The organism is Paenibacillus sp. FSL H7-0918 (assembly GCF_038007025.1).
Classification (GTDB): domain Bacteria; phylum Bacillota; class Bacilli; order Paenibacillales; family Paenibacillaceae; genus Paenibacillus_AQ; species Paenibacillus_AQ odorifer.
Map to the genome: position 1 here is coordinate 1,495,054 of NZ_JBBOWJ010000001.1, position 115,343 is coordinate 1,610,396.

General features: G+C 45.6%; 96 protein-coding genes (2 of these 96 only partly in view). 13 read left to right on the top strand and 83 right to left on the bottom strand.

Going from position 1 to position 115,343, the window contains the following annotated elements; translation table 11 throughout:
• The 29 genes from MHI15_RS06925 to MHI15_RS07065 form a co-directional block, all read right to left on the bottom strand.
• A protein-coding gene (locus MHI15_RS06925; RefSeq protein ID WP_076098536.1) for a Nif3-like dinuclear metal center hexameric protein crosses the window boundary here: on the bottom strand, positions 1 to 994 show its 5' portion. The gene continues 122 nt to the left of window position 1, outside the view; only the first 994 of its 1,116 coding nucleotides appear in the window; it begins with the start codon at positions 992 to 994; its stop codon lies off the left edge, out of view.
• Entirely contained in the window at positions 970 to 1,770 is an 801-nt protein-coding gene (locus MHI15_RS06930; RefSeq protein ID WP_438357076.1) for a tRNA (adenine(22)-N(1))-methyltransferase, read from the bottom strand. The genes MHI15_RS06925 and MHI15_RS06930 overlap by 25 nt, the downstream gene beginning before the upstream one ends.
• Complete coding sequence (locus tag MHI15_RS06935) at positions 1,746 to 2,570, bottom strand: hypothetical protein (protein ID WP_341164268.1); 825 nt, start codon at positions 2,568 to 2,570, stop codon at positions 1,746 to 1,748. Before MHI15_RS06935 ends, MHI15_RS06930 begins: the two co-directional genes overlap by 25 nt.
• Positions 2,571 to 2,680: 110 nt before the next feature.
• Complete coding sequence (rpoD, locus tag MHI15_RS06940; RefSeq protein WP_036683799.1) at positions 2,681 to 3,814, bottom strand: RNA polymerase sigma factor RpoD; 1,134 nt, start codon at positions 3,812 to 3,814, stop codon at positions 2,681 to 2,683.
• Positions 3,815 to 3,854: 40 nt separating this feature from the next.
• Entirely contained in the window at positions 3,855 to 5,690 is a 1,836-nt protein-coding gene (gene dnaG / locus MHI15_RS06945; RefSeq protein WP_341164269.1) for a DNA primase, read from the bottom strand.
• A gap of 24 nt (positions 5,691 to 5,714) precedes the next feature.
• A complete protein-coding gene (locus MHI15_RS06950) occupies positions 5,715 to 6,194 on the bottom strand; it encodes a YaiI/YqxD family protein (protein ID WP_076103766.1) in 480 nt (159 codons plus the stop codon).
• Between the two features lie 162 nt (positions 6,195 to 6,356).
• Positions 6,357 to 8,432 carry a glycine--tRNA ligase subunit beta gene (gene glyS, locus MHI15_RS06955; RefSeq protein WP_341164270.1) on the bottom strand — a complete coding sequence of 692 codons (2,076 nt, stop codon included), beginning with the start codon at positions 8,430 to 8,432 and terminating at the stop codon, positions 6,357 to 6,359.
• Positions 8,425 to 9,312 (bottom strand): glycine--tRNA ligase subunit alpha, encoded by an 888-nt coding sequence (glyQ, locus tag MHI15_RS06960; RefSeq protein WP_036683820.1) that lies wholly within the window; start codon positions 9,310 to 9,312, stop codon positions 8,425 to 8,427. The genes glyS and glyQ overlap by 8 nt, the downstream gene beginning before the upstream one ends.
• A 420-nt stretch (positions 9,313 to 9,732) precedes the next feature.
• Complete coding sequence (gene recO, locus MHI15_RS06965) at positions 9,733 to 10,488, bottom strand: DNA repair protein RecO (protein ID WP_036683821.1); 756 nt, start codon at positions 10,486 to 10,488, stop codon at positions 9,733 to 9,735.
• Positions 10,489 to 10,524: 36 nt separating this feature from the next.
• Positions 10,525 to 10,668: a YqzL family protein gene (locus MHI15_RS06970; protein ID WP_076098533.1), complete on the bottom strand. Its 144-nt coding sequence runs from the start codon at positions 10,666 to 10,668 to the stop codon at positions 10,525 to 10,527.
• 113 nt (positions 10,669 to 10,781) lie between these two features.
• On the bottom strand, positions 10,782 to 11,675 hold the full coding sequence (gene era / locus MHI15_RS06975; protein ID WP_036683823.1) for a GTPase Era: 894 nt from the start codon (positions 11,673 to 11,675) through the stop codon (positions 10,782 to 10,784).
• Between the two features lie 663 nt (positions 11,676 to 12,338).
• Positions 12,339 to 12,800 (bottom strand): cytidine deaminase, encoded by a 462-nt coding sequence (locus tag MHI15_RS06980; protein ID WP_405169621.1) that lies wholly within the window; start codon positions 12,798 to 12,800, stop codon positions 12,339 to 12,341.
• Positions 12,801 to 12,999: 199 nt separating this feature from the next.
• On the bottom strand, positions 13,000 to 13,395 hold the full coding sequence (locus MHI15_RS06985; RefSeq protein WP_076129003.1) for a diacylglycerol kinase family protein: 396 nt from the start codon (positions 13,393 to 13,395) through the stop codon (positions 13,000 to 13,002).
• Positions 13,395 to 13,892: an rRNA maturation RNase YbeY gene (gene ybeY / locus MHI15_RS06990; protein ID WP_339244522.1), complete on the bottom strand. Its 498-nt coding sequence runs from the start codon at positions 13,890 to 13,892 to the stop codon at positions 13,395 to 13,397. The genes MHI15_RS06985 and ybeY overlap by 1 nt, the downstream gene beginning before the upstream one ends.
• Positions 13,889 to 16,144, bottom strand: coding sequence for an HD family phosphohydrolase (locus MHI15_RS06995; protein ID WP_076128999.1), 2,256 nt, complete (start codon positions 16,142 to 16,144; stop codon positions 13,889 to 13,891). The genes ybeY and MHI15_RS06995 overlap by 4 nt, the downstream gene beginning before the upstream one ends.
• Before the next feature lie 14 nt (positions 16,145 to 16,158).
• Entirely contained in the window at positions 16,159 to 17,130 is a 972-nt protein-coding gene (locus tag MHI15_RS07000; RefSeq protein WP_036683834.1) for a PhoH family protein, read from the bottom strand.
• Positions 17,131 to 17,145: 15 nt separating this feature from the next.
• A complete protein-coding gene (yqfD, locus tag MHI15_RS07005) occupies positions 17,146 to 18,327 on the bottom strand; it encodes a sporulation protein YqfD (RefSeq protein ID WP_076128997.1) in 1,182 nt (393 codons plus the stop codon).
• Positions 18,324 to 18,617: a sporulation protein YqfC gene (gene yqfC / locus MHI15_RS07010; RefSeq protein WP_036683844.1), complete on the bottom strand. Its 294-nt coding sequence runs from the start codon at positions 18,615 to 18,617 to the stop codon at positions 18,324 to 18,326. The genes yqfD and yqfC overlap by 4 nt, the downstream gene beginning before the upstream one ends.
• A gap of 173 nt (positions 18,618 to 18,790) precedes the next feature.
• Positions 18,791 to 19,369, bottom strand: coding sequence for a hypothetical protein (locus MHI15_RS07015; protein WP_076128994.1), 579 nt, complete (start codon positions 19,367 to 19,369; stop codon positions 18,791 to 18,793).
• A gap of 18 nt (positions 19,370 to 19,387) precedes the next feature.
• Positions 19,388 to 20,392 carry a flotillin-like protein FloA gene (gene floA, locus MHI15_RS07020; RefSeq protein ID WP_036683849.1) on the bottom strand — a complete coding sequence of 335 codons (1,005 nt, stop codon included), beginning with the start codon at positions 20,390 to 20,392 and terminating at the stop codon, positions 19,388 to 19,390.
• Positions 20,393 to 20,447: 55 nt separating this feature from the next.
• A complete protein-coding gene (locus MHI15_RS07025; protein ID WP_076128992.1) occupies positions 20,448 to 21,833 on the bottom strand; it encodes an NfeD family protein in 1,386 nt (461 codons plus the stop codon).
• Between the two features lie 118 nt (positions 21,834 to 21,951).
• On the bottom strand, positions 21,952 to 22,395 hold the full coding sequence (locus MHI15_RS07030) for a GatB/YqeY domain-containing protein (RefSeq protein WP_036683862.1): 444 nt from the start codon (positions 22,393 to 22,395) through the stop codon (positions 21,952 to 21,954).
• 15 nt (positions 22,396 to 22,410) lie between these two features.
• Positions 22,411 to 22,584 carry a 30S ribosomal protein S21 gene (gene rpsU, locus MHI15_RS07035; protein ID WP_036657994.1) on the bottom strand — a complete coding sequence of 58 codons (174 nt, stop codon included), beginning with the start codon at positions 22,582 to 22,584 and terminating at the stop codon, positions 22,411 to 22,413.
• A 139-nt stretch (positions 22,585 to 22,723) separates the two neighbouring features.
• On the bottom strand, positions 22,724 to 23,083 hold the full coding sequence (locus MHI15_RS07040; RefSeq protein ID WP_036683863.1) for a histidine triad nucleotide-binding protein: 360 nt from the start codon (positions 23,081 to 23,083) through the stop codon (positions 22,724 to 22,726).
• Positions 23,084 to 23,437: 354 nt separating this feature from the next.
• Positions 23,438 to 26,854 (bottom strand): AAA family ATPase, encoded by a 3,417-nt coding sequence (locus MHI15_RS07045; RefSeq protein ID WP_341164271.1) that lies wholly within the window; start codon positions 26,852 to 26,854, stop codon positions 23,438 to 23,440.
• A 1-nt stretch (position 26,855) separates the two neighbouring features.
• Entirely contained in the window at positions 26,856 to 28,037 is a 1,182-nt protein-coding gene (locus MHI15_RS07050) for an exonuclease SbcCD subunit D (RefSeq protein WP_076136581.1), read from the bottom strand.
• A 40-nt stretch (positions 28,038 to 28,077) separates the two neighbouring features.
• On the bottom strand, positions 28,078 to 32,121 hold the full coding sequence (gene addA, locus MHI15_RS07055; RefSeq protein ID WP_341164516.1) for a helicase-exonuclease AddAB subunit AddA: 4,044 nt from the start codon (positions 32,119 to 32,121) through the stop codon (positions 28,078 to 28,080).
• 2 nt (positions 32,122 to 32,123) lie between these two features.
• Positions 32,124 to 35,636 carry a helicase-exonuclease AddAB subunit AddB gene (addB, locus tag MHI15_RS07060; protein ID WP_341164272.1) on the bottom strand — a complete coding sequence of 1,171 codons (3,513 nt, stop codon included), beginning with the start codon at positions 35,634 to 35,636 and terminating at the stop codon, positions 32,124 to 32,126.
• A gap of 786 nt (positions 35,637 to 36,422) precedes the next feature.
• A complete protein-coding gene (locus MHI15_RS07065) occupies positions 36,423 to 37,847 on the bottom strand; it encodes a class I SAM-dependent rRNA methyltransferase (protein ID WP_076281218.1) in 1,425 nt (474 codons plus the stop codon).
• Positions 37,848 to 37,946: 99 nt separating this feature from the next.
• Here MHI15_RS07065 and MHI15_RS07070 point away from each other — a divergent pair, with 99 nt between their 5' ends.
• Positions 37,947 to 38,933, top strand: a complete 987-nt coding sequence (locus tag MHI15_RS07070; protein WP_340033526.1) for a Na/Pi cotransporter family protein — start codon at positions 37,947 to 37,949, stop codon at positions 38,931 to 38,933.
• Positions 38,934 to 38,987: 54 nt separating this feature from the next.
• On the opposite strand, the gene MHI15_RS07075 is transcribed toward MHI15_RS07070, so the two are convergent.
• The 4 genes from MHI15_RS07075 to MHI15_RS07090 all read right to left on the bottom strand — a co-directional run bounded on the left by MHI15_RS07075 (position 38,988) and on the right by MHI15_RS07090 (position 44,540).
• Positions 38,988 to 39,818, bottom strand: coding sequence for an energy-coupling factor transporter transmembrane component T family protein (locus MHI15_RS07075; RefSeq protein ID WP_076128979.1), 831 nt, complete (start codon positions 39,816 to 39,818; stop codon positions 38,988 to 38,990).
• A complete protein-coding gene (locus MHI15_RS07080; RefSeq protein WP_341164273.1) occupies positions 39,815 to 41,521 on the bottom strand; it encodes an ABC transporter ATP-binding protein in 1,707 nt (568 codons plus the stop codon). The genes MHI15_RS07075 and MHI15_RS07080 overlap by 4 nt, the downstream gene beginning before the upstream one ends.
• A gap of 81 nt (positions 41,522 to 41,602) precedes the next feature.
• Positions 41,603 to 42,163, bottom strand: a complete 561-nt coding sequence (locus MHI15_RS07085) for an ECF-type riboflavin transporter substrate-binding protein (protein WP_076128974.1) — start codon at positions 42,161 to 42,163, stop codon at positions 41,603 to 41,605.
• Between the two features lie 151 nt (positions 42,164 to 42,314).
• Positions 42,315 to 44,540 carry an Ig-like domain-containing protein gene (locus tag MHI15_RS07090; protein ID WP_076278796.1) on the bottom strand — a complete coding sequence of 742 codons (2,226 nt, stop codon included), beginning with the start codon at positions 44,538 to 44,540 and terminating at the stop codon, positions 42,315 to 42,317.
• Between the two features lie 209 nt (positions 44,541 to 44,749).
• Between MHI15_RS07090 and MHI15_RS07095 the strand changes: the two genes are divergently transcribed.
• Both MHI15_RS07095 and MHI15_RS07100 read left to right on the top strand, forming a co-directional pair.
• Positions 44,750 to 45,484: an AzlC family ABC transporter permease gene (locus MHI15_RS07095; RefSeq protein WP_036683898.1), complete on the top strand. Its 735-nt coding sequence runs from the start codon at positions 44,750 to 44,752 to the stop codon at positions 45,482 to 45,484.
• Complete coding sequence (locus tag MHI15_RS07100; protein WP_076192109.1) at positions 45,475 to 45,801, top strand: AzlD domain-containing protein; 327 nt, start codon at positions 45,475 to 45,477, stop codon at positions 45,799 to 45,801. Before MHI15_RS07095 ends, MHI15_RS07100 begins: the two co-directional genes overlap by 10 nt.
• Positions 45,802 to 46,123: 322 nt before the next feature.
• On the opposite strand, the gene mtaB is transcribed toward MHI15_RS07100, so the two are convergent.
• The 7 genes from mtaB to MHI15_RS07135 all read right to left on the bottom strand — a co-directional run bounded on the left by mtaB (position 46,124) and on the right by MHI15_RS07135 (position 53,242).
• Complete coding sequence (mtaB, locus tag MHI15_RS07105) at positions 46,124 to 47,467, bottom strand: tRNA (N(6)-L-threonylcarbamoyladenosine(37)-C(2))-methylthiotransferase MtaB (protein WP_076128970.1); 1,344 nt, start codon at positions 47,465 to 47,467, stop codon at positions 46,124 to 46,126.
• A gap of 3 nt (positions 47,468 to 47,470) precedes the next feature.
• Positions 47,471 to 48,235, bottom strand: a complete 765-nt coding sequence (locus MHI15_RS07110; protein WP_341164274.1) for an RsmE family RNA methyltransferase — start codon at positions 48,233 to 48,235, stop codon at positions 47,471 to 47,473.
• A 179-nt stretch (positions 48,236 to 48,414) separates the two neighbouring features.
• Positions 48,415 to 49,098 carry a site-2 protease family protein gene (locus MHI15_RS07115; RefSeq protein ID WP_036683904.1) on the bottom strand — a complete coding sequence of 228 codons (684 nt, stop codon included), beginning with the start codon at positions 49,096 to 49,098 and terminating at the stop codon, positions 48,415 to 48,417.
• A 2-nt stretch (positions 49,099 to 49,100) separates the two neighbouring features.
• Positions 49,101 to 50,153: a 50S ribosomal protein L11 methyltransferase gene (prmA, locus tag MHI15_RS07120; RefSeq protein WP_036683907.1), complete on the bottom strand. Its 1,053-nt coding sequence runs from the start codon at positions 50,151 to 50,153 to the stop codon at positions 49,101 to 49,103.
• Positions 50,154 to 50,362: 209 nt separating this feature from the next.
• Entirely contained in the window at positions 50,363 to 50,941 is a 579-nt protein-coding gene (locus MHI15_RS07125; RefSeq protein ID WP_341164275.1) for a DNA-3-methyladenine glycosylase I, read from the bottom strand.
• 104 nt (positions 50,942 to 51,045) lie between these two features.
• Positions 51,046 to 52,722: a DUF4179 domain-containing protein gene (locus tag MHI15_RS07130; RefSeq protein WP_341164276.1), complete on the bottom strand. Its 1,677-nt coding sequence runs from the start codon at positions 52,720 to 52,722 to the stop codon at positions 51,046 to 51,048.
• Positions 52,682 to 53,242 (bottom strand): RNA polymerase sigma factor, encoded by a 561-nt coding sequence (locus tag MHI15_RS07135; RefSeq protein ID WP_076128962.1) that lies wholly within the window; start codon positions 53,240 to 53,242, stop codon positions 52,682 to 52,684. The genes MHI15_RS07130 and MHI15_RS07135 overlap by 41 nt, the downstream gene beginning before the upstream one ends.
• 505 nt (positions 53,243 to 53,747) lie before the next feature.
• Here MHI15_RS07135 and MHI15_RS07140 point away from each other — a divergent pair.
• Entirely contained in the window at positions 53,748 to 53,903 is a 156-nt protein-coding gene (locus MHI15_RS07140) for a hypothetical protein (protein ID WP_179088332.1), read from the top strand.
• An 87-nt stretch (positions 53,904 to 53,990) separates the two neighbouring features.
• Here the strand turns inward: MHI15_RS07140 and MHI15_RS07145 are convergent, their stop codons facing one another.
• The 4 genes from MHI15_RS07145 to MHI15_RS07160 all read right to left on the bottom strand — a co-directional run bounded on the left by MHI15_RS07145 (position 53,991) and on the right by MHI15_RS07160 (position 56,591).
• Positions 53,991 to 54,902 (bottom strand): methyl-accepting chemotaxis protein, encoded by a 912-nt coding sequence (locus MHI15_RS07145; protein WP_341164277.1) that lies wholly within the window; start codon positions 54,900 to 54,902, stop codon positions 53,991 to 53,993.
• A 639-nt stretch (positions 54,903 to 55,541) separates the two neighbouring features.
• Entirely contained in the window at positions 55,542 to 55,916 is a 375-nt protein-coding gene (locus MHI15_RS07150) for a hypothetical protein (protein WP_341164278.1), read from the bottom strand.
• Positions 55,917 to 56,013: 97 nt separating this feature from the next.
• Entirely contained in the window at positions 56,014 to 56,193 is a 180-nt protein-coding gene (locus MHI15_RS07155) for a YfhD family protein (protein WP_076278801.1), read from the bottom strand.
• Positions 56,194 to 56,231: 38 nt separating this feature from the next.
• Entirely contained in the window at positions 56,232 to 56,591 is a 360-nt protein-coding gene (locus tag MHI15_RS07160; RefSeq protein ID WP_340011057.1) for a hypothetical protein, read from the bottom strand.
• A 283-nt stretch (positions 56,592 to 56,874) separates the two neighbouring features.
• Here MHI15_RS07160 and MHI15_RS07165 point away from each other — a divergent pair, with 283 nt between their 5' ends.
• Positions 56,875 to 61,449: a S8 family serine peptidase gene (locus MHI15_RS07165; protein WP_341164279.1), complete on the top strand. Its 4,575-nt coding sequence runs from the start codon at positions 56,875 to 56,877 to the stop codon at positions 61,447 to 61,449.
• Between the two features lie 1,692 nt (positions 61,450 to 63,141).
• On the opposite strand, the gene dnaJ is transcribed toward MHI15_RS07165, so the two are convergent.
• The 16 genes from dnaJ to gpr form a co-directional block, all read right to left on the bottom strand.
• Positions 63,142 to 64,266 carry a molecular chaperone DnaJ gene (gene dnaJ, locus MHI15_RS07170; protein ID WP_036677487.1) on the bottom strand — a complete coding sequence of 375 codons (1,125 nt, stop codon included), beginning with the start codon at positions 64,264 to 64,266 and terminating at the stop codon, positions 63,142 to 63,144.
• Between the two features lie 253 nt (positions 64,267 to 64,519).
• Positions 64,520 to 66,367, bottom strand: a complete 1,848-nt coding sequence (gene dnaK / locus MHI15_RS07175; RefSeq protein ID WP_036677488.1) for a molecular chaperone DnaK — start codon at positions 66,365 to 66,367, stop codon at positions 64,520 to 64,522.
• A gap of 175 nt (positions 66,368 to 66,542) precedes the next feature.
• Positions 66,543 to 67,124, bottom strand: coding sequence for a nucleotide exchange factor GrpE (gene grpE / locus MHI15_RS07180; protein ID WP_036677491.1), 582 nt, complete (start codon positions 67,122 to 67,124; stop codon positions 66,543 to 66,545).
• Positions 67,125 to 67,172: 48 nt separating this feature from the next.
• Entirely contained in the window at positions 67,173 to 68,204 is a 1,032-nt protein-coding gene (gene hrcA, locus MHI15_RS07185) for a heat-inducible transcriptional repressor HrcA (RefSeq protein ID WP_036677493.1), read from the bottom strand.
• A gap of 103 nt (positions 68,205 to 68,307) precedes the next feature.
• Positions 68,308 to 68,799 (bottom strand): N-acetyltransferase, encoded by a 492-nt coding sequence (locus MHI15_RS07190; RefSeq protein WP_051490987.1) that lies wholly within the window; start codon positions 68,797 to 68,799, stop codon positions 68,308 to 68,310.
• Between the two features lie 93 nt (positions 68,800 to 68,892).
• On the bottom strand, positions 68,893 to 70,065 hold the full coding sequence (gene hemW, locus MHI15_RS07195) for a radical SAM family heme chaperone HemW (protein WP_076105910.1): 1,173 nt from the start codon (positions 70,063 to 70,065) through the stop codon (positions 68,893 to 68,895).
• Positions 70,066 to 70,250: 185 nt separating this feature from the next.
• Positions 70,251 to 72,527 (bottom strand): FAD-dependent oxidoreductase, encoded by a 2,277-nt coding sequence (locus tag MHI15_RS07200; RefSeq protein WP_312148476.1) that lies wholly within the window; start codon positions 72,525 to 72,527, stop codon positions 70,251 to 70,253.
• Positions 72,528 to 72,546: 19 nt separating this feature from the next.
• On the bottom strand, positions 72,547 to 73,374 hold the full coding sequence (locus MHI15_RS07205; RefSeq protein WP_341164280.1) for a carbohydrate ABC transporter permease: 828 nt from the start codon (positions 73,372 to 73,374) through the stop codon (positions 72,547 to 72,549).
• Positions 73,375 to 73,435: 61 nt separating this feature from the next.
• Positions 73,436 to 74,302 (bottom strand): carbohydrate ABC transporter permease, encoded by an 867-nt coding sequence (locus MHI15_RS07210; protein WP_076129698.1) that lies wholly within the window; start codon positions 74,300 to 74,302, stop codon positions 73,436 to 73,438.
• A gap of 109 nt (positions 74,303 to 74,411) precedes the next feature.
• A complete protein-coding gene (locus tag MHI15_RS07215) occupies positions 74,412 to 75,716 on the bottom strand; it encodes an ABC transporter substrate-binding protein (RefSeq protein WP_076141557.1) in 1,305 nt (434 codons plus the stop codon).
• A gap of 95 nt (positions 75,717 to 75,811) precedes the next feature.
• Positions 75,812 to 76,579, bottom strand: coding sequence for a response regulator transcription factor (locus MHI15_RS07220; RefSeq protein WP_076141556.1), 768 nt, complete (start codon positions 76,577 to 76,579; stop codon positions 75,812 to 75,814).
• Entirely contained in the window at positions 76,564 to 78,369 is a 1,806-nt protein-coding gene (locus MHI15_RS07225; RefSeq protein ID WP_341164281.1) for a sensor histidine kinase, read from the bottom strand. Before MHI15_RS07225 ends, MHI15_RS07220 begins: the two co-directional genes overlap by 16 nt.
• A gap of 104 nt (positions 78,370 to 78,473) precedes the next feature.
• The gene (gene lepA / locus MHI15_RS07230) at positions 78,474 to 80,288 is read right to left on the bottom strand and encodes a translation elongation factor 4 (RefSeq protein ID WP_036677511.1); all 1,815 of its coding nucleotides are present in this window, start codon (positions 80,286 to 80,288) and stop codon (positions 78,474 to 78,476) included.
• Positions 80,289 to 80,428: 140 nt separating this feature from the next.
• Complete coding sequence (locus MHI15_RS07235) at positions 80,429 to 80,914, bottom strand: hypothetical protein (protein WP_076185487.1); 486 nt, start codon at positions 80,912 to 80,914, stop codon at positions 80,429 to 80,431.
• 35 nt (positions 80,915 to 80,949) lie between these two features.
• Positions 80,950 to 82,287 carry a stage II sporulation protein P gene (locus MHI15_RS07240; protein ID WP_341164282.1) on the bottom strand — a complete coding sequence of 446 codons (1,338 nt, stop codon included), beginning with the start codon at positions 82,285 to 82,287 and terminating at the stop codon, positions 80,950 to 80,952.
• Positions 82,288 to 82,443: 156 nt separating this feature from the next.
• Positions 82,444 to 83,445 (bottom strand): GPR endopeptidase, encoded by a 1,002-nt coding sequence (gene gpr / locus MHI15_RS07245; RefSeq protein WP_036677518.1) that lies wholly within the window; start codon positions 83,443 to 83,445, stop codon positions 82,444 to 82,446.
• Between the two features lie 304 nt (positions 83,446 to 83,749).
• Here gpr and rpsT point away from each other — a divergent pair, with 304 nt between their 5' ends.
• Complete coding sequence (gene rpsT / locus MHI15_RS07250) at positions 83,750 to 84,022, top strand: 30S ribosomal protein S20 (protein ID WP_036677521.1); 273 nt, start codon at positions 83,750 to 83,752, stop codon at positions 84,020 to 84,022.
• 158 nt (positions 84,023 to 84,180) lie between these two features.
• On the opposite strand, the gene MHI15_RS07255 is transcribed toward rpsT, so the two are convergent.
• The 6 genes from MHI15_RS07255 to MHI15_RS07280 form a co-directional block, all read right to left on the bottom strand.
• The gene (locus MHI15_RS07255) at positions 84,181 to 84,669 is read right to left on the bottom strand and encodes a hypothetical protein (RefSeq protein WP_076281207.1); all 489 of its coding nucleotides are present in this window, start codon (positions 84,667 to 84,669) and stop codon (positions 84,181 to 84,183) included.
• A gap of 36 nt (positions 84,670 to 84,705) precedes the next feature.
• Complete coding sequence (gene holA, locus MHI15_RS07260) at positions 84,706 to 85,725, bottom strand: DNA polymerase III subunit delta (RefSeq protein WP_036677525.1); 1,020 nt, start codon at positions 85,723 to 85,725, stop codon at positions 84,706 to 84,708.
• A gap of 276 nt (positions 85,726 to 86,001) precedes the next feature.
• Complete coding sequence (locus tag MHI15_RS07265) at positions 86,002 to 87,258, bottom strand: anti-sigma factor family protein (RefSeq protein WP_076129691.1); 1,257 nt, start codon at positions 87,256 to 87,258, stop codon at positions 86,002 to 86,004.
• The gene (locus MHI15_RS07270; protein WP_036677530.1) at positions 87,255 to 87,803 is read right to left on the bottom strand and encodes an RNA polymerase sigma factor; all 549 of its coding nucleotides are present in this window, start codon (positions 87,801 to 87,803) and stop codon (positions 87,255 to 87,257) included. The genes MHI15_RS07265 and MHI15_RS07270 overlap by 4 nt, the downstream gene beginning before the upstream one ends.
• 308 nt (positions 87,804 to 88,111) lie before the next feature.
• Positions 88,112 to 88,348 (bottom strand): hypothetical protein, encoded by a 237-nt coding sequence (locus tag MHI15_RS07275; protein WP_038572950.1) that lies wholly within the window; start codon positions 88,346 to 88,348, stop codon positions 88,112 to 88,114.
• A 238-nt stretch (positions 88,349 to 88,586) separates the two neighbouring features.
• Entirely contained in the window at positions 88,587 to 89,228 is a 642-nt protein-coding gene (locus MHI15_RS07280) for a bifunctional 2-keto-4-hydroxyglutarate aldolase/2-keto-3-deoxy-6-phosphogluconate aldolase (protein WP_038572952.1), read from the bottom strand.
• A gap of 346 nt (positions 89,229 to 89,574) precedes the next feature.
• Here MHI15_RS07280 and MHI15_RS07285 point away from each other — a divergent pair, with 346 nt between their 5' ends.
• The gene (locus MHI15_RS07285; protein ID WP_341164283.1) at positions 89,575 to 90,525 is read left to right on the top strand and encodes a sugar kinase; all 951 of its coding nucleotides are present in this window, start codon (positions 89,575 to 89,577) and stop codon (positions 90,523 to 90,525) included.
• Positions 90,526 to 91,036: 511 nt separating this feature from the next.
• Here MHI15_RS07285 and MHI15_RS07290 read toward each other — a convergent pair.
• The 7 genes from MHI15_RS07290 to MHI15_RS07320 form a co-directional block, all read right to left on the bottom strand.
• The gene (locus MHI15_RS07290) at positions 91,037 to 92,053 is read right to left on the bottom strand and encodes a LacI family DNA-binding transcriptional regulator (protein WP_341164284.1); all 1,017 of its coding nucleotides are present in this window, start codon (positions 92,051 to 92,053) and stop codon (positions 91,037 to 91,039) included.
• A gap of 72 nt (positions 92,054 to 92,125) precedes the next feature.
• The gene (locus MHI15_RS07295) at positions 92,126 to 93,244 is read right to left on the bottom strand and encodes a hypothetical protein (protein WP_076278810.1); all 1,119 of its coding nucleotides are present in this window, start codon (positions 93,242 to 93,244) and stop codon (positions 92,126 to 92,128) included.
• Positions 93,241 to 93,735, bottom strand: coding sequence for an RNA polymerase sigma factor (locus MHI15_RS07300; RefSeq protein WP_248549489.1), 495 nt, complete (start codon positions 93,733 to 93,735; stop codon positions 93,241 to 93,243). The genes MHI15_RS07295 and MHI15_RS07300 overlap by 4 nt, the downstream gene beginning before the upstream one ends.
• Before the next feature lie 178 nt (positions 93,736 to 93,913).
• Positions 93,914 to 95,977: a glycosyl hydrolase 115 family protein gene (locus MHI15_RS07305; RefSeq protein ID WP_341164285.1), complete on the bottom strand. Its 2,064-nt coding sequence runs from the start codon at positions 95,975 to 95,977 to the stop codon at positions 93,914 to 93,916.
• Between the two features lie 716 nt (positions 95,978 to 96,693).
• Positions 96,694 to 99,369, bottom strand: a complete 2,676-nt coding sequence (locus MHI15_RS07310; protein ID WP_341164286.1) for a ComEC/Rec2 family competence protein — start codon at positions 99,367 to 99,369, stop codon at positions 96,694 to 96,696.
• 120 nt (positions 99,370 to 99,489) lie between these two features.
• On the bottom strand, positions 99,490 to 100,008 hold the full coding sequence (locus tag MHI15_RS07315) for a deoxycytidylate deaminase (protein WP_076137388.1): 519 nt from the start codon (positions 100,006 to 100,008) through the stop codon (positions 99,490 to 99,492).
• Positions 100,009 to 100,120: 112 nt separating this feature from the next.
• Positions 100,121 to 100,822: a ComEA family DNA-binding protein gene (locus MHI15_RS07320; RefSeq protein ID WP_341164287.1), complete on the bottom strand. Its 702-nt coding sequence runs from the start codon at positions 100,820 to 100,822 to the stop codon at positions 100,121 to 100,123.
• A 187-nt stretch (positions 100,823 to 101,009) separates the two neighbouring features.
• Between MHI15_RS07320 and comER the strand changes: the two genes are divergently transcribed.
• The gene (gene comER / locus MHI15_RS07325; RefSeq protein WP_036677548.1) at positions 101,010 to 101,861 is read left to right on the top strand and encodes a late competence protein ComER; all 852 of its coding nucleotides are present in this window, start codon (positions 101,010 to 101,012) and stop codon (positions 101,859 to 101,861) included.
• A gap of 61 nt (positions 101,862 to 101,922) precedes the next feature.
• Here the strand turns inward: comER and leuS are convergent, their stop codons facing one another.
• The 6 genes from leuS to MHI15_RS07355 form a co-directional block, all read right to left on the bottom strand.
• Positions 101,923 to 104,373, bottom strand: coding sequence for a leucine--tRNA ligase (gene leuS / locus MHI15_RS07330; RefSeq protein ID WP_076303081.1), 2,451 nt, complete (start codon positions 104,371 to 104,373; stop codon positions 101,923 to 101,925).
• Between the two features lie 517 nt (positions 104,374 to 104,890).
• Positions 104,891 to 105,958 (bottom strand): AI-2E family transporter, encoded by a 1,068-nt coding sequence (locus tag MHI15_RS07335; protein ID WP_036677553.1) that lies wholly within the window; start codon positions 105,956 to 105,958, stop codon positions 104,891 to 104,893.
• 179 nt (positions 105,959 to 106,137) lie between these two features.
• Positions 106,138 to 106,347 (bottom strand): hypothetical protein, encoded by a 210-nt coding sequence (locus tag MHI15_RS07340; protein ID WP_036677557.1) that lies wholly within the window; start codon positions 106,345 to 106,347, stop codon positions 106,138 to 106,140.
• A 14-nt stretch (positions 106,348 to 106,361) separates the two neighbouring features.
• Complete coding sequence (locus MHI15_RS07345; protein ID WP_036677560.1) at positions 106,362 to 106,883, bottom strand: PRC-barrel domain-containing protein; 522 nt, start codon at positions 106,881 to 106,883, stop codon at positions 106,362 to 106,364.
• A gap of 92 nt (positions 106,884 to 106,975) precedes the next feature.
• Complete coding sequence (locus tag MHI15_RS07350) at positions 106,976 to 108,127, bottom strand: cysteine desulfurase family protein (protein WP_076278813.1); 1,152 nt, start codon at positions 108,125 to 108,127, stop codon at positions 106,976 to 106,978.
• Between the two features lie 128 nt (positions 108,128 to 108,255).
• Positions 108,256 to 108,711 carry a DUF523 domain-containing protein gene (locus tag MHI15_RS07355; RefSeq protein WP_076129681.1) on the bottom strand — a complete coding sequence of 152 codons (456 nt, stop codon included), beginning with the start codon at positions 108,709 to 108,711 and terminating at the stop codon, positions 108,256 to 108,258.
• A gap of 156 nt (positions 108,712 to 108,867) precedes the next feature.
• On the opposite strand from MHI15_RS07355, the gene MHI15_RS07360 reads away from it, so the two are divergent.
• Entirely contained in the window at positions 108,868 to 109,536 is a 669-nt protein-coding gene (locus tag MHI15_RS07360; protein ID WP_076129680.1) for an SOS response-associated peptidase, read from the top strand.
• 249 nt (positions 109,537 to 109,785) lie between these two features.
• Here MHI15_RS07360 and MHI15_RS07365 read toward each other — a convergent pair whose 3' ends face one another.
• From MHI15_RS07365 to MHI15_RS07375, 3 genes are all read right to left on the bottom strand, one after another.
• The gene (locus MHI15_RS07365; protein WP_341164288.1) at positions 109,786 to 110,883 is read right to left on the bottom strand and encodes a glycosyltransferase family 4 protein; all 1,098 of its coding nucleotides are present in this window, start codon (positions 110,881 to 110,883) and stop codon (positions 109,786 to 109,788) included.
• A 25-nt stretch (positions 110,884 to 110,908) separates the two neighbouring features.
• Positions 110,909 to 112,117, bottom strand: coding sequence for a glycosyltransferase family 2 protein (locus MHI15_RS07370; RefSeq protein ID WP_076185497.1), 1,209 nt, complete (start codon positions 112,115 to 112,117; stop codon positions 110,909 to 110,911).
• Positions 112,118 to 112,275: 158 nt separating this feature from the next.
• Positions 112,276 to 112,650, bottom strand: a complete 375-nt coding sequence (locus tag MHI15_RS07375; protein WP_076129677.1) for a hypothetical protein — start codon at positions 112,648 to 112,650, stop codon at positions 112,276 to 112,278.
• 272 nt (positions 112,651 to 112,922) lie between these two features.
• Between MHI15_RS07375 and MHI15_RS07380 the strand changes: the two genes are divergently transcribed.
• A complete protein-coding gene (locus MHI15_RS07380; RefSeq protein WP_341164289.1) occupies positions 112,923 to 113,366 on the top strand; it encodes a carboxymuconolactone decarboxylase family protein in 444 nt (147 codons plus the stop codon).
• A 179-nt stretch (positions 113,367 to 113,545) separates the two neighbouring features.
• On the opposite strand, the gene MHI15_RS07385 is transcribed toward MHI15_RS07380, so the two are convergent.
• The gene (locus MHI15_RS07385; RefSeq protein ID WP_076105880.1) at positions 113,546 to 113,998 is read right to left on the bottom strand and encodes a MarR family winged helix-turn-helix transcriptional regulator; all 453 of its coding nucleotides are present in this window, start codon (positions 113,996 to 113,998) and stop codon (positions 113,546 to 113,548) included.
• 128 nt (positions 113,999 to 114,126) lie between these two features.
• Between MHI15_RS07385 and MHI15_RS07390 the strand changes: the two genes are divergently transcribed.
• The 3 genes from MHI15_RS07390 to MHI15_RS07400 all read left to right on the top strand — a co-directional run.
• The gene (locus tag MHI15_RS07390) at positions 114,127 to 114,573 is read left to right on the top strand and encodes a GNAT family N-acetyltransferase (protein WP_341164290.1); all 447 of its coding nucleotides are present in this window, start codon (positions 114,127 to 114,129) and stop codon (positions 114,571 to 114,573) included.
• Complete coding sequence (locus MHI15_RS07395; RefSeq protein ID WP_341164291.1) at positions 114,570 to 115,187, top strand: YczE/YyaS/YitT family protein; 618 nt, start codon at positions 114,570 to 114,572, stop codon at positions 115,185 to 115,187. Before MHI15_RS07390 ends, MHI15_RS07395 begins: the two co-directional genes overlap by 4 nt.
• Before the next feature lie 68 nt (positions 115,188 to 115,255).
• Positions 115,256 to 115,343, top strand: the 5' portion of a protein-coding gene (locus tag MHI15_RS07400; RefSeq protein WP_036677596.1) for a GNAT family N-acetyltransferase. 368 nt of this gene lie beyond the right edge of the window; 88 of the gene's 456 nt are visible here — the first part of the coding sequence; it begins with the start codon at positions 115,256 to 115,258; its stop codon lies off the right edge, out of view.

A 115,343-nucleotide genomic window follows, 5' to 3' on the forward strand; every position in this document is an offset into this window, starting at 1 on the left:
TATGTCCCGGATCAATCAGAGTGATTCCGGCGAGCGCAGCATCCTGAACTGTATGATAATCCAGATCCCCAGTAACCAGGACATCCGCACCGCGGAAAATAGCACTGTTATAATACTTTCCACCCGAGCCGCCGAGAACGGCAGCTTTACGAATCGGACGGTCCAAATCACCAACAACCCGTACATGGTCTACCTTCAGGCCTTTTTTTACCGTCTCCACGAATTGTCCAAGGGTTGTAGGCTCTTTGAGCTTTCCTACCCGCCCAAGTCCTAAGCTGCGGCCTTTAAGATCCATTGAGTACAAATCATAGGCAACCTCTTCATAAGGATGGGCCTTAAGCATAGCCTGCACCACTTTATTGCGGATGGAGTGCGGGACGATCGTCTCAATACGAATTTCCTCGGCACGTTCCATCTTACCTTTTTCCCCGATATAAGGATCCGTGCCTTCTCCTGGAATAAAAGTACCGTATCCCTCGATATTGAAGCTGCAATGACTATAGTTGCCAATTGCCCCTGCTCCAGCATTCAGAATAGCATCCAGAACCTTCTGATGATGATCCTTCGGCACAAATACTACCAGCTTTGATAATTGCTCGGAGTGAATGTCTTTGATGGGTACTCCGTTTTCTATGCCAAGAGCTTCAGCCATCCAATCATTCATTCCACCTTCGGTGACATCCAGATTCGTGTGGCTGATGTACACCGCAATGTCATTCTTAATTAATTTTTCATACATTTTGCCCGCCGGTGTGTCTGTCTGGATTCCTTGCAATGGACGGAAAATAATCGCATGATGCGCAATAATCAAATTGCAGCCTAGACGAATCGCTTCTTCAACTACCTCATCATTCACATCTAAAGCAACTAATACATTAGTGATTTCTTTTTGCAGCGTGCCCAGTTGAAGGCCAATTTTGTCCCAATCCTCAGCTAAATGCTTAGGAGCCAGTTGCTCCATATACTGAATTACTGTTTGTCCCTTGGCAAACATTGTAGCACCTCCGTAATTTCCCTGATCTGACCTTGAATCTGTTTCCGTTTATGCTCAGCAGATTCGAGTTCTGAACGTGACAACGATGTTAAAATGCCTTCCAATTTCTGAATCTCACCCTGCCACTTAGCAAAAAACACAGTATTTGGCGCTTGAAGCAGCCATGGTCCCATTTGAAGCAAGGCCTCTTGCCCAAGGACTTTAGCGGAATCCCCCAAGGTTAATTCACGATATACACTTTCATTTGTAATTCCAGCTTCCGTATTTTCTGGTACAGCCGTCAATACTTCATATAGCTTCCCGTCTTCTTCCAAAATTCTCTCAGCTACGAGTACCCATTTATTATTTAATAACCAGCGGCGCAAAATATCCTCGCCTACATTCGGCTGAAGCAAAAGGGTTGTAACCTCTTTTAGCTTCCCCTGGCTTTGACCCCGGTCCAGAATCGCGGCAATTAATGCGCCTCCCATGCCAGCAATCGTGATACAATTGACTTCACCAGGTTCCAGAACCTCAAGGCCATCTCCACGGCGCACCGAGATCACCTTCCCTAGTCCAGCCTCTGCAACGCCCTTACAAGCAGCATCAAAGGGACCCGGGTTTACTTCACCTGCAATTGCAAACACAGCCTTACCGCTTTCGACAGCGGCCACAGGAAGCAAGGCATGATCGGAACCGATATCTGCTAATCTGCTTCCTTGCGGAATTTGCTCCAGCAATTGCTGAAGCCGATCTGATAATTTCACATTGTTCATGTTGCCACCCACGTTATCCATTTTTTTCGAAACCCAAACAACAAAGCTAACCCTGCTGCAATCTTTAGGATCAGCATCAATGAAATCCACTGCGGATAATCCTGTCTTAATAAAAGAGCGTCAAGCTCTGGCATGATCCAAAGCGATACTCCCACTGCAAAATAAACACTGGCAACACCTCTTACCTTATGATGCAAAAGCCAGCTTAACCATACCATCAGCACACACAATGGCAGCCATAGGAACTCCAGTTCAAATATAGAGGCCTCCGGGCTTCTTCCACCGAAGAACCCTGCATACAGTAATGCCCAAAAAGCAAAACCACAGTACTGCAACAAACCTATCCGGAGTAAAAATCCCAAAATACACCATAACAAGCCGCAGCACCCAATTAGAATAGGCCTCCAGAGCTGAGGATCCAGATCATGCAAATCAATCAGCCATAGCCCAAAACCAAGCGTTAAAACACTGCCCAGCCCCGCTAGGATAAAACTGATAACATTGTTCCGGTCCTTATAAACGGCGGAGTATCCATAACAAATAATTAATACAGATAGTGCGGTTGCAAGTTGCAAAGGCCAGGGAAAAACGCTAAAATAAAGACTAATCAAGAAAATCAAGGAAATAATTCCAAAAGAAAACAGCCAAATTTTGATGCTTCCTTGCTGTAAATTTCTCAGCGAAATTGGATTGTTATCCTTATTCGCATCCTCATCGTCATACAGATTGGTTAAGAAATCGCAATACTGCTCTGGCAGCAACCGGCTTTTTCTCCAATACTGAATCTCTTTTATAATGATGTCGCGTTTTTCCAAATTCACTGGCTCATCCTTCTTTCCAGATACACAAGGTCAACACATTTTTTACCAGCGTAAATTCAAATAAAAGAACCTCCTGCCACTGAGCAGCAGAAGGTCCAGTTCATGAAATACTATTCAAGGAAATCCTTAAGCCGTTTACTGCGGCTAGGGTGACGAAGTTTGCGCAATGCCTTGGCTTCGATCTGGCGGATCCGTTCCCGGGTAACACCAAACACCTTGCCGACTTCTTCAAGCGTTCTTGTCCGTCCATCATCAAGGCCAAAACGCAGACGAAGTACATTCTCTTCACGCTCCGTGAGCGTGTCCAGCACATCCTCCAGTTGTTCCTTCAGGAGTTCATAAGCCGCTGCATCCGCAGGAGCCAATGCTTCCTGATCCTCAATGAAGTCTCCTAGATGAGAGTCATCTTCTTCACCAATTGGTGTTTCCAAGGATACAGGTTCTTGGGCAATCTTCATGATCTCTCTAACTTTCTCCACCGTCAGTTCCATCTCAGCCGCAATTTCCTCTGGGGAAGGTTCGCGTCCCAGTTCTTGCAGCAATTGGCGAGAAACCCGAATCAGCTTGTTGATCGTTTCCACCATGTGTACAGGAATACGAATGGTACGCGCCTGATCCGCAATCGCACGAGTGATGGCCTGGCGAATCCACCAAGTCGCATACGTACTAAATTTGAATCCCTTGTTATGGTCAAATTTCTCTACTGCTTTGATCAGACCCATATTACCTTCCTGAATCAGATCCAGGAACAGCATACCGCGTCCGACATAACGTTTCGCGATACTTACTACGAGACGCAGGTTCGCTTCTGCAAGACGGCGTTTAGCTTCTTCATCGCCATTCTTAATCCGCATAGCAAGCTCAACTTCATCGTCAGCCGACAACAAAGGAACGCGTCCGATTTCTTTTAGATACATACGGACAGGGTCATTAATCTTGATCCCTGGTGGCAGCGACAGATCGTCATCAAAGCTGAAATCATCGCTGTCTTTATCCTCATTATCCTCACTTGGTCGGAGGCTGTTAACCTCTTCATCGTTCTCGTTTACAACCTCAATTCCCAAATCACTGAGTTGCTCGTAGAACTCCTCCATTTGCTCGGGGTCTTGATCAAACGGCGATAATTTCTCCATAATATCTTTGTAATTTAATGATGATCTTTTCTTACCTTGCTCAATGAGCTGATCCTTAACCTGATCCAAAGTAAATTCTGCTTCCAATTCAGTATGCTGATCGTTCGCCATAATTCGACTCCCTCCTCCCTAGGTACATCCTGTCAACATGTCATTGTCTCTCTAGGGCTATAATCTCACTTGCTATTTGTGCCGCACGCAAAAAGTCACCTGACTTTTCAGCCTGAATCATCTCTTCACGCTTCTGTTCCATTTTGCGTTGCAGTGGGTATTTCCGCACTTCACGAATACAATCATCTAGAACCTGCATATTCCAGTCCGGAGGGGTATCCATCATGGATATTGATGTCGCAGTTTTCTCCAGACGATCATCCTGAAGTGATGATAGAAACCGACTAATGCCGGGTGGTTTGCCTTGCGCGTAATAGGCATATAGATAAGCAGCAATTGCCGCATGATCAACGATGTTGAAATCTTCTCCGAGGCGTTCGCCTACATACGTGGCGGCTTCCGGGTCCTGAATCATAAAGGACAATAGACGCCGTTCCGCGACATGATAAGCGGGTAGTAAGGTCGGTGTCTGCACCTGCCCTTTTTTATGCCTACCATTATTCCACCTTTTGTCGTTATTATCCCCTTCAGGGATGTTTTTTTGCATCGATGCCCTAAGTAAATTACAATCCTGCTTCAAACTATCATAGGAAAGTTCGAGTTCAGCAGCGATTTCCTTCAGATAAACCTCTCGCTCTGTTGAGGAATGCAGTGAAGCAATAACTTCTAAGGCTTCCTTGACATAGGCGATTTTGCCATCTTCCTCTAGGAGTATATGGTTTTTTTTTAGATATATAAGCTTAAATTTTATGGATGAAACTGCTGATTCAATAACCTGATCTTTAAATCTTTCTCCTCCATGCTTGGAGATAAATTCATCCGGATCCACCCCGCTTGGCAGTAAGGCGATCTTTACACGCAGGCCGCTGCCTTCAAGCATCGGAATGGCCTTCATGGCTGCTGCTTGTCCCGCCCGGTCACCGTCGTAAGACAGTATAATTTCATCAGCCAGGCTTTTCATCAGTGCCACATGACCCTCCGTCAAGGACGTTCCCATCGTTGCTACGCCGTTATGCACACCCGCTTCCCAGGATGAGATGACATCTCCGTATCCTTCAAACAGGACGATTTGTCGAGTTTTGCGAATGGATGCTTTGGACTGGTGCAAATTGTACAATATCCGGCTTTTGTTAAACAACCTACTCTCCGGAGAATTTAAATACTTAGGTTGACCCTCTCCAAGTATTCTTCCGGCGAATGCGATTACCTTGCCTGTACGGTTGGCAATCGGAAAGATAATCCGGCCACGGAAACGATCCAAATAGCCTTTGCCCTCACCGCGGGCTGACAGAAGTCCGCCTTTCTCCATTTCCGCAAGATCAAAATTTCGTTTCTCCAAAAACTGCAGCAAAGTATCCCAGCGGTCCGGAGCATATCCGATCTGAAACTGATCAATCATTTTATCACTGAAGTTCCGGCCTCTTAAATAGTCCATAGCGGCTTTGCCGTGTTCCGTGTTCTTCAGCAAGTAATGATAGAACTTTGCCGACCATTCATAAGCTTGAATCAACCGGTCGCGTTCCGGATCAGGAGGAGACATCATACCTCCCTTACCTTCTGGAACGGGAATATCACTTTCTTCAGCCATTATTCTGACAGCTTCGGGGAAGGTTAATCCTTCGATTTCCATCCTAAATTTGATGGCATTTCCACCCATACCGCAGCCAAAGCAATGAAATACTCCCCGGTCGGGGGTAACAGTAAAGGAAGGGGTTTTCTCCGAATGGAACGGGCAGAGGCCCCATAAATATTTCCCCTGCTTGGACAAATGAACAACCTTACCGACTGTATCGACTATATCATGACGCGCAAGCACGCTTTCGATAACCTCTTCCGGAATATTGCCGTGTCCGCTAGCCACTTCAACCACCTTCATCTCTTAACAAATAAATATAATTCGCTATTGCTCCACATTCTCCTGCAAAAGTATTAAAAGTTTTGTCAGTTTATGTTGAAAATAAGTTTTTTCTTCTGCCGTTATGGGTTTTGGACCCTTGGAATAATGTCCCCGTCTTCGTTCCACAGCCCTGGCATGTCTACCCTCCAACATAAAATCCATCTTGAAATTGTCGTATTCCTGACCACGAAATGAAAGCACACTGCACCTTTTACCTAATGCAAGTGCCGCAAGACCATAATCTTGAGTCAATACCACATCTCCAGCAGTAATATGATTGGCAATATATAGATCGGCACTCTGATCTCCTCGATCCACCTGCACAACCGTTACACCCTCTTCAGCTTTCAGTGCATGGTCATAAGAAGATACCATAAGTACCGGAACACCAAAGGTGCGACCTACCTCAGCGATCTCTTTTTTGACCGGACAAGCATCCCCATCCACCACTATCGTTCTAGACTGGGACTTCTCCATGATCATCACCAATTTCCCGTGTAATATATATACGCCCTCTCCGCAAGAAATCCTTCTTTCTAAGCATAAATACGGAACGGATGTCAAATGACGCATTGGCACCGTTCCGTATATTTATACCCCAAACCAACATTCTATACCATAAGATTCAAATTTTCTTGATTAAAATTACCAGACAAGCTTCGCAAAATCAGCGAACGACTTGGAGTCAGCATCAATACCAGCAAGCAGAGCCAAACGGTTAGCACGCACTTGCTCGTCCTCCGCCATAACCATAACGGAATCAAAAAATGTTGTAACGGCGTCTTTTAGACCCGAAAGAATCCGAAGTGCTTCTTCGGCATTTTTTGCCGCCATAGCTTCAAGGTAAGGTGCGTGAAGCTCCTGCCATGTATTAAAAAGCTGCAATTCAGCATCTTCTTTAAGTAAAGCAGGATCAATCACTTCACTGGTTGCTTTACTTGCCAAATTACTGACACGAGTAAGCGAATCTACGGTAATCTTGAAATCTGCTTGGTCGGACACAGCAGCCATAAGAGCACGGCTTCTGCCCACAACATCTACCACGTCGTCAAAACCAGCCGCTGTAACAGCGTCCACAACATCATAGCGTACATTGTCAGATAAAAGACGTTTTACACGCAGACCAAAGAACTCGTACAGGTTTATACGTAGTTCATCTCCAGAATGTTTCGTATTTCCTGAATTTTCATGAATTTCAATCGCCGCTTCAAAAATTTCGCGCAGCGTAATTGGCAATTTATGCTCAAGCACAATTTGGACAATACCTGCAGCCTGACGGCGCAGGGCATATGGATCCTGAGATCCTGTCGGAATGATGCCGATGGAGAAGCAGCCAACAATCGTATCGATTTTGTCCGCTATGCTGACAACTGAACCTGCTTCTGTTGAAGGTACAGCATCTCCTGCAAATCGTGGCTGATAATGCTCGAAGATCGCTTTTGCCACAGTTTCAGGCTCGCCTGCTTTACGTGCATAATCTTCACCCATTGTTCCTTGCAGCTCAGGAAATTCATAAACCATTTGTGTTACAAGGTCGAATTTACAAATATCCGCAGTGCGACTTACTTCGGACACAGCAGAAGCTGACAGTCCAAGCTTCACAGCCAGACGATCAGAGATTTGGCGAATACGGCGCACCTTATCCCCTACGCTGCCCAAATCTTCATGGTAAACAATGTTCTCAAGCTTGGCTAACGCATCGTCAATCTTCATCTTTTGATCTTCTTGATAGAAGAATTTGGCATCTGATAGACGAGCACGAAGCACTTTTTCATTTCCCTTAGCGATAACATCCAAGGATTCTGCATTCCCGTTACGTACAGTTACAAAGAATGGCAGTAGCTTGCCAGTTGCATCAAAAACAGGGAAATAACGCTGATGCTCACGCATCGAGGTAATCAGCACATCCTGAGGAATCTCTAAGAAAGATGGATCAAAGGTTCCAAAGAGCACGGTTGGTGTTTCTACCAAGAACAGTACTTCTTCCAAAAGATCTTCTTTAATTGCAATCGTCCAGCTTTTCTCTTTAGCCAATTTGTTGATTTGATCCAGGATAAGCGTTTCCCGTTCCTTCACATCCACAAGTACATGCTGCGCACGCATGCTCTCCACATATTGCGCAGGCTCCGAGATTACAGTCTCTGTACCCAGAAAACGATGTCCACGGCTCACATTACCCGCTTTTACATCCGTAATTTCCAAATCAATGATCTCTTTACCAAAAAGAGCAACCATCCAGCGAATCGGACGAACGAATTTAAAATCGTAAGCTCCCCAGCGCATGTTCTTCGGGAAAGTCATTGCATTTACAATACCCAGAAGTCCTTCTGTGAGCAAAGAAGCAGTCTCTACACCCGCACTATTTTTTGTGGCATAAATATATTCCACGCCAGCTAGCTCTTTAAATGTAAATTGCTCTGGAGATACACCTTGACTGCGGGCAAACCCTAGCGCAGCTTTACTCCAGTCGCCGTTAGCATCCAGCGCGATTTTGCGTGAAGGTCCTTTGACCTCTTCGCTAATATCCTCTTGCTTCTCAGCCGCGTCCTTAACAAATACAGCGAGACGACGTGGCGTAGCATATGCAGTAACTCCAGCATGGTTTATACGTGCAGAATCCAACCACTTGGACATTCTATCTTGCAGCTGTTCCATCGCAGCACGGATAAAACGTGCAGGAATTTCCTCCAGACCGATCTCAAACAGGATATCTTTAGACACGGTCAGCACCTTCTTTCTTCAGCAGCGGGAAGCCAAGCTTCTCGCGTTCCTCAAGATATGTTGCCGCTACGGAGCGGGCAAGATTACGCACTCGGGTAATAAATCCAGTCCGTTCAGTTACACTAATTGCCCCACGCGCATCGAGTAGATTAAAGCTATGTGAGCATTTCAACACATAATCGTAGGCTGGAAACACAAGATGTTTCTCCATCGCTCTACGTGCTTCCTCTTCATACATGTTGAACAGCGAGAATAACATTTTTACATCCGATACTTCAAAAGTGTAGGTAGAATGCTCGAACTCCGGCTGATGAAAAACATCACCATAAGTCATACCGCTTACCCATTCAAGATCAAACACATTTTCTTTATCCTGAATGTAAGAGGCTAAGCGCTCCATACCGTAAGTGATTTCTACAGCAACAGGGTTAGCTTCGATGCCACCTACCTGCTGGAAGTAAGTAAATTGAGTGATCTCCATACCGTCCAGCCATACTTCCCATCCCAGACCCGCACAGCCCAGTGACGGATTCTCCCAGTTATCCTCTACAAAACGGATGTCATGCAAGAGCGGATCAATACCGAGTGCTTTCAAGCTATCCAAATAGATCTCTTGAATGTTATCTGGTGAGGGTTTGATGATTACTTGGAATTGGTGATGCTGATACAGACGGTTCGGGTTCTCTCCATAACGACCATCGGAGGGACGACGTGAAGGCTCTACGTAAGCCACTCTCCAAGGCTCAGGACCTAGCGAGCGTAAAAAAGTCATAGGGTTCATCGTGCCGGCGCCTTTTTCTGTGTCATAAGGCTGTACGATGATACAGTTCTGTTCAGCCCAGAACTGCTGCAGTGTCAAAATCATCTGCTGGAAGTTCATAATACCGTCTCCTTCGCTTTACAAGTTTTTTACAACAGCTTGCCTAAAACTTTCTACCATGGAGGCGGCACTTTTAGCTCCTGACAGCAACAAAAAGCCCCCGCCCCCATGCCTGATTAACAGACATAGGGACGAGAGCTTAACTTATTCTCCCGCGGTTCCACCCTACTTGATTTCATACCTTGTATGAGCAAGTTTGCTGCCAAGACAAGAACGAAATCCACTTTCATTCGCCGCATTCGTACTCCCGGGTGCCATGTTCATGAACGTTGTCCCGCTAGGCTTCCACTGCCCCCAGCTCGCTGAATAACGACAATACAGTCCACTACTTTCCCGATCAATGCACGCCTCTCCCCATTTGGAGCATAACGACGATCATATAATAAACTGATCCTATAGTAACGGAAAAATCAGCTTTCGTCAAATCTTGTACTTGTCGAGCTGGTCTAGGAAACTTTGTGACTTCAGCTTTAATCCGAGTTGCACATCCATAAAGGCCCGCATAATTTTTTTCAGCTCATCCCGGCTGCTTTCCTTTACATCCACATTGCCTAGTCTAGTCAGGTCAAGTCTGGCGAATAATCGCAGCAGCTTCAACGCACGAGCAGAGACCTCCATGGCTGGAGGGTCATTATGTTTACAACTGCGGCACAGTGCTCCACCAAGGCGAGGGCTGACCAGCAGTTGATCATCCGGCTTCTCGGCACCACAAATTACACAAGAATCGAATTCAGGACCATAACCGGCTGCCTGTAAGATTTTCATTTCAAAGACATTTATGATAACGCCGGGTTCCTTGTCCTCTTCAAGTGCATTAAGACAGGCCGTAAGCTGGCGAAACCAAAAGCTTCCCGTTTCCTCATCATGCAGAACACGATCAAGCAGTTCACACGCATAAGACGCATAAGCAGCTTTGATCAAATCCTCACGCAGCGGATGGTGCGACTTCGTAATTTCGCCAGAATTCAGTGTCCCAAGTCCTCCATTATTTCTAAAAAAAACAAATTCCCCAACGGTGAACAGTTGGATCAATGCAGCATGGCGGCTTTTGACCTTCTTTGCGCCACGCACCAGAACCCCTACTTTTCCCGCGTTCTCGGTGCAAAGCGTAATAATTGCGTTCCCCTCGCCGTAGTCCATGCTGCGGATGACGATCCCTTCCACCCTGTGTAGCATGCCTCTTCCCCCAACCATTCGGCAAGCAACCAGTCCTTATTGCGCTTCTTCATCACAGGCCTTCTCTTCCTCCACTAGCTGTAATCCACTATCTTCAAGCGGATGGCCAGCTTCCTTATACAGCAGGTAAGCATCGACGTCTCCTGTCATTGCAAAATACTTCCACGAAAAGTTTCGCATTCGTATTCATCCTTTCTTGGGAAAGACGATGTCTCTTATCAAGAATTAGGATGGTGCGATGGAGCAGGTTCTATCCTTGCAATTCCTACCAAACGAGGAATAACGGAATTAACTTAAAGGTCTTTATGGAAGCCCAAATCCCGCAGAACGCGGTCCTGATTGCGCCAATCTTTTTTCACTTTTACCCATAGCTCCAGAAAAATCTTCGAACCCAGCAGGTTCTCAATATCTGTCCGAGCCCGTCTGCCGACCTCTTTCAGCATTGCCCCTTGCTTGCCGATAATAATTCCCTTTTGCGAATCACGCTCAACAAAAATAACAGCTGAAACATGCACCACTCCATTAGGCTCAACCTTCATATCTTCGATGGCTACAGCAATAGAGTGCGGCACTTCTTCACGAGTCAAATGCAGAATTTTCTCCCGGATTAATTCCGCGCAGACAAATTGCTCGGGGTGATCCGTGATTTGATCTTCCGGATAATACTGAGGGCCTTCCGGCAAGTACTTGGCAACCTGCTCTAACAGCGTGTTAACATTGCTGCCCATCTTCGCAGAAATCGGAATAATTTCGGCAAAATCATGCAGCTTGTTATATTGAGCCATAAGCGGGAGCAGAGCTTCCGGCTCTATTTTATCGATCTTGTTGAGCACCAGAATCACCGGTGTCTTCAGACCATTTAATTGCTCGGCAATGTAACGGTCTCCACCGCCCAAGCCCTCTGACGCATCCACAAGGAATAACACAGCTTCTACTTCACCCAGTGTACTCATTGCAGTCTGGTTCATGTAGTCGCCTAGCTTGGACTGTCTTTTATGAATCCCCGGTGTATCCAGGAATACGATTTGTGAAGTGTTTGTTGTGTAAACACCATGGATTTTGTTTCTGGTTGTCTGTGGCTTATCCGACATAATGGCAATCTTCTGGCCAATGACCTGGTTCATGAGTGTTGATTTACCTACGTTTGGTCTGCCGATAATTGCGACAAAGCCTGATTTGAATTTCATATTATCTTCCTTCCATACTTACCTTCTAAATTTGCGTTTGAAAATCTTTTAAGATCTTTTTCGATCCCCCTAAATCCCCCTTAGCCAAGGGGGACCCCAAGGGCCCCGGCCCTCTGGACACCCGGAAATGGGCGTAACTGCAACGTTAGGCTGGATTAGAGGGACTATGGTGCATGAGCGCTTTCCTCCCCTATCGGGGACACGCTTCACTGTCGCTTATTCACACGGTTCGCATTGCCCTCACCATGAATAAAGATTACTGAGATGCAGCTTACAGTCAGGGTTCAAGTTACGATGTGCAAAGTATCGCTGGCGGCTTTTGCCGTGGCGCTTACCTCGTAATGTTACTCTAAAAACACATAGTTTGCACCAGTTTAGCCTAACTTGGTAGAACTAGAACACTTTTAATTGTACTTTGTACAACTAATTTTAGTTGAGTTTATGTTTTTGGTGTTTTAGTTGTATTTTGTGCAATTAAATCCTGTCTTAAGAGCCAAATATGGGCTTTATCATAAATTTAATTGTACTATCTGCAACTAAATTCATTTTTGTCGCGAAAGAGTAGCAATTTAACTGTACATTGTGCAATTAAAGTAGCAACCTTCGTCTAACTATGCCTGATTTGCCCTTAAACAGGCACAGGCATTAAATCAAATCCTCATTTTATTCTGGAGCTTGTCCTTGCTTCAGATCTACGGGACCAAAAGCGCCTGGAAGCAATTCTCCCACCGTAGTCTCAACGATATCACCCTTCATGTTCCCAAGAATAACCTTCATATCCGGCGAACACAACTCAATCATTACTTGCCGGCACACACCGCAAGGTGAAACGGGGCCGTCAGAGTCAGCTACTACGGCAATTGCTTTAAAAGAACCAACAGCGTGTCCATCCGCAATCGCACGGAATAGTGCTGTCCGTTCCGCACAGTTGGTTGGTCCAAAAGCAGCATTTTCCACATTACAGCCGTGGTGAATATGACCATCCTGATCAAGAAGGGCAGCTCCCACTCCGAATCGGGAATATGGAATGTAAGCTTTTGCTCGTGCTTTAATCGCCTCTTGCATAAGAAGAGTAGAATCCATATTTTGTCCTCCTAAAGTTTGTTGAGTATTGACTTCATTGATTTTTCTTCGCACAAAACTCACTTCGTAAACATCTAATTAGTTTCGTTTATCGTTATTTTCTCAGCGTGCGCTAAATTTTATCAGTGTACTTCATGAGATATATTCGGGTACATAACTCACTTCAAATTATTCAGTAACGAAAGAGACGGAATCGCAAAACGCGGGTCCGCCTCTCCCCTGAATTGATTTTGTATCCTGATTATGACATAAGTCCGCTAATCCAGTCCATCACAGGGTGATAAAAAACATAGATCCCGACTAAGACAGCAAACACCGCCGTGAGAAGCACAGCTCCTGCGGCGGTATCTTTTGCTCTCTTAGCCAGTGGATGAATCTCTGGCGAGATCAGATCAACCGTCGCTTCAATCGCCGTATTGAGCAATTCGGCAGTTAGGACAAGCGTGATCGAGAACAGCAGCAACATCCAACTGGCCAGCGGAAGTCTGAACACGGCAGCGGCTATTAGCACAACCACCGCTAAACAGCAATGCACCTTCATGTTAAGCTCGGATTTGAATGCCGACACTAAGCCTTGCGATGCAAACCGAAAAGAGTGCCAGAACTTCTTGTGCCCTACCGCCGTGTTCTTCACCATTAGCGCGTCAACCCAACCTGAGATAGTACTTTTTCTTGCTTGGACATCATCTCTGCTTCTGAAGCTTCATCCTGATGATCATATCCTAACAAATGCAGAAATCCGTGAACGAAAAGAAAACCAAGCTCTCGTTCCAGTGAATGGCCATATTCCAGCGCCTGCTCCTGCGCACGAGTTACGGAAATGATTATATCCCCAAGTACGTCTGGAACATCTTCCAGCGCCTCGCCTTCCTCTACCTCGTATATAATGTCCAGCTCGTCCTCTCCGCTTTCATTCATAGCAAAAGAAAGCACGTCCGTCGGACGGTCAATTCCCCGATACTCCATATTCAACTCATGTATACGAACGTTATCGACAAAAGTAAGAGCTACCTCGCCCCGATCGATCCCTTCCGCTTCACCTGCTTTTTGCAAAATGCTCTCCAGCAGCGTAATGAGATCGTCCTTTATCTCGTATTCTTCCTGCTCGTTATCCCAAACGATCTCCAAACTCATGGGTTAGGTGCCCCTTCCTCTTTTTTCGGCTTACGCACATCTTCTGGATATTCGATCCGTGAGTGGAAAATTCCCATAACCGTCTCCTTCAGAGTCCGTGCAATAATATCCAATTCTTTAATCGTCAAATCACATTCGTCAAACTGATGATCATCCAGTCGACTTTTAATAATCTTCTCAATCATCGTTTCCACCTGCAGAACAGTTGGCTTACGCAATGATCTCACTGCAGCCTCGACACTGTCGGCAATTCCCACAACGGCCGCTTCCTTCGACTGGGCTTTCGGTCCAGGATAACGGAAATCTTCCTCGGTAAAATCAGGATCGACACCTTTTTCTTCCGCCAGCTTCAGTGCCTTATGGTAAAAATAATGCAGGAACGTTGTTCCATGATGCTGCTCCGCAATATCACGGATTGGTTTTGGCAGCTTATATTCTCGTTGCATTTCCACCCCGTCACGGGCGTGGGCAACGATGATAGATTTACTAAGTTTCGGTTCAATAGAGTCATGTGGATTTTCCATATTATTTTGATTCTCGATAAAATAAAACGGACGTTTTGTTTTACCAATATCATGATAATACGATCCAACCCGGCATAATAAGCCATCTGCTCCAATCGCTTCCGCGGCAGCTTCTGACAGGTTACCTACCATTACACTATGGTGATAGGTTCCCGGCGTTTCGGTAAGCAGTTTGCGCAGCAGCGGGTGGTTTGGATTAGACAATTCTACCAGCTTCAATGCCGATAGAATACCAAAGGTTGCCTCGAAAAAAGGCATTAGCCCAATCACAAGTACAGCCGTCAATAGTCCCCCTGCAAAAGCAAAACCAACCGAATACAAGGTACCTACCTCTTTCCATGCTCCTCCACCTAACAGTATCTGCATAAAGACTGTCAGACAGCCAAAAAGCGATACCATAATCCCGCCTTTAAGGAGCGTGGAGCGTTGACCCGCACGGTGAGTCGCAAAGATAGCCACGTACGAAACCACGATGGCAAAGAAACCAAAGTTAAAATCAAAGATTGAGTTCTGCTGCACATTCAAAATAACACTCGCCAGTACACTGAATAGAATGGAGCAAAAATAGGCCAAAGGCATGTCCAGAAGCATTGCAATTAACATTGCGCCAATCGCCACCGGTGCCAGGAATCCGATATAAGATCGGACATCGGTCTGCAAAACAGCGGCCAGCCGCATAGAGATAATAGTTATAACAAATACAAGCACCAGCATCAATAGCTGAGAATTGTTGTACTTAAAGCCTGAGGTGCCGCCTGAATAACGAATGAACGCAAGCAAACCGACGGAGAGCATCGCAGAGAGAATCAATAGGCCTAACTGTGGCCAGTAATTCACCTCATTGCTTAGTAGTCCATTCTCATCCAAAAGAGTGTAGAGCTCTGGAGTAATTAGCTGCCCCTTAGCAACAAGCGTGTCCCCTTGCTCAATGAATACATCAGGTGTGTTCTCCCGGGCTTGTACCTTCGCTTCCTTGGTAGCATCCTCATCGTAGAACTTGTTACTTGTGATCACAAGACGCACAAGCTCCTGAACAACCTCACGCGCTGTACGCTGGCTTAGAGAACTAATACTGACCTGTTCCGCTACCTTGGCGCGAGCGGTCTGCGCATCTGTAATCTGATCATTCATCAGCCTAGTTACAATATCTCGGGCGACAGGCTTCATCTCGATAATGTCCTGAGAGGTCAGGCGCGGAATCTTAATGTAAGTCTCTTCCGGAATGACATAGGTCTGCTCTTTGATGACAGATTGCATTTCATCCAAGAGGTGATCTGAATATGTAGCGCTGCCCCGATTGGAAGCTACGAAATTCAAGATGAAATCGCTGGCTCTCTGCGGGATTTCATCACGATAAATCCCCGTCTTATCGCTTTGCGAGATCAGATCATCCTGATTGAGGCGATCTATCCGGTCCAGCAGCGAGGTCACTAGGTTGTCTGCCCTCATCGGGATAATTTTGTACTTGGGAGATACGCTTTCGGCCGCTTCCTCAGCTGCTTTTAACGTAGCTTTGGTGTCCTTAATTTGTTTCGGTGCCGTTATTTCCTTTGCACTGTAAGTATTCTCTTTAATATCATATTTCTTAGGTAGCAATTCTGGCGACAAGCTGAAGTAGAACACTAGTCCGAGTAACAGGAAAAGAGCATAGCGTGTCACTGCGCTATACTTCCATCCGTTGTTCGTATATACAAATCCGCTTAATTTAGATGGTTGCTTTGAAGCCATGAAGACAATCCCCTTTATTGGAGGTTTTCGGCAGAGCGGTCATAGGCAACGATAATTTTCTGCACCAGGGAATGCCGTACTACATCCTGTTCCGCGAAGTAGACAAAGCCAAGTTCTTCTATGCCGGATAAAATCGCTTTGGCTTCAATCAAACCGGATTTCTTGCCGCGGGGCAGGTCAATCTGGGTAACGTCACCTGTAATCACCATTTTGGACCCGAAGCCGAGTCGAGTCAGGAACATTTTCATTTGCTCAGGTGTTGTATTCTGCGCTTCATCCAAGATGATAAATGAATCATCCAATGTACGTCCGCGCATATAAGCCAGCGGAGCAATCTCAATCAATCCCCGTTCAAGTGCCTTAGCCACCTGATCGGGCCCCATAACGTCGTATAATGCATCATAAAGCGGACGCAGATATGGATCTACCTTTTCTTGCAAATCCCCTGGAAGGAATCCTAGACTCTCTCCTGCTTCTACTGCGGGACGCGTAAGAACAATACGCTTAACCGAACCTTCTTTCAGTGCCGTAACTGCAAGCACCACTGCCAAGTAGGTCTTCCCCGTTCCTGCAGGACCGATTCCGAATACAATATCACGCTTCTTGATCGTTGTCACATAATGCTTCTGGCCGACCGTTTTGACACGGATAGGCTTTCCGCGAAAAGTTGTAGTAATTTCTCCTTTGAACAAATCGAGCAATTGATCAGCACGAAAATCTTTCGCCAGTTCCACAGCGTACTGCACATCACGTTCAGTAAGTATGTAACCGCTCCGAATGAGGGACAGTAGCACATTAAACAATTGCCCCAGCATGTCTACTTCCCGCTCAGCTCCACGAATCGTTAGCTCTGCTTCACGCGAATCAATAATGGCGGGAATTTCACTCTCGATGATTTTTAAGAATCCATCCTGCGGGCCAAACAGCGATTGCGCTTCTCCCGCATTTTGCAAAGATATACGAATGCTTGCAGTCTGTTCTGACAAGTAGCCTCATTCTCCTCAATTGTTTACTATTGGCAGTTCTTCGGAAATTTTTTCTTCTACTTCAAAGATCACTTTCATATAAACTTTACCATTCTCTTTCTTCTCATGCAAAACTTTTTGACTTTTGATGACGCTATCAACACCATATCGAGCTAAAATATCATTCTTCGCCCGCTCAATTCCCCTCGCTACTCCAGCTTCTGGAGTTATCGTATCCTTTGTTTCATTGATCTCCATTTCTTTCTCAGTCATCAGGCCCAGCGGCAGCTCAATAGAGCGCCAAGATAGCGGATCATGCTCTGTGAGCGTCTTTGAATTCTCAAAGGAGGATTTGCCATAACCCCACAGCTGAATAGCCCATTTCCCCAACACGAGATAGGTGCGATCCTTACGCTCCCCAGTGTAGGTGCTATTTGTTGTTTCAAGCGGAACCTCGATATTGTACTCATGCCAAACCAACCCCTTAACCTCACCCTTGGCTACCACATACTCTACATTTTCTTCGTCTCCAAGAGCACCGGAAATCAGGATATCCCCTTTTTTCACACGCGAATTACGCGCTACTACCGGTCTGCCCTGCTCCGCATATATTTCTGTTACCACCGCATCTGTTCGGCTAATTAAATGCCGTTGGCTAAGCAAAGGTTTGATATCGGGCTGTTTAGCCTCTACAACCTGAATTTTGATGCTCGTCCCCGTCCGTTGCAGCCCTATCCAAGAAACACCCGGTAAATGGGCCAGCAGCCCCTTAGAGAGCTTGTCCGGCTCCTCCAGACGCCATATCCACTGAAAAGGATACACACCCTCCTGGCGAGCGGCAGCCAATATATCCTCAGAAGCAATTTTTTCATTCCCTTCGACTCTAATACTCCATACCATCGTAGATAACATAAAAAGTGTAATTCCAAACATTAAAATACCTATGCCAAAAAATTTCCTTTTCCACAGCCGCGCCATAAGAAATGGAAGTCCGCTTCTACCGGTAACGTGCATACGACAGCCTGTCTTTTTTAAAATCGGCCGGAGGACATAAAAATCATCCAGAAGCAGCTTAAGGGAAGCGCCGCCCTCAGCGGGCCTCACATCCCAAATCATGATTCCTGCTTCAGAAATGAAATTAATAAATCGCTCCACCTGAGGTCCCGTCACATGCAGTGTAACGAACCCCCGCAGTGATGACAGAGGTGGCTCCTTCATGATCTCTCCTCGCTTTCGTTATATCTGATCTCCCCGATAACGCCTTCTACAGCCAATTCCTGGCCTAGAATATTTCGGATGACAAGTCCCTCGCCCGTGATTTCAAGCGATCCTTTAGCTAACGCGAGCTTAAGCTGACCAGAGGAAAAATGCAGCACGCCGCGATGATTCTCAATATGCAGTTCCTTATTGCCGATCAGGGTGATCCGGGGCATTTCCTGTAATAAGTCCTGTGGTAGATCCAGTACCCCGTTTGTCCATCCCCGCAGCCTGCGGCCAATACGGGTCATAAGTAGACGTTCCCCCTTCCTGCCTTCTGTACACCTTATGCGGCAACGCTTTTTTTTATGAGAAGAAGTAACAAAGGAGGACCCTTCAAGTGTGAAAAAAGCAAAAAAAAGCCCCGTCAACCTATCGTAAAGATAGGAAACCGAGGCTTTATTGTTACTATGATCCGTAAATATTATCTTCGGGTGGAATGCGGCTGACGAGAACGCGGTGGTCCCAGAATCTCTGCCCAGACTACACCATTGCGCAGGTCGTCACGACTCCCTGTTCCATGTGTCTGGTCTGCCGCAGAGGGTGAGTTTGTGTTTTTAGTCTTATTTGATCTTTTGGTATCTGCACCCGCTATCCCGTCAAAAGCAGATTGAAGGCGCCGCACCTCTTCTTGCATTCTTTGTGTGCGTAATTCAACTCCGTCATCGGCATGCTCCAAAGACATTCCTTCTCCAGTAGAATAATCTGGAGTTGGTATATACGCGGGTTCTGGAAAGGCAGGAGAGGCATCATACTCCCGGTTATCCTCTGACCTCGACTGCCGGGAAGAGGTGCTAACAGGAGCAGGAAATCCACTGCCAGACTCCGCTTGGCGCCCTCCATCGATATCCGGGCGCTTTACCCGGCGGAGCGGAGAATCCTCTCCGCCCCCAAAAGTGGGCATTCCCCCGCGAGGAGCTCCTTTGGGCTTGTTTTTAGTTGCTTTATTCACATTGGATACGATCGCGAATATAATAACCGCAATAATATAGATCCAGCTCATGGAGATTCACATCCCCTTTTATTTATTATTGTTAGGACGGTTATTATCGTCCTGATCATTCATTTTGCCGAGAGAGCCCCGCATTTGGGTATCTGCCTCGATGTTTTTGATATTCATATAATCCATCACGCCGATTTGGCCATTTCTGAGCGCCTCAGCCATTGCCATAGGCACCTGAGATTCAGCTTCCACAACAAGCGCCTTCATCTCTACTACGCGCGCCTTCATCTCTTGCTCGTGAGCGACAGCCATCGCTCTGCGCTCTTCCGCTTTGGCTTGGGCAATGCGTTTATCTGCTTCTGCTTGCTCGGTTTGTAGATAAGCACCGATGTTCTTGCCTACATCGATATCCGCAATATCAATGGAGAGGATCTCAAAAGCAGTACCTGAGTCAAGCCCTTTGGACAATACCGTCCGCGAAATCAAATCCGGGTTCTCAAGGACATCTTTATGGGAATCACTCGAACCTACTGTCGTTACAATCCCTTCACCAACACGGGCAATAATCGTTTCTTCACCCGCACCACCCACGAGGCGGTCGATATTGGCACGAACAGTTACGCGCGCTTTTACCTTAACTTCAATCCCGTTCTTAGCAACAGCCGCAACAACCGGTGTCTCAATTACACGAGGGTTAACGCTCATTTGCACAGCCTGCAGCACATCACGTCCTGCAAGATCAATGGCTGCTGCGCGAGTAAATTCCAAAGGAATATCTGCACGTTGTGCTGCAATAAGCGCATTAACAACACGGTCTACGTTACCACCTGCGAGATAGTGACTCTCCAGTTGATTAATGTTCAGTCCAAGACCTGCCTTAGTCGCTTTAATCATTGGGTTAACGATACGACTTGGGGTTACACGACGCAGTCTCATCGCCACCAGCGTAATAATACTGATTCTAACGCCCGATGCTAATGCTGAAATCCAGAGCATAACCGGGAAGAAACTTAAAAACACGCTCAATACAATAATCACCACTACCGCGATGAACAGAATAGGAATCAAAGATGCTTCACCCATACTATATAACCTCCGTAAATTTATTGTAGAACTATTATTGGTTCCAGTGTTTACCTTATTCCTTGATTTCTTTCACAACAATCCGTCCGCCCTCTACTTTAATAACAGAGACCGGTGCATTAGCACTAATAAAACTACCTTCTGTAACAACATCCACACGTTCGCCGCCTATCATAGCCGTTCCTGAGGGACGAAGTGGAGTAATACTGGTTCCTGTAGTGCCTAATAAGCTAAGCTTCTCTTCTACAGGCACAAATCCCTGATCTTTAGTAAGGCTTTCCTTCAAAATAAATCTGTTCCATATCCCTCGTTCTTTAAAAATGACCGCAACAATTACTACAACTATAGTCGCAGCTACGAAAGAGATACCTAGACTGAGCAGTGCATGCTTATAGCTGTAAGCAGCTCGTACAACACCCGCTACAAGGCTGACAGAGCCTAGCAGCCCCAATATTCCGAAGCTAGGCACAAAGAGCTCCAGCACAAGCATGACAAGCCCAATGATAAACAAGAGCCAAGTTTCCGCTCCGGCGAATCCTGCAACATAGTTGCCGAAGAAATATAACACAAAAGCCAACGTCCCGATAATTCCTGGCGCACCAAAGCCTGGAACAATCAGTTCAATGACAACGCCTGTAATCCCAATGAACAGCAGAATCGTCATAATAATCGGATTGGTCAGAAATTGCGACATTTTTTCCGCACCGGTATGCTCTATGCGAAAGATGTCGTCTGTAGTATATCCAAGCCACTGAATTGCTTCTTCAGGGGTATCTGTAATTTGATCAGCGTAACCAGCTTTTAAAGCTTCTTCACTAGACAAGGCAATGATTTCTCCCTGTGTCTTAGTCACTCCAAGCTCTGGCTTATCCACGACCAAATTACTATCCACCATTCCAGCAGCAATGTCTGGATCACGATCATTCAGAGCAGCAGCGCCGATCATTTTAGATCTCCAGTAGGATATCATTTTGGCATCATCGACTTTTTGACCATTCATGTCTACCAAGGAAGCGGAGCCGATCATACTGCCCGGCTTCATGATTATTGCACCTGCATTAAGTGCTATGTAACTGCCTGCAGAAGCGGCATCACCTTTAATATAAGCAGCTGTTGGTATTTCACTCTCTCTTACCATCGTCCCAATCTCTTCTGCCGATTTCACCAGCCCTCCAGGTGTATCGACCTCTAGTAGAATAAGGACTGCTCCATAATTAGCGGCTTCTTCAAATCCTCTTTCCAAAAAGCTTTGCAAACCCCGTTCAATCTTTTGATCTACCGGAATAATAAACACGGGACCTTTTTTCAGCTCACTGTTCGTAACCCCCGGTGTTTTCGGGGCTGTCCCGTCAGCGCTTACATTCGTTGCAAAGGGTGTCAGGAGGAGTAACAGCAGGACCACAGGAAAGCTAGCTAACAGTATTTTCCGTAATCTTCTCAATGATTTTACCTCCCTTCTTTAGCTTGACCCAGAACTCATAACCTTTAATACGCTGAAATTGGATTTACGTTTCATAACATAGAAAAGCACCCCTTTTGCAAGGGGTGCTAGTGCTATATTATTGCAGAAATTGCAGAACCGCCTGGTTCACGAGTTTACCATCAGCGCGACCTTTGACCTTAGGCATCAGTGCGCTCATGACCTTCCCCATTTCGCTCTTCGAAGAAGCACCGGTTTCCTGGATGGTCTGCTGTACAATTACTTTAATTTCTTCTTCGGAAAGTTGCTCGGGAAGATATTTAATAATAATCTCGATTTCTGCTTTTGTACTCGCGGCAAGCTCGTCGCGACCCGCTGATTCAAATTCTTGGAGGGCATCTTTGCGCTGTTTGATTTCACGACTAAGGATATCAAGCACTTCGTTGTCGTCCAATGTTCTCTTCAGATCTATTTCAAGATACTTTATTGTAGAACGAACCATTCGAATCGTGGAGAGCGTGAACTTGTCCTTACTCTTCATCGCTTGCTTCATATCTTCGTTCAATCTCTCGCTAAGATTCATGCGTGGGTAATCCTCCTAAAACTTTCTCTTACGAGCAGCCTCAGACTTCAGCTTTTTCTTAACGCTCGGCTTTTCGTAATGTTTGCGTTTCTTCACCTCAGCCAAGACACCATCTTTTGCGATGGAACGTTTAAAGCGACGAAGTGCAGCATCAATTGTCTCGTTTTTGCGAACTTTCGTTTCAGACACAGGTTTCCCCTCCCTCCGACCATACCGTCCAAGAGCATAACACGGTTTATCAAACTCCATTATAGGTCAAACGGAAATAACGTGTCAACCTTCGTGCTATTCTTTTTTCTGGCAAGTTCTTCAACATTAAATGATTATGCTATGCGTGCGAAGCTGAGTTTCCAGTGAGCGCACCCAGCTTGGCTCCACCCAGCAGGTGATAATGAAGATGAGGCACAGCTTGTCCACTATCAGGTCCGCAATTATTGATTAAACGATAACCAGACTCAGCAATTCCAAGGTCTTTGGCGATCTGTTGGGCTACACTGTGGATTTCAGCAATTAGCGGAAGATCCTCAGGTGTAACATCATTCATTGAAGCAATGAACTTCTTGGGAATGATCAACACATGTACCGGTGCAGCCGGCTCGATGTCGTAAAATGCAAGAATACGTTCATTCTCAAATACTTTTTTGGAAGGAATAGTACCCTCAATAATTTTGCTAAACACGGTCTCCATAGAGTGCTTGCCTCCTAAAAATTGGTGAAATTCCACTTCATCATAAGATAATCATACAGGATAATCATCAATTACGAAAGCAGCAAGCAAACTCAGCATAATCTGCCCTAAACTGTATCTGTTACAGAATGAACCATTAAATAAAAATATCAACACCGTTAGGCCTAAAAAAGACAAAAAAAAGAGAAACACCCTTCACAGCTTATAAAGCTGATTCGGCGGCGGACGTATGAAAAGGAGTTCATTCCCTGCCATACGTCCGCCGAGGTGTTTCTAAAGTAATGTCGGCTTAGCTGTATTATAACAGCGCGTTGATACTGTATCTGTGATAAGAATCACACACATTATAGATCTTCACATTTTTTCCAAAAGGATCCGAGATCCCCCTCCACCCTGTTCAGCAGGTACTACTACCAGCTTGCGTGGCAGTCGTGCCCGAAGCTCTGGAACATGGCTGATAATGCCGACAGACAGTTGGTCGTTATGCAGTCTTTCCAGTGAGGTAATTACCGTATCGAGCAATTCCGGATCCAGCGTACCAAAGCCTTCGTCCAAAAAGAAAAATTGCAATGGATACTGTCCCCGCAGCTGAATCTGTGCCGAAAGAGCAAGTGCAAGTGACAAGGAAGTTAAGAACGTCTCTCCGCCGGAAAGCGTGGAGACCGGTCTTCTTACACCACCGTTTCCATCATCACGAATTACAAAGCCACCACCCGAATCAACCTCCAGCGCATAACGCTGTTTGCTCAGGAAACGAAGCCGCTGGGAAGCAGACTGGCATACCTGCATCAATTGTTCCTCCGCAATATACTCAACAAAAGCATTTCCACGTAAAACCGTCTGCAATTTGGACAAATGATCCTGTAGAGAAGCATGTTCTAGCCGCTGGGCTTCGAGCTCCATCCAGCGAATATGCCGATGCCGCAGATCCTCCAGATCTCGCTCTGCGCGCGCTCTTGCTTGCAGCGACATTTCATCCTCTGACTTACACACGCTTAAGCTCTCCTGGCTAACTTGCCACTCCTCTTCACTTAAGCTGGCTCCGTCAAGCTTCTCTTCAATATTGCGCAGCTGCAATGAAACTTCAGCTTCTTCAGCACGATGAGCACGTACCCGAGAAGAAGAAATTTCCCGCTCTTCAGGTGCGAGAGCTGCTCCTTCAACCTCAGCGGCGGAACTAAAAGGTGAAGAGGTTAAGCTTTGCTCCCACAGATGGCTTGAAGTCACATAATGCTCTCGAGCAGATTCTGCAGCCTGGCGGGTAATCGCTGCCTCCTTGATCTCATGCTGCGCTTTTTCCGCTGCCGTGAGATGTAATCGTTGGCTGGTCTCCACAGCTGCTAACAATTCCTGCAGACGACGCTCACACTCTGCTAGAAGAGGGGCAGCAGCGCGGCCATTAGTCCACTCTAAAAGACGCCGTTCTTTTTCACGCTGCAATTCTTCTTTGCCTTCCATCTGTGTATTCCACTGAGTAAGCTCTTTATCGAGTCCGGTGATGGTCTCCTGAAGATTCTGCACCGAAGCGCTTTTCTCATCCAGAAACTTGACACTGATTTCCAGTCGGGATCTAATTTCCTCAGCTTGAGCATCCTTGGCTAACAGCTCACGATAAGCTTTTTCTACCTCTTCCGGTGCCAAATCAGGGAACTGCTGTACCCAGTTCTGCCGCAAAGCGGTTAGTTGGCCACTCAGTTCCTCGGCTTTGGCGGTTAGGCCTTCTACCCAGCTTCGCTCACCTTCGGCACCCGCTGCTTCTTTGAGGCATAGCTGCTGAACTTCCTGCATTGATTGCTGCCACTGTATCGCTGTACGGCGCAGTTCTCCAGACTGGCTTTTTAATGCTAAAAATGCAGCATCAAGTTCTGCCAAAGCCTTTTCATCTGGGATGGACATATCGGTAGAGGAAACCTCAGTAGTGCTGACTTCTGAGCCTGCCGCTGCAGGATGATTTACCGTATCAAAAGCTCCATCACCAAACACTTGCTCCAGCCAAACCAGGTCCTGCTCCCGCAGACCACGGAACATATGGCGTGCTTCCAAAGCACGTCTGGACAACACCCGAGCCTGTTGAAGCTTTAACTCCAGTTCCTGTTGCTCTACGTTATCCTGCAATACAGCAGGGGCCGGGTGGTGTTCGCTGCCACATACAGGGCAAGGTTGTCCTGCTTCCAATTCTTTAGCCAATCCAAGCGAGAGTCTGTGCAACTCATGCCCCTTGAGGGCCGCTTCCAAAGAACTGATATGTTGCTCCAGACTTTCTGCTGCGGTGCACGCAGCTTCTTCTGTCGCCAGCAGCTTCTCTTGATGCAGCGCCGCCTCGCGGATCAGCTGCCCGCGAGAAGCTTCCTGCTGCCCGCGACGGCCCTCGGCCTCCGCGAGGCGCGCCTGCGCAGCCGCGAGTGCAGTGGCACGCTCGCGGCGCTCCTTCTCCGCCTTATCCCACTGGGATTCAGCGGAGTGCAGCCCTTGCAGTCTCTGCATCGCTTCTTGCAGAGACTGCCGCTCCTGGGAGCGGACACCGAGCGGCTGCAAGCTCTGCTGCAGCTCTTGCTGGCGCTTTTGGCCCTTGGCCAAAAGCTCACGCTCCCGGGCCATGCCCTCCCGCAGCTCCGCCAGCTTGCGGGAGGCCTCTTCGCGGCGCTCGCGCAGAGCCGCGAGTTCGCGCCGCAGGGCGCCGAGCTCGGACTCGAGCTCGAGCGCGCGGCGGTAGGTGTCGGCCCCCTGCCGGAGGGCCGGCTCTTCCGCCGCAAGCGCGGCCTGCGCAGCAGCCGCGGCCGCAGCGGCACGCGCCGCCTCCTGCTCAGCAGCGGCGGCCAGCACCTCTTGACCCTCCGCGCGGGTCAATCGGCTCTTGAAGGCATCTTCCGCGCTTCGCCATGCTTTCAGCGCGGGAAGCCTAGCCTCGGCCTCGTCAGCTTGGCCGAGCTTCCGTTCAAGGAGGAGAATCTCCTCCTCCTTGGAGAGCAGTCCCTGCCGCTGCAATTCGCGGCGGGTCCGTTCCTTTTGCAGCTCGCGAATGCGCGTGAAACGCTCCGCGACCTGCAGCGCCGCCTCCAGCTTGCGGCGGCATTCCGCAGCATGCTGGGCTGCTTGTTCGAGGCGCTCCGCCGCTGCCTTTACATCCTCTTTGCCTGCGCTGCCAAGCCCCTGCTGCTCCGCTTCGAGCGCGCGGAGCGCAGCCTCATTCTCCTTCACCCGTCGGCTAAGCTTCAACGCAAGCTGATCGCCATACTGTTCCAAATGGAACAGGCGCTGCAGCATTTGCCGGCGGTCTACGCCCCGAAGCGATAAGAATTCGGCGAATTTCCCCTGCGGCAATACAACTGCTCGCGTGAAGTCATCCATCTTGAGCCCAATATGCTCTTCCACACAACGTGTAACATCTGCGAGTTTATCCGCCATAACGTTATCCCCGTCAGGTGTAACTTCAATGAAACGGCTAATGGTGTTACTGACTGTTTGCTCACCTGTCCGCTTGAACTTACGTTCAACGCGATAACGATGTGCCCCAGCGGAAGAAGTGAGCTCAAAGGTAAACGCCACGCTGAGTGAATCCTCAGAGTGATTCATAATCCCCTGTGTTCCATTAACGGCGCGCTCCACTTTGCCGTACATCGCCAAAGTAATAGCATCCAGCAAACTGGACTTGCCGCTGCCCGTAGGTCCAAAAATCCCAAACAGCCCGGTCTCACACAGACTTTCAAAATCTATTTCCTGCATTTCTCTATAACTCTGCAATCCTGCAACTTTTAATAAAATAGGCTTCACCTTAGTTCTCCTCTCCTTCCTCCGGCTGCTGCCGTTCTTCTTCGGTTAGCTGTAAGAACAGCTCAATCAAACGATCCTCCGGCTCCGCCCCGCCCGTCTGGCGCTGATAGAATTTACGGAACAATTCTTGTACAGGCATACGTGAACGGGAAATCTGTTCGAGCTCCAGCTCCATTTGCGGATAAATCGGACGAATATGAATGATCCCCTCACGTGATTTACGCAGGCGCTGAATATCATTCATCGACATAGCTTCACTGAGCCGAATCTCCAAATCTATAAAAGCGGAAGCATCTCTACCTTCATCCAACCAGTTATATACCTCTTGCAATCCCCCCGTAGAGCTCCATCTTACAAGTGGACGCCCACAGCGAAGATAGATTTCTTCGAAGGTCGGCTCACCGCCCGGCGCAACATCAATCAGCGTCACCGACTTGGCTTGTCCTGCTTCCGAAAAGCTATATGCCAGCGGGGATCCGCTATAACGGATCATCCCTTCCCCTTTTACACGCTGAGCGCGATGAAGATGGCCTAGTGCAGTATATTGCGCTCCACAGGATAAAGCAGAAGGGTCTACAGTGTAAGCCCCGCCCACCTGAATCGGGCGTTCCGAATCACTCTCTACACCTCCAAGCACATAAATATGGCTCATCGCCAAATTCACGGTTTGTGGCGTAAATTCCCGTCCCAACAGTTGCATAAGTTTGCCTACCCGTGCGCTGTAAGCTAGTCGAAGCTCCTCTTCCCCGCTGTCCCCAGCAAGCAACTCACCGAGACGTGCCTCAGAGGGATAGGGAAGGGCTGCGATTTTGGCAATCTCACCTGTCCGCGCAGCATGAACTGTCACTGGCTCTGAGGTTGGAAGTCCTACCAAGGTAATCCCCTGCCTTAATACAAGCGGGGAGACTGAAGATACGCGCTCCGGTTGGTCATGATTGCCGGCAATCACCACAAGGGGCCTGCCCCCTGAAGTCAGCCTGGCAGCAGCCTCATAGAATAATTGCTCCGAAGCCGCTGGCGGATTAACGGAATCGTACACATCTCCCGCCATCATAATCAAATCCACCTTATGAAAATCAGCGATCTCCACCAATTCATCTATGAACTGCTCTTGCTCCTTCTGGCGGCTTCTTCCCTCCAGCGTACGGCCCAAGTGCCAATCCCCCGTATGCAATATCCGCATCTTCGTCCTCTTTCCCCGCTCCTATGCGGCAATGAATAATTTATAATTTCACAGCATGATCGCCGTCAAAAAAGTACAGCCAAATCTCGCTGATCGGTTCTCCCAAAATATCATGTAATGCCTTGCTGTATAACTCTAGCTGAAAACGATATTTTTCCTTAAGTGCCTCTAAGCCGCCCTGATGTTCTAATACAGAGTCCGTCTTATAGTCTAGCAGAATAATCCGGTCCTCTTCACGGAACAGGCAGTCAATGACCCCTTGAATTAGCACAGCCTCACTAAAGCCTTCCTTATTGTTCTCAGGGGAAAGCTCCGAGACGGCTTCATTCATATAATCGAGCCCTCGATAAGCCTCACCTGCGGGAACCATATAACTGAACGGCATTTCTCTAAGCTTCCAAGAAGAAGCTATTAATCTACGTCCCAGTTCATTAGTATAAAAAGCTTCTATCTGATCGGGAGCTACAGCCTCCACCTGCTCAGCAGTTAGAATAGCCACTCTCTGAAGTCGGGCTAAGGTTTCTTCCACAACCATAGGATCAACCGAGCCCTCCAGCGGAATATGCTGCATGACTGTATGGTATGCTGTCCCGCGTTCCGCTGGGGTTAGACTGCGTTTTTCCATAAATTTCGGACGCCGCAAATGAAGACTGTCCGCACCTGCAACACTTGGACGTTTATCGTTTTCTATTGAGGTTGTAGAATTGCCTTCTTCCAGCAGATCAAAAGAGGGCTGCTCCTGCAACGACAACAACGCTTTTAACTCCGTAACAGAAGTTTTAGCCGGAATACCTGAGGCTGCCGCATACGGGTAATTCCATTCCAGTCTTCTAGCAATTTCATCGCTAGTCTCTGTTCCATATATATTTACAGCTTCACCCTTATGCAGTGCTTCGAGTACAGCTTGCCGTTCCTCTACCTTCTCCTCATTCTGATCCGTTGGCAGGAACGCCCCAGAATTAAGTTCGGAAGCATTTTGCACACTGATGCTCCAGTTGGAGACATCGTTGTGCAGCACCGTGGAGACGGTACCTTCTGAACCGCCCAGCTTACGAAGAATCGCCGCCGCAGGGTGCCGGATCAATGCCGGTCCAACCCAGTCCAAATAGCTGCGCCCTCGGGCCAGCAGATGATCTGCAAGCAGCAGCTCATCCCGGTTCTGTACGCTGCTCCAGCTAGCGATTTTGCGCGGCAAATCTCTTACAGTGCCTACTAGAATCATTTTATCTCTCGGACGAGTTAACGCTACATATAATACACGCATCTCCTCCGCTAATAATTCAAGCCGTGTACGCCGGTTAATAGCCAGATAAGGAAGTGTTGGGTAGCTAACTCGCGTTTCCCGTTCCACAAAACGCGGCCCAAAGCCAAGCTCTTTGTGCATAAGAAATGGCGAATGCAAATCTTGTCGATTGAACTGTTTTGCCATCCCGGCTACAAAAACAACAGGGAACTCCAGCCCTTTGGATTTATGGATGGTCATGATTCTGACGCCATTGCCTTCTTCACCGCCACCGCCAGCTACACCCAGATCTCCGCCGTTCTCACGAAGCCGTGAAATGAACACCAGAAAACGGAACAATCCACGCGCTGCGGTGTCATTCTCAAATTGCACAGCCCGATCATACAAAGCCTTAAGATTGTTCTGGCGCTGCGAGCCTCCAGGCAGTCCTCCAACCCATTCCAGATAGCCGCTCTCCCCATAGATACGCCAGATCAGCTCACTGAGACTACCTTGTCTAGCCGCATTTCTCCAGCTTTCCAGCTGTTCTAGGAAATGTCTAAGCTTGCGCTTCAGTTCTGGACTGATCTGCGGCAGATCTTTATCAGGTAAAACATTATTTTCGACGGTGCTTGCGGATTCAATCACATGAGCCGAGAAGAGGTCATACTCTTCTTCAGCCTCTTTTTCATCTTGCATCTCCACCGCCATCTGTACTGCTTGAAAATAAGGACCCTGACTACACATACGCACCGTAGCCAATTCTTCTTCCGTTAATCCGACCACAGGTGAACGAAGTACGCCAGCCAGCGGAATATCCTGCTGAGGATTATCAACTATTTTTAAGAGGGAAAGTGCAATTTCCACTTCTGTAGCTTCAAAATAACCTTTATTCAGATCACCATAAGCAGGGATTCCTTCCATCCGAAGCTCTTCGATGATCAGAGGGGTCCAGATTCTTGCCGAGCGAAGCAGGATTACGATATCACCGTAAATAACCGGGCGCATAATCTTGAGTCCTTTATCGTAGATAAGCAGCGGCGATCCACCGGTCATCCCCGTCATTTGTGAAATACGCCGGGCAATTGCCCGTGCTTCCAGCTGCGCCGTCTCGCTCTCAATAGCTTCACTCTCCTGAAGTGGCGCCTCACCGTCTTCAGAAGTCTCTTCTGACTTCCCTGCTGTTGAACCACGATCTATCAATAATAACTCCGGTGCAAAAAAGGTATCGGGACCCTTCTCTGCTGCACCTGGGAAATTCGCTCCGTAAACAAGCTCAGCGCGTTCGTCATAATTAATCTCCGCTACCGTCTCATTCATAATCTGCCGGAAGATCATATTAACGGCATTCACAACCTCCATGCGACTGCGAAAATTACGGGCCAGATCGATAACCGAACCGCTAGACGATTCATTAGTAATTTCAGATGGATCATCGATTGGGTGTGAGCCAAAGCTGCGGTATTTATCCAGGAATAGCCCCGGCTCCGCCAGACGGAATCGATAGATACTTTGCTTCATATCTCCGACCATAAACCGGTTACCGGGTGTTTCACGGGATATTAGCCGCACAATCTCCTCTTGCACACTATTCGTATCCTGATACTCATCCAGCAGAACCTCATCGAATTGAGCACGGTATTCCATAGCTGCATCAGAAGGCAGGGAATGACCGGGCGTAGAGTCCGGATGGCGTAGAATTTGCAGACAATAATGCTCCAAATCACTGAAGTCGACTAGACCTCTTCCTGCTTTTTCAATTCTATAACGTTCACCGAATGCTATCACTGTCTCTGCAAGCTCTGCCATCAGTGGAGCCGCTTCGTTCAGCTCTTTCAAAAAAACCTCAGGCGGACGGCCAAACAATGCTTTCTGAAGATCTAAAATACTCTTCTTCACACTGTCGCGCAGTTCCTTCACCATCTCCTGCAGTCCAGGATCTGTCGAATCCTTCTTACAAGCCTTTAATTTTCCAAAATATACTTCCATAAAAATATCATATAATTCTGCCCAAGGTCGTTCGTTTACGGCATCCTGCAGTGCATTTACCATCTCAAGATCAGTGGTTAAATTCTCAGCATAGGGTGCCGGACCACCCGGTTGTAGTGCAATCTCCCGGCCTTGCATCAGCTGACTGGCTGCACCCGCAAGTGTCAGCTTCGCTTCTTCAAGAATGCTCAGCACCCATGGCGTTCCACCCAGACTTTCGGTGTCTGGCAATGAGAAATCAGCTGCAGTATCACGGAGCCATTGCGCTGGCCAAGGATGGCTGCGGGCGTAATCATGCAATCGCTGTATGAGCGCATGCACTGCATCATCACTGCGTTCACCACTGAACCAATCAGCGAGCTGCACAAATATGCTATCCTCGCCATCCGCACCTACCTCACCGTACTTTTCCTCCAGCAACTCTTCGAGCAGCTCCTGCCGCATCATCTCCGCTTCATGCTCATTTAATATGCGGAAACCCGGATCAATCGGAATCATTTGATAATAACGCCGGATCACTTCCAGACAGAAGGAGTGCAACGTTGTAATCGAAGCTTTGCCCAGCAGGGATAGCTGACGGCGCAAATGGTTGTTCTCCCCGTTCTCCTCCAGCTCCCGATCAAGGGCTTCCCTGATCCGCTGCCGCATTTCGGCAGCCGCAGCTTTGGTAAACGTGGCTACTAGTAGCCTGTCTACACTGAAGCCGTTCTCTTCCTTACTGATCTTTCGAATAATCCGTTCTACCAGCACCGCCGTCTTGCCGGAACCTGCTGCCGCAGCAACGAGGATGTCATCACCGCTCTCCGCAATGGCGCGCCACTGGTCATCACTCCATATACTTCCTTCCGGTTTCGCTTCTATTTCAGCCTTCATACTCAAGGTGTAGTTCCTCCTTTGCGGGACAGCAGATCCCATATAACGTCCTTCCCTGGCTTACCCAGATTGTTATAGCTGTTGCCTTCCACAGCTTCATCGAACTGGCAGACAGGTCTAAAGGAACAGAATGTACAGGCGGTCTCCTGCCCAATTCGGTACGGCTCAATCGCCACATCACCCTCTGTAATCCGTGTCCCGATATCCGAGATCGTCCCTCTAACGGAGGATAATAGATGGCTCCACTGCTCTGGTGTAGCTACTGAAGCACTGCTATAAAAGCTGCCGTCAGCTTTTACTGCTACAGGCACGATAGAAGAATACCCTTTGTCTAAAGTGGTATCCATGAGGGAGACAACCTCACGATCAGCTGTAAGCAGTCCTTTCATCTTGAAGCGTTTCAACAACTCTTGCTCAGCCTGTTCCTTGTTCATCCCGTTGGATGAAGTTAACAACGGATCATGCACATGGAAATAAAGTGTGCCTGCTGGAAGTGCCGGCTGCCCCAGCCATTGCTCCGAATATGTCAGCAGCACATCCAAATAAGTCAGCATTTGCAGCGACAATCCATAATACACCTCATGCAGCTTGAGATCCTTTTGACTCGATTTATAATCAATTACCCGCAGAAGAATTCCGTTCTCTCCACGAGCCATGTCTACACGGTCAATCCGGCCAACGACCTCCATCACACAGCCATTCGGCAGCGTAATTCTTAAAGGCGGCAACTCCTTATCCGGTCCAAAATCCAGCTCCAGCCCTACTGGCTCAAAGCTGCCCCGGCGGGCGTGCTCGCCCAGAATCACAGAAGCACGTCCAACAATATTCTTAAGCTTACGGGAGATGTACCCGTAACGTTTGGAGCTCATTAGAATTTCACCCTGCAACATCGGAGATAGCCGTTCTACTGTCTCACTGGCCTCACGCCGACATTCATCCGGAGATAAGCTGCCCCAGCCCCGTCCCTCTTGTTTCAGTCTTATCGCCATATCACTTAGCGCAGCATGGAACAGCTGTCCAATATCAGGTGCTTGCAGCTTATATAACTGGCGCTCTTTCAGTCTTAGTCCGTAGGACGCAAAATGGGAAAATGAGCACGCAACAAATTTCTCCATCCGGGACACACTGCCCCGCAGTGTTGAGCCACCATACAATCTGAGGCTTGTGCCACGCTTTAGCTTCGTTCCCTCATTACGATAGAACAGTGAACTTAGCAAACGTTCCAGTTGAAATTTACGATCTTCGTTCTTAGTAAACCAGTTATACACATCCCACCATAGCTCCGGAATTTCTGTTCCTTGGCGCCACTGCCGCAGCTGCATAATCAATGCGCGAAGACTCTGTTCTGGTTGACCAATGAAACCGAGATGGATAGGATTTTCGACTTCTATAGGTAGTCCCGAAGGGGGAAGTGCTGACAAGCTGTGCTCTTGAACCCTTGGGAACATTCTATGCAAATGCCGGATAACCTCAGAGGGAAGGAGAGCTTTGCCCTCATCATCCGCTGTAGCGTAGCTAATCCAGAGCTTTCGGCTTCCTGTCGTTAGTGCATTATAGATCAGAAACCGCTCGTCCAGCAGTTTACGAGAAGCGCCGGGAGCAAGCTCCATTCCAGCATTCTCTAGTACGGAGCGTTCACCTTCCGAGAGAATTCCATCTTCCTTAAACTGCGCAGGCACAACACCTTCATTAAATCCAAGCAAAAAAGCGTATTTAACCCCCGTTGGGCGAGTCCGATCCATATTGCCGACCAATACTTGATCCAGTGCGGGCGGAACTAGTCCCATTTTAAGTTCAGCAAGACCTGTCTCTAGAACTCCAGTGAACACTTCAAACTCAAGTCTTTCATTGCCCATCATTTCTACTATCTGATCTAACAGATCAAGTACCGCACCCCACAACTGGCTATGTTCCCTAGCCTTCTCGGGTTGGCCCTTCTCCATAGACTTAACACTGAGTTTCTCTAGCTTTCGTGCAACATCCGTCTCTTCAAGCAGCTTGTACATTGCCGTACATAGTTCAAGGCCGCTTCGGCTTTTCTGGATTCGTTTCTCAAAAGCAAATAATGGACCTGTTATACTAGCACGGCATCGTTCCATAGTAGCAAGCAGTTTATCATCCATCTGTCTGCCGCCCTCCAGCGACAAGCTAGGAATACCTTTCCAGGAGCGGCCATCTGTCCAGCGGTACCCCTGAATCCCACAAGCCAGCACATAGTTTTCTAAAGCATCCATATCCTCACGCGTAATACTATCGTCTAGCGGAAGCAGAAGCTCCGTCTTTACACAACGGAATACATCCTCGTAACGCCAGCGACGACGCACTACATCCAACGCGGAACGTATAAACTCCACTAGCGGATGATGCAGCTCATTCACCTTCTGGTCCAGAAAAAATGGCACTCCATAATCTTGGAACAACGGCTGAACCAGCTGCTCGTAATCGCCAATATTGCGCATCAATACGGCCATTTCGCCATATTTTGCACCTTCATCCCGCGCCAGTCTAGTCATTTCGCGCAGGGCTCCCTCAACCTCTGCTCTGTGCGAAACTGCGGCGCCTATGGATATAGCCTCTCTTGCCAGTTCATCCGCATCTATCCAAGCCTTCCGGCGATCATATCCCCGTTCAAGGTGAGCAAGTACTGGACTTTCTTCAAAACGTGGAAGAACCATTGGCTCCAGCAGCTCGTCCCATACATCAATGCCCAGCTCTTCAGCAATTCCACGCAGTTTAATGTAAGTAACCGCAGTTGGGTGAAACAATTCAAGCTCATTCAACTGATCTCCATAGGGGTAAGGACGATCAATTGTAAGCGAAACCGTCAGCTTCGAAGCTTGCTGCATCAATTCTCGAAGCACTACGAATTCCTGCGGAGTAAATCCATGGAACCCATCTACCCAAATCTCTGCCCCGCGAATGTAGGAGGAATCTGGAATATGCTCAGCCAGTTCTGCTAAACGATCCTCTTCATCGATATAAAGACGGGACATTTCCTTCTCTAAATCGCTAAATACCAGCTGCAAATCATCCAGCTTACCCTCAAGAATAGGACTTCTTGCAATAGCTCCTCGCATAGCGGACAGCTGTTCCTCTAAATCAGTGGAACCCAAACAGCAACGTTTCATCTCCGTGTGCAGTTGGTTCAGACGTTCCACAAAACCCGGTCTGTCTGCTGAGGCACCGAATAATTTCAGTTCCTCTTTGCGGCGACTGATGATTTTGTAAATTAACATTTTCTTACCTTCTTCACTGATTGGCAGACTTGCACTGCCACCAGTTTCCTGCTTCACACGATAGGCAAGCCGCGAAAAACTCAGTGTCTGCGCCCGAAGGCTTCCCTTCACATTCCCTACGGTCAGAAGCCCCCGTTCTGCTCCAAAAGAACCTTGCTCTGGCACAAGAATAATAATCGGCGCACCAAGCGGTTCCTTTTCTAAGGAAGAAGAGATAGATTCCCATATTTTTGTTGTCTTGCCACTGCCCGAGCGGCCTAGTAAAAAGGTTACCGGCATAAATGATAGACTCCTTCCGTAGCGGAGAAAATATATAGAATACAGGGTGAAATATCCACCCATTGATTACACTCCAATTAAAAAAGTTCAGTGATTCCTCGTCCCCTCAGTATATCATAACCACACTAATCGGAACATGTGTTTGCTAGTATTTTCTAATGTTTTACAAAGGATAAACAGCTATGAGTACAAATAAAAAAAGCAAACCTCCGGATTTTGGCGGCTTGCTTTTTAGAGTGTTTAGTTTGTTTTTAATGCCAGTTGTGCAACGTTAGATAGGAGCTGCCAATGTCGGAGCGTAGGGTCAATGTTAGACTGTTGGCGTTCAGCGTTCAGCGTTCAGCGTTCAATACTCAACACCCCGCACTCAACATTAGCACTCTACGCCGATCGTTTTGTAATCCGCATTCCGCATATCATAATTCAATAAGCATCATTCGTTGTTTACTATTTAGTATTCCGAATTTAACACTCAACATTTCGGCTAGGCTTGTTTCATTAATTACTTAGGGACCCAGGAGCCGTTATTCGTGGATTCAGTGCTGTTATGGCAACTTTTCGGACCCCACTGACGCTATTCTTCGAAAATGTGCTGCATTACGGGTGTTATTGGGGCAATAGCGCCTTTAGGGTCCGTAAGAATTCAATAATGGGCTGTTTACACTAAATAGAGTCATCTGAGTCCGTTGGCAACTCCTTGCCTTACAGTCGACTCACGGCCACCCTACGACCAGCCCTTTTATCTTATTTGTTACTTGGCACTGTAAACCTTTTTGACCTTCAGGCTTATTTTTTACTCCGCACTTCAAAAATCGCAAACTTCAGATAGTGTCCTTCGTTAACGCCAAGTATTTGTGGATGGTCTTTGCCTGCGGCCCGCCATTCTACAAGTCTCAACACCTTGCCAGCATCTTTAGCTGCATCGGCAATCGTTTCGAGGAACAGATCTGGCTGCATATGGTAAGAACAGCTTGCGGTAACCAAATAGCCGCCTTCGTTCACCAGCTTCATCCCGTGCAGATTGATATCCTTGTAACCACGGCAAGCGCCAGCTACTGCACTTTTGGTTTTGGCAAACGCCGGAGGGTCCAAGATGACTACATCCCAAGTTCTTCCTCCACCTGCCGTCATCGGCTTGGATGTGTCGGTTTTGGCTGTTTTGCCTCCGGATTTAGGATTTGTAGCAGCTGCTGCCGTATCTGTTCCACTGGCAACTGTCGCCCGTTCAGAACGTTCCTCTAGTCCTTTAACCTGATTCCGTAGATATGCAAAAGCATCATCCACTACGAATTCAACACGATCGCTAAAGCCGTTCAGCTCCACATTCACTTTGGCACTCTCAATGGCGTGTGCTGAAACGTCAAGGCAGGTTACTTTTTTCGCGCCATACTTGCAGGCATGCAGCGTGAAGCTGCCCGTATGCGAGAAGCATTCCAGCACTGTCGCACCGTCCCAATAAGGGAACGTTACATGTTTGCCGCTCTTATTAACTGGTAAGGTCTGTAGTGAACCATCCTCAGTTTCAATTTCCTGTAGCGTAATGCCGCTTCGTCCTCCCCAGCCTTTCATGAGCGGAGCAATGGAAGCTCTATTCTCACGTTGGTCAAAGAAGTAACCTGTCTTCTGGCCCTCTTCAATATCAACGACCAGCTTCAGGCCATTCTCGCTCACGGTTACATGCCTTGGACATTCCCCGTACAGCACACCCGTTGTCTGCTCCATACCTTCAAGCTCGCGCACACTAACATCACTGCGCTCATAGATTCCGCGCGGTGCCATAACCTGCACCAATGCTTCGACGATTTCTGCACGCCGCTTGTCCATTCCGAGGGTAAGCAGCTGCACAACCAAAATATCTCCGAATCGATCTACAATAAGCCCCGGCAAAAAGTCCGCTTCACCATAAACCAAGCGATAAGCATCCGCACCCGGAAGGAACCGGTTTCTGTGTTGCAGACAATTCGCAAACCGTTCTGCAAAAAAGGCTGTATCCATGATCGCAAGGGGTCCCTGCGATACAATTCTTACCCGAATTTGTGACGCTGGATTGTAATATCCTACGGCCAAAAATCGGCCCTGATGATTAAGGACATCTACTAATCCCCCCGCTTCCGGATTTCCTTCTACCGATGCGACTTCACCTGCATAGACCCACGGATGGCCCTGTTCCAGTCTTTTTTTGCGATTGCGTTCTAAAATAACCGATGGCAATGACTTCAACTCCCTGTTTTTCTAAAAATGTTTTTATACATGTCCCATGCAATACATTCATATATTGGTGTACAACCCTCGTCCAAAGGAGTATGCCCTATGTTCAGTGATTTGCTGTTCCCTATCATATATGGTCTTGTTATCTTTCTAGCCGGCATGAAGCTGATGGAAACGGCGTTGTCCAAGCTAGCAGGCCCTCTATTAACTACAAGCCTAAATAGAGCTACCTCAACCCCTATTAAAGGAATGATTGCCAGCAGCCTGTTGTCCGCCTTACTCCAGAGCAGTACTGCTGTAACGGTGTTGACTATCGGCATGGTCAATGCCGGCCTGCTTACCTATGCCCGCACACTTGGCATTATCCTGGGCAGCAACATCGGCACCACATTAACTACAGAATTGATCGGACTTCAGATCAATACCATGGCCATGCCCTTGCTGGCAGCCTCGCTCAGTCTGTGGGCAGCGGCAGTTATTGCAGGCGAACTGCCGCCTACATCACGAGTGGCAGAGCTCTGCCACAAAATATCCCCGCCGCTGCAATTTATCAGTCTGGCTGTATCAGGCTTCGCCCTCGTCCTATGGGGCATCGCTGTCATGCAGTCTATCGGCGGAATACTTCAGGAAAGTGGCTTATTCCTCTGGTTCCTAAACCATGCCGCTACTAGTGCCTTATGGGGGCTCGCCGCTGGAGCGTGCCTAACAGCCATGCTCCATAGCAGCGCTGCTGTCATAGCTATGGCTATGAGCATTGCCGCCTCGGGTGCCATGCCGCCTGAGCTAGGTATAGCCATTGTGCTGGGCGCCAACGTGGGCACCTGTGTTACAGCGGTCATCGCTTCCATCGGCGGCACGCCATCCGGCGTCTTCGTCGCTTGGTCCCATGTTGCGCTTAATGTAGGTGGTGCACTATTATTCTTGCCCATGATCGGGCTGCTACAAGCAAGTGCTGCATGGATTGGTGGAGGCCCTGCTTCACAAATCGCCCACGCCCAGACCATTTTCAACGTAGTCTGCTCACTTCTAGCACTGCCATTATGCTACCTGCCTATATGGTCAAAACTGGAGAAACGTCTTCAGTCTTAACAAAAAGGTGCCGTTTATTATAATCCCAGTTTTCCACAACTGTACTATTATACTTCAATCGAAAATATTATAAAACCGCGAACCGTCGTAAAAAGTGATCACCGTCGAGAAAATTCCAATCAGCGCAAACAAAGCCAATGCAAAATAATCGTCTCTCGTGAACGGGCGACGGCTATACCAAGTTCGTTTGGTCTCAGTGCCAAAGCCGCGCAGCTCCATAGCGGTACTGATATTTTCAATCCGCTCGATACTAGTCAGAATTAGGGGCATCAGAATCGAAATGATATTTTTTAGCCGCTTAGGCAGCTTTTCTTTTCTAGAAATATCTATTCCCCTTGCTTGAGCAGAGAACGATATATTCTCATAATCTCGTTGAATATCCGGAATGTACCGCAGTGCCAGCGATACAGAATATGCAATTTTATAGTTCACTCCAACTCTATTTAAGGATGCTGCAAATTCACTGGGATTGGTCGTTAGAAGAAATAATAATGCCATAGGAATGACCACCGCATATTTCAGGGCAATATTGAATTGATAAAATAGCTGCTCCCAAGTTACCGTATACCGGCCTGCAATATGCATAATATCATGACGTGTCCCGTAAACACGTACGCCCTCCAAAGGAGAAAAGATAAAGATAGCTATATGATTAAGCAAAAAGAAAATCAAGATGAAATATAATACGAAAGCATAATCCTGAAATTGAACTTTGGAAATTCTAAAGGCAAGCAAACTAAATAACAGCATCACAATTAGACATCTTGTATCATATGTAATCATCCCCGTCACAGACCACACTACAAATAAAATCAACTTCGTAGCGCCGGTAAGACGGTGAATAGGTGAATCCTGCTTCGTAAAAGTTAACATTTTAGCCTTCATCCGCCTCGGCTCCTCCTATCATACGCAATGAACCTTCTTACGAACTCCTCCGGTTGTTTCAATCCAGCTTTTATAGCTAGGGCAAAAAGCGAGGTTTCTTTCAAGTTCGCTTTTTTCACCACATCAGTATTCGTTAATATTCGCTCAGGGCTATCATCCGCAAGCTTCACGCCATCAGCTAACACTATAGCTCTATCGGCATATTCCAGCATCAAGTGCATATCATGCGTAATCATAATGACCGTCATCCCCTGCCCCCGCAGCGTCAAGAGAAACTCCATCATTTCGTTATAATGCCTGTAATCCTGAGCAGCAGTCGGTTCATCCAAAATGATCACTTCCGGCTCCAGTACCAGAATGGCGGCAATCGTGACCCGTTTCTTCTGGCCGTAACTGAGCGCCGAGATCGGCCAGCTGCGAAAAAAATAAAGTCCGCACACCTTCAAGACTTGATGGACGCGTTCACGAACGAGCTCCTCAGGGCAATCTCGGAGTCTTAGTCCTAGGGCAACCTCATCATATAAAAGTGTCTTAGAAATCATATGATTGGGATTTTGCATAACAAAACCAATCCGCTCTGCCCGCTCCTTAATCGTGTCCTGAGCAATATCACGCCCATGCATCCGTATCGATCCGGAAGAAGGCTTATAGAAGCCACAAATGAGCTTAGAAACTGTAGATTTCCCAGCCCCATTTCGCCCCGCTATACAGACCATCTCTCCTTTATGAATACAGAGATTGAGATTATCCAGCACCTGCTGATTTTTTTCGTATCCAAAAGAAATATCTCTTAGCTCAAGGATGGGTGGGTTCTCCAGCTTATCCTGGCGTGACTGATTGCACTCATACCAGATCTTAAGTTTATTAGAACACGCCTCCAACTGAATATCGTTCACATGCTGCGGATTCATATTTGCTGTAATCGAACATCCGGCATACTTCAAAGCCGTTAAATAGAGAGGTTCCCGAATGCCAACTTCTGAAAGCAACGTTGTGCTCAACAGTTCTGCAGCCGGCATATCCGCCGCAATACGTCCTTCATGGATCACAATAATACGATCCACCGCCCGATGCAGCACCTCTTCAAGACGATGCTCGATCATAATAACGGTTTTACCTGTCTCTTTATGCACTCGATCAATAAGCTCAATCGCTTTTGTACCTGTATAAGGATCTAAGCTTGCCAGCGGTTCATCAAAGAGCAGGATGTCCACATCACCTACCAGAACACCTGCCAAGGACGTTTTTTGCTTTTGTCCACCCGATAACTCCTGAGGAGAAGAGGCCAGAAAGTCGTGGATATCCACCGCTCTTGCGGCAGCCGCCACTTTGCTCTTCATTTCTGTCTGCTGAACCACATGGTTCTCTAGACTGAAGGCGATATCCTCACCAACCGTTAATCCTACAAATTGTCCATCCGGGTCCTGCAATACGGTACCTACCTGATTGGACAGCTCTGCGATACTCAGATCCTTCTGCTCCTGGCCTATAACCCGTAATGAACCTGATATTTCCCCTCTGTAAGCAAAAGGGATGAGACCATTAATGCAATGAGCCAGTGTACTTTTCCCAGAACCTGAGGGTCCCACGATAAGCACCTTCTCCCCTTCAACAATCGTTAAGTTAATCCCCTGTAGTGTGGGTTCCTGCTGGGCCCGATATTGAAAGCTGAAATCCTTAAATTCAATCATTACTTTTTTCATCTGAGACCTTCCTCTGGGTTAATGTGAAGAGAAAAAAGCCGGTGATTTCCACCGGCTTTTTAGCTTGGATATGTATTCCACTCAAGCTTCTCTAGTCAAGCTGCCCTGTTTCGTTCTTGTCTTAGCATACGCAATGGCTAGTAAAGATCCGATCACTGCCACCGAAGCTATATTTAATGCACCTGCGGTCAGTCCTTGCGTAAATACTTTATTAGCGGGTTCTGCATAGATCAGAATATCCAACACTGGGGCTACAAGGAACCAAGCTACAGCATTCGCTGCAATCTGAGCCAAATTAAAGCGTATTATTTCCTTCCGTCCGAATTCCCCGTCATGAATAGCGATTCTAGCTACTAACAAGCCAATAACCAGCCCTACAATTCCTGATGATATGACCCAACTGAACCATGGCGATCCATAAGATATCGTATCCTTCAGGGTATGCCCGATCAGGCCTATAAATAATCCGGCAAACGGGCCGTACAATAGGGAGAACAATGCCAGTAATGCGTATGTAGTCTCGATGTTAGTGTTTGGAATACCCGAAGGAATCGAGCCGAATCTCCCCAATATAACGAATAAAGCAGAACCAATACCAATCGCTACAATCGTCTTGATCGACAACACCTTTTGTTTTGCCATGTTTTCATCTCCCCCAACGCATCTATTATGTTTTAAGTGATTATACATCGGAATAGTCGGAATTACTATAGAATCTAAATAAAAAAATCTGCAAAGCAACATAATGTTGGCTTTGCAGATTCATAGTTGATAATTCAGATCCTATTCTCTATTACTTCACTGTCACTGATACTGTAACTGTTTTGCCGCCTAGCTTTCCTTTAATGGATGTCGTTCCTTTACTCACAGCTACAATCTGACCACTTGCAGATACTCTCGCTACAGAAGGCTTGGAGCTAGTCCATACCGCACTTCCAGTAACAACAGCAGTCTTACCAGTATCATACTGTGCAGTCACAACTACATTCTGAACGGCTCCCGGAGCCATTTTCAGTCTGCTCTCATTAACGGTCAGCTTTGTTAATTTAGGAACTACAGTAATTTTGACACTAGCAGCAATCCCTTGGTAAGATCCTGTCAACGTAGCAGTACCTTCTGTTACTGCTTTAACGGTTGTAGCTTTAACCGTAGCAACCGCCTCGTTTGAGGACTCCCAATTCATACTGCTGGAGACATTCCCTGTCTTACCATTAGAATAATAAGCCGTTACCTTTATCGCTTTAGAGCCTTTAATGTTCATTTCGATAGCAGTAGGTTCTACAACTAGCTTAGTAACCTTTTGTTCAATGGTAACTGGGATACTGATGGTTTTATTAGCGTAAGTTCCCTTTAAAGTAGCAGAACCCTTCACCAGTCCTTTGATTACCTTACCGGAAGTTGTTGTCTTGATAATCGCATTCGTACCGGTAAGCTCCCATTCCATAGTTGCAGTAGCATCAAGTTCACTGCCGTTTTCCATCACAGCTTTTACTTCAGGAACAGCCTTCTCTTCACCAGTAACAATCACCAGGTTTTCTTCTGGTCCAAGCAAGACAAGGACTTTATCTTTCACTGTAACCTTTACTTCAACACTTTTTTCTCTTACAGCAGTTTTTGAAGTCGTTGGGTTTTCTGATTTTATTTTACCGATAACCTTCACAATACCTGCCGATTCAGCTACAATCTTGCCGTCTTTAATGGTGGCAATCTCATCATCCGCAGAGGTCCACTCAATATCACTACTAAGATCTAGCTTTGTTCCGTCAAGCTTTGTACCATTTACTTTTGGAAGGCTTACGGTGTCATCTGTGTAAAGCTCCAATTCCGTCTTGTCGGCTGCCAGTTCTGTGATCGTAGGATACACTGTCAGCTTAAAGCTTTTATTAATTCCTCTGTACTCTGCTTTAATAACCGAAGTTCCCACTGCTTTAGCAGTCACTGCCGCAGTATCGCTACCAGGCGTAACGGTTGCCGCCAATTGGTTATCCGAAGTCCATACTGCGCTGCCTGAAATGTTCGGAGTAGAATTCGCAGCATCGCGAACCTCAGCTTTAACGTTCAGGGTTTCGCCCATAAACAGGAATTGATCTCCTGTAGGAGTAAGTAGTAGCGCTTCATAAGGAGCACGTACATATACGTCTACTGTTTGTGTAATCCCTAGATAGGATACTGTAATTACAGCTTTACCAGCAGACAACACTTTGATCTCGCCTTTGTCTACTGTAGCTACACTAGCACTAGAAGAGGACCATTCTGCTTTCTCTGAAATATCATTTGCGCTGGATTTTGTAGTTTCTTTAGTCTCTGCAACCAACTTCAAAGGTGCATCTCCGACTAGCATCTCTAGTTCTTTAACGATTTTGTCGTCATGTTTAAGCTCAATTTCAGAATAAGGCAATTTCACTACAGCCTTAAAGGTTGCTGTTAAGGTCTTGTATTTGGCAGTGATCGTTGCTGTACCTTCACCAGCCAAAGTGATCTTACCTTCTGCAATGGTCAACACGCTTGTGTTGGAGCTGCTCCAAGTAGTATCAGCCGTTACATCCTTAGCAGAAGTCGCTGTTTCTCCACCAATCGCATTGGCTTTGACCAGCAGTTTATCCTCATCATCACCCAATTTGTAGTTCCCTTCAGAACTATATTCGAGCTTCAGTTCTTTAACAGGATGGGCTACCTCAACTTCAATGGTAGCAAGTGCATGATTATAAGTCGCTGTAATAATAGCTTTTCCACTGTCAATCGGAGTCAATAGGCCATTTACTACCTTTACAGCGTTTGTGTTAGAAGAATTCCATACAACTGCACCTGTCACATCTTTTTTAGATGAGGACCCTTCCACATTCGCATATACCTTAAGTTGCTTTGGCGTTTGTCCAACCGTAAGCTCTACTTTAGCGGAGCTTTCGAATTCAATCGAGTTGATATCACCGGTCGCTGCAAAGACACTTACCGGAAAAACCGCAGTAGCTAACAATATCATGATGAGGAGCATTTTCGTCATTTTCCTGTACACAGTCATTTGTTCTCTCCCTTAGGCTATAATGTCGTTCGGTGGTTTATCCCCACACTCTTTTACTTATATCGACAATTGTACCCTAAGTGTTTACCCCCTGGCTCTATAAAGCGAAATTCGGGACTTTCAGACTAGATAATACGGTAAAGGTTGATCAAAATATTAGGAAGTAATATGCTAACTACTAAATTCTTTCTTGAAACAAGGGGGCTACGATGAGTGCAGAGAACGTCCAACTAGAAGCAATCCCGTCTCCTAAACAGGAAGATAGCTTCCTTAAAGGGGTAAAAGATTGTATTCCCACACTACTAGGCTACTTAAGCATCGGACTTGCAGCAGGTGTTGTTCAAAAGACAGCCGGGCTCAGCATTGCTGAGATTGCCTTAATCAGCTTGATTCTTTACGCGGGCTCAGCTCAGTTTATAGCTGCTGGAATGATAGCTGTTAGCAGCTCGCCTGCGGCCATTATTATTACGATATTTATCGTGAATCTTCGCCATATTTTGCTTAGTGCAGCTCTTTCACCTTATTTCCGCCATCTTTCCCCACTGAGAAATATGCTGGTTGGTTCTTTATTGACTGATGAGACCTTTGGAGTTGCCATCAATCAAGCTTTGAATAAGCAGCAAATCAGTGAAAAATGGATGCACGGTCTAAATCTCACCGCTTATTTAAATTGGTTTCTTGCGAATGTAGCGGGAGCTTTTTTAGCTCAGTGGATCTCAGACCCTGATCAATTCGGTTTACAGTTTGCCTTACCTGCGATGTTTATTGGCATTCTTGTAATTTCCATGATTGACCGTAATAAAATCAAACTAGATTTGGTTGTCGCAATCCTTGCCGTGATCATAGCAGTAGGAAGCTCCTTCCTATTCTCCAGCAGTGTTGGAGTGATTATCGCTACAGTCATTGCTTCAACGATAGGGATGGTGTTTGAAAAATGGAAGTAAGATGGGATGTCTTTCTGATCATTCTAGGAGCAGCTTTTGTGACCTTTATTCCCAGGGTGGCTCCGCTCATGATCCTTAGCCGGTTTGAATTGCCAGAATGGGGAATGCGCTGGTTAAACTATGTTCCTATCTCTGTTATGGCAGCATTAATAGGTCAGGAGATATTTTTGAATGATGGGAAATTTTCGTCTTTAGCTAATAACATTGAGCTTTTTGCGGCATTGCCTACTTTTTTGGTTGCGATAAAAACCCGGAGCTTGCTAGGCACTGTACTGGCGGGGATTGTTTCAATCATGATCCTACGGATGTTTTTTTGATCCACTTCTACGCGTTGAAGTCACTATCGGACACAGCTGACCTTATTCGCAGCATTATCCCACTTTTGGAACACTAACGGACACCATAGTCGCTATTGTCATGAAAAACACCTATTAAGAACCACTTTCTGAGGAATAGCTGCACTGGAGTCCGAAACTAAGCATAAAAGGCAAAAAAAATGCAAATAACGCCAGCTGGGTCCGAAAGCATCAGGAGATTGTTATGAATTGGTGGTCTAGGCAGCAATAACTAAAAACAGAGCAGCCCTTCCCCGCTAACGGGAAAATGGCTGCTCTGTTGTCTTTTACTAATATCTATTGCTTAACGGACAGCCTGCTGAAGCCCAGTCTGACTAACCCCGACCAACTCACCGCGGCATTCGTTCACGCCAGCTTCCGTTATCTTCACCTGACAAAGTTCTCCTTGGAGTGAATCTTCTCCATCAAAGAACACCTGCAAATAGTTGTCGCTAAATCCATGCTGGATATTGCGCCCCGGAGCCCCTTTTGCGGCTCTTTCCGGAATAACACTTAATGTCTGACCTACAAATTTGCGAGCATAAGCTATTTGCATTTCTTCCGAAAGATCAATCAATTCCTGCACGCGTACATTTTTGATTTCTTCGTCGATCTGATTCTCCATCCGCGCTGCTGGAGTGCCCGTCCGCTTGGAGTAAGGGAATACGTGCATCTCGGAGTAATTAATAGCTTTCATGAAGTCGTAGCCGGCACGGAACATTTCATCGGTCTCCCCCGGGAACCCAACGATAACATCCGTAGTAATCCCGACATCTGGCATCGCCTGACGGATCAGCTGCATTTTGGCGTAATATTCTTCTGTCGTATATTTACGGCGCATCGCTTTCAGCACATCATTATGTCCGGCTTGCAGCGGGATATGCAGATGACGGCACATTTTAGAGGAACGGTTCAGCACCTCCAGCAGCTTCTCATCGATCTGGCTTGCTTCGATAGAACTGATACGTACCCGCTCCAGTCCATCCACCTTATCTAGATCCCACAGCAAATCGGCTAGACGGTAATTATCAAGATCGTCACCGTAACCACCGGTATGAATACCCGTGAGAACAAATTCCTTATACCCTGCTTCTACTAATTGATGTGCCTGGGTTACGATACTTTTGGGATCACGGCTGCGGGAAAGTCCACGCGACCATGGAATGATACAGAATGTGCAGAAGTTGTTGCAGCCATCCTGAATCTTCATAAAAGCACGCGTCCGATCCGCAAAGCCAGGTACATCCATCTCTTCAAATTCACGTGTCTTCATAATATTACGAACAGCGTTGACCGGCTGACGTGAGGCTTCAATGTTCTTTACATGCGTCATGATCTGATCGCGGTCCTGGTTACCAATAACAAGATCGACACCAGGAATATCAAGAATCTCACCAGGAGAGGTCTGCGCATAGCAGCCAGTAACCGCCACGATAGCTTCCGGATTGCGGCGAACGGCACGACGAATCATTTGACGGCTTTTTTTGTCACCTGTATTAGTTACAGTACAAGTATTAATCAGATATACATCGGCGGGTCCCTCAAAATCGACCTGCTCGTAACCTTCATTTTTGAATAGCTGCCAGATGGCTTCAGTGTCATAAAAATTCACTTTACAACCTAAAGTATAAAATGCTACGGATGGCATCTCTTAAGCTCCTCCCATTTCTCCCGATTCATATAAAATACAAGCAGCGGCAACCATGCCCGCTGTCTCACAGCGCAGAATACGCCGTCCTAGTCCTACGGAAACCGCACCAGCTTCTTCTGCCTTTTGGCATTCCTCTGGTGTAAAACCCCCTTCAGGACCTACCACAATCAGTACCTTCCCACCAGCCTGCGGTGAAAGCGAGGATAACCAAGGGGCAACACTGCTGCGAAGCTGCAAGCCTTCTTCTTTTTCATAACAGAAATAAACAGCATCATACTCACTAAAAGTCTGTAGCAGCTGCTTCCAGGATAACGGTGAGCCTACAGCCGGAACGATGTTCCGGTGTGCCTGCTCGGCAGCTTCTTTACAAATTTTACGCCAGCGGTCCAGCCGCTTACTTTCCTTGCGTTCATCGTATTGTACAATCGTGCGCTCCGACAGAAAAGGAATAAAACCAACGGCTCCAATTTCTGTACACTTTTGAATGACAATTTCCATCTTATCGGCCTTGGGTAAGCTCTGAGCCACTGTGATTTTTATCCGCGGTTCATGCGTCATCTCCAGGGTTTCCAGGATGTTCACTGTCACTTCCCCTATTTCGATCTGAGCAATCTCCACTAACGCTTCACGGGAGACGCCATCGCTGACAATAAGCTTGTCCCCAGCCTTACCGCGCATGACTTTGGCAATATGCCTTGCATCTTCCCCGTCAATTCTAACGTTATCTGCACCAAACTGCTCCGGTGTAACAAAATATCGCTGCATCTCTTCATCATCCTGTTCATGAATTCAGTAAGAAGAAACGGTAAAGACGCCTTAATAAAGACGTCACCCGTTTCTTACAGAAATATAACTATGGATCAGGCGAAATTTAACTATCCTATTTTTCAACAAATTACATAATACAATGTTTAAGCAGGGTTGACCAGACTTCAGTCCCTACCTTAGCTGCCAAACATTCTTAGGAATAGCTGCACAAATGTTCTCGACATTTCACTAGCCCAGTGGCCAAGAGGATCAATGGTATAGGTTCGTAACCCTGGAATAAACAGAATTAATAAAAAGATAAATACAGCCCATTGCTCAAATTGCTGTAATTTGCCCCGAATGGAGCGAGGAGCAATATCCTCCACAATCCGGTAGCCATCCAGCGGAGGCAATGGAATCAGGTTGAACAAGAATAAAAAGAAGTTCCATTGAATAAAGGTGCCAAAGAACAGATACACTGCTTCTAAAACGCGATCATTGGAGATCGACTCTAATACACCGGTTGCCGCAAGCACCCCATATATTAAAGCACCAATAATCCCTAGTAACAGGTTACTGATTGGGCCCGCAGCAGACACAATGACTCCCATCAGACGGGGGCGGCTAAAGTTATCGCGGTTTACAGGAACCGGACGCGCCCACCCGAAACCAGCAACCAGCAGCAGTAAAATACCAAAAAAATCGAAGTGTACAGCAGGGTTAAGCGTCATGCGTCCTAATAATCTAGCCGTAGGGTCACCGAACTTATTTGCGAAATAAGCATGACTGAATTCATGTACTGTAAAAGCAATTAAAATCGTAATAAGCAGAAAAGGAAGCTGATCCAAATCTACACGTATTATACTTTGCAATATATCCATTTTTACCTCTTTCCGGCTGTAAATGCCACCCAATCTTCTTCACGGGATACTTCCATAATCTCAAAGCCGGACTCTTGTAGTGCGTTAGCCACAAGCCCTTCTTTATCCTTGTAAATACCAGAGGTAATATACAAGCCTCCTGGCTGAAGTGCACGATACACATCATCCGTAAACAATACGATGATTTCTGCCAAAATATTCGCAACTACAATCTTCACCGGGAGTGTAACGCCGAGGCTATCCTCTGTTACTTGCTCCGCAGGTGTTCCCTCAAGAGTGTGACCCGGTCTAGCGGATGGCCACATTTCTCCAGCAGCCGTGTCAGCTACACCTTCACCGCCTAGCAAGGAGAGCAGGTCGCTTTCTTTTACCGTAATGAACTTTTCAAGTTTATTCAGTGCTACATTCTCGCGCGCACTTTCAACAGCTACAGGGTCCAAATCTAACGCCAGCACGGATTTCGCACCGAGCAGCATTGCACCTACAGCCAATATTCCTGAACCCGTACCAACATCGATTACTTCTTCGCCGCCGCTAATATTCTTCTCGAGCGCACGCAGGCACAAAGCTGTTGTAGGGTGAGTCCCTGTACCAAATGCCATACCAGGGTCCAGCTCAATGATTGCTTCATCTGGGCTCTCAGGTGTATATTCCTCCCAAGTTGGTTTAATCGTGAGACGCTCCGATACCCTGAGCGGTTTAAAATATTGCTTCCAAGCATGCGCCCATTCGTCTTCATCTACGGTTTTCCAAGAAATCAGCGATTTGCCCGGATCAATGCCGTACTCACGCAATTCTGCTACCCGTGGAGTCAGTTCTTCTATAACAGCATCCATATCCGTGGAATCGGCATAATAACCTTTGATTACCGCTTCCCCTTCTGGGATATCATTCAAGGGTTGGTCGTATAATTCACCGTAACGCGTATTCCGTTCTTTACTGAGTGTTCCGGATTCTTCAATAGAAACCCCACCCGCTCCTGCTTCATATAAAAAATTCGAAATCATTTCTTGTGCATCTTCTGTTGTATGTATCGTCACTTCATGCCATAACATCTTTATGTGATCCTCCTAAAGTTTTGTGAGCGTTAGCTTCATTGATTAACTTCGTGCAAAACTGGCTTCGAAAGCATAGGCTTAGTTTTGTGAGCGTTAGCTTCATTGATTGACTTCGTGCAAAACTGGCTTCGTAAGCATAGACTTAGTTTTGTGAGCATTCGCTTCATAGTATAACATTTCTTCTTGGGGTAACGCCAAACTACAGATCAACGCTCTGCCATGCCCGTGCTGTTCCTGCAAAAGCAATCGAGCGAATGATCATCTACCATCCCCGATGCCTGCATAAAAGCATAACATATGGTAGAGCCGACAAACTTCATGCCTCGCTTTTTTAATGCTTTACTCATTGCGTCAGACTGAGCCGTTGAAGCAGGGACATCCGCACGTGTCTTCCAATGGTTAAGTGTAGGCGCGCCCCCCACAAAGCTCCAGAGATAATCTGAAAAGCTGCCTGTTTCCGCACTAATTTGCAAATATACTTTTGCATTACGAATGATAGAATCAATCTTTAAGCGATTTCTAATAATCCCGGGATCGTTCATCAGCTCAGCAATTTTCAGCTCATCATAATGCACAATTTTTTCCGGATCAAATCCATCAAATACCTCTCTGTAATGTGCCCGTTTTTTTAAGACGGTGTACCAGCTTAACCCTGCCTGCATGCCTTCGAGCATAAGTAATTCAAACAGCTTCCGGTCATCATACAGAGGTTTGCCCCACTCTTCATCATGGTATGCGATATATAAAGTATCCTCATTAACCCAAGCACAGCGAGTGATTTCCATCCTTTTCTCTCCTTTACGCTAATCCTCGCTGAGTCCACTCAGCATCTACTCACTGTAAACGAAAAAAAGGGAAGAACACAAGGTTCCTCCCTAAAAAAGATTTTCTATGGCCGCAGCTGCACTCTTGTTTCTTTATCCGGATCGTCAGTCGTATAGAAGAATATATAAATAGAAGCTTCTGTACCTTTGAAACCCTTGTAAACATCAATGGCCTTATTGTTTCCATCCCCAGTGAAATTAACGGTCAGAGGTTTACCTAAAATACGCTCTTCCCCCAGTCCGATATGGGTCTGGTTAATTCCACCGAAGCGAGCATCTTCACTTTCAGTCTCTACATAAAGATCGGCACCCTGCATATAGTACGTCCATTTTACCGGGTATCCGCTAAGCTGCTGGATAAGCGTCTGTTTCTTATCAGATATATTCGTCAACAGAAGTGGTGTTTTTTCGTCCTTGTTAATTTTATAGCTGCCGTGCTGAGTCACCTTGTATTTAGCAACAAAGGTAATTGGCGTCTCTTCTGTGATTTCAAGGTCAACTGGCCGCTCAAAACGAAGCACTGTTAATTCCGGCTCACCTTCTGGAGATCTCCAGAAATTGCCCTCCAGCGTCTTGCCTGCTACTTCAAGAGTAGACTTTTGATACGGGAAATTATTGCCTTTCTCTTTACTTCTAATAGCGATTCGAATTTGAGTAGGCGTCACTACCATTTTCTCCAGCGTGTAATTAGGTTCGCCCTCTTCTAGCGGCAGATTCAATGAAGTATTTATGGTTCCGCTCTCCATCTGCTTTTTGCTTAATTGAAGATCAAAAGCTAGGGGCCCCTCAACCTTTTTCTCTTGTTTCATGTACTGCAGCTTGTAATTCACTTCTCCGCTGGAAATATCAGCCGCCTTAAAATATTGCTGGGACGTATATTCCCCGTTTTCTCCCGGTGTACCGAAAGCACCTCCAGCCAGCGAATTTATGAGCGTTCCGTTTTTGTAAGCCACTATATTTGGAAAGGCCCATTCTTTTGTTTCTGGCTGATCAAAAATGATTGCTGAAGAGAATAATATTTTTTCTTGTCCTTGGGTAAAAGGTTTCACCTCTATGCTGCGCATTCCTTCCTGTCCAATAGGAAACTTTTGTGTCTCCTGCGATTGGATATCCAGCGGTAAATCTAACTCCTGTGTACTAAAGGCTTGCAGATTATCTGCAACTAGTTGCACATTCACAGTATCCTTTTTCGGTGTCCAATCACTCTCGAAATATCCGTTGTAATGTTGATTTTTCTCATCCCATAACACATAACTGAACTCACTAGGACCATTCGCCCCATCTGCGCCCTTCAAAGTCATTCCATTAACATTCCAATTTTCATTTTCCAAGCGTTTTCCTACATCCAAAGTGAATAAGATAACCGTCCGATTCTCATCCACAATCGCTGTATGTAGCTTCAGAGTTACTCCATCCTGCGTCACTGACTGGTTCAGTTGTTGTCCGAGATTTTGGGCCAGCGCTGCTTGAACGCCTCCTCTTCCATGGAGCAAATTATCCCAATCATAATGCACTGCTGCATATACGGGTGCCGCTGCAATAAGTACTGAAAATGAAGCCACCACAGCTATTTTACTCCAGTTTCTCCCTCTGTTCCCACTACCATTCGCCATACGAAGTTGTAGGGGAGTCATTGTACTGTTTTCTTGCTCTAAACGTCCCCACATGCGTTCAAAATCTGGATAAGGCACGCCTTTATCTTCATTTAAACGATGCTCCAGCATATTTTCTAACTTTTTCAAAAGCTTCGCCCTCCTTTAGTTCAAGTTGAACCCCAGCCTCCTGCAGGATTCTCCTCATTACCGTTAGCCCTTTATGCAGCCTAGATTTGGTCGTTCCAAGTGGAATGGACAGCAGATCCGAAATTTCAGCCAGACTGAAATCATGCATATACCTAAGTGTGAGCACCATCCTAAGTTTGATAGGGACCTGGCTCATATATTGCGCCCACTCGACCTCCGTCTCACGCTGCTCAATCTGCTGCTCCACAGCTGTTTCTGCCGTTTTATTAAAGAAATGAAGGTTGTCCGTAATCTTCTGTTGTAAAGTCCGTTTTCGTTTCAAATGATTGAGGCAATGGTTGACCGTTATTTTCATAATCCAAGCCTTGATATGCTCCACGTGCTCACGATTACTGCGAAATACGGTAATAAAGACATCCTGAGTCAAATCCTCTGCATCCGCCGCGTCATGCACCATATAGTAGCAAGTCCGGTATACATCTTTATTGTAGGTTTCAAATAACTCCCGGTTACTCTCCAAATTTTACGCCCTCCTTTCTTGACTGAGATATCTATATGACAACCAATCCTTGGAAAAGGTTCGTTTTTCTGAGCATAAACTATCGCTACTCTTAAAGACATAGAGAAAATCAAACAGGCTTAATAATCTGAATGAAGCAAATGGCTAAAGGACAATGACTCTTTTAACTACTGGTCCGATAGAAAACAATGTTAACTCAGAAGACAACACAAGACTTACACAACAGGTCACTGTCAAAATTGCTAATGGTAGCGGTCAGATTGCTTCCACAGTTCTGATCGAAGGCTACTACATAAATGAAGAGAATTCAATATGTAGGCGATCTGCTAGATGTGATGCCAAATCAGGTAATAACTAAAATTATTTTGCGGATTTTGATACCTTCGAATTTTTTTCACAACTGCTAGTTTGCCAGACCATCCAATCCAAATCTCATTTTGGGGTAAAGACAGTGCAGAGAAATTAGTAACCCAGCATCGATTAGCTACAGCAGAATTACTCGGATATGGGGCAACTGGGGGGACGGGGGGCTAAAGGTGGGACTGGCTCTGATGGGGCGATTGGGGACACCGGAGTTACTAAGGTTAGTGTTACTGTAGACGGAGTCATCACAAATCATAGATATATGATTCCTACCTTGATTGTTAACAAAATCGGATAATACCAACAATAAAAGGGTCCATCTCTTTCAAGTAGGAGACCGACCCTTTTTTGCTGATATTCAATCTATCAACATACATATTAACAATTAAAGGATATCCATAACCTCGCGCGCTTGTGTGTCGAGATTTTGTGCAGAAGAAGCAATCTTCGAAAAATCCTCCAACGCTACCAGAACCTGCTGCTGACTATCTTCTATATTTTCTTGCACTTGATTTGTTCCTATAGAGATCTTTCCAATTTCCAGCGTGATCGCATCCACACTATCCCGTACCTTTATGATCGAATCTTGTACCATGGAAGATAATTTTCTTACTTCTTTTGCCACTACGTCAAAACCTCGGCCATACTCCCCCGCATGAGCTGCTTCAATAGCTGCATTTAGGGCTAATAATTGCGTTTGCGAAGCAATATCGCGAATCGTTTGCACGATGCTATGAATCGATACAGCTTGCTTTTCAAGATTAGCTAGAGTATGTGTATTTTCTATCGATACTTCGGCGATTTTGTTGATGCTTCGTAATAATTCTTGACTGCGCTCAATACCTAAATCTGCTCTTTGATTCAAGCTGTCTGCCATCTCTTGCATCCGTTGGACAACATTACTCATGTTGTTTTGTCTTTGGGTGATATTAGTTGCTATTTTAGATACTCCGATGACTTGTTCATTGCTTTCATCAAATACTGGCATGTAGGTAGCTTCAAGCCAAACCGCATTTCCTTTCGAATCCATTCGTTCGATCTTATCCTGAAAACTCTTCCCTGTAAAAAGATCCTGCCAAAACCGTTCGTAACATGGGCTATCTGCGAAATGTGGAAAACAGAACTCTTTATGATGCATTCCGTACATTTCATCTTTTTTATATCCCATGGAATTTGCAAAAACTTCATTGACATAAGCTACCCGGCGATCAAGGTCAAACCGGATAATAGCTAAATTTCTTTCTAAAGATCTAACAACAAGCTCATCAGTAACTCCTTGAGAGTGTACCAGCCCCATTCTAATTCCCCCTGAAAAAATTCAATAGTTGATTGGTCGTAGCTAGTATATTCGAACAATTATACATCCTTAATCTGTAGTGTGATATTAGCTATATTACTTAAAATATTTATAACTTCTGCAGACGTTAATATACTTGAAAGTGATGATAATTAGGGTAAACATCCCTAATGATGTGCAAGATTCGAAGGTTGATCTATCATTTAGGGAAATACTCCCCAAAAACTCATGAAATCAGGCCTTTTTCTATCTTTTCAGGGGATTTTCAGGGAGGTTTGCCCTAATTTCATTTTCCAACAGAAAAATATCTACAGCTACGTCGACTATGAGACCCCCAAATTCTTCTTAGCGGTAACCTTACTTATAAGCTAAAAAATTGCCTAACTCAGTTCATTTTTACTGATCTAATAACAAAAACCCCAGCTGCAATACCAGCTAGGGTTCAAACTCTCAATTTCATTTTCAAATTCCTATCATTCTCAATCCCATGTAGCAAAGTATGGAAGTTCCTCCGATTCAAATGCACTCCAGCCGGACTGCGGCGCAGCAAGCCACGCCTACCCTCGCCTTCATGCAACAGTTGTCTGCGACCTGTACGAATATTTTTCTTTTCCCATTGTACACACATTCAAAATTATCTTACTTATTGGATTTATAATCTTTTATTTTAATCCCCAAAACCATATCCTTCTGATATGCGGCAGCTTGCTTCAAACCAATAATCCTTGGGTCTGAAGGGTAGTGACGTTCAAGATATAACAAAAATGCGTGATGAAACCTAATTTCGGCATCCAATTTATTCAGTTCATTCGGATGATTCTCTAGTTCGGTTAATTCTGCTTCCCATCGATACAAATCGCTCGCCTCAGAGCGCTCCATACGAACCTTCTTTGTCAGCTCCCGCAACTCAAGATAGGCGCGTTTTACTTTTGGAGAGTACAACTGCTTCTGGTTCAAATAGGTTAATAATGCGATCAATAAGGCTAACCCTGTCCACAAAATAACGTTATCCATCTTTTCCCCCCACACTTAAGCTCTTCGCCCTAATTATACATGCCCAAACGCAAAAATACCCCACAAAGTGAGGTATCCGCCTTAGCTTTTTTAGCTGCTATTCTTTCTTCATAATCTCATTCAGCTGACGTTTGTCCGCTTCTTGTGCGCGATCCTGAGCTTCAATATCATCAAAATCGGCTTCCGCCGCCGAGAATTCTACATCCTCCGCTTTAGCTTCGTATAACATTTTCAATTTCTCCGTCTTGGAGAAGATTTGTGAGTTCTCTCTATCCATTGTTCGTCTCCTTTCTTCTTACTTAATGAAGTGCCTGATCAGACCATCCCGCCCGCTTCTTCAATTAAGCGCAGAGCCTGATCGTAGGACTCCGTATGCACAATAACCGTAAGCAAAATATCTCTCCCCGTTGGACCACCGTTACCACCATGACTCATCCCGCTAGAGCTGGTGTCCGCAGCTGCAAGTATGCCTGTGTGTGCATACTCAGCAGTCATGGAGTCCATTCTGGCCACATTGCCTGTCACCGGATTTACCCCTGAGCTAAAGCTGGTACCTCCATATCTACTGAAGCGATCAATGGAAACTTCAATGGCCCGAAGTGCACGAAGCTTGCGCGCGACGCCTTCGGCTTCCTCTGGACTTTTAAAATATGCCAAAATATATCTTTCCGACATCTTATCCCCGCTCTCGCTTGAAATTCAGATATCTGTTGCATTCATTTATATTGTCTTAATTTCATTTGTTTTATGCTCTGATTTTCTTATATTCCACTTATCTACTGGGAATTCGACATTTTCCTCAACGCTTCGCTGCAATATGGTACTAAAGTTGTATATTCGATTTGAAGTTATAGCTGTAGAATAAATTTAATTTTCATAATTTTTTACATTTTATTTTGAGGAGGAGAACCACAGACACATTGCAATACAAAAAATTCATTTGGGAGGATGAACTTATTTGAAACGTACCTTTAAACACTCTATTCAAAGATTCGGTATTGGAGCGGCAAGCTTCGGACTGGCTGTGTCTGTTCTTTTTCCATCAGCTGCATTTGCGAACTCATCCCTTGAATCTTCAACCCTGGTTACGGATGTACAGTCTCAAAGTGTAACCCCTCATAACTATGCTGGAATACTCAAAGGTTCAGCACCAGTTTCAGTAATTGTGGAATTGACTAATAAACCAGTCAGTGTGTATGTAAATGAGGCAAAAACTTATTCTTTACGATCCTCAGTCTCCTCACAACGCAGTAAAATTATCTCAGAGCATAAAAGCTTTATTTCCTCAACACAGAAAATCGATGCCGATATCGGTTTTGAATACAGTGAGATTTTTAACGGGTATTCCATTACGCTGCCAGCCAATCAAGTAAACAAGCTGTTAGAGCTTCCAGGCGTTGCGGCTATCTATCCAAATGAAGAAGTACATGCACTAGCAGACAGTGTTGAAGTAGCGACATTACCTGTTACACGTTCCTATTCAGACAGCGGCAAGCTAATAGGCGCGGACAAACTACATGATTTAGGTTACACAGGCAAAGATATACAGGTAGCTGTTGTCGATACTGGTATTGATAAGAATCACCCTTTGTTAAAAGATAATTATAAGGGTGGCTATGATGTATATGATCAGGATGATGATCCGGCTGAAACAGCCCCTGATGCTAACTTCCCTCCAAGAGCAGGTACTCCTTACGAAACCTCGCATGGTACACACGTTGCCGGGACAATTTTAGATGTGGCACCTGAGGTAGAATTGTATGCGTATCGCGTACTTGGTCCCTATGGATCTGGTTCCACAGCGGATGTAATTGCGGGTATTGAGAAAGCAGTCGATGACGGAGCAGATGTTATTAACCTTTCTCTAGGCTCTAGTGTCAACCAAAGCTATTCCGCGAGTTCAATCGCGATAGACAATACCGTAAAATCGGGCGTGAACGTTATTGTTGCCGCCGGTAACGCTGGTCCTGATGCAGGAACACTGGGCGAACCCGCTGGTGCCCAACTCGCGCTTAGTGTTGGAGCTTCTACCACTCCGATAAATACCCCTTTCTTTGATATTGGTGATGTTAAAAAGATTCCCGGGACATTAGCCAGTTACTCCCCAGATTTAATCGATAATATTGCTGGCAGTAAGATCGTTTTCGCTGGTCTTGGGAGTCCTTCCGATTACAAAAATCTGGATGTCAAAGATAAGGTAGTGCTTGTTGATCGGGGCTCGCTGAGCTTCTCAGACAAATCTCTTAATGCCAAAGCTGCTGGTGCGAAGCTTTTGCTGATTGCCAATAATGAGCCTGGTGAAATCAGCCCCACCCTTGGTGCGCCTGGGGATTACATTCCTACCTACGGAATCAGTCAAGCCGATGGCAAAAAAATAAAAACTCAGATGGCTGCTGCTAAAGATATAATCAGTTACTATATAGCGCTTGAAGTAAATCAGTTAGCAAACTTCAGTTCTATGGGTCCAGGGATGCCCGATTATCTAATAAAACCTGATGTTGTAGCGCCCGGAGTCAATATCAACTCGACGATCCCTAGCTGGGATGGGAACTATGACCATGCTTTCGGCTTAAAAAATGGTACTAGCATGGCAACCCCACATGTTGTAGGAGCTGTGGCTTTGTTACTGAGTAAAAACTCTGATCTGAAGCCAAATGAAATTAAAGCTCTGCTGATGAACAATGCTGATCCTATTTTTAACCGTGATGGGAATTCTTACTCCTTGTACCAACAAGGTGCAGGTTTAATTAATCTGGAGAAGTCGATAAACGCTAAATCCATTGCTAAAGTCGGTGAGATCCTTAACAGCGGTCTTCCGGGTACTGTTGAAATTCCTTATTACACAGGTTCCTTATCCTTCGGCTTACAGCCAAAGGGTGTTACTGTAACGAAAGCTGTCTATGTAGAGGACTTTAAAGGGAATGGAGAAACATACACCCTGTCCACCAAATGGCTGACAGAAGCTCCTACTGATATTAGTATTGATTTTGCACCAAACAGCGTTACCTCAGGGGCAGATCAATATGCACAATTTACACTCAATGTATCTAAAACAGCAAAAGAGGGCGCACATGAAGGCATCCTGTTACTTACCTCTGATACAGAAACCCTTCGTCTGCCATTTAACGTTGTTGTAGGTGACCAATTTAATGTAGCACCTATTAATCAGCTCTCTTTTGAAAGTCCACAAATTTCACCTAATGGTGATGGTCGCTCAGACGACACCACCTTTACCTTTTCTGTCAATGAAGAGCTGGAAGGCATAAGTTTCGTTGCCTCTTCAAAAGATGCTCCCGCAACAGTTTTAGGTGAAGTTTATGCGATCGATGAGAAGATCTATCGTGGTGTATACGAAGTTCCAAATTGGGATGGAACATTAACAGACCTGGAGACCTCCGCCAAGTCTACTTTAGCAGATGGTCACTACTACATCATTCCTGTGCTTCCCAATGGGCAACTGCTCGAGAAACAAAAGACCGAGTTCACAATTGATACCGAGAAGCCGCAAGTTTCTGGCATCACCATTGAGGAGTATGAACGTGAAGCGCCAACCGATCCTGGCGTGGCACAAATTAGTGGTTTCATTGATGATGACCTAATGGCCTATTATATTTCTAATACAAACCCTATTGGAAACTGGTTTACCGTATATGCCGAAGGCAAACATTATGATGGGAATGCTTATAAATTTGGCGGTGTGATTGCAAATAACGGTGCCTTTACCATTGATGTTCCTGTTAACGAGGGGCTAAATGAGTACAAAGTCCATGTGGTCGATAAAGTTGGCAATGGTGCAGACGACGATGATTACGTTCAGCGGCTGCTTTATAGCACAGGGGACGGTACTTTCACAGTAACTCCGGCTCTTTCTGCATCCACCATTGAAGTAGGACAATCTGTGACCGTTAATTTAGATTATTCCGTGACAGATGAGGTTTATGGCGTCTATGGGGCTTCATTCGGTGTCATATACGATGATTCCCTTGAAACACCGGTAATCCAGCCAAGCGTACAGCTGGTTACGTATCAAGAGGAGCATTTCTCTAGTGTTCCACTTACAGAATATTCACAAACGTATGATCTTGGAGACGGCCACAAACTGACACAATATAGTGTCAATCTGTCAGGAGGTGCTTATCACGGCTCTGGCTCACTAGCCCAAATAACCTTCGAACCAGCAACAGCAGGAGATTATTCCTTTGAGCTATATGATGTCCAGATTTGGAATGATGCCACAACATCAACTATCCCATCTGGTTTGAGAACAGTAAGTGTAACTGTAAACACACCTGAAAAACCTACACCAACGCCGACACCGACACCAACGCCAACGCCAACGCCAACGCCAACACCATCAGCAACGCCAGATCCAACAGAAACAGAAACACCAACACCGACACCAACACCATCGCCTACATCGCCTCCATCTTCTGAGTCGTATGTACCTACAGCAACCAGCACTCCCACTCCTGGACCTTCTTCCAAATCCGGGAAGCTAGTAGAGACAGCCGATCCAGCTGGTGGTAAAGCTTCAGCGGTGTTTAATATCTTAGATACTGCATTAACAAATTCGATTCAGAATGCAAAAGATAAGACTTCTGTACTTGATCTTAGCGATGTGAATTTCAATAAGTATAGCCAAGTCGTTATTACGCTTACCCCGGCGCAAGCTGAACAGTTGAAGAAATCGGAGAATGCACTCAGCCTTAACGGTAATGGATTCAATGTTCTTATTCCAGCGGCAACCCTTCCGGATTTCATTAGCAGCAGTGGTTTGTTGCTTACGATAAGTCTGGCTGATGCTAGTGATGCAGCAGTGTTATCAGAAAGCTCAGCTGCGATCAATATTGGTTCTTCCATTCTTACCATCAAAAATGGTTGGACAACCGGAAAGCCGGTTACCCTTCAGCTTAATCTAAAAGACAGCAGTCTACGTGATGCTCGAAAAACTGCCGCCTATGCAGAAACAAAGGATCATAAATGGTCCTATCTGCAACCTGGATCTTTCTCTAAAGAAGGTATTCTACAGTTTACAGTTACTGGCGACGGCTCTTATAGCGTGGCATCCCGTAATGTAAGCTTCAAGGATATCGGCACACACTGGGCTAAAGGCGATATCGAAGTTCTTGCTGCTCATGGCATCATTGCCGGCAAAGGAACCGATGGCAGCTTCAAACCTGCTGACACCTTAAATCAAGCGGAACTGTTAACGCTCTTCGACCGTCTACTCGGAAAAGGTGACACATGGAATACTCGTATCAAACAAAGTGGTTCACGCGATGTGCTGACTCGCGAAGAAGCAGCCCTTATCATTGCTGAGGCCCTAGGCGCTGATCTTACAGTAGCTAAGACTCCTTTGAGCTTTAAGGATGCCGACAACATCGCTGCAGAAGCACGTAACGCCGTAGCCTATGCTGTAAGCAAAGGTTATCTCAAGGGCGTTGGTGCGGACAACTTCAATCCACAAGGCACTCTGACTCGTGCACAAGCAGCAACCATTCTGAGCCGTGTGTTTGAGGACCTACGTTCTTAAACAGTATCTAGTTGAACTCTCAAAGAAAGCCCCAGCAGCCATTTGGCTGCTGGGGCTTTCTCGTCTTAAGGTCACATCTGCGGCGTATACGAGGCAACTATCGGACACAGTTGCACTTAAACGCTGATTTATGCGACTTTTGCCATGCCAACGGACCCCATAGTCGCAATTAGCACGAAAGACACCAACTTAATCGATATTAGCACGAAAGTCACCAATCATGAGGGCTTTTCTGGGCAATAGCTGCCCACACGAAAAACACCAATCATGAGCACTTTTCTAGGCAATAGCTGCACTGGAGTCCGAAACTTCGCTCAAAAAGCGATAAATTTGCAAATAGCGTCAACTGGGTCCGTATGCCTCCAGCGTCTTCCGGGTCCTATCCACGCAGAAGATTATGCTCGGCACTATCGGACACTGTTGCACTTAAACGCTGATTTATGCGACTTTTGCCATGCCAACGGACCCCATAGTCACTATTAGCACGTAAAACACCAAATATGAGCACTTTTCTAGGCAATAGCTGCACTGGAGTCCGAAACTTGGCTCAAAAGGAGAAAAATGTACAAATAGCGTCATCTGGGTCCGTATGCCTCCAGCTCTTCTGGGTCCTATCCACTCGGATGATTATTCTCAGCGCTATCGGACACAGTTGCACTTAAACGCTGGATTATGCGCTATTTGCTATGCCAACGGACCCCATAGTCGCTATTAGCACGTAAAACACCAAATATGAGCACTTTTCTAGGCAATAGCTGCACTGGAATCCGAAACTTGGCTCAAAAGGAGAAAAATGTACAAATAGCGTCATCTGGGTCCGTATGCCTCCAGCGTCTTCTGGGTCCTATCCACTCGGATGATTATTCTCAGCGCTATCGGACACAGTTGCACTTAAACGCTGGATTATGCGCTATTTGCTATGCCAACGGACCCCATAGTCGCTATTAGCACGGAAAACACCAAATATAAGCACTTTTCTAGGCAATAGCTGCACTGGTGTCCGAAACTTGGCTCAAAAGGAGAAAAATGTGCAAATAGCGTCATCTGGGTCCGTAAGCCTCCAGCGTCTTCTGGGTTCTATCCACGCAGATGATTATTCTCAGCGCTTTCGGACACCGTTGCACTTAAACACTGGATTATGCGCTATTTGCCATGCCAACGGACCCCATAGTCGCTATTAGCACGAAAAACACCAAATATGAGCACTTTTCTAGGCAATAGCTGCACTGGAGTCCGAAACTTCGCTCAAAAGGAGAAAAATGTACAAATAGCGTCAGCTGAGTCCGCAAGCCCACCTAGATAATTCAAAGCATATAGTGTGTTTAAAAAAGCTGGAGACCAGTCGGGGGTTTCAAGGTTACAGGGTTCGCGGTTCGCGGTTCGCGGTTCGCGGTTCGCGGTTCGCGGTTCGCGGTTGCCGGGCTTGTCGGGGTCACCGGGGTCACCGGGGTTACCGAATTTACCGGGGTTACCAGGTTTACCGAGGTTACGGGATTGGCCGAGTTAGCCAAACACGCAGAATTTCGCAGGTTCAAGCATCACAGCTCCTCCAAAGATTTGCATGAGGTTAGTTAACTGGCCCTGCCCTAATCTCATGCTAAACAAAAACGCAGAGCAGCGATCCCCCAATAACGGGAGATCGCTGCTCTGCTGTCTTTTTCTATTCATTTACTGAATGAATGAGTTAGGATATCAGTCCCCGCGAAACGCACGTTTCACACGATCAAAGAAGGACTGCTCGTGCTCATGTGTGTTTTCTCCGTTCAGAGAAGCGAACTGGCGTAGCAATTCTTTTTGCTCTTCATTGAGCTTGCTAGGTGTCACAACAATTACCCGTACATGCTGATCACCTTGGCCAGATCCACGCAGACGTGGAACACCTTTACCTTTGAGGCGGAAGAAAGTGCCTGTTTGCGTTCCGGCAGGAATCTTCAGCTTCACTTTTTCGGTTAAGGTTGGAATTTCAATCTCATCACCAAGTGCTGCCTGTGCAAACGTAAGCGGAACCTCGCACATAATATCATCGTTCTCACGCACGAAGAAATCATGCGATTTAACACGGATAACAATATACAAGTCTCCAGCAGGACCGCCGCGTAAGCCGCCTTCGCCTTCGCCAGTCATGCGCAGCTGTGCACCGTCATCAACACCGGCCGGGATACGCACATGGATCTTGCGTTGCTTTTTAACCTTACCCTGTCCGGCGCAAGTCGTACATTTTTCCTTAATAATCTTACCTGTACCACTGCAATGTGAACAAGGACGACGATTACGCATCTGTCCAAGCGGTGTATTCTGTACGAATTCCTGTTGTCCACTACCATGACATACGGAACAAGTCTCTGGTTTAGTGCCCGGTTTAGCCCCGGAGCCGTAGCAGGTATCGCAAGTTTCTGTACGTGGAATAGTAATATCGGTTTCTTTGCCGAATACCGCTTCCTTGAATTCAATGGTCATGGTATACTGCAAATCCCCACCGCGCTGCGGTGCGTTAGGATCACGGCGTCCGCCGCCTCCAAAGAACATATCAAAGATATCGCCAAGCCCTCCGAAGTCGCCACCACCGCCGCCTCCGAAGCCGCCCATACCTTGGTTAGGGTCAATATGGCCATATTGGTCATATCTAGCTCGCTGTTGTCCATCACTAAGAACATCATAAGCTTCTTTTACTTCCTTAAACTTAGCTTCAGCGTCATCTGCTTTATTCACGTCTGGGTGATATTGGCGCGCCAATTTCCGGTACGCTTTTTTCACCTCATCGTCTGAAGCATCTCTACTAAGGCCAAGCACTTCATAATAATCGCGTTTATCTGCCACTGCTTTCACCTCCGTGCATACATACTCAAATTCCTTATTACCTGTCAAACAAACCATTATACGATAAAACCTCAGGATCTGACCATCCAGATTCAGCGATGTTTATTCTTACAATATCAGAAGGCGCATTCGCAAAGAGTGTGCAATCTGATATTACAAAAGGAAAGTCAAAACACGGGATGACCCGGTTTTGACCTTCCCTTCTAAACTATATAAGAATTTATCAGTTTCCTATTACACTTATCGTATAAGGTTACCCTTGATTCTTATCTTCGTCAACAACCTCATAGTCAGCGTCAACTACATTATCTTTTTTAGGAGCGCCTTCAGCGGCTCCAGCGCCACCTTCAGCACCTTGCTCAGCTTGAGCAGCTTGTTCGTACAGCTTCATGGACAACTGTTGTACAATCTCAGTCAATGCTTCTGTAGCTGCATTGATTTCTTCAAGATTGTCAGTTTCAAGTGCTGCTTTAACTTTATCTTTAGCTTCATTTGCTTTTTCAACATCAGAAGCATCAGCTTTATCGCCAAGGTCTTTAATTACTTTTTCAGTAGAATACACGAGTTGGTCAGCACCGTTCTTCGCTTCCACCAGTTCTTTACGCTTACGGTCTTCCTCAGCGTGAAGCTCGGCATCCTTCATCATTTGTTCTACTTCTGCGTCGCTCAGGCCGCTGGAAGAAGTGATAGTGATTTTTTGGCTCTTGTTCGTGCCTTTATCTGTTGCAGATACATTTACGATACCGTTGGCATCAATATCGAAAGAAACTTCGATTTGTGGCACGCCACGTGGTGCTGGTGGAATCTCGTTCAGCATGAAGCGTCCCAGTGTCTTGTTGCCATTTGCCATTTGACGCTCACCTTGCAGCACGTGAATCTCTACGCTAGGTTGGTTGTCAGCAAAGGTTGAGAATACTTGGGATTTGCTTGTAGGAATCGTAGTATTACGCTCGATCATCTTCGTGAACACGCCACCTGCAGTTTCAATACCCAGGGAAAGCGGAGTTACGTCAAGCAATACAACGTCTTTAACATCACCAGTCAATACACCCGCTTGAACAGCAGCACCAAGAGCTACTACTTCATCCGGATTCACACCTTTGTGTGGTTCTTTGCCAGTAAGCTTTTTGATAGCATCTTGTACAGCTGGGATACGTGTAGAACCACCAACCAGAACGATTCTAGTAAGGTCTGCAGGGGTCATGCCAGCATCAGACAATGCTTGACGAGTTGGTCCCAAAGTACGTTCTACCAGACCAGCAGTCAGTTCATCAAATTTCGCACGAGTCAAGTTGATCTCTAAGTGCTGAGGTACGCCGTCAACCACAGTGATGAACGGAAGCGATACAGTTGTTGTCAGTACGCCTGACAATTCTTTTTTCGCTTTTTCAGCTGCATCTTTCAAACGTTGTACAGCAGATTTATCTTTGCTCAGATCAATGCCTTGCTCTTTTTTGAATTCGGATACCAGGTAATCCATAACCACTTGGTCAAAGTCGTCGCCACCCAGCTTGTTGTCGCCGCTTGTAGCTTTTACTTCGAAGAAGCCATCACCAAGTTCAAGGATGGATACGTCAAAAGTACCGCCACCAAGGTCATAGACTAGAATGGTTTGATCTTCGGATTTCTCCAGACCATATGCCAAAGCTGCTGCTGTTGGCTCGTTCACAATACGCAGAACTTCCAAACCTGCAATTTTACCTGCATCTTTGGTAGCTTGACGTTGGCTGTCATTAAAATAAGCAGGAACAGTAATAACTGCTTGAGTAACAGTTTGGCCAAGATAAGCCTCTGCATCGGATTTCAGCTTTTGCAGAATCATTGCCGAAATTTCTTGTGGGGAGTAGTCTTTACCATCAATGCTTTCTTTATGGTTAGTACCCATGTGACGTTTAACAGAGCTGATCGTACGATCAGGGTTAGTAATCGCTTGGCGTTTAGCCGTTTCGCCGACGATACGCTCGCCGTCTTTCTTAAAGCCTACAACCGAAGGGGTTGTACGCGCGCCTTCTGGGTTTGGAATTACTACGGCTTCGCCGCCTTCCATAACGGCAACGCAAGAGTTCGTGGTTCCTAAGTCAATACCGATAACTTTACTCACAATAATTTGCCTCCTCTAAAGTTATATGGAGCCTAAGCTCAATAAATTTATAAAAATATCAAAAAAATTCGATTGATAATAAACTATCCGGGCAACAGCCTGCAATCGGATAAATAGTAGGCAAAAGCACTGCTGCTTTATGGCGAGCAGAAACTGCCCGTCCTATATAGACAGACTACATGCTGACTTTGACCATGGCCGGACGAAGAACTCTATCTTTCAGAAGATATCCCTTTTGAACCTCTTCTGTAACGATACCCTCTTCGTACTCCTCGCTCTCAACCTGCATAATAGCCTGATGGTATTCAGGATTAAAAGGCTGTCCTACTGTTTCCATAGCTGTAAGCCCCTCAGCCTTCAATACCCCATCCAGCTGACGGAAAATCATATTAACGCCCTTCGCGAAAGCTTCGGATTCAGGATTAGCTGGAGTAGTGACTAACGCACGCTCGAAATTGTCCAGCACGGAAAGCAATTCCGTCAGGAGCTTGGAGGTAGCATATTGAGCCAACTCTTCTTTTTCCTTCTGGGTACGACGACGGAAGTTATCAAAATCAGCTTGTGCACGCAGTGCACGACCTTGATATTCATCAGCAAGATCCTGTAGGCGTTTCACCTCAGCACCTGTATCTGAAGCACCTTCACTAACGTTTTCAGCTGTAAATGAGTCGGCATCTGAGACTACTTCAGCCACAGGCTCCTCATTGATCAATTCCTCTTTGAATTCATTAGAATCTTGAACTTGTTCCTTTTTCAAGTTGTCTTCACCTCCTTAAAATCATTCACGAAATCATGTTGACTCTGTTCACTTATACCAGTGCGCCAGCATCGCTGTCAAATCTCGGGATAAAATGCCCAAGATCCCCATCACTCTTGCATATTCCATACGGGTCGGCCCAAGGATCCCAATGCTTCCTAGTGCCTGCCCATCAAGTGAATAAGTGGCGGTGATCAGACTACAGTTAGCGAACGCTTCGTGATTGTTTTCTGTTCCTATTCGTACTTGAATACCTGTGCCACCCACTGTAGGGGCCAGCATTTTGAGCAGTGTCGGTGTCTCTTCCAGCAGATCAAGAATACTCTTCACCTTGTCTACGTCTTTGAACTCAGGCTGTGTCAGCATATTCGTTGCTCCGCTGAGATAGATGCGCTGCTCTTGATCGCTTTCCAGCGCGGTGTCCAGCACCTGCATTAATTCTTCATAATGTGAGATGTGACGCTGCATTTCTTCGCCAAGCTCGGAATAGAGCCGAGTCTTCAGCTTATAGAGTGGTACATTGACCAGTTTACTATTCAGTAGGTTAACCACTTTCTCCATCTCGGAAACAGAAATCTCCGGCGGAATGTTCACCGTACGATTCTCAACTTGCCCCGTACTTGTGACGATAATGGCCACAGCGGTTGTATCATCTAATGGTAACAACTGAAAATGACGCAATGAAGTATGAAAAACCTCCGGTCCCAGCAGGATGGAAGTATAATTCGTCATATTGGAAAGAATCATCGCCGCATGTTGGATTACCTGCTCCATTGCATTTAGCTTCTCGGCAAAAAAAGCGCGGATCGTGCCCATTTCTGCCGTTTCGGCGGAATTCCACGGTACCAAATGATCCACATAATATCGGTATCCTTTATGGGAAGGAATTCTTCCCGCCGATGTATGAGGCTGCTCGAGATAACCTAAATCCTCTAGGTCAGCCATTTCATTTCGAATCGTAGCCGGACTGTATCCTACATCTCCCCGTTTAGAAATGCTGCGAGATCCTACTGGCTCTGCCGATGAAATATAATCATCCACAATTGCATTTAGTATCATTCTCTGGCGATCAGTTAACATGTTATTCCCTCCTATCGGCTGTGGCTCCGATTCGTTAGCACTCGACTCAGATGAGTGCTAACCACTAATACAAAAATACCAAACTGACATTGACATTGTCAAGTCAGTTCAGTATCTTAAGCACTGCTATTTCATCGCAGGCATGCTGCTTTTTACAATTCACGCAATCTGTCCATACTTTTTCAGGGAAAATCTCTTTCTGGACGACTTCAAATCCATTTCTAAGAAAAAAATCAACAGCATAGGTTAGTGCCATTACCTTTGGGATTTTCTGGTTCCTAGCTTCCTCGACCAGCTTCGCCAATATCATGGAGCCTACGCCTTTACCCTTGCCTTCATCATTCAATCCAATTGAACGAATCTCTACGAGATCATTCCCGAGCTTGAAAAGTGAACCACAGCCTACGAATCTGCCTTCGATTTCGGCAACTACGAATTGATCGATCTGGCGTGTCAGCGCCTGCCGGGAACGGGGCAACATGATGCCGCGCTGGGCATACTCTTCTATCATTAGATACAATGGCTCAACGTCTTCTACCACAGCATTTCTACAAATCACCTGTGCGTCTCCCGCTGGAGACGAATGGCGAATCATTTCCGTCTTGGCAAGCACTTTGGTTCACCCCTCTGTTGATAATATGAATAAATATACAACAGAGTGAATTACAATTCAAGGGGTATTTTAAAATTAAACTTCTGTCAGGGCGCCTACAAATTCAGCAAAAACATCGTTCCCAAACAAGATTCCTTGCTTGCTGAGTCGGTAAACCCCTGCTTCTTGTTCCAACAGCCCTGCATGCAGCATTTTATGCAAGGATTTCTCGAATACTTCCTCTATTGAACGCCCGAATTGCGCCTGAAAAGCTTCATTAGAGACGCCCTCATGCATACGCAAGCCGACCATCATAAAGTCTTCCATCGCTTCTGCTTCTGAGATTGGGTATGCATCCAGTCGTGGCAGCCCTTTACGTGTGGCTTCTACATATGGATTTACGCCCTTAACATTAATATGCCGCTGACGTCCCACATATCCATGCGCTCCTGCTCCTAGACCATAATAATCTTCATTGCGCCAGTAGGTGATATTATGGCGGCTCTCCATTCCTGGTTTCGCGAAGTTACTGATCTCGTATTGATTGTAACCCGCTTCCTTCATAGAGGACATCAACAGGAGGTACATTTGCAATTCATCTTCTTCATTAGGAAGAGGAAGCTTGTTCTTATTAAACAGCGTGTGAAAAAGAGTATTCTCCTCCACCTTCAAGCTGTAAATAGAATAGTGGGGTAGATCCAGCTCCAACGCCTTGCGGATACTTTCGCCCAACATCTCAACAGTTTGATTAGGCAGCCCAAACATCAGGTCAACCGAAAGATTATTTAGTCCAACTGCACGTGCATTCTCTAGGCTCCGGTATACATCATCTACATTATGAATCCGGCCGATGCCTGTGAGCAGCTCGTTCTGAAATGCTTGAACACCAAAGCTCACCCGGTTCACGCCGCCTTCTTTCATAACCGTCAGCTTGTCCAGATCCGTTGTTCCAGGGTTAGCTTCCATAGAAAACTCAATATCTTTATCCCAGTTGGGGAAATGCGTGCGAACAGACTTTAAGAAATAAGCCATTTCATCAGGTTTTAAAACAGTGGGTGTGCCTCCGCCGACGAAGATCGTTTTGATAACACCCGGAGGGGTGTTCTTGACGGTCTGCTCCATCTCTCGATCCAAAGCTTCGAGATAATCCATAACTGGCTGATCCTTGAGTACATAGGAATTGAAATCACAATAAAAGCACTTATTGGTACAAAAAGGGATATGAATGTATACAGCCTCAGGGGGACGGCCATTAGTCTTCGTTGTCATTAGCTGTCTCCTTTATATAAAAATATCGTTTGAATAGTGTAATCTAAAAAACAAGAAAAGGGAAGCCTGACGGCTTCCCTCCGAGGGCGTTCATTTATAAATGAACTCTATTTTATAATATAAGAAAGTATAAGTTTTACGTTATCCTATATATTTTGTATTTCCCGCAGAAACGGATACCGTCCCTATAAGGACGGCAAAGCCGTTACTTCTTGATAAATCCGCATTTCCACAAGTTCGGCATGTACTCCACCGTTAGTTTCATGAATAACGATCCGGACAGCATCTGTAAGGACAGGCTTCTCTAATCGATGAACATTTTTCCGGCGATGGTTATCTTTGACACGGAGCATGACTTGCCACGCGCCATCAATGAGCAGCTCTACATCATAGTTCTTTACCAGTTCAGGAATCACTAGAAATGGCGTTTCATGATGATGTAAGTTGATGAGATCTTCATTGACATCATCATTAAAGGTGAAATGGATTTCGGAGACTGGAGCAGCATCCGGGAGACGCGCCTCTACCCACTCCGATCTACCCGCGGTCATCGGCTCAGAAACCCAGCTATGTGGTCCAGCGAAAGGTCGAACATACCCATCAATGACTTTAGATGCAGCATATGCCGATGTTTCTACTGCAAAGCAGAAATGCCTGCGTACAAGTTGTTTCATGCTCCACTCTATCACCGGCTGATCTGGCTGATGATCCTCCAGCGCTGAATCAACAACGGATTTAGCACCTCGCTCAAATGTAATGACACCAGTGATTGGGGTTTCTGAAATATGCAATTGAAGGTGTTCATTAGCTCGAATAATAGCGAAGATATTACATTCACCGATAAGACTACATTTCTCCTCTTGTATCGGTACTTCAATCCATTGCTGCTCTCCAGCCTGTACTGTTATAACATCAACCTGTTTGCACTCCGCCGGCACGTAATTTTCCGCGCGTCCAGTCGTCCATATCTCCACGGTCAGCTGCGTCTGAATACTTGCTGACACAAGCAGCCTTAACCCACGGATACTTCCTTCAACCGGAAACAAAATCCCTACATCATGAGAAAGCTCATAAGCTTCGGCTGGACGATCCAGCAGGATACCATTCAACGTGCTGGATGCATGAATCTCGCTTTTTCTGGCGAGGTCCAGTGGATCTTCGTTACGTAATCCAATAATCGAAGCATCTTGCTTTAACATCACCTGTTGCAATTCATGCATATGCTGCTGGCGAATTTCACGTGGGGTCACACCTTTGATGACGGATAAAGCTGCACCTGCTCCAGCTGCTTCACCCATGATCGCACAGGTTGCCATAACGCGTGTTGTTCCAAAAGCCACATGAGATGCACTGATATTACGACCCGCGAAGAATAGATTCCGCACATTCTTCGAATATAGCGAACCAAATGGAATATGGTAGATCCCGTCCGCATGCAGATGCTTGGAGCCACTCTCTTGTGCGTACATCCCCTGTGGGGGATGTAGATCAATCGACCAGCCACCAAATCCAATACGGTCTGCAAATTCACGCTGCGCGAGAATATCATTTTGCGTTAGAATCGTATCGCCAATAAATCGTCTGTATTCACGTTTACCCGGAATCGAGCCAACCCACTCAAGCGTCATATTCTCGGCATCAAAATGGCCTGAGTTTTTGATATAATCCCAAATCCCATAAATAACAGAGGATAGTTCATCACGTATACGTTCATTCTCATCCACCGTATCAAGCTCGCCGCCCCACTCAATCCACCAGTAGTGACAGCCTGAATCCCCACTCCGAATGACCCGGCGGATCGGGATAGACGTTGTTGTAATATCCTTCGCGAATGAGGGTGCAACATAACGTACCGGTTTTCCAGTATCCTGTGTATAGAATAATAATGTACTGCCTAATGTAATATTATCAGGCACTTCAGGTGCCCATTCCTCATTAAATTCATGGCGGGCTTCACGTCCTAATCGGAAATCCGCTCCTGCTAGGAAGCCAACCAAACCATCACCCGTGCAATCGATGAACGCCTCACTCTTGAACGTAATCAACCGCTCAGATCCCATCATCCAACCAATCACACTGCGAATCGTCCGATCCTCTGCCTCACCTTCCGCTTCCACTTCACGTACATCGGTATTTAGGAACAAGCTGATATTCGATTCTGCCTTCACCGCTTCGAGCAAGGTTAGATCCCATAGATATGGATTCCCTTCCGGGTTCCGGTATTGATTCTCGATGAACAGCTCACCCATAATGCCTGTCTCACGTGCATAGCGATTTACACCATGTCCTGTTGCACCACATACCCATACCCGAACCTCTGAACTCGAGTTACCACCAAGTACAGGACGATTCTGTACCAGTGCTACCTTTAACCCAAGACGGGCTGCAGCAATCGCCGCGTTCATCCCTGCAAGTCCACCCCCGACCACTGTCACATCGGATTTAACCGTTTCTGTTCTCATGTCAGTATCCCTCCTATAGTTAGCCTTTCACAGCCGAGCTAGAAATTCCTTGAATAATATATTTCTGACCTATGAAGAAGATAACAATCATTGGAATGATCGCAGCCGACGAAGCGGCCATCATCCCGTTGTAATCCACATTGTTCTCAAGAATAAAATTCTGCAATCCAAGCGGAATGGTATATAGCTTAGGGCTCTGCAAAAATACAAGCGCATTCTCATAATCATTCCATTGCCAGGAGAAATCAAGAATAGCAAACGTAGCGATTGCCGGCTTCGCTAATGGCAGAATTAAGCGGAAAAATATTTTGTAATGACCGGCTCCATCCAGAAAAGCAGATTCCGTAATTTCCTTAGGAATGCCCATAAAGAACTGCCGAAGCATAAATACACCGAAGATCGAGAACATGGCTGGAAGGATTAGGGCCAAATGCGTATTGTAAATCCCAACCAAGTTAAACATGATAAACTTAGGAACAAAAAGCACCTGCGGTGGAACCATCATCATGGATAGATATATGACAAATAGGCCATCCCGCCCTTTAAACGAAGTACGTGAAAATCCGTAAGCGGCAAGGGCAGATAGAAACACAGCTCCCGCAGTTCCAATAATCGATATCTTAAGTGAATTTAAATAATACGGAACAAAATCATAACTTCCTGTCCACACCCGAATATGATTGCTCCAGTTGAGAGATGAAGGCAGCCATTCGTTAAACACCTCGGCAGGTGTCTGAAAAGATGTGCTGAGCATCCATAGAAAAGGCACAATCATAAATAGTCCTAGAACAAACATGATGATCGTTACTGGCAGCTTCACCTTCATGTTTCCTGCTTTTTCATTCATACCGCCTGCTCCTTTAATTTATGGTTTCGGGGTCCCGCAAAGCACCACTTTGTAGGGTTATTTAGTAATGAACCCAGCGCTTTTGGCCGATCCACTGAATGACTGTAATGACGAGAATGACGGCGAACAAGAACCATGAAATGACTGAAGCATATCCCATATCGTAATAACTGAATGCTGTTTTATAAACGAATAGTGATAAGACCGTCGTACTTCCGCTAGGTCCTCCAGCCGTAATGGCTTGAATAATCGAGAACGATTTCATCGTCATAATTAATCCGGTAATCATTAATAAAAAAGTTGTTGGACTAACAAGAGGCCATACAATTTTCCATGTTGTTTTGAATGTGCTTGCACCATCGATCCGGGCAGCTTCCAGCTGTTCTGTCGAAATTTCCTGTAGTGCTGCTAAATATATGATCATATTGTAGCCAAGCATCAGCCAGATCTGTACGATATCAATGGCATACATTGCGGTTTCCGTATCCGCAAACCACCCTGGCGGCGATGTTATGCCAATCCAGCGAAGCAGTTCATTGATGGGCCCCTGTGAAGGCTGAAATAGCAGCATCCAGACAAATGCAACGGCTACTCCACTAGAGATATACGGCAGGAAAAACATTCCACGCAATAATCCTTTAAGATACACACTGCGGTTTAGAAATAGCGCCACAATAAAAGCGAGCACCATCGATACTGGAACCGATATCAGGAATATCACCGTATATTTGATCGAGGCATAGAAATTATCGTCATGGAACAACCGTTTGAGATTATCCAGCCCGGTAAATTGCCAATTCGGATTTGAAAATTGATAATTCGTAAACATCAGGACAAAGGAAAAGATTGCAGGAATCACAAAGAATAAGAGAATACCAATCATATTCGGGAGAATAAAAGTCATGCCGATCCAGCCTTGTCTGTCCATCCAGCTTCTCCGCTCCACGGTATCGCCGCCTTTCGTATGCTGAAAAATGGGTACACGAAAGAGAAGAACGAAGAATTCTTCCTCCTTCTCTTTTGTGCCAGCTATTTCTTTATTTCATTAACTCTTGCGAACGGGTTTGCATATTTTTCATCGTGGTATCAATATCTTGCTTATTTAAGAAGTATTTTTCATACTCTTCTTTACGTGCATCAATGGCTTGTTGAGGTACATTTAGCTGGAAGGATGGGAATTTGCCGAATACAATATTATTCATTGAATCTGTATCATATTTGTCTTCTACACCATTCAAGAGAAGGCTCATCGCTTCCTTACTGTCCACACTCTTAGAGGCTGGAATACGCCCCCCGCTTGCCATTGGCAGCATACCGCCATCCGCATACCATTTTGCGAACTCCCAAGCCGCATCCAGGTTCTTGGACTTTGCATTAAGAGCAAGCATGTCGCCCACACCGCCCGAATATTTATAATCCTTTTGATCTTTATTCACTTTTGGAATAGCGGCGAACGCGGTTTTGAAATCATGCGGATAGTCCTTCAAGTTGTTCGCATTGCGGAAAATAAACTCACCTGCTGCCAGCATTGCCGCTTTGCCTTGCAGGAACATGGTGTCAACCGGCATTTTACTGGTCAGCTGCTCCCCATATTCCGGTGTGGATTTGTCCACGAACATCATGTTATGCAATATTTCCAGTTGCTGTTTCCAGAGATCATTTCCAAAGTTTGAAGTACCATCCGCCTGTTTCACACCCATTCCAGCAAGCGTACCGTCCATCGTTGTTGCGAAGGAGGAATCTGCCTGCAATAATCCGTACACACCAGGTTTCGTTAGCTTCTTCGCATACTCCTCAAGATCTGACCAAGTCCAGTCCACCGCAGGAATCGGTAATCCTGCTGCATCCAGCATATCTTTGTTCAACCATACAAACGCCATGTTTTTCTTTGTAGGAATCCCATAGTATTTATCATTGATTTTCCACATCGCTGCGTCCTCGCCGATCTGGCTGTCGATATCATAATCTGTTTTCGTGCTTAGATCCAAGGCAACGCCTGCATCCATACGTTTCTGTAAATGAGCAAGATCGTAGTTCATGAAAAGGTCTATGTTTTGATTGGTCATCAAAGCAGTGTCCAGCTTTAAGTTGCCTGCATCGTCATTTACATTACGGATATACTCGACTTGAATATCTGGATGATCTTTATTCCAGTTATCAACTACAGCTTGAGGCCCGGCTTCTGCAGGAACTGCCCCCCACATCGTAAGCTTTATTTTCTCCTTTGCTGGTTCTCCATTTGCACTGCCCTGCGATTCATTACTTCCACCACTCCCACAACCAGCCAGCATCGTACCTGCTAATAAGACAGAAAGCACTGCAGGATACCACTTTTTCTTCATAGATAGCTTCCCCCTTGGAAGGATTATGTGTTGTGCTCTACATCTATAACTTTATCATCAGAGCGGATTCTGGGGGATGAACTACATTTGGGAACTTATAGAACGTTTTTTGGTTCTTTACGGAATTCATTTGGCGTGACACCACACCACTTTTTGAAGATTTTTATAAAATAATTATCGTTCTCAAAGCCTACTTGCTGCCCAATCTCGCTAATTGTTAGCTTCGTTTCTGCAAGCAGCATTTTCCCAGCCTGAATCCGACGCTCTTGAATATAATTGGTCAACGTTTTCCCTGTCTTTTTCTTGAATAAGTCACTTATATAGCTGGCATCCATCCGGATCAACTCTGACATGGATTTGAGCGAGATGTCCTCAGCATAATGTTCTTCAATATAAGCTATAATTTTGTTCATCTCCACATGATCTGTCGGTCCCGTTTGTTGCTTCTCAGGAAACCATTTATCGGCCTTCTTCATCTTCACCATTCGCTCCAGCTCGGCCTGGACCTTACCCATAGTCTGCTTCAAACCTTGGAGATCTAAAGATAACTTCAAAATGTAGTCCGAAGCCCCAAATACGAGCGCCTGCCGGGCGTATTCAAATTCACTCAATGCGGTCAACATTACAAACCGGCAGTCGAAGCCTTCCTCTCGCGCAATTTGAAGAAGCTTCACCCCATCCATCACCGGCATATTAATATCCGTCACTACCACATCAGGCTGCAGCTCACGAATCATTTGCAAGCCTACTTCTCCATTCTCCGCCTCACCTATAATTTCAAACGGGATTCCAGCCTTTAAGAATAGCTTCCGTATACTTTTAACCGCAGGTTGTTCATCATCCACAATTAACGTTCTCCACATGTGAGCTTACCTCCATCGTAAGGTTTTGAAATAAGAAGTGGAAAATGGATAATCACTTCAGTTCCTGTGTCTGATGATACAATGTCCATGCCTGTCCGTTGATTCTTGAACAACAGCTCTAAGCTCTCCCTAATATTCTGAACACCGATTCCTTGTCGTTTCCGTGCAGTCTTATTCAGCTGTGCTCTATCTATCCCCATGCCGTTATCTTTAACCTGCAGATATAGTTGCTGTCCAGTCACTTTAGCGGAGATATCAATTCTCCCTTGTTTTACAGACTGACCGAAGCCGTGAATCAAGCTATTTTCAATTAAGGGCTGCAGACAAAATTTAGGGATTAATGCGTATTGCAGTTCCTCGTTGATATCATATTGAATTTCAATCCCATGTCCAAAACGTTGCCGCTGTATCTCCATGTAAGATTCTATTAGTACGATTTCATCCTTTAACAGGATCAAATCGACTTCAGTATTTAAGGTTGTCTCCAATATTTTTCCTAGTGCAACACAAATTCCATAAATTTCATCATCATCTTTATCTAAGGCAATGCTCTTTATCGTATTCAATGTATTTAGTAGAAAATGCGGGTTCATCTGCGAAAGTAATACCTGAAATCGAACGAATTGCTTCTGTTTTTCTTCAAGCTGAAGTCGCTGCAACAGCTCATTTAAATCATGGATCATGATATTGAAACTCTGAGTCAGGGCAAGAATCTCTCCCCGTCCCTGTTCGGGTAATTTCATTTTGAGATTCGTCTTAGCGGTCATTTCCATCTTCTTCTGTAGCTTCTTAAGCGGTACTGTAATCGTCGATGATATGAAATAAGTTAATAGAACAAATAGCAGCAGAATGATTCCAAATCCACCAAAAAACCGTCGTTTCTGCTTGTCTACCTCAAGAAATAGCTGTGCTAGCTGCACCTTTTTAACAACATAGCCATTTAACTCCTCGATGTAGCTGTATGTGTATAAACTTTCCTCCTTCAGGTCGACAATGGATGCAGCACGCCCCGTCTGCCGCTGGTTGGCGCTCTTCACAATACTCTGCGCAATATCAGGGGAAAAAGTCTCATCCTTAAGCGGATTAAGCATCACACCCCCCAAGGCATCGAGTAGAAATAAAGCCCCTTCCTGTTTACTCCCTAACGTTGATCTGGTAAACCACTCCTCATAATCGATACTTAATCTTGCATAGGCATAAATATTCAAACCATTATCACGCATAACCTCATAGAGACTAAGCATTTTCTTACTTGTTGTACTTTCCCGGACCACATTATTCTTGTCATTCGGATTCCATATATATCGATTCGTTCCTTCTCGCTTCAAGGCTTGAACCCAATCCTCCGATTGGATTTCGTCGTAGCTCAAGGTTTCCTTTGGCATAAAGGAAGTGTATGCGTTTCCATGAAGGTCGATTAATGTATAGTACACCGTCGCTCCACTCATAAAGAATGTATTTTCAATCGCTCCAAACTTGTTTTCAACGAGTTTTTTTCTCGTGATTTCATCAGATTGCTCGGGATTCTTCATTATCGATAAAATCGTCGTATCTTGTTCGAGTAATGACCCTGTTTTCATCACGAGACTCATGAGATCAACAAAACCATTCTTAATACCAATAAGCTGCTCTATGTTCTTCGTTTCCGCATTATCCTGCAGCATTCGTTCTGTCTCTTTAAAGTTATATAGAACGAGTATGGCAATGGGTGTTAGTACCAACAGCAAGAAGGCTAACAAAATCCGATTCTTAAAGGTACTTGGCGTAAGTTTCAAATATAATCGCTTCACGAGGACTCCCCTCACTTTGTATGTGCTTACAATCCTTCCCCTATTGTAATCTGCTCCTGCTTAAAAAAATAGAGCCGGGATATTCTCCCGGCTCTACCTATTTTCTACTCATCGATCTTCAGTACTGCCATAAACGCTTCTTGTGGTACTTCTACACTACCCACTTGCTTCATGCGTTTCTTACCTTCTTTTTGCTTCTCCAGCAGCTTCCGTTTACGGGAAATATCGCCGCCGTAACATTTAGCAAGTACGTTTTTGCGCATCGCCTTAACGGTTTCACGCGCAACCACCTTCGTACCCACAGAGGCTTGAATCGGCACTTCGAACATTTGACGCGGGATAATCCCCCGCAGCTTCTCACAAATGATACGTCCGCGGTTGTAGGCACGATCGCGGTGAACGATAAAGGACAAGGCATCGACCTGCTCATTGTTAAGCAAGATATCCATCTTGACCAGATTCGAACGACGGTATCCGCAAATTTCATAGTCGTAAGAAGCATATCCTTTCGTACCGGATTTCAACTGATCAAAGAAATCATAAACGATCTCTGACAGCGGAATCTCGTACGTAATCGTTACACGATTAGTATCTAGATATTCCATATTTACGAACTCGCCGCGTTTGTTCTGGCACAGTTCCATTACAGTACCCACGAAGTCGTTAGGCACAATGATCGCTGCTTTAACATACGGCTCTTCAATGTAGTCAATCGTACCGATCTCCGGATAATGTGACGGGTTGTCGATTTGGATCATTTCGCCATTGGTCAGCATAATTCGGTAAATAACACTCGGCGCTGTTGTGATTAGCGGCAAATTGAACTCGCGCTCAATCCGCTCTTGAATAATCTCCATATGCAAGAGTCCAAGGAAACCGCAACGGAAACCAAATCCAAGTGCGCTTGAACTTTCCGGCTCAAAGCTTAGCGAAGCATCATTTAGCTGGAGCTTCTCCAGTGCCTCACGAAGATCGTTATAATCGGAGGTCTCAATCGGATACAACCCGCAATATACCATCGGGTTGATCTTACGGTAACCCGGAAGCGGCTCAGCAGTAGGATTCTTTGCGTCAGTGACAGTATCACCGACACGGGTATCTCCAACATGCTTGATCCCAGCTACGATAAAGCCAACATCACCGATGTTCAATTCATCGACAATGGTCATACGCGGCATAAATGCGCCAACTTCAATGACCTCGAAGGTCTTCTCAGTTGCCATCATCTTAATCTTCGAACCTGCACGGATCTTCCCGTCCATTACGCGCACATAGACAATAACGCCTTTGTAAGGATCGTAGTGAGAGTCAAAGATCAATGCTTTAAGCGGCTCTTCTGAATTACCGGATGGCGCAGGAACCTGCTTCACCACCTGCTCCAGAATTTCCTTGATTCCGATACCGGCTTTGGCAGATGCCATAACCGCTTCACTGGTATCCAGCCCGATAACATCCTCAATCTCCTGCTTTACCCGGTCAGGGTCAGCGTTTGGCAAATCAATTTTGTTGAGCACAGGTAGGATTTCCAGGTTATTATCCAGTGCTAAATACACATTGGCCAGCGTCTGTGCTTCAATTCCTTGAGCCGCATCCACAACCAGCAGTGCGCCTTCACATGCTGCAAGACTGCGGGAAACTTCATAGGTGAAATCGACGTGCCCCGGTGTATCAATCAAGTTGAGATAATACTCTACACCATCGTCTGCACGATAGGTTAAACGCACGGCTTGCAGCTTTATTGTGATACCACGTTCGCGCTCCAGATCCATCTGATCGAGTACCTGTTCCTGCATTTCACGCGTGGTTAGTGCCCCCGTGTATTCCAAAATGCGGTCAGCTAGTGTCGATTTACCATGGTCTATATGTGCAATAATCGAGAAATTGCGAATTTGTTGTTGTCTTTTCTGAACGTCAGTCATTCCTTACCCCCACAGACAGCCTGATATTAATCCACTTATTATAACAGTACAAGCTTACTCCATCAATCCCGCGCTGGCCCAAAACAAAAGAAACAGCTATACACGATCCCGTGAAATAACCGTTTCTTCTAAATTTGCTGTTAATTTTCTGCCGAAGCGAACAATGAAACTACCCAGCGGATTCCCTTCTGGGAAGCCTGCTGCAAGAGACCTGCCGTCTTATCTGCCAGAACATCAACTGTAGGCTTTTGCTCCTCAGGAATTAGAATTTGCTCCGGAGATTTCGTACTATAATCATCCACAACTTGCTGAGGAGGATCTGCGGCTGGCGTTGTATTGCTATTTTGAGGCAAAGGAGAGACGGCCGTATATGCACCTGTGACAGGATCGATCACCATTGGCACATATACATAAGTCTGCCCACCCTGTGTCACACCATTCTTTTGCAGTTGTGGCTGTGGCTGCATGCCTGTTACTTGACTGGTGGGTGTAGTCGGGCTGGCATTCCAGCCGGGCAGAATCTTAGAGACTGTTGAACCACCGCTTCCGCCGAACTGCATCCCTAAGAGGATGCCAATCCCTGCCCAAATCCCGACCATAACCAGTTTTTTTCCAAAACGCGACATGTACACCACTCCTTTTTAATCCTTGGTAATTTATTTTAAGAAGCTCCGTTTGATTTCTTTGGTGTTGTAGTGGGATTCGCCACTTTTTCAGGTGCGTTCACCTTCTCAGCGTCATGACTGCTCCAGTAAACATCAGCGATAGCATCCGCCAAAATATCAGCCGTACGCTTTAATTCCTCAGCCGAATTATCAATTCCGCCCACTTCAATCAAAACACTATTAGGAGAGAGGGTCTGATTGTACTCCCCGTTATTTCCTTTACCCGCAGCTTTTCCCCATATCCCACGAGATATTCCCGGGTAATTCTTTTCAAGCTGTTGATGAATCTTATTGGCAAACTCTTCGTTCTTCTTCCAGTCTTTATTTGCATGTCCAATGATAAAATAGACCTGTGCATAGCTTTTCCCGTCAATAACAGCTGTTGTTTTGTTATGACGCTGCGAATCGCGGTGAATGTCGATAAAACTATCCATTTCCTCATTTGCGCTGAGTGCTGATTTAACCAAGATCCGGGAATATTTATAGGAAAAGTTCCAGTTATAGTCGGTGATTTTGGTTGGAAAATCTTCTTTGGCATGAACCGTACCAATCCCGAGCTGTTCCAGTCTTTTCGTAATATATGATCCTACCAGCATTACATTTTTAGTTGAAACTCCGGAGCTGGGATTTTCATTTGCTGCCCCTAACAGAGGGTTGTAGGCCTCTCTAGGATGTGAATGATAGATTAGAATCCGTTTGATCGAGGTATCCTTAGTGCTGTCTGTGCCGCTTTGCAGATCACTCTTATCCGTCCCTTCCTCCGCTGATGGTTCAGGGGATGGTGCAACCGTCGCTTCAGGCTGCTGTGTTGTAGTATCTCCATGCTTGTCCCCTTCGTCCGGAACAGAAGTTTCTGCATCTTCACCACCCTCAGCCAGTTCATCAGTCCCAGGATGATAATCCACTGGTGCTCCTGTAGATCCACCTGAACCTTTCCGCAAAAGAAATGGATCATCCGCCGCCATCCCCGGCACTTCACGAGAGACTAGACTCTTAGGGTCGCCTGGATTCACGCTGGTCAGCAACTGAAATACGAAAGAAGTTACCTTTTCACCTGAAAAAGCGGATGGCTCTTTACCCTGCGGTAAATGCGGCACCTCCATCCCCAGCAGCTCCATGAAAAAACCACTGGACAGGGAGGCGGCAAGCCCCTTCATTGAAGGAATGGGTGAAGAGCTAAGCTTCTGTCCGGCCAATCCACCGGCTCCAAGCAGCATAAAAAATACTAGTGAACCTCCGGCCAACAGCAGCATCGTTCTCCCCAGCGATAAAACATCCAGCATTTTTCCCCTTAAACGGCCGATGTTCCAAAGCTGAAACCATTTTTTATTCATTGTAGTTATGTCCTCCTCCAGCCCTCTGTAATCTCTTATACTCCAAATCTATGAGCGCAAGAGCAATACTAGAACCGAAAATGAGAGAATAGACATAAAGCCCGTACAGGATACCTTAATTCAGCATCCCGCCGGGCTAAACAAACCATAATTCAGTTAGTGGGTATACGCGCCAACATTCTCAGGATCAACCGCATCATGTAAAGCCGCATTCAGACCACTGGCCACAATATTCGCGATCCCTTCAATAAATTCATCGATTTCCTTGGGAGTGACGATCAAATCGTGCCCCAGAGGTTCAAGCACTTCCTTCACTAATGACAAGCGTTCCTGCTCAGAGATATCGTCCAGCATCCCCATGATTTCCTTCGTATGGTTTGCTCCTTGCCCGAAGTGATTTTTCATCATCTCCAGCACATTATTCACAATAGTTGAGGCATAGCAGACAGTGGGCACTCCGATTGCGATACAAGGAACACCCAGAATTTCTTGGGTTAATCCACGTCGCTTGTTGCCAATCCCCGAACCGGGATGGATCCCAATGTCGGCAATTTGAATCGTCGTATTGATACGCTCCAGTGACCGGGATGCCAACGCATCTATGGCAATAATAAGCTCAGGTTTCGTCCGATCCACGATTCCCTGCACGACTTCACTCGACTCAATTCCAGTCAGCCCAAGCACTCCAGGAGCAATAGCGCTCACCTTACGATAACCAGGGGAGATCTGATCCGGAACCAGCTCATAGAACTGCCGCGTAATGAGTGAGTTCTCCACCACCAACGGACCCAGTGAATCCGGTGTAACATTCCAGTTACCAAGACCAACAATCAACACAGATGCATCCTTGCCAATCCCAATTCTGATCAAAAAGTCCTCAAATTCGCGGGCAAAAACTTCTGCCACCTTTTGCTGCAAGCCTGTATCTCCGCCACGCAGAGCAGGTACCTCAAGGGTTACATAGTTGCCAATTGCGCGTCCTATTGCCTGCGATCCGGCAGCATTAGCTACACCAAGACGGGTCACTTTAATCCCATCAGACTCTTCCACTTCTTCGTTCACACCAGGGATCGGCGTTCTTTGTGGGCCTTGAGCCATTTCCTTTGCCTCTAATGCCAAATCGGTGCGCACAGAATATAGCTGCAGATCCGGTTCCATTGTGTACCAGCCTCCTAAAAGTTTTGTAAGCATACACTTCCATGAATTACTTCGAACAAAACTCACTTCGAAAGCGGCTGCTTAGTTTTGTAAGCATACACTTCCATGAGTTCATCCTCATTTGGCAAGCTTCTGCCTATGCTCTTTTGTCGATAGTGTGCGAGAGAAAGCCAATGTTTATGCAGGATACGGAGGTTTAATTTGAAAGCTTTAAGTATTGCTTTTTGCTACCGGTCATGCTAAACTATTTTAAGTTGTGAATCATTTGATAATGATTTCGAATGTCTTACAGGAGGTGAATGCAATGCCAAATATTAAATCCGCGGTTAAACGCGTAAACACGAACGAAAAACGCCGTGCACTGAATGCTTCCCAAAAATCCGCGCTTCGTACAGCTGTGAAAACTGCTGATGTAGCTCTGACTGGTACGGAAGTAGAAACTGCTCAAGCTGCTTTCCTAGCTGCTTCCAAAAAGCTGGACAAGGCCGTAAGTAAAGGTCTGGTTCATAAAAATGCGGCTGCCCGCAAAAAATCCCGCTTGGCGAAGAAATTGAACGCTCTTACGGCTCAAGCCTAAGACGACATTCATAATGAGCAATTGAAGAACCTGACCGCTATGCTTCATACGGTTAGGTTTTTTTGTGTCTATTAATTAATAATAAGTAGTATTAGTTACTTTTAAGAGATGTTTATTAAATGAAAGAAGACCGCCTCAGAGAGGCGGTCTTCTTTCATTTATTTATTCTCTTTTTTCATTTCATAATAGTTACCATCCCATAAAAAAATCATCGTTTGATCGTCTTTAACAATAAAACTGCTGCCGGGATTCGTCCAATTATTTATAGATACCGTCTTAACCGATTCCGTCTCGATGCCAAGGTCACTTAATTCATTTCTGTATTCGTTAAAAAAGTCATCCTTTGTAATGCTCTCTTCTTTATATTCAGGGTTCATAATTTCATCTTTATCAAAAGATGCCTTTTCTTGCGAATAAGTTACCCGCATGCCAATAAGCTTTTCATCCTCCGCTGCCGAGACAGGTGTAGAACCTACTAGACCTTGTACACTCCATTCCCCAAAATAAGAAGGTGCATCTGCAGAGGTATTCGAATTCGCAGGCGACTCAGAAGCTGAACCTGACGGTGAATTAGTATCCGTTTTGCCACAGGAACTAATTAATAGAACGAGTAACAGCAGTGCCGAATATTGAAATATTCTTTTCATAGTCAGATCATCTCCAATACTTTTCCCCTTCTTAGCTCAGACACCTAAACGCAGCATGAACAGCTCCAGCCCTAGCACTTTGTCTATAGCCCCTGTTTTCATTTTATAATCCAGATCCGCCAATGCACTTAAGATTTGCCGCAATCGTTCACTGGAGAACTTATGGGCCTGCTCCCCAGCAAGCTTAACCGCATATGGATGCAATCCGATCTGTGACGCAATCTGTCCCTGCGAATAACTATGTGCTGATAAATCCTTAACCTGCAAAATAATGCGGAACTGCCGCGCAACCAACGCTGCGATCTTGATCGGTTCCTCACGCTGCTTCAGCAGCTCATATAAGGTATCAAGTGCCTTATCAAGACGCAGATTAGCGATATCCTCAACAAGCGTAAACACATTTTGTTCTGTACCACGGTGTACCAGACTCTCTACGGCCCCCGCATCCACAGTGCCGCCCTTACCAGCAAATAAACAAAGCTTGTCCATCTCTGCAGATAAACCTTGCAAGCCTGTGCCTGCATTCGTTATAAGAATTTCTGCCGTGCCAGGTGCCATTACACAACCCCGCTCACGAATTCCTTTTTCCACCCAGCGCAGCAGCTCTTCTGCTCCCAGCGGATTAAAGGCTAATACTGTGCCCACTGATTTGACAGTCTTCACAATTTTTTTACGCTCATCCAGCTTATCATTATTCACCATAAAGACGATTACACTGAAGTCTACAGGATGCTGCAAATAGTCACTTAAAAGATCTATACGATGCTCCAGTTTGGCATTTTCTTTGCCCGCTGTAAATAACGAGGCATCCCGCACCAGCAATAATTTACGTTCTACCATAAATGGCACAGTCTCCGCTTCTTCTACCACAGCCTGCACCGGCGTCTCAGAGAGATCAAAGGGAATAACTGCGAAATCACGATCCTCTTTAGCAATCAGCTGTTCTTCCAGCAGTGCCGTGAATTCATTCATTCGAAATTTCTCACTGCCATATAAAACATATAACGGTGAGATCTTCCCTTGTTTGATTTCTTTTATCGCCGTTTTGGCATCCATCCCGCCACTTCCTTTTCCATTCATCTAGCCCATTTTGTCCAGAGTTCTATTGTAGCAAAAAAAACTACAAAAATGCATGCAAAAACGGAGAAACTCTGGCAGCCATGGCCAAAGCCTCTCCGTTTAAGCGGCGCATCTATATAAACGACGGAGTGCGAAGCTCTAGAAACTCCGCATCCGGCGGTCATACCGATGTTCTGCAAAACCTATACTTTCTAGTTCCTGTCCTGTTGATATAGTATATTCAGAAACTTCGAAAAAAGTTCCAACCCCACTTTAATTTGTTGAAGATGAGGTTGGAGTGTTCGTTGGTGTCGCCCCAGGGGATGCAGCCGGACTTGAAGAAACTGCTTCCTGTACAGTGTACACCTTGGTTACATTCACACCATCTTTTTCAGTCACGTACGTAAACTTCGAGCTGTCCGCAGACCATTCACCAGAAATCCAATTTCCTTCCAGCGGATAAGAGTTTACGGCTAACCGTTCTTCCGTTGAGCCCGCTGGCGACTTCTTATAAATCACAAGCTGCAGCCCAACAAATTCTATAGCATACTGACCATCAGGGGAAGTCCAGGTCTGCACATTAGATTCATCAGAACTGCTTAAGCTCATAACTTCCCGTCCATAGTCATAAGGAATCTTTAAAGAATCCTCCATCAGCGGAGCAGAATCAGCTGCGCTGTCTGAATTCATATCAGCAGTTTGCTCCTTATTATCCACCTTTAGCTGATTGCTACTGGCATTACTAGAATCTGAATTTTGAGATTTCGTGGCGACATCCTGCTTTGGCGAAACAATTTTCTCTGTAGGCTTAGGATCTGCGCTTTGAGGCGGTTCGGTGATCGACCGCCCTCCAGCTCCAGCTCCCGCATCAGCTGCATCCGCCGGTGCACTTGGCATCGAGGTAGGGTCCACTGGTCCCGTCGCTCTATCTAAAGCGGCGTTATCTTCGTTCATCTCTGTTGCATCCGTCTTATACTGGGCAGCGCCCTCGTTCTCTCCACCAGCTGCAGGTGAAGCTCCATCAGAGTTAGCAGTAATAGAAGCTTGTGATTCCATTGCTGTATCCTTAGTATCATCGCTGGCTGTTTTAGCACTATCCTGCATCCTTTGTTCTACTTCTGCCCCAGGCATTTTATCGGGCATATTAAATATTGCGATCCCTAATAGAACGGCAGCTGCAATAGCTCCAATGCCTGTCCGTGTTGCTATAGAGGTTCCCTTGGAAGGTTTACCGCGGGAGCTTTCACGTGAAAATGGAACAACAACCGGCTCCTCAGATCTCACAGCACTTTGTTCACGACTGCTTCGATCCAATTCTGCAAGCTGAGGTAAAATAGAGTCAACCAGACTAAACGGGGGTTTCACGTCTGGCAACTGCTCCAATTCATTGGAGAGAAGTGTCAGGCGCTCAAAGACTTCCGCGCAGGAAGGACAATTATCGATATGACGGAACATCTCAACAATCTCATCTTGACTCAAATCTTTGTCTAAATAGCGGTGCATCCATTCCATCACCTCCGCGCATTTCATCCCGATACACCACCTTTCTGGTACTCCTGAAGTCTATTCTGCAGTTGCTGTCTAGCCCGAAATAAGTACGATTTCACTGTATTCAAGGGCAAATCCAGACAATCTGCAATCTCGTTGTAAGAAAAATCCTGTAAATAGCGCAGGACGATGACTGTCCGATGATGCTCGGGCAATTGATCAATCGCTTCGCGTATATCCTCAGCTAAATAAGAGGATAGAACCTCACGTTCCACATTGTGTTTATCCTGAAACACCATTTCATGTTCATCAATAGAAACTGTAGGTTTAGTTCTTCTGAATTTATCAATGCAAATGTTAGTGACGATTCGCTGAACCCACGTTTTGAACTGGGCCTTCTCCTCATATGAGCCGATTTTTGTATAAACCCGGATCAAGGCTTCCTGAGATGCATCTAACGCATCTTGTTCATTATGCAAAATGTAGAAGGCCGTTTTATATACATGTCCTTCAATTTCTCGCAATAGGGTGATTAGAGCGTCGCGATCGCCCGCTTGAGCGGCTCTGATGAGTCCCTGCTCCACCACGAAGGTTCCCCCTCTCTATGCAATCTTACTGACGCGCAAGACTGCGAATTTGTTGCAACCGTGTAATTAATATTTTTAGAATACCAAACTTTTCTTAGAACGTCATGTTAAGCCAGCCGTTACAACGCGCTATCCCGCATTGCACAGCCAATAATTCCTACTAAGCATACAGGGGAAACAACAATCATTCAAATACTCTTTTTCACTATCTTAGTAACAAAAATGACATCAAAAGAAACGGCCTATCCCCTTGTCGGAAATGAAGCCGTCTGTCTTAAATATTACCCTCCGGTATCGAGCAAGAAACTCTATTTATAGAGCGCAATTTTGCAGAGCATGAAGACCGCGTAGTTTTCCCTAGTCTCATCATCCACCACATAGGCTTCTCCATTCTCAAATAATTGAGGGTTATTGTAATTGCGCTCTAATCTGTAGATCTGCCCTTCCGTCACCTTACAACCATGGAATGCCGACTCAATTTCTACGTACTCAGCATCATCTTCATCCGCTGCTTGATACAGCTTTTTATCATTATAAGCAGGCATATACTCACTCCCGGCTGGATAATAAATCCTGACGTTCAGTCCATGTATCACTACTCTTCTATTATATAGTTTATTATCTTTATCCCGATTCTATACTTTCTAAAAAGCATAGAATAAAAGGAATATGGACAGCTCAAAGAAAATCAACATAAAAAGGCTGCATGGCCAACGTCTGTCAGCCACACAGCCTATAAATAAAAACGCGAATCTGGATTTCAATCTCCGTTCGAACTATACATTAAATCCCTTTTATCTCTTTAAACTTCGCCACATATTGGGCAGCAAGATCGGTAATCTGATCATATCGGCCATTCTTCGCCGGTGCAGTCAAATTCCCCCCAATGCCCACAGCCATGCAGCCGTTTGCAATCCACTTCTCCATATTGTTCAAATCCACGCCACCGGTCGGCATAATATTTACATGTGGCATAGGACCTTTAACCGCTTTTACATAATCCGGACCGAAAGCACTGCCAGGGAACAATTTAAGCACATCCACGCCGTACTTCAGCGCTTCCTTCATTTCATTTAATGTCATGCAACCAGGCATATAGGGAATGCCGTAAAGATTACACATCTTAGCTGTCTCCACTTCAAAGGAGGGACTAACGACAAACTCTGAACCTGCAAGAATGGCTATTCTAGCTGTTAAGGGGTCCAAGACAGTTCCGGCGCCAATCACCGCACGACTTCCGTACTCAGCAACCAATCTCTTAATCGCCACATCCGCGTCTGGTGTAGTAAAAGTTACCTCAATATTATTTAGACCGCCTTCTATACAAGCAACGGACATCTTAAAAGCTTCCTCAGCACTATCTGCTCGAATAACCGCTACAACCCCGACGGATGCCACATTCTGCAATACTTTCATTTTCTTCATCAGTAGACTCCCTTTCTCTTGGTACGATCATAGATAAACAGGAAATACTTTTTTAGATAAACTTTTTTATTAAATTTACTAATTATTGCGTTTTGTTCTATAAGGAAATAGTAATAACAATACGATTAACAGTCAATACATTTTTATTACGTCAGGTGGAAATAAGTAATAAAACCTAAGAAAAACCTTTATAAAACAAGGGTTTATGGAAACATTATTTTCTTTTTACGAAAAAAGTTTTTTGGTTAACAATCATTCTTTTATTGTACAAAACCGATTTATGTGATAATTTCAAATTACAAATCATTATACTGGGATAAAATCATTACCCTAGGAGGAACTAAAAATGAGTAAACAGCTGGATGCCGTCACTTTCGGGGAGCCGATGGCGATGTTTTATGCGAATGAGGCCGGTCCTCTGCATGAAGTATTTTCGTTCTCCAAAGCATTAGCAGGTGCAGAAAGCAACGTGGCTACAGGCTTGTCGCGTTTGAATCATCCTACAGGTTATGTTACGAAGCTCGGCGAAGATAACTTTGGCACATTCATTGCTCAGGCGATGAAGAACGAGAACATTAATACGGACAATATTACTTTTACTAAAGAGTATTCAACAGGCATGCTTATCAAATCGAAAGTGGTTACCGGCGATCCAAAGGTCGAATACTTCCGCAAAAACTCCGCGGCCTCCACGCTTAGTCTGGAGGATTTCGACGAGGCCTACTTCAATTCCGCAGGACATCTGCATGTTACAAGTATCTCCGCCGCTTTGTCCAAGAGCTGTCATGAATTTTCTATTCACGCTATGGAATTTATGAAGAGTAAAGGAAAGACGATCTCTCTGGATCCTAATCTGCGTCCTAGCTTATGGCCGGATACAGAAACAATGGTGAGTACCATCAATGATCTGGCTACACGCTGCGACTGGTTCCTGCCGGGACTCGGTGAAGGTAAAATCCTTACCGGACTGAGCACACCCGAAGAGATTGCAGACTATTACCTGGAGCGTGGCGTAAGCTTAGTCGTCATCAAGCTTGGCCCTGAAGGCGCTTACTATAAATCCTCTGCTGGGGAAGGTTACGTGGACGGATTCAAGGTGGAGCAGGTTGTTGATACGGTGGGTGCAGGTGATGGATTTGCGGTTGGCGTAATCAGTGCGATGCTGGAAAAGCTTCCGATTGCTGAGGCCGTCAAACGCGGCAATGCGATCGGTGCGTTAGCCGTCATGTCGCCAGGCGATATGGACGGACTTCCCATCCGTGAGGAACTTGCGAAGTTTATGCAACAAGAAGTCTAATAATCGCAAAAAGACACAGAGCAGCGACTCTCCGTTATTGGAGGAGCGCTGCTCTGCTTTTTGGGTTGCTGATTGGCTGCTATGGCTATGCTTTGGCTTTGGCTTTGGCTTTGGCTTTGGCTTTGCTATGCTAAGCTTTTGCTATTGCTATTGCTATTGCTATACTTCAGCAGTGTAATCACTTACCTCAGGGCTTTCGGACCCAAAAGACGCTATTTGCAATTTTTTTACCTTTGCGGCGTAGTTTCGGACTCCAGTGACACTATTCCTTATGAAAAAGGGCATTTAGCATGTTTTCCATGCCGATAGCTGCGATGGGGTCCGATAGTACTCCAAATATGGGATTATACCGCATATAAGGTCAGCTGAGTCCGATAGTGACTTCCTACGCGAAAATATTACCCAATCAAACCCAAGTTTAGTGTTTAGATAAACTTAGGTCCAATAAAAGGGGGAGTGCCCAACAAGCTAAGAAATAGCTGCTGGGCACTCCCCTTTTTATAGTTCAAACTTATTTGTAAGACTTCACCGACTGCCCTTGCTGCAAGGTCGGCGGGAAACGATATGTAATTGGAACAGAAGCTCCCTTATCCTCGATACAAGAGAGTATAATCTTGGCAGCCTGCATCCCCATCTCGTAAGCAGGCTGACGGATTGTCGTAATGACCGGATTATAAATTTGCGCGAATTCCGCATCATCTATCCCGATGACCGACAACTGTTCTGGAATAGAGATGGCATTTCGATTCGCATATTTCAGAATTTCCGCTAGTGTGATGTCGTTCGTAGCCAGCAGTGCAGTTGGCGGCTCCGGCAGTGCTAATAAGTGTTCCAGCCCCGAAGCTAATTCCTCTTTGGATACACTGCAAATATACTCCTCACGCAGCGTTATGCCCGCTTCTTCCATCGCTTTTTTGTAGCCACTAATCCGCTCTTTCCGAGGGGTAATCGCATGCTCCCCAATTGGAAGGGACACCAGAGCAATCCGCTCATGGCCTTGCTGAATTAGCTGCCCTACGCCTATCTTTGCCGCCATTTCATTATCCAGCAATAGACTCTGCGTGGTGATTCCATCTACCAGACGATCCATAAAGACTAGCGGGAATTCAGCCTCTACCAGCTTGCTATAGGCAGACGGGTTATTCCCTGTAGGAAAAATAATCAGCCCATCCACCTGACGAGCGATTAAGGTTTCTACATATTTGCTTTCTTTCTCCGCATTCTCATCTGCGTTGCATATGATCACTTGGATTCCGTGATACTGCAGCTCATTCTCAATCGCCCGGATACATTGGATTGACAGCGTGTAGTCAATATTAGCTACGATGATCCCGACCATATGCGTCCGGTTCTGCTTCAGACTGCGCGCCAGACCATTTGGCTGATAATTAAGCTCCTCAATTACGGCCTCAATCCGGTTTTTCGTCGCTTCGCTCATATATTTAAAACGTTTGTTCAAAAATTGGGAGACCGTACTTTTCGAAACTCCCGCTTTTTGAGCCACATCATCAATCGTTAACTTCTTCATCGCTTCGGCTCCACTCTTCTCAAAAGAAAATACTTTATCAAAAAGTATAGCTTTTATTTAGTGATTTATCTACTAGGGAGTCTGACTGTAAAATTCCTGATACAGCTCATTTTGTCGCTCTTCTGATAAAAATGCCCAATCTTCATCTAACCACCCTGGTCCACCTTTCGTAAGAATATCAGCTTTATAAAGTTCTCCATTCATCTCATATTCCATGGTTAACGATTGTCCATTAATGTCTCTAAATCCAATGGTCGATGCAGGTGTTTGAATGCTTAAGGTCTCCATATCATAAAGCACTGTTTTGTCTTGGTATGTCTTATCTACCGGGTATTCTAGGTAACTAAATACGATCTGGTCATGCTCCTTATCCACTGCGATTATTGACTTATATTCTAATAGCTCCCAATCAAAGGACGTAAGCTCTTTCGGTACCACTGATTCTCCTGTCGCTGCTTTTTTAACATTTAGAATAAAAAATCTACCATTCTCCATAATGCCTGAACCTATAGTCTTCGTATAGGTAAATAGCAGAGCGTAATCGCCCGCTCCAAAAAATCCACTCAAATATTGATAAGTACTTGCCCCTCCTGCAAAAAGAGGTAAAGTATAAATCCTAGTAGCTGAAGAAGCCGATAATTCCGTCTGGTCCTTCGAGCTCAGGTAAAGAGTGAACGGTTCTGTAGGATGTGTGTACTTTGGCTTCTTGTAGTCCACCATCGGGGGTGGCGGCGACCAAAGGATTCCCGCTGTTGTCTCAACGGCATACGCTTTACTCTTATCTCTGTTCATTGGCAAAGGCATGTAGTATTTCTTACCGCTAATCTCAAATTCTACTGGACTTGTCGGAGGCTCTATCGCTTTATCATTAGTTGCAGGACTAGAAGAAGGCAGTATGCCTGCGCCTTGTGACTGAACGGATGACGAATGGATTGGCCCTGTGTTTTTCCATATGCCCATAGGGAAGGTAAGCGCACCTATCAACAAAATCGTAGCCAGACTGGTCAACACCACATTTTTATTTATCCAATAACGTTTGTAAGCTGAACTTTTATTCGCAGCAGCCTGTTCGATCCGCATCATTAACTCAGGCGTAAAACCATCTTCAATGAAAGGATTTTTGCCTGCTTGCGCATACCAATCCGTCTGCCCGATCATCACTGGATTACTATCATCGGCGTTGCGTTTCATTCCCTCTCCTCCTTCTGGATAGCCTCTTTAACCTTCTCTCTCGCCCGCGCGAGCCGAGATTTCACGGTTCCTTGTGCTACATTCAGCAAATCTGACATTTCGGCAATGGATAATCCATGTTGAATATCTAGCACAAGCACCTCTCTGTTCTTCTCTGGAAGGGTCATAATAATTTCCCAGATCCGGTTCGCATACTGATTGCCAAGGGCTTCTTTTTCCGCAGAAGGTGCATTAACAGCAGTAGGTTGATCACCCAAAGCTATGAATCTGCGCCAAAAGCTATTTTTGCTCCAACTGAAGGCCGTATTTCTGGTAATCGTAAGCAGCCAGGTTTTCATCGAAGATTGCCCCCGGTATTTCCCAACATTCTTGTACGCCTTCAAAAACACTTCTTGGCTGATATCATTTGCCTGCTCTCGACTTCTAGTTAAGAAAAAAGCATAATTCCACACATCCGAGCCATACGCCTCCATCATTTCCCGCAAACTCATTGCGGGCGCGTACGCTGCTGTATATGGTATATCTTCGCTTAGCATGTTTCGCCTCACCCCTTGCCTAATAAGACTTTCCAAATTTGAAAAAGTTCCCTCTAAAATAAAAAATAGGTCATTCATAAAAAAACACCACCGATGAACGTTTAAGCGTTCACTAGTGGTGTGTGGATATTTTTTAAAGAGAGCTGAATTTCTCCTGTAGCCGCCGTGCAAGCTCATCGTCCGGTAACGGATTACGATGCGTATTTTCCAGATAGATATGCTTTTCGGTCTCGGGCATCAAATATTCCTTATACCATAAAAACATATCCGGACTATCCCCCTGAATCCGCAAAAATTTACGGGCCGTTTCTACATGATCTATAGTGTTGGCAATATTGGTCAACCAATCAGCCCGATAAAAATGCTCCCACTGGCCGATCTCTGCCCGTAAAAGAGCCTGCTGGCCCTCCTTATAATCCCAAACCGCATGAGAAGCTTCGATAAACGCCTCTGGAAATCGCTCTTCTTGGTAACACATATACGCCTGGCAAAGAGAGGATAATCCTCTGCACCCGCTCCAATGCAGCTCAATTTGAACTAGCAGTTGAACATGCAGCCTGTTTCGCTCTTTTTCGGGTAAAAGTTCCATCACCTCTAGGCACTGCTTTCGCAGCAGATACCAGACTAGTACAACTCGCTCAGCTCGATCCCTGAACCATCGAACCTGCTCTACAAAAGGAACATCCCCTGCGGCCCAGCGCAGTCGCTCATCGCTCTCCGTCTTATTTTGCAGCCAATGCCCTATAATCTGCCTTGCCGGATGATGATAGAATTCATCGCCTGCGCGGTCGTCAGCATTAGGACCATATACTATGGTGTTTTTGAAGTAGCTTTTGTACAATTGTGCAATTCGCCCCTGCTGCGCTGTGTAGAAACGGTTAACGAAGGTCTGAAGCTGTTCATCAGCATCTGCTGTTCCATCCATCCACAACTTTGCTGTCAGATCTAATGTATAGAGATGAGGCAAAATATTCCCTGAATTCACTAGCAGATATTCACTAGCCCCTGCCGCAAATGCCCCCTGTAATTCCTCCACTATAAAGGACGGATCCGTTGGGAATTGTGTTAGATGATTGGAGGCCTGCAAGTCGTGGAAGGTGACGTGGTAATATACCCCGTTTTTGCCTTGATCTCCTGCCTCGGGTAGAGCAGGCACGCGCAGATTCAGATGGCCATGTCGTCGCGACACCATTTTACCGTATCCGTTATCCGCCCATATTTTAATAACACCTTCTGGCACTTCGATCTTTCCTTGTTTATACAGCTCCGCAATTTCTCCGTACATCGCCATACAGCACACAGGCTGGTCCACATATTCACAGATCATATCGTATTGCTTGCGAACTACAAATGAGATCAAATCGCCCCGTTTCTCCGGAGTATCAAAAGAGGGATCATTCTCCCAAAAAGGTTTATCACCCTGTCCGCGGAAAGAGAGCACCCAGAGTGTTTTTTCATCTTTTTGCCGCTCAATGGCCTCTCTCCACAGCTGTTCAAATAATTCTGGATATTCTTTATAGCTAGCCTGCTTGCCCGGAAAAGCACGCAGGAACATTTGCGCGCCAAGCGGCTCCGCATGATGATGTGTGATCCACAGTCCCATATCCACCGCAAGCTGATGATGAACTCCGTCTCTCGGCAAATCCGTCCCGGGGATTACCATATTTCCACCACAGCGCAGCAGCGCTTCAAAAACAGGCTCCCATACCTCCGCCGTCGGAGGATAATCCTCCTTCCAGCCGATAAGACACACTTCATCATTCACGAACCAACCTCGGTAGCGTACCTTTGGCTGAATGCTGTTGTAATCAGAAATAGGTAAATTGATCGCATGTTTCTTAACAGGAGGAAGCTCCGCCCAGAACCAGAAGGGATCGACACCAAGCACGTGGCGGCTATAATGAAGCATCCCATAAATAATGCCCAATTCATCGCGGCCGATAATATGCAAGATCCGATCCTCTTCACTACCTGTAAAACGCAAACAAAAACCCTCCGCCCATTCCGGGCAGCCATCATCCTCTGTCGCATAACGAATAATTACAGTAGCTGCTGCTCCTTGTACCGGAGCTTTTCCGAACACCTGCTCATGATCCCTGGCGATCATCCGCCAAGCATATCCAATTGGATTACTGCGTTCCACTTGAACATCATATACACTTTCCGTTGTGACTCTAAATTCTGCATATGTATTCACTATCGCTTCATCTCCTAATTCGCTACAAAACACGGAGGACACAAGCTTCTCACCACCGCACTTTGCAACATAGTTTAAGTAAGCATAGAGTTTACCAGAATCTTTCATCTCTATTATAAAGCGTTTACATAGATTGTGCATGCGTAATAATTACTGGAGGAGGACAGCGGCAACTGGATTAGAGCAGCTGGTGCTAGAAAGGACAACAGTTACTAGCATTAGAGCAGCTGGTGCTAGACAGGGACAACAGTTACATACTTAGAACAGCAGGTGCTAGAACAAATGGACTGGGATCATCAGCAAGTAACAGGAACTTATGTGAAAGTTAGTATCGCTACAACGATAATATGTAACTCAGGTGCTTTGATATGTTCATATGGAGCGTTTAGTTGCACTTTGTGCAACTAAAAAAGATCTTTCCAGCTCATAAAGTGATTTAGTTGCACTTCATGCAACTATTTCTGCTCAAATTTAGAAAAATAGGTGTTTTTCCAGATTTTAAGTGTACAAAGTGCAACTAAATGAAGATTCAGCTACTTTAAGGTGCGATCTATTGCACAAAGTGCAACTATACAAGGTTTTAGATTTTATAGTGGTGTAAAAGACCACGAAAGGAGCTTTAAAGGGGCCTTAAAGGGGCTTTAAAGGGACTTTATAGAGTCTGCGAAAATTAACATACACCACCCAGCGCTCAATCACATTACTCGACTACCTCCCTAATCCGCTCCCTCCGCCAACTTATGACGCACAATAATCCCTTCGGCCCGCACACGCATCTGAATCTCTCCCTGCTGATCCGTTCTATAAATAGCAGCTTGATTAGCTTTCAAACGTTCCAATACCTCAGCTTTCGGATGACCATATAGATTATTTACTCCTGCAGAAATTACAGCAGCGGCTGGGTGCCAAAACTGCAGCCAAGACTCGCCTGTTGAAGTTTTGCTCCCATGGTGAGCTACTTTCAAAACGTCAATGACAGGTCCTGCGTTAATGCGCTTTTGCAGGGCTTGCTGCACAATCTCGTCCTCGGCTTCCAGATCCATATCTCCGGTAAACAGAAAATTTCTTCCGTTCATCTCTAGACGAAAAACTACAGAATCGTGGTTCTGATCCTCCAGCAGTGGGATGCTATTCAGCATAGAAGAACCTGACGCTGCTCCCTCTCTATCTTGTTCTTCCGGCCATAAAAAGGACAGCTCCGTCTTATCATCCGGGGAAAGCCTCATTCCCTGATGTACGGCATACAGTTGAACATTGTTCTCCAGCGCAGTCCGCATCATCTCCATATAAGATTCACGGTCAGCGAGTGTGCCATTAAAAAGCAGTGCCGAAACCGGAATCGCCTCCATAACGGCTTGGAGTCCCCCGGCATGATCCTGATCCCCATGAGTCAAAATAATCGCGTCCAGACGGTGGATCCCACGTTTTTTAAGCAAAGGCACCAACACTTTAGCCCCTACCTCGAACGGGCTGCGGCGAATGCGCCATTCTTCTTTTTGCCCAAAATTTAACGTTCCTCCACCATCTACAAGAATATGAGCTCCTTTTGGTGTAGTGATGAGGATACTGTCGCCTTGCCCGATATCCAGGTAACTAATCGTCCCTTTACCCGCCTGACGTTCTGACTGATAACCCTTGTACAGCATTAGGCCCAGTCCAACCGCAGATAGTAGAACAATCGCTCCGCTCCAACGTACAATCTTAGGTTCATCCAAAAAATACTGTGCGCTCCCCGTTCCCCCAAACCCGCCGTGCTTGTTCACAGATAAACCAATCTCAGCTAACGGCCTCGTCTCATCCTCCATATACTGAGGTGTTGCGCGGGCTTCTACTCTTAGCTTGGCAGCATACAACAGCCCATACAATAAGACATAATACACTCCAATCCACAGCAGTGAAGGCGAGCGCCAAATCAGAACTCCACCAGCAAAACCATTAATCCATTCAACCGCATAAAAAGTAACGTTATTCAGCAGCTCCGTAATATGTGCCAAAAAAATCGCGGCATCTCCCCACAATCGTCCAAGCACTAGCGCAAGCGTTCCTAACGGCAATACGATAAAAGTAATAAAGGGCACAAAAACCAGATTAGCCACTAAAGACAGGAGAGAAAATTGATTAAAATAATAAATCGTCAATGGAAATGAGACCAACTGGGCAACTAGAGTCACAGAGACGGCGCTTTTAAGCCAGCGTGGCAGTGCGCTCAGCAGAGGGTCCATAAGCGGAACGTAGACCATTAATCCTAAGGTCACCAGAAACGACAACTGGAAACTGACACTGAGCAGCATGTAAGGATTCCAAATCAGCATAACCAGTGCCGCTGCAGCCAAAATATTCAGTCCATCCTTCAGCATGCCAACTCGTGCAGCGAGCAATGCAATCATACTCATTAATCCCGCACGCACGATAGACGGACCCGCACCTGTCAACAGGACGTATACAGGAACGAGCACTAAGGTGACTGTTAGCGTGGTTTCTTTTGTCATCCGTAAGCGCCTGAATATAAATAAAAGAACACCAACATACACCGCAACATGCATACCTGAAATAGCGAGGATATGTGTCAAACCAAGTTGTGAGAACTGCTTAAAGGTATCCGGATCGAGATCATCCTGCATCCCAATCACCAAACCCTTCATATATCCAGAGTGGCGCGCTTGAAACAGCCGATCCGTCTCCGCTCCAAGAATTGCCCGCGCTTTATCATTCCAGCGTAAGATCATTAACGGATTCCATGAATCTGGAGCAGTTGCTTGCACATTTTCTGCACCTTGACTCTTTAGAAGCCAGTGAATCTTCTGCGTATGCAAATAGGCCCGATAATCAAACCCTCCGTAATTCCGCGCTGTTGCTGGCTCTTCTAGTACACCGTTTAGCGACACCTGATCCCCTCTGCGCCACTCCGCAGCAATAGCGATTTCTTGCTCGGCAAGAAGTTTGATCTGCACCATAATTAACTCCCCATGCACTCTTTTATCTTGTTCATCCCGCGGATCAGGTGAAGCGGCATCTTCCTCAGTAATCAACAATAACTCTGAGAGCTTCATCGTGAAATCAACCCGGTCCCCGTCCCGTTCCACAACGGAAACTATCGTCCCCTTAGCCTCCACGGCAGTCTCATTCAACTCCGACAATAATCTCCCTAGCGCTTCAGGCAGGTGACTTAAATTACGGCCTTCATTCCATTCCCAATATCCAGCGGATAAACTAATCGCCAAACAAAATATCGCCAGCTGTTTCCAGCTCATGTTCACCCAAACTCTCATACTAACCAGTAAAATTAATAAACCAGCCCACGCCAACCACGTTCTAAACCCTGAACCTAAACACGCTGCTGCGCTTCCAGCAATCCAGCACACTGTAAAACTTAATAAGGGTCTCTCCTTCATGCCTCCACTCTCCTCCTTTCGCAAGATTTAACAAAAAAAAAGAACCTCTGCATACGCCATAAAAGCGCACGAGAGGTTCTTCCTCAAGCCATCTTATTCAATTAGGGTTGTACAATACAGCTACTCCGCTACTTTAATCATCGTTTCACTTGGCGGCTCATAGTTCTCCAATTGGCGAAATACGATGCCTTTGGCAGCCATCATTGCTTCTACCTTTTCCATATCCTTACGGTAAGGACGATAATACACAATCTCCACAATACCGCTATTAGCCAGCATATTTGCACAGGTCCAGCAAGGCTCATCCGTCACGTAGACGGTACTGCCTTCCCGGTCAATCCGGTCTGTGAATAGCAAAAGATTCTGTTCGGCATGAATCGTGCGAATGCAGCGCTGTTTCTTCACCATAGTCTCTACGCCATCCACGATCTCCATCTCATATTGCTCCGAGAGCATACAACCTGCCTCTGAGCAATCAGGTACGCCCATTGGCGCCCCGTTGTACGCGGTACCAAGCAGCTTCTTGCCTTGCACCAGTACAGCACCTACATGTCGTCGTGAGCAACGTGAACGAGTTGAGACCATACAGGCAATGTCCATGAAATAAGTATCCCAGTCTTTACGATAGGCAGTAGTCATAATCAATCTCCATATCCTTCTAAATAGTTGTTAACTATTGTAGCACATCCCCGCAAGTTTTCACTAGGACAACGGTTGTGGCACTTCCAACGATCTTCATTTCTTATTATCTTCAAAATATTACTAAAGCTTTTAACTTCTCCAGCATTTTAGGTCCTATCCCCTTTACCTTCCCCAGATCAGACAGGCTGCGAAAGGTCCCTGCACGGTTGCGGTAATCCATAATTGCCTGAGCCTTCTTTTCTCCGATGCCCGGAAGATCCATCAGCTCCTTAACACCCGCAGTATTCACATTTACTTTACCTTCCTGTGAAGCTGCTGATATGGAAAGCTCAGTTGTCTCCTTAGCCGCAACAACTTTATCCCCTGCCGGCGTTTGCTTCCCTGCAATGTTTGGCATTTGAACTTCTGCCCCTGCTGGTGTTTGGCCTTCTGCCATTGGCGTTTGGCCCGCTCCTTCTGCTCTCTCCCCCGCAACTGCTGTCGAAGCTTTTTCATCTGCCGAAGTTTGGACAGCTTGTTCTGCTTGCGCAGCCACCTTAACCTTCTCACCGTCTTCAGCATTCCCAGCAGCTTCAGCCTGCCCTGCATCTTTCTCTAAATGTAGCTTATTTCCCTTCGTCTGATGACCTCCCTCACTGCCCCCAGCAGCTGGAGCGCCACCAGACTCAGCGATTCCAACCGCTTGCTCCATACCAACATTCAAAGTCTCCCACCCGGCAATCCCGGAATCGCCCTTGCTCCCTGCCGCCCATAAAAGCCCACTTCCTATTACAGCAGCAGCCACTCCGAGTACGATACTTCCTTTATTCATATTACTTTCCTCCTCGCAAAAATTCTTCTTATGCCTTTTTGTGAATCTTCATACATTCCTGCGGCTGGAAACTCCTTTAATAATTCATACAAAACCTGTCATCTGTCCAAGTCTATCCTGCATACATATAACGAAGAGCATTCATGTCAGTTAGTAAATAAGCAACGCTAGAAAGGAGGAACCACAGGTGAAAGTTGGATTTATCGGAACAGGCAGCATGGGCAGCCTGCTGATTGACGCCTTTCTTTCTTCCGGAGCCCTGAATCCGTGCGATGTACTCGCCAGCAACCGCAGTCTGAATAAACTGCTGGAGCTAGAAGATCGTCATCCCGGCATAAACTTATGCGGAAGCAATAGTGAAACAGCGACTGGAAGTGACATTGTTTTTTTATGTGTAAAACCGCTGGAATTCAAAACCTTAACAGATGAGATCGGCCCTTATCTCCGTAGCGATCAAATCGTCGTATCCATTACAAGTCCCGTTCAATTGCAACATCTGGAATCCGCTTTGCCGTCCAAAATAGCCAAGATCATCCCCAGCATTACACACTGTGTCAAAAGTGGGACATCACTGTGCATATTTGGCAGCAGGCTTAATAAAGAAGACAGGCTCGTGCTGCTGCAGCTGTTGTCTTTCATAGGTGTTCCTTTGGAAATTCAAGAGGCCCATACCCGAATCGCTTCTGATTTCTCCAGCTGCGGACCTGCGTTCTTGAGCTATTTCATTGAACGCTGGATTGAAGCTGCGGTGGAAGTTACCGGGATTGAAGAGACGTTAATCAGCCGGCTTGCAGGTGAAATGCTGCTTGGAACAGGCAAGCTGCTAACAGAAGGAGAATTCACCCCGCAAGAGCTTCAAGAACGTGTAGCTGTCCGTGGTGGGATTACCGCAGAGGCACTGAACCATCTTCGCATTAGCCTTGAGGGCGTATTCGAACGTCTCATCATGACTACCCATGATAAATACGATGAGGATGTTACCAAGCTGGATGCATTATTTGGGCATGACGGTATTATTCAAAGTCCCGTAGACCGTTAGAAAACAATAAAACCCGCAGCACGGAATTCTCCGTTGCTGCGGGCAATATTGCGTTCTTCGCTTAACCCACTACGATATTTACAAGCTTGCCAGGAACCGCAATGATCTTGCGTACGGTTTTACCTTCTACTGCTGCACTCACATTCGGGAGTGACAACGCATGAGCTTGCATCTCTTCTTGACCCATATCCTGCGGGATCAATGCGCGTTGTACGATTTTACCATTTACCTGAATAACGATTTCAACCTCAGCATCCACCGTCCATGCTTCATCATACGTTGGCCAAGCCACGTAGCTGATACTTCCTTCGTGACCGAGCAGCTGCCACAGCTCTTCAGCGATGTGAGGCGCCAGTGGTGACAACATTTGTACGAAGTGTTCAGCAGCTTCTTGGGACAAAGTTTCTTGCTTATAAGCATCGTTAATAAAAATCATCAATTGGCTAATTGAGGTATTGAAACGCAGATGCTCGAAATCATCAGTGACCTTCTTAATGGTCTTGTGCCAAGTGCGTTTGAACTCGTCAGTGCCACCGTCTGCTGTGATTTTGGTGCTCAGCTTACCATCTTCACTCACGAACAGGCGCCATACACGGGACAAGAAACGGTGAACTCCTTCTACACCCTTTTCATTCCAAGGTTTGGTTGCTTCCAGAGGGCCCATAAACATTTCATACACACGCAGCGTATCTGCACCAAATGCTTCCACAATCTCATCAGGGTTGATGACATTTCCGCGTGATTTACTCATTTTTTCATTATTATTTCCAAGAATCATACCTTGGTTAACCAGCTTATGGAAAGGTTCTTTTGTTTCAACTACGCCGAGATCATAAAGCACCTTGTGCCAGAAACGTGCATAGAGCAAGTGAAGCACGGCATGCTCTGCTCCACCAATATACAGATCTACTGGAAGCCATGCTTTTTGCTTCTCAGGGGAGCAAAGCTCTTGATCGTTTTTCGGATCAATATAACGCAGGTAATACCAGCAGCTGCCCGCCCATTGCGGCATGGTGTTCGTCTCACGGCGAGCCTTCATGCCAGTCTCAGGATCGATAGTTTCCACCCACTCTGTTACATTCGCAAGTGGAGATTCCCCTGTACCCGAAGGTTTGATTGCCTCTACATCTGGCAGTACCAGCGGCAGCTGATCCACCGGAACAGTCTTCATTGTGCCGTCTTCCAAATGCAGAATTGGAATGGGCTCTCCCCAGTAGCGTTGACGGCTGAACAGCCAGTCACGCAGACGATAGGTTACTTTGCCTTTACCTACGCCCTTCTCTTCCAACCAAGCAATCATCTTAGCAATCGCTTCTTCATTCTTGAGTCCATTCAGGAAATCAGAATTGACATGCGGACCATCTCCGGAATAAACCTCTTCTTCAACGTTGCCGCCTTGAACGACTTCCACGATATTCAGGCCGAATTGTTTAGCAAATTCCCAGTCGCGAGTATCGTGACCCGGAACTGCCATAATTGCTCCCGTTCCGTAACCAGCAAGCACATAATCTGCAATCCAGATTGGCACCTTCGCACCATTCACAGGATTAATTGCATATGCGCCTGTGAAGACACCGCTCTTCTCTTTCGCCAAATCCGTACGCTCCAGATCGCTCTTACGTGAAGCTTTTTCACGATATTCTGCCACAGCAGCAAGCTGTGCTTCAGTTGTAATCACATCAACAAGCTCATGCTCTGGTGCCAATACGCAGTAACTTGCTCCGAACAGTGTATCTGGACGTGTAGTAAACACGGTCAGGTTAGCTTCGTGACCTTCAATGTTAAAGTTCACTTCTGCACCTGTTGATTTCCCGATCCAGTTGCGCTGCATATCCTTGATGCTTTCGGACCAATCCAGCTCTTCCAGATCCTCCAGCAAACGCTCAGCGTACTCTGTAATTCTCAGAATCCATTGACGCATCGGTTTGCGCACGACAGGGTGACCTCCGCGCTCACTTTTACCATCGATAACCTCTTCGTTGGCAAGTACCGTACCCAGTGCCTCACACCAGTTAACAGGTACTTCTGCTACATAAGCCAGGCCTTTGTTATACAACTGGATAAAAATCCATTGTGTCCATTTATAATAATCCGGATCTGTCGTACTGATCTCGCGGTCCCAATCGTAGGAGAAACCCAGCGATTTGATCTGACGACGGAAATTATCGATGTTCTTATCGGTAAAATCACGTGGATGCTGGCCGGTATCCATCGCATACTGCTCAGCCGGAAGTCCAAAAGCATCCCAGCCCATCGGATGCAATACGTTGAAACCGCGCATCCGTTTGTAGCGAGAAACGATATCCGTCGCTGTGTAACCCTCTGGATGACCTACGTGCAGTCCTGCACCTGAAGGATACGGAAACATATCCAGTGCATAAAAATTGGGTTTTTCAGGATCTTCTCCTGTCTTAAAGCTTTTGTTCTCATCCCAGAACTTTTGCCATTTCGGCTCAATAGCCTGCGCCCGGTAACCAGTAGCGGGTATGCTATTTGTTTGGTTGTCGCTCATTGTCTGCTCCTCCTTGGAGTGTTACTTCTTAGATTTCTTATTTCTTAACCAAGCATATTCGCCCTCGGTGTCCATATAAGGACGGTAAGCATTTATGCGGGAAATATAAGACATGAAGTATTGCGTGAAACGTATACTCTCTTATATTTACAAAAAAACCTCCCATCCCTAGCGTATTATCGCTAGGGACGAGAGGTTATAATTCCCGTGGTACCACCCTAGTTAGCGGCTGAATATACTTTATTCTGCCACTCACTTTGCACCCTTTAGCGGGGGTGAGGCGACGGCGGTTCATTCATGACATCCATTATCTCTTATGGATATCCTGTAAACTTGCACCGTTACTCCGAGGTGAGTTCACTCTGTTCCGTTAACCGACTCGCACCTTAGTGCCGGCTCTCTGCAATAACGGTATAGAATTAATACTCCTCATCATCGAACAACTATATACTGAGTCATCAGTAATATTCCCCAACATTATATACAAAACTGTTATCAATAGTCAATGATTATCCCTTTATACAGGCTTTCGTTTGATTAAAAACGCCATAAAGTGTTGAATAACGACTTTTGCAGCTGCAAAGAACGGTACAGCAAGGATCAGTCCAATCATCCCTGCCAGCTCACCACCTACCAGCAATGCAAAGATAATAAGCAGCGGATGCAAATGTAGCGTCCTGCCTACTACCTGTGGAGAAATAATATTGCTCTCCACAATTTGGCATAAAGTGTTTACCACAGCAACCAGTAGAACTAATCGAAAAGAGACGGTCGAAGCCATCACAATGGCAGGTGCAGCCCCTAGAAAAGGACCCATATACGGAACAATATTAAATACTGCCACCACACTGGCGAACAGTAAGGCATAAGGCATTCCGACGATAGCATAGCCGATATAGGCGAGCACACCTATAATGATACAGACCAGAAATTGTCCGCGAATGTAATTGCCGAGCGCGGCATCAATATCTTTTAACAAAGTAACAATAGACTTGCGGCGTGCGCGGGGCAGACAAGAGACCACCGTCCGTTCAAATACGTCAAAATCCTTCAGAATATAGAACACCAGAAACGGCACGATAAAAGCATTGAACAGCAAGTTAATCGTTGTCCCTATGTTATCGAGAAAATGAGAAATCCCTTCGGCCAGACGATTCTCCAGTTGAAAAAACCAGTTGTTCATCCCCATTTCAACCCCAGGTGGTATTAGCCTTGTATTCATATGGCTCATCAGGCCTTGGGCTTGCAGTGTAATCTCAGGCAGATGTTCATTTAACTCTTCAAGCTGCTCAATAAACATCGGGATAAGGTTGATGGCGATCACGGTAATCGCCGTTAGAAACACTGCATATATAAGTAGAACAGCTACGCTACGCGGCATCTTCCGTCCGGCCAGCATACTAACCACGGGATTCAGCACATAGGAAATAATCATAGCTGCCAGAAATGGAGCGAGGATTGCCTTTAAGAATACAAAAATCCCCTGCAGCATCGGACGAAGCAACCAAACAAAATACAAAATGATCAGGGATAGCAGCACTCCGATCATCCAGCGGAACCATTTACTTTGGGACCATTGTTCCATGAGAGTACCCTCCTGCGGTAGAGCCTGGACTAGCTTCGTAAATAAGTATATGTATGGCCGCAGCAAAATAACCATCAAACACACAAAAAAGCGTCAATAACCTTGCAACTGATTTCAGCTGAAAGGAAATTGACGCTTAAGTACATAGAGCAGTCTTGCTTACAAAGCAAGATTCATAGTTAAGACGACGCATGAATTTGCGGGAAATCCTGAGTCATATCATCCCCGGAGAACAGGTCGTCCAGTGAGCTTAGTGTGCCGTCTTCTTCAACTTGATAAACCGACATTTTCTCGCCATTTACCGTCAATTCGATGAAACAGCCCCAGCAATAAAACTGGTGGGAACCGATCTTTCCGATATCTTTGGAGTTGCAGTTTGGACACTTCATATAATACATTCCACCTATCCGTTAACAATATTAATGGCTTTTTGTAGCCGTTCTTCGCTCATCGCAGGAACCATTAATGCATTCTCACCAATGGACATCTCGTCAGAACAAGGCAGCCATTTGCGGCCTTCGATCAAATCAGTGACAAGCCCGTCACTAATTTCCAGCGCTCCTATTGTGTTTCCCAACTTTTGGTCAAAATAAACATCAGATATTCGTCCGAGTATAGTTCCAGTTGTAGTTAGCACTTTTAAATCCTTAAGTTTGTTCTTTCCAAGTAGAAAAGTACAAGGTATATGATCGGCATCTATCTTATCAATCGACTCTTTACTACGAATCATGACAGCATCCTCGCCGTAGGCCACAATATCTTCCCATGCCACAAATTTCACATGGCCACCAAAAAAAGATTTGCTTTCCAGTTCAATACCCGTAATATTCCAGTTTGAATCGAGCAAAATATCGACAATTTTGCCGATTGCGTTACCCTCTTCAACTTCATATACAGCCAAGCCGATCAGATCTTGAAGTTTCATGGCTGCTCGGTCTCCTCACTTTGAGTGTAATTACGAGTTCTCAAAAAGTGAAAGCCCGAATGATCAGGATACCTATCATAGCCTAGAAGTAACTAGTCTCTGATACGCAGCCGATTCAGAATGGTTTCAACTTTTCGAGCAACGTACTCAATTTCTTCAGTAGTATTACCCAAACCCATGCTAAATCGAATCGCGGACCCTAAAATATTTTCTGGAAGCTCCATTGCTCTCAGAACATGGGATATTTCCAGTGATCCTGACGTGCAGGCTGAACCGCTTGCTGCCGCAATCCCGTCCATATCCAGGTTCATCAGCATAACATCTGTTCTAGCTCCCGGGAAGCTCAAATTCAGTATACTTGGCAAAAAATGCTCGGTATTGCCGTTAATCGAATAACTTTCCCGGCCAATCAGCGCATCCAGCTCTTCAAGTAGTCTATTGCGCAGGAGCTGCACTTTTTGTCGACGTTCTGATAGACCTGTAACTGCTATCTCAACAGCCTTGGCAAATCCAGCAGTACCTGCTAGATTTTCTGTTCCGGCTCGTCTGCCGCGCTCCTGAAGGCCACCGTGGAGTCTTGGATGCAGCGGTGCTCCACTCCGCACATAAAGGCCACCGATCCCCCCAGGTCCATTGATTTTGTGAGCTGTAAAGCTCATGTAATCTACCGGAAGCTCCCGCAGTGTGATCGGTAAGGCACCAAGAGCTTGTACAGCATCAACATGGAACAGAATTCCCCGCTCTCTGGCAAGCTGGCCAATTTCCTGAATCGGCTGAACGGTTCCTACCTCATTATTGGCATACATTACACTGATTAGCACCGTGTCTTCCTGCACCGCTGCTTCTACGTCTGCAACGGATACTCGGCCTGTAGAATCCACAGGAAGATAAGTAACCTTAAAGCCTTCCTTCTCCAGCTCTTCGCAGGTATGTAGCACTGCATGATGCTCTATCGCAGAGGTGATAATATGATTGCCTTTCTGGGCAACAGCAGCGACAGCTCCATAGAGGGCTAGATTGTCGCTTTCGGTTCCGCCGCCAGTGAACACCCACTCTTCCGGCGAGCAGCCTAAAAAGGCGGCGATAGTATCGCGCGCCCCATTTAATATTTTCTTGGCTGAACGTCCGAACTGATGTACACTGGACGCATTTCCATATTGTTCTGTCATTATATTCAGCATGACCTTGGCCACCTCGGGATGAACCGGAGTTGATGCGGCGTGGTCCAAATAGATGGTTTTCATCATTCATTTCTCCACTTCTAGGGTATAGTACAATAGTTCGTTTTTAAGAACTATTAAATTATACCGCGCGAGAAGTTAGTTTTCCACAAACTAAAGAACACAATATTGTAATCAATTCCCTATATAGGCTAGGATAATGACAGCCAATTCTCTTCAGAGGTAACTTCTATGCCGTTTTTTCTAAGTAAAGCCGCAGTCACGCCGTTGCCAGCGATCTTCTTCCCTTTGAACTCTCCGTTATAAATCATGGTGCTGCCGCAAGAAGGACTGTTTTCCTTGAGGACTACCATCGTGGCTGAAACCTCTTGAGCTTTTTCAAGCGTAATATAGGCCCCTTTTAAATATAGTTCTGTTACATCTGTTCCCGACCGGTCCACTACTTTTGCCGTTCCTGCAAGCACATCCTCACCATCCCCGCCGACAATTTCAGCTGGCTCTCTAGGCGTAGAGAATCCCCCTAATAATTCCGGACACACAGCAATAGCCTGATTCTCATTCAATAGCTTCTGAATTTTCTCATCCAAACAATCCGTACCATTATATCTTACCTTCATGCCAGCTAAACAAGAGCTTACCAAAATCACCTATATGCACCGCTTTCTTCATTCATTGTGCTTCGTTTATAATAAGATACAACCCTCAACAGCCGTTCAAGCTAAGAAATATTTCGAGCATAACATGCTGATTACAAGCTGTAAACAAATCTAGCCTCAAAAACGACCGAATGGGAAGTGTATAAAATGTGCGGACGATATACAATAACAGTCACCATGGAAGAGCTGATGGTCAGATATTTTGCCAATGATTCTACCATTATCCACTATGCTCCAACATATAACGCAGCACCCATGCAGCAAATTCCGGCAGTCATTAACACAGGGTCCAGCAATAAACTTGGGGAACTGCGCTGGGGTCTGGTTCCTTCTTGGGCCAAAGATGATAAAATCGGCAGTAAAATGATCAATGCCCGGGCAGAGTCACTCCTTGAGAAGCCTTCTTTCAAGCGATTAGTAAGCTCCCGCCGCTGCATCATCCCTTCTGATGGTTTCTATGAATGGAAGGCACAGGGCAGCAGCAAACAACCCATGCGAATCGTGATGCGCGATGGGGGTATTTTTTCAATGGCCGGATTGTATGATATTTGGATGGACCCTGAAGGTAATAAATTAAGTACCTGCACGATTATAACGACTACCCCAAATGAACTTATGGCTGAAATCCACAACCGTATGCCAGTTATTTTGAAGCCTGAGGATGAGCCTGAATGGCTAAGCCGGAGCAATCAGGACGCAACTTCGTTAATAAAGCTTCTTAAACCCTATGATCAGCATCAAATGAGAGCCTATCCGGTTTCCACTGCAGTGGGAAATGTCCGGAATAATACGAAGGAATTAATCAATGAGATATAGACAGGAGGAAGTCATATTTATAAAACACATTTAAAAAAGTGGATCGTAGCAGGGTTAGTATTTCTGAGTTTATTTAGAATTCTGTTCTTTATATTAAAAGAGGTTATCTTTTCTTATGTCACTCTCCCTGATCCCTATAACAATATTATTCAAATGGTGGGAATGATTGTCACCCTTTTATTGACACTAATTCTGACCTCGTTGTTAATCCATGAAAAAACATCTTAACCCTGCAGATTAACCGCAGAGTTAAGACCAGCGCCGCTCAATTTGAATTCTACGTCCCATCAATTGATGATACATCTGTAGAAATCTGTCTGCATACAGCTCGGAGGACAGGTTAGTCCGGATATGCCATTCTCCATTCATCCTGATTCTGGCCCGCAGTGCCGGATCATCCATTAAGGATAGAGCAGCATTCACAGCTTCATCCAGCTGCCCTCTCGTGTATATTTTTCCAGTGTGATTGTTAATGACGAGTCTTCGAACGCCGTCAGAATCTGTAGTAAGTACAGGACAACGGCACAACATCGCCTCAGCAACCGCATATCCAAATCCTTCCAAAATCGAGGTCGAAAGGAGCAAACCTCCCGAATCACCAATAATGCTCATATAATCTGCCATTTGCTCATGAGGAATATTGGAATACGAAATTAATCGTGAAGAAATCCCTGTCTCAGCTACAAATTGATCAAAGCTTTCTTTTTGCTCTGGATCAAACAACGTATCATCCTGAAAAATCCATAAATAAAGCTCGGGATGGATCGCCAGCAGCCTTTGCCCGATTTGCAGAAATTCCCGCCAATTCTTATTCGTTTGAATGCGTCCTACCCAACCGAGGATAGGGAAACTTTTCGCGGGATAATTGGTATATCCAAACTGATCGCAATCGATCGGATCATCAAAACAATATTGTGGAATGGTTGGAAATCCGCCTTTGAAAAGCGCCTGCAAATGGGTTGTTTCCGGATACAGCAGTGCATCGGTGAGCCTGTAAATGCGCTCTGTAAAATTATTAACGACCTGCTCAGCTTCATCTAAGGTACCTAAACCCTGCACTTCAAAAACAAGCGCCCCTTTATACCCAAACTCTCGAATCCGCTCTGCTAAGTTAATATCCGTACACACTACAATTAAGTCAAAAGCTTCCCGAGCAAGCATTGCCCTGATCTCGTCATCACTATTGGTAATATGCGTTTGAATGTTACGGATATTCTGCTGTCCTTTTCCATGGTGTGTATACAGTAAATGGCACTCTACACCGCGAGCATATAACGCTTGGCAGCGAACTCGGTTCAGAGTTTGCATACCACCACTCGGGTTATAAAAAGTGAACAAAATCTTCATCATGATCACTCATTCGCAAATTATTTTAGGTAAAAGAGGTCTTCAACAAATCATACAAATCCGCGCTGCGAAACAGCTCATTATAATAGTGGCTTTTGGTCGAGGGGACATGTCTGTGTCGAAATCCAATCAAGCTATGATCATCCGTGTAGTAGTTGGAAATCGTATCCCCACCCGTAGTAATCAAAGCTTCCAGCATGTACTCAATATCGAGCGCTCCTATAAAAACCTTTGGACCTAAAACTATCGTAAATGGGGTGGATAGCTGCTCAATAGCACTGCAAATCGCGTGTGACTCCACAGCCCCAGGCAGCCAAGCGAACGCTGTCGCAGGATGAGGTATGGTTTCCAATAGAGCTGATGGCTGACGTGTAGTTGATAAATCCAGCACCCGGCATTCATAATTGCTATACGTTTGTTCGTACAGATTCTCTATCCTCGTTATTTCATCCGCACAAGCATTCACTACAGGATATAAAACGGTAATCATCGCCGGAATCCCTCTGCGAAACCGCGCCTGATGGCGGGTCAAATGATAGGCATATCTCCATCTACGATGATTTTCAACCGAATGTAACTGGGCAGATACACTAAAGGTAGAATCTACACGATAATTCACCAGTTCCACCGGTATAAAGCGAATCTCACAATGTTCAGCCAGTCTCAGCCAGTAATCATAATCTTCCACCGGTTCCATTCCATAAGCTCCAACAAGCTTCGCAATCTGTGTTTTGTACATAAAAGATACGCCAATGAGCGAATAATCCAGCAATCTCTCTTTGGGCTGTGACTGATAATTACGCTGCGTAGCCAATTGATGTTCGTTGTGAAGAAACTTTCCCTCGTTATCGATGCTTTGAAAAGAACTGAACACGATGCCTAACTCCTGTGGACCTCTAACTAGCGCCCCCCGAAGGATTTCGAGGAAACGGGGTTCATAAACATTGTCGCTGGAAACCCAACTCAAATATTGAATACTGGGCTCACTAAACAAAAGATCAAAGCCAGTATTCAGTGCATGTGCTATACCCCTGTTCTGTGCGTAAGAGATAACCGTTACCCTCGGATCTTCGACAATAATGGATCTCACGAGCGGTTCCATATCTGGTGCTCCATCGATCACAACAACCAGCCGAAAATTGGTAAAAGATTGGTGTAGAACAGACTGCAGAGCTTGCCGCAGAAACTCCGGCTTTTGGGTATACACAGGCATAACTACTCCTACATCCGCCATGATTTTTACCTCTCTCTACATTGGAGTATAAAATCAGTATATTTTGATTCCTCTCATCTGATTGTGTGAATGCCCCTAAAATACTTTATTGCGCCTAAAAAAGCAGCAATCGCCCTATTTCTTTCAGCGACTGCTGCTTAATGGTCTAAACGTTACTATTATATAGGGATAGATAATGCGGTAATCTGCGTCAATTCAGATTGAAGCACTCGCTGATCAGTAACTAGATTTCCGAACTCGTCCAGCCCATACACGGAGGTAACTACTTCTGCCAAAGGAAAAGGACTACTAATTTGTACCTCGTAAGCCAAATTGCCCCCAATGAAAAACTCTCTAATATCAGAACTCTTTGCAGGAACGTAATACCCTGTGACATAAAGCGGAGTAAGAGCTGGCATCGAATATGGAACACCAAAAACTTCGACGATCATCATTGCACTCGCATTACTTGTGTTACGAACACTGACTACTACATTACTTGCTGCAGTACCAGTTGCTCTTGTATTTGTAATAAGACCTGTTGTATAAGGCATTTCCTCACTCCTCCTCTTGGTTTCTATCAACTTATTCACCAGGAAGCCGATAGTTGTGAGGCAAGAGGAAGGGGAAACTCGTGGAATAACAGCCAATTAGACAGGTAGAAGATTATATTGATATCATTTCCGTTCCGCTTTGAGGATATGTCGACGGGTGATTTCTGCCTTCTTATAAATAAAAAATAAGTACAAATGTTCGCATATAAAGAATAATAGTGTTAAAATAAAGTTATACTATTCCTAAACTAAAGCCTAAGGAGTCTTGCCTAATGAGTCAAAGAGTTGCTTACAATGAAGTTGCACCTGAGGGTATGAAAATCATGATGGATATGGAGATGTACACCAAAAAATCTACGATTCATCGGACTACAAGAGAACTTATCAAAATCAGAGTTTCTCAAATTAACGGATGTGCTTTCTGCATAGATATGCATACATCCGAAGCTCGTAAAATGGGTGAAACCGAACAACGAATTTATTGTTTAAATGTTTGGGAGGAATGTACTTTTTATACACCTGAAGAGAAGGTTGCTCTAGAACTAGCTGAGCATATTACGCTGATCCCTTCCAAAAGAGTTCCGGATGAGCTATATAAACAAGTACGTGAACATTACGATGAGAAACAATATGTTGATCTTGTGCTGATTATTAATCAAATCAACAGTTGGAACAGAATTTCTATTGCAATGGGAAATACCCCCGCAGCACAATAATTAACATTAATTAACCTTAATGAACACTTTAGGGTGTTCTTTTTTTATTCTCCGCTCCGCACGTTCCACGGCTCCGTTGATATATGAATCATCTCATTAAAATGCCCTGCCAGTATAATCACTAGCAAGGCATTTTTTCATGCGATCGTGTTGGGTTAGTTCAATAACAATTTCTGATTTTAGTACTCTCTTTTATTTCCCTTCTTTACGTATTCCCACTCAACCTCAACATTTTTCCTAACTCTTTGCAAAAGTTGAAACAAGACTTCCGTTTCTTTTTCAGATAATCCTGCTAACGCAACCAAGTCGGTATGGTCCCCTTCTCTCTTCAGAAAAGAGTAGGCTTGTTTACCTTTTTCAGTTGTGAATAACCTTTTTATTTTTTTGTTTGTTTCATCGTCTTTCTTTTCAATAAAACCTTGGATTTCAAGCTTCTGAATCGCACGTGCAGCTGTTGTTCGGTCCACCTTTATCATTTCCGACAGCTTTTCTTGAATAATGCCCGGATTCTCATATATCCGGACCAGATATAAATACTGTCCCTTTGTAAGCTCTAATTCCTTGAACTCTATATTACTTATGGAATCTAATGCCCTCGCTATCATTCCAACTTCACGAAGGATCTCTTTCATTCAATCACCTACCAGTTCCAATAATGTTGTATTTACAACAATATTGATTGTATATATACTTATAATTGTCGTTAATTCATTATGACGTTTTTCCTAAAAAAAACAAATACAGAATGGAGTAAGCAAGAATGAATCTTAAAAGAATTACACTAATCGAGGAACTTGAAGCTGCATTTTCAATCAGAAAAAAAGTATTTGTTGAGGAACAATGCGTTCCCCTTAATGATGAATTTGATGAATTCGATACACTGAATGGAGAATGTGAACATGTCCTGGCCTATTATGATGGGCAACCAGTTGCCACAGGAAGGATCCGCGTTCTTGATGGTATAGGTAAGTTAGAGCGTATTTGCATCCTAGAACCTTATCGTAAATTTGGAATTGGGAAAAAAATCATTTCTGCATTAGAAGAGATCGTGGTGGAAAAGGGGCATCAAAAAGTTAAATTGCACGGGCAAACTCAGGCGGAGGGCTTCTATAAGAAACTTGGTTATCGGGCTTCATCTACTGAATTTATGGAGGATGGCATCCCTCATCTTTTAATGACTAAAGATCTTTCTGCTTCAAAAGAATGAAGAAGTTTAGTGTAACTACGTTTTCCATTTTCACTTGCGGGATTTTCATCTTAACCCTAGGCGTTTCACTAACAATAATCTCTGACCTTGGAGCGTCACCTTTTGATGCACTTTTAGTGGGTCTATCCAAAAATGTCGGTCTTACAGCAGGCAGTTGGGAAGTGCTGATCGCATGCCTATTGATTGGATGTAATTCATGTTTATCCAAGCAAAGACCGGAATTATTAGGGCTGGTAACTGCATTCATAGCAGGCTTAGGTATTGATATGTGGCTTTTTTTGTTTAACCATCTGATCGAGCCTAATCTGTGGATCAGTAAAATTGCTTTTTATGGTTTAGGCTTAATCGCAATTGGATTAGGTACATCCATTTATTTATACGCAAATTTCGCACCGATTCCAGTGGACCGGCTAACATTAGTACTGCAAACGATAACTAGGCTTAGTATACTATTTACTAGAACAATCATTTATCTTGTTTTCTTATTTGCCGCCATTATTTTCAATGGGCCTATTGGGATTGGCACTCTACTTACCATTTGTTTAGGCGGCTTAATTCTTAATTACTTTATGCCACTTACACAGAAAGTCTTGGACCGATTGCTACAACATTAATAGCGAACTCCGCTAAAGAAACTTGATTTATACAACAAACCATAATCTTATCATTGGGAGTGAATAATTTGGAGATTAGAATCGATAACTTAACCGGAACCGAAATCATAGCATTGATCAGTGAACATCTTCAGAGCATGTTTGAGCAATCTCCCC

Coding starts and splice junctions, on each gene's coding strand:
- MHI15_RS06930 (WP_438357076.1), bottom strand. CDS start 1,770: ATGGATAACGTGGGTGGCAACATGAACAATGTGAAATTATCAGATCGG.
- rpoD (WP_036683799.1), bottom strand. CDS start 3,814: ATGGCGAACGATCAGCATACTGAATTGGAAGCAGAATTTACTTTGGAT.
- dnaG (WP_341164269.1), bottom strand. CDS start 5,690: ATGAAGGTGGTTGAAGTGGCTAGCGGACACGGCAATATTCCGGAAGAG.
- MHI15_RS06950 (WP_076103766.1), bottom strand. CDS start 6,194: ATGATCATGGAGAAGTCCCAGTCTAGAACGATAGTGGTGGATGGGGAT.
- glyQ (WP_036683820.1), bottom strand. CDS start 9,312: ATGAACTTCCAGCAGATGATTTTGACACTGCAGCAGTTCTGGGCTGAA.
- recO (WP_036683821.1), bottom strand. CDS start 10,488: ATGCTACACAGGGTGGAAGGGATCGTCATCCGCAGCATGGACTACGGC.
- MHI15_RS06970 (WP_076098533.1), bottom strand. CDS start 10,668: ATGCGAAACTTTTCGTGGAAGTATTTTGCAATGACAGGAGACGTCGAT.
- era (WP_036683823.1), bottom strand. CDS start 11,675: ATGAAATTCAAATCAGGCTTTGTCGCAATTATCGGCAGACCAAACGTA.
- MHI15_RS06985 (WP_076129003.1), bottom strand. CDS start 13,395: ATGGTGAAGAACACGGCGGTAGGGCACAAGAAGTTCTGGCACTCTTTT.
- ybeY (WP_339244522.1), bottom strand. CDS start 13,892: ATGAGTTTGGAGATCGTTTGGGATAACGAGCAGGAAGAATACGAGATA.
- MHI15_RS06995 (WP_076128999.1), bottom strand. CDS start 16,144: ATGGCTTCAAAGCAACCATCTAAATTAAGCGGATTTGTATATACGAAC.
- yqfD (WP_076128997.1), bottom strand. CDS start 18,327: ATGAAGGAGCCACCTCTGTCATCACTGCGGGGGTTCGTTACACTGCAT.
- yqfC (WP_036683844.1), bottom strand. CDS start 18,617: ATGACCCGTATTGGCCGCAGGCTGCGGGGATGGACAAACGGGGTACTG.
- MHI15_RS07015 (WP_076128994.1), bottom strand. CDS start 19,369: ATGAGCTGGATCTATATTATTGCGGTTATTATATTCGCGATCGTATCC.
- floA (WP_036683849.1), bottom strand. CDS start 20,392: ATGGGTGAAGCATCTTTGATTCCTATTCTGTTCATCGCGGTAGTGGTG.
- MHI15_RS07030 (WP_036683862.1), bottom strand. CDS start 22,395: ATGAATCTTAGCGAGAGATTGAACGAAGATATGAAGCAAGCGATGAAG.
- MHI15_RS07040 (WP_036683863.1), bottom strand. CDS start 23,083: ATGGAGACCGTGTTTAGCAAAATTATTGAGGGTACTATTCCTTCCAAA.
- MHI15_RS07050 (WP_076136581.1), bottom strand. CDS start 28,037: ATGCGGATATTGCATACGGGGGATTGGCACTTGGGCCGTACGCTGGAG.
- addA (WP_341164516.1), bottom strand. CDS start 32,121: ATGAAGGCTGAAATAGAAGCGAAACCGGAAGGAAGTATATGGAGTGAT.
- addB (WP_341164272.1), bottom strand. CDS start 35,636: ATGCCGGTAACCTTTTTACTAGGCCGCTCGGGCAGTGGCAAGACAACA.
- MHI15_RS07070 (WP_340033526.1), top strand. CDS start 37,947: ATGTTCAGTGATTTGCTGTTCCCTATCATATATGGTCTTGTTATCTTT.
- MHI15_RS07075 (WP_076128979.1), bottom strand. CDS start 39,818: ATGAAGGCTAAAATGTTAACTTTTACGAAGCAGGATTCACCTATTCAC.
- MHI15_RS07080 (WP_341164273.1), bottom strand. CDS start 41,521: ATGAAAAAAGTAATGATTGAATTTAAGGATTTCAGCTTTCAATATCGG.
- MHI15_RS07085 (WP_076128974.1), bottom strand. CDS start 42,163: ATGGCAAAACAAAAGGTGTTGTCGATCAAGACGATTGTAGCGATTGGT.
- MHI15_RS07090 (WP_076278796.1), bottom strand. CDS start 44,540: ATGACTGTGTACAGGAAAATGACGAAAATGCTCCTCATCATGATATTG.
- MHI15_RS07095 (WP_036683898.1), top strand. CDS start 44,750: ATGAGTGCAGAGAACGTCCAACTAGAAGCAATCCCGTCTCCTAAACAG.
- MHI15_RS07100 (WP_076192109.1), top strand. CDS start 45,475: ATGGAAGTAAGATGGGATGTCTTTCTGATCATTCTAGGAGCAGCTTTT.
- mtaB (WP_076128970.1), bottom strand. CDS start 47,467: ATGCCATCCGTAGCATTTTATACTTTAGGTTGTAAAGTGAATTTTTAT.
- MHI15_RS07110 (WP_341164274.1), bottom strand. CDS start 48,235: ATGCAGCGATATTTTGTTACACCGGAGCAGTTTGGTGCAGATAACGTT.
- MHI15_RS07115 (WP_036683904.1), bottom strand. CDS start 49,098: ATGGATATATTGCAAAGTATAATACGTGTAGATTTGGATCAGCTTCCT.
- prmA (WP_036683907.1), bottom strand. CDS start 50,153: ATGTTATGGCATGAAGTGACGATACATACAACAGAAGATGCACAAGAA.
- MHI15_RS07125 (WP_341164275.1), bottom strand. CDS start 50,941: ATGGAAATCACTCGCTGTGCTTGGGTTAATGAGGATACTTTATATATC.
- MHI15_RS07140 (WP_179088332.1), top strand. CDS start 53,748: ATGGGGCAACTGGGGGGACGGGGGGCTAAAGGTGGGACTGGCTCTGAT.
- MHI15_RS07145 (WP_341164277.1), bottom strand. CDS start 54,902: ATGGGGCTGGTACACTCTCAAGGAGTTACTGATGAGCTTGTTGTTAGA.
- MHI15_RS07150 (WP_341164278.1), bottom strand. CDS start 55,916: ATGGATAACGTTATTTTGTGGACAGGGTTAGCCTTATTGATCGCATTA.
- MHI15_RS07155 (WP_076278801.1), bottom strand. CDS start 56,193: ATGGATAGAGAGAACTCACAAATCTTCTCCAAGACGGAGAAATTGAAA.
- MHI15_RS07160 (WP_340011057.1), bottom strand. CDS start 56,591: ATGTCGGAAAGATATATTTTGGCATATTTTAAAAGTCCAGAGGAAGCC.
- hrcA (WP_036677493.1), bottom strand. CDS start 68,204: ATGTTAACTGATCGCCAGAGAATGATACTAAATGCAATTGTGGATGAT.
- MHI15_RS07190 (WP_051490987.1), bottom strand. CDS start 68,799: ATGATTCGCCATTCGTCTCCAGCGGGAGACGCACAGGTGATTTGTAGA.
- hemW (WP_076105910.1), bottom strand. CDS start 70,065: ATGACAACGAAGACTAATGGCCGTCCCCCTGAGGCTGTATACATTCAT.
- MHI15_RS07200 (WP_312148476.1), bottom strand. CDS start 72,527: ATGAGAACAGAAACGGTTAAATCCGATGTGACAGTGGTCGGGGGTGGA.
- MHI15_RS07205 (WP_341164280.1), bottom strand. CDS start 73,374: ATGAATGAAAAAGCAGGAAACATGAAGGTGAAGCTGCCAGTAACGATC.
- MHI15_RS07210 (WP_076129698.1), bottom strand. CDS start 74,302: ATGGACAGACAAGGCTGGATCGGCATGACTTTTATTCTCCCGAATATG.
- MHI15_RS07215 (WP_076141557.1), bottom strand. CDS start 75,716: ATGAAGAAAAAGTGGTATCCTGCAGTGCTTTCTGTCTTATTAGCAGGT.
- MHI15_RS07220 (WP_076141556.1), bottom strand. CDS start 76,579: ATGTGGAGAACGTTAATTGTGGATGATGAACAACCTGCGGTTAAAAGT.
- lepA (WP_036677511.1), bottom strand. CDS start 80,288: ATGACTGACGTTCAGAAAAGACAACAACAAATTCGCAATTTCTCGATT.
- MHI15_RS07235 (WP_076185487.1), bottom strand. CDS start 80,914: ATGTCGCGTTTTGGAAAAAAACTGGTTATGGTCGGGATTTGGGCAGGG.
- MHI15_RS07240 (WP_341164282.1), bottom strand. CDS start 82,287: ATGAATAAAAAATGGTTTCAGCTTTGGAACATCGGCCGTTTAAGGGGA.
- gpr (WP_036677518.1), bottom strand. CDS start 83,445: ATGGAACCGGATCTGCAGCTATATTCTGTGCGCACCGATTTGGCATTA.
- rpsT (WP_036677521.1), top strand. CDS start 83,750: ATGCCAAATATTAAATCCGCGGTTAAACGCGTAAACACGAACGAAAAA.
- MHI15_RS07255 (WP_076281207.1), bottom strand. CDS start 84,669: ATGAAAAGAATATTTCAATATTCGGCACTGCTGTTACTCGTTCTATTA.
- holA (WP_036677525.1), bottom strand. CDS start 85,725: ATGGATGCCAAAACGGCGATAAAAGAAATCAAACAAGGGAAGATCTCA.
- MHI15_RS07265 (WP_076129691.1), bottom strand. CDS start 87,258: ATGAAATGCGCGGAGGTGATGGAATGGATGCACCGCTATTTAGACAAA.
- MHI15_RS07275 (WP_038572950.1), bottom strand. CDS start 88,348: ATGCCTGCTTATAATGATAAAAAGCTGTATCAAGCAGCGGATGAAGAT.
- MHI15_RS07280 (WP_038572952.1), bottom strand. CDS start 89,228: ATGAAGAAAATGAAAGTATTGCAGAATGTGGCATCCGTCGGGGTTGTA.
- MHI15_RS07285 (WP_341164283.1), top strand. CDS start 89,575: ATGAGTAAACAGCTGGATGCCGTCACTTTCGGGGAGCCGATGGCGATG.
- MHI15_RS07290 (WP_341164284.1), bottom strand. CDS start 92,053: ATGAAGAAGTTAACGATTGATGATGTGGCTCAAAAAGCGGGAGTTTCG.
- MHI15_RS07295 (WP_076278810.1), bottom strand. CDS start 93,244: ATGAAACGCAACGCCGATGATAGTAATCCAGTGATGATCGGGCAGACG.
- MHI15_RS07300 (WP_248549489.1), bottom strand. CDS start 93,735: ATGAGTTTGCGGGAAATGATGGAGGCGTATGGCTCGGATGTGTGGAAT.
- MHI15_RS07310 (WP_341164286.1), bottom strand. CDS start 99,369: ATGAAGGAGAGACCCTTATTAAGTTTTACAGTGTGCTGGATTGCTGGA.
- MHI15_RS07315 (WP_076137388.1), bottom strand. CDS start 100,008: ATGACTACTGCCTATCGTAAAGACTGGGATACTTATTTCATGGACATT.
- MHI15_RS07320 (WP_341164287.1), bottom strand. CDS start 100,822: ATGAATAAAGGAAGTATCGTACTCGGAGTGGCTGCTGCTGTAATAGGA.
- leuS (WP_076303081.1), bottom strand. CDS start 104,373: ATGAGCGACAACCAAACAAATAGCATACCCGCTACTGGTTACCGGGCG.
- MHI15_RS07335 (WP_036677553.1), bottom strand. CDS start 105,958: ATGGAACAATGGTCCCAAAGTAAATGGTTCCGCTGGATGATCGGAGTG.
- MHI15_RS07340 (WP_036677557.1), bottom strand. CDS start 106,347: ATGAAGTGTCCAAACTGCAACTCCAAAGATATCGGAAAGATCGGTTCC.
- MHI15_RS07345 (WP_036677560.1), bottom strand. CDS start 106,883: ATGAAACTTCAAGATCTGATCGGCTTGGCTGTATATGAAGTTGAAGAG.
- MHI15_RS07350 (WP_076278813.1), bottom strand. CDS start 108,127: ATGAAAACCATCTATTTGGACCACGCCGCATCAACTCCGGTTCATCCC.
- MHI15_RS07360 (WP_076129680.1), top strand. CDS start 108,868: ATGTGCGGACGATATACAATAACAGTCACCATGGAAGAGCTGATGGTC.
- MHI15_RS07365 (WP_341164288.1), bottom strand. CDS start 110,883: ATGAAGATTTTGTTCACTTTTTATAACCCGAGTGGTGGTATGCAAACT.
- MHI15_RS07370 (WP_076185497.1), bottom strand. CDS start 112,117: ATGGCGGATGTAGGAGTAGTTATGCCTGTGTATACCCAAAAGCCGGAG.
- MHI15_RS07375 (WP_076129677.1), bottom strand. CDS start 112,650: ATGCCTTATACAACAGGTCTTATTACAAATACAAGAGCAACTGGTACT.
- MHI15_RS07380 (WP_341164289.1), top strand. CDS start 112,923: ATGAGTCAAAGAGTTGCTTACAATGAAGTTGCACCTGAGGGTATGAAA.
- MHI15_RS07385 (WP_076105880.1), bottom strand. CDS start 113,998: ATGAAAGAGATCCTTCGTGAAGTTGGAATGATAGCGAGGGCATTAGAT.
- MHI15_RS07390 (WP_341164290.1), top strand. CDS start 114,127: ATGAATCTTAAAAGAATTACACTAATCGAGGAACTTGAAGCTGCATTT.
- MHI15_RS07395 (WP_341164291.1), top strand. CDS start 114,570: ATGAAGAAGTTTAGTGTAACTACGTTTTCCATTTTCACTTGCGGGATT.